This window comes from Pseudomonas sp. GW456-E7 (genome assembly GCF_059424105.1).
Window position 1 is genome coordinate 1 of record NZ_JBWKZB010000022.1, and the last position, 103,681, is coordinate 103,681.

Genomic DNA, 103,681 nt, shown 5'->3' on the forward strand with positions numbered 1-103,681 from the left:
CGCGAAGGCGGCGTGTCAGTCGACATCAATGTTGAATGACACGCCGCCTTCGCGAGCAAGCCCGCTCCCACATGGGGTCTGTGTTTGTCAGAAGAGTTTTAGTGGCTCTTCCTGGAGCGCCGCCAGTTGTTCGCGCAGAGCCAATACCTGATCACCCCAGTAACGCTCGGTGCCGAACCACGGAAAGCTGCGGGGGAACGCGGGATCGTCCCAGCGACGGGCGAGCCACGCGCTGTAGTGCAACAGGCGCAGGGCGCGCAAGGGCTCGATCAGCGCCAGTTCGCGCGGGTCGAAGTCGTGGAATTCGTTGTAGCCATCCATCAGTTCCGACAACTGGCTCAGGCAATCCTGGCGATCACCGGCGAGCATCATCCAGATGTCCTGTACCGCCGGGCCCATGCGGCAGTCGTCGAGGTCGACGATATGGAACATCTCGTCGCGGCACATCATGTTGCCGGGGTGGCAGTCACCGTGCATGCGGATGTTCTGGTGCGGCGTGTTGCTGTAGGCATCTTCCACACGCTTGAGCAGATCTCGGGCCACCGACTCGTAGGCCGGCAGCAGGCTGCGGGGGATGAAGTTGCCGTCGAGCAACGTGGCCAGCGAGTCATGGCCGAAGTTTTTTACCGCCAGCGCTTCACGGTGCTCGAACGGCCGGGTCGAGCCGACCGCGTGCAGGCGTCCGAGCAACTGGCCCAGGCGATACAGTTGATCGAGGTTGCCCGGCTCCGGTGCGCGGCCGCCGCGGCGGGGGAACAGGGTAAAACGGAAACCGCTGTGTTCGTGCAGGGTTTCACCGTTGTGAATCAACGGCGCCACGACCGGCACCTCGCAATCGGCGAGTTCGGCGGTGAACTGGTGTTCTTCCAGAATCGCTTCGTTGCTCCAGCGTTGCGGCCGGTAGAACTTGGCGATCAGTGGCTCGGCGTCTTCGATGCCGACCTGATAGACGCGGTTCTCGTAGCTGTTGAGCGCCAGGATGCGCGCGTCGCTGAGAAAGCCGATGCTTTCGACGGCATCGAGCACGAGGTCTGGCGTAAGGGTTTCAAACGGGTGGGCCATGCTGACTCCTGCGCGCAGCAGGCTGCTGCGTCCGGCCAGGCATGGTAGCGCAGACGGGGCTTCTATAGTGTTTGGGCTTGATATGAGTGTTGTCCGGGATGACGTCTTCGCGAGCAAGCCCGCTCCCACATTCGACCGCAGTCTCCTGAATTAACTCGGTCAAATGTGGGAGCGGGCTTGCTCGCGAAGAGGCGGGATCAGGCGCCGACGATCCCACCATCTTCCCGCGAAATCGCCATCACCGAAGACCGCGGCTTGCCATTGGGCAGATGCTCGGGGAAGGTCGAGCCACCGTTTTCACCCGGGTGCTGGATTCCGACGAACAGGGTTTTCTGGTCCGGCGAGAAGCTGATCCCGGTCACCTCGCAGCCCACCGGCCCGACCATGAAGCGGCGAATCTCGCCGGTCGCCGGATCAGCGCAGAGCATCTGGTTATTGCCCATGCCGGCAAAGTCACCGGCGTTGCTCACATCACCGTCGGTCAGGATCCACAAGCGTCCGGCCTTGTCGAAGCCCAAGCCGTCCGGGCTGTTGAACATGTTCTGCGGCGTAATGTTCGACGAGCCGGCCTTTGGCGTCCCGGCATGTGCGGCCGGGTTGCCGGCCACCACAAACAGGTCCCAGGCAAAGGTGTGTGAGGCGTGATCGTCGCGTTCGGTGCGCCAGCGCAGGATCTGGCCGTAGACGTTCTTCTCCCGCGGGTTCGGTCCGCCCACCGGTTGCCCGTCTTCGCCGCGCTTGGCGTTGTTGGTCAAGGTGCAGTAGACCTGGCCGTCCTTGGGGCTGACCACGATCCATTCCGGGCGGTCCATGCGCGTGGCTTTCACCACACTGGCGGCGAGACGGGCGTGGATCAGCACTTCGGCCTGATCGGCAAAACCGCTGCTGGCGTCGATACCGTTTTTGCCGTGGGTCAGTTCGATCCATTCACCCTGGCCTTTCGGGTGATCGGCGTTGCCGTCTCCGGCATCGAAACGCGCCACATAGAGGGTGCCGTGATCGAGAATGTCGCGGTTGGCCTTGGGGTTCTTGTGGTCGATCTTGTCGCGGCTGACGAATTTGTAGATGAACTCGCCGCGCTCATCGTCGCCCATGTACACCACGGCATGGCCATCGCCGGTTTCGGCCAGGGCGGCGTTTTCGTGTTTGAAGCGGCCGAGGGCGGTGCGTTTGACCGGCGTCGACTGCGGATCGAACGGATCGATCTCCACCACCCAGCCATGACGGTTGAGTTCGTTGGGGTTCTTGGCCAGGTCGAAACGCTCGTCGTGTTGGTGCCAGTTGATTTCTTTGCTGGTCACCACCGCGCCGTAGCGTTTTTGCGCCGGGTCGAATTTCTGCTCGGCGTTGCTGCTGCCGAAGCAGTCGGTGAAGTTTTCTTCACAGGTCAGATAGGTGCCCCACGGCGTCTTGCCGTTGGCACAGTTCTGGAACGTGCCGAGAACGTTCTTGCCGTGGGGGTCGGCGCTGGTCTTCAGCAGTGCGTGACCGGCGGCTGGGCCGCTCAGGGTGATCGGCGCATTACCGTGAATGCGGCGGTTGTAGCGCGAGCCCTGGACGAATTGCCATTGGCCGTTCTTGCGCTGCACTTCAATCACCGACACACCTTCGCAGGCCAGCGCCTTGCGCACGTCTTCCGCCGATTGCGGCATGCCGCCGTGGGCGTAGAGGTAGCGGTAGTTGGTGTATTCGTTGTTGATCGCCATCAGCGCGCGGTCTTTTTCGCCCGGAAATTCGAACAGGCTCATGCCATCGTTGTTGTCGCCGAACTGGGCTTCCTGATGCACGGCGCTGCCGTTGCCGCTCGGGTCGAACGCCGGGCCGTCCTTGTGCAGGGGCTGGCCCCAGCTGATCAGCACCGAGGACTTGTAGCCCGGTGGCAGGGTGATGGCGTCGCTGGTGGCGGCGGCAATGCTGTCAAAGCCCAGCAATTGGCTGTTACCGGCGCTGACGCTGGCGGCCATCACACTGCGGCTCAGCAGGTTGCCGCCGAGGAACATCGCCGCGCCGCACAGGGCACCTGCGCTGATGAAGCTGCGACGACTGAGGCCGACCATGGTTTCGAGGTCGGTGGACTGGTTTTCTTCTAATAGGCTCACTTCAGGCTCCCTGCGGTTTTGCAGACACCTTAATGGTGAGTAATGAACCTTTTGTTGCAGTTTGCTTAAAGCGGCGTACCCAGCAGAACCCTGGAGGGCGAAAACTCCACGCGCACCGGTTTGCCGCAGGTCAACCCCAATGCCCGCAGGTGCGTTGGTTCGTCCAGCGCGCACAGGGTCAGGCCGTTAGGCAGGGTGATGCGCACTTCGCTGGGGCCATCGTCGGCGTCGAGAATCTTCTCGATGGTGCCTTTCAGGCAATTGTTTCCCGGCGTTTCGGCTGAATCGATCTCCAGCAAATCGAGCCAGCCGGCCTTGATCAAGGCCACGACTTCGGTACCGATTTGCAGTTCCAGGCGCTCGGTGCTGTCGTGGGTGATTTGCGCATCGACGATCAAGCCTTCGGCGACTTCGAGGCGAATCAGGTCGTTGCGTCCCTGGGGCTCAATCGCCATTACCTTGCCGTGTAACTGATTGCGCGCGCTGGTGCGCAGCATCAAGCGCCCGAGCAGGTCGAGGTCGCTGGCATCTTCAGCGGCTTCCAGCACCTGGGCCTGCAAGGCTTGCAGCTTCTGGTACAGCCGCAGCACCCGCTCGCCTTCCATGGAGAGACGGGCACCGCCCCCACCCTTGCCGCCGACAATCCGCTCCACCAACGGCTTCTGCGCCAGGTTGTTCAGCTCATCGATGGCATCCCAGGCAGCCTTGTAGCTCAGGCCCGCGCTTTTTGCCGCACGGGTGATCGAGCCTTGCTCGGCGATGTGCTGCAGCAGGGCGATGCGCTGCGGACGGCGGACAATGTGCTGGGACAACAAGGTGGGCAAAGACATGGCAAGTCGCTTTGGGTGGTGGCGATGGGGAGGACGTTGGCGGCTTGGGACGCGCGAGTCAAGTCAGGTTGTCTCGCCGGGTTTGGGCGTGCGGGTCAGGCAATAGACGTCGACCCGCGCTGCACCGGCGTCGATCAACAGCCAGGCCAGGGCCTGGGCCGTGGCACCGGTGGTGAGAACGTCGTCGATCAGGGCCAGGTGCCGGCCCTTGACGGCGGCACCGGGTATCAGGCTGAAAGCGTTGCGCAAATTCCTGCGCCGCGCTTGGGCATTCAAGGCCTGTTGGGCACCGGTGTCCTGGGTTCGAAGCAGCAACCGTTCGTCGCATGGAATGTCCAGGGCGTCACTCAACCAGTGGGCCAGCATGGCTGCCTGGTTGAACCCGCGCTGGCGCAGGCGCCGGTTGGCCAGCGGTACCGGAATCAGCGCATGGGGCCGCTGCAGATCATCTTCGAAGCGATGTTGCAGGTATTGAGCGAGAAGTTCGGCGAGCAAGCGGCCAAACGGCCACTTTGCATTGTGTTTGAAGCGGGTGATCAGGCTGTCAACCGGAAAGCTGTAGGTCCAGGGGGGCAATCACCTGTTCGAAGGCCGGTGGCTGCTTCAGGCAATGGCCGCAGGTCAGGCCCGCGGCCGGAAGCGGCAGGGCGCAGGTACGGCAGTGATCGCCCAGCCAGGGCAACTCGGTTTCGCAGGCCGTGCAGACAGGGACGATGCCGTCGGCGAGCTCATCGCACAAAAGACACGACTGTTTGTTTTTTGACCAGATGTAAACCAGTCCTTTGTTATGTGGTTGACAGCGCATCGCTCTTCCTTAAATATGCCGAAACATCTGTGAGGCGGCTGTGACATTCCATGACCCTGCCGCATGCCAAAGCATAATTCAAAGGAAACACCCATGAGCGCCAGCACCACTGCAACCCTGCGTCATGACTGGTCTTTGGCCGAAGTCAAAGCACTCTTCGTTCAGCCATTCAATGACCTGTTGTTCCAGGCGCAGACGGTGCACCGCGCACATTTCGACGCCAACCGCGTTCAGGTCTCGACCCTGTTGTCGATCAAAACCGGCGCCTGCCCGGAAGATTGCAAATATTGTCCGCAGTCCGGTCACTACAACACTGGCCTGGAAAAAGAAAAACTGATGGAGGTGCAGAAGGTCCTCGAAGAGGCCGCTCGCGCCAAGGCCATCGGTTCGACCCGCTTCTGCATGGGCGCGGCGTGGAAGCACCCGTCGGCCAAGGACATGCCGTACGTACTGAAGATGGTTGAAGGCGTGAAAGCCCTGGGCCTGGAAACCTGCATGACCCTCGGTCGCCTGGATCAGGACCAGACCGAGGCGCTGGCCAAGGCCGGCCTCGACTACTACAACCACAACCTCGATACATCGCCGGAGTTCTACGGCAGCATCATCACCACCCGCACCTACAGCGAGCGCCTGCAAACCCTGGCCTACGTGCGTGAGTCGGGGATGAAGATCTGTTCCGGCGGCATCCTCGGCATGGGCGAGTCGCTGGACGACCGCGCCAACCTGCTGATCCAGTTGGCCAACCTGCCGGAGCATCCGGAGTCGGTGCCGATCAACATGCTGGTGAAAGTCGCCGGTACGCCGCTGGAAAATGCCGACGACGTCGACCCGTTCGATTTCATCCGCATGCTCGCGGTCGCGCGCATCCTGATGCCGCAATCCCACGTGCGCCTGTCCGCCGGCCGCGAAGCCATGAACGAGCAGATGCAGGCTCTGGCGTTCTTCGCCGGTGCCAACTCGATTTTCTACGGCGAGAAACTGCTGACCACCGCCAACCCGCAGGCCGACAAGGACATGCAATTGTTCGGGCGCCTGGGCATCCTGCCGGAAGCCCGCGAAGAGCACGCCGATGAAGTGCATCAGGCGGCTATCGAGCAGGCGCTGGTGGAGCAGAAGAGCAGCGAGCAGTTCTATAACGCGGCGGTTTGAGCAACCACTGCGTCCACTGAATGAATGCAAAACCCCTGTGGGAGCGAGCTTGCTCGCGATAGCGTCAGGTCCGTCGACATCAATGTTGAATGTGACGCCGCCATCGCGAGCAAGCTCGCTCCCACAGGGATCGCATTCATTTTGATTTCTGTGATCTGAACTTCGAGGCCTGCATGTCTTTCGATCTCGCCGCACGCCTTGCTGCCCGTCGTGCCGAAAATCTCTACCGCCAGCGTCCGCTGCTCGAAAGCCCGCAGGGGCCGCAAGTGGTGGTTGATGGCCGGCCGTTGCTGGCGTTCTGTAACAACGACTACCTGGGGCTGGCCAATCATCCACAAGTGATCGAAGCCTGGCGTGCCGGCGCTTTGAAGTGGGGGGTGGGCGGCGGCGCCTCACATCTGGTCATCGGCCATAGCGCCCCGCACCATGCCCTGGAAGAAGCCTTGGCCGACCTGACCGGTCGCCCACGCGCGTTGCTGTTCACCACCGGTTACATGGCTAACCTCGGTGCGGTCACGGCGCTGGTGGGGCAGGGTGATACGGTGCTCGAAGACCGGCTCAATCATGCGTCGCTGCTCGACGCGGGGCTGCTGTCCGGCGCGCGGTTCAATCGCTACTTGCACAACGACCCGGTGAGCCTGGCCAAACGCCTGGAAAAAGCCACCGGCAATACACTGGTGGTCACCGACGGCGTGTTCAGCATGGACGGCGATATCGCCGACTTGCCGGCACTGGCCCGAGAGGCCAAGGCCAAGGGCGCCTGGTTGATGGTCGACGATGCCCATGGTTTCGGACCGCTGGGCGCCAATGGTGGCGGCATCGTCGAGCATTTCGGTTTGAGCCAGGAAGACGTTCCGGTGCTGGTCGGCACCCTCGGCAAAGCCTTCGGTACGGCGGGCGCTTTTGTGGCCGGCAGCGAAGAGCTGATCGAAAGTCTGATCCAGTTCGCCCGGCCTTACATCTACACCACCAGCCAGCCTCCGGCGCTGGCCTGCGCCACGTTGAAAAGCCTGGAACTGCTGCGCAGCGAACACTGGCGCCGCGAGCATTTGCAGACGCTGATCCGCCAGTTCCGCCAGGGTGCCGAGCAGATCGGCCTGGAACTCATGGACAGCTTCACACCGATTCAACCGATCATGGTCGGCGATGCCGGGCGCGCGGTGCGTCTTTCGCAAATGTTGCGCGAGCGCGGGTTGATGGTGACGGCGATTCGCCCGCCGACCGTGCCTGCTGGCAGCGCCCGACTGCGGGTCACGCTGACGGCAGCCCACAGCGAGGCCCAGGTGCAGCTATTGTTAAACGGACTGGCCGATTGTTTTCAACAACTGCAGCCGGAGCCAAGCCATGCGTGATCGTTTGATTCTGCTGCCCGGCTGGGGCCTCGGCGTTTCACCGCTGGAGCCTTTGGCTGCGGCTTTGCGCGGCCTGGACGAGCACTTGCGCGTCGAAATCGAGCCGTTGCCTGACCTGGAGTCGAGCGATCTTCAAGAGTGGCTCGATGAGCTTGATGCGACGTTGCCGCAAGACGCCTGGCTGGGCGGCTGGTCATTGGGTGGCATGCTCGCCTGCGAACTGGCGGCCCGGCGTGGCGATCGCTGCTGCGGCGTGTTCACACTGGCCAGCAACGCCTCTTTTGTCGCGCATGAACACTGGTCGGCCGCCATGCCTGGGGAAACCTTCGATGCGTTTCTGGCGGGATGTGCAGCCGATCCGCGCGCGACCTTGAAACGCTTTTCACTGCTCTGCGCCCAGGGCGCCGAAGACCCGCGCGGATTGTCGCGGCTGTTGCTCGCTGGCGCACCGAACACGGCCGCGCCAGTGCTGCTGAGCGGTCTGCAAGTGCTTGCGCAACTGGATACACGGCAGGCAATGCAATCGTTCCGCGGTCTGCAACTGCATCTATTCGCCGGTCTCGACGGGTTGGTGCCGGCGGAGGCGGCGGGCGATTTGCTGGCGTTGCTGCCGGATATAGAAATCGGTCTGATTGAGCAGGCCGGTCACGCGTTTCTTCTGGAAGATCCCCACGGTGTGGCGGGGGCGATCCAGGCCTTTTTGCATGAGTCCGGCGATGACTGATTTATCTCTTCCCAACCTGCCCGGCGGCTTGCCCGACAAACGCCAGGTCGCTGCATCTTTCTCCCGCGCGGCGCAAAGCTACGACAGCGTGGCCGAGTTGCAGCGTGATGTGGGCAGCCAATTGCTCGGACGCTTGGCGCAGGACTTCGTACCGCAGCGCTGGCTGGACCTGGGCTGCGGAACCGGGCATTTCAGTCGTGCCTTGGGTGAGCGGTTTGCGGGCAGTCACGGTGTGGCGCTGGACATCGCCGAAGGCATGCTCAACCACGCCCGGCCGTTGGGCGGTGCCACGCATTTCGTGGCCGGCGATGCCGAGCGTTTGCCACTGCAGGACTCGACCTGCGACCTGATCTTCTCCAGCCTGGCGGTGCAATGGTGTGCGGACTTCGACTCGGTGCTCAGTGAAGCTTATCGAGTGCTGAAACCGGGTGGCATTTTTGCGTTTGCTAGTCTTTGTACAGGGACGTTGTTTGAATTGCGCGACAGCTGGCGACAGGTCGATGGCATGGTGCACGTCAATCGCTTCCGGGAGTTTGGTGTTTATCAGCAGTTGTGTGCGGCCAGCGGCTTGAGGATGGTCAGTCTGCAAAACCTGCCGCATGTGCTGCATTACCCGGATGTGCGCAGCCTGACCCATGAGCTCAAGGCACTGGGTGCGCACAATCTCAATCCCGGTCGACCGGGTGGCTTGACCGGCCGGGCGCGGATTTTGGGCTTGATTGAGGCTTATGAGCAGTTTCGTCAGGCCCGAGGCCTGCCGGCGACTTATCAAGTGGTGTACGCCATTTTGGAGAAACCCTTATGAGCGCAGCCTATTTCATCACCGGCACGGATACGGATGTCGGTAAAACCACGGTCGCTGCAGGGCTACTGCATGCGGCGCGTTCGGCGGGTTTGAGCACGGCGGCGGGCAAGCCGGTAGCGTCCGGATGCGATGTGACGCCCAAAGGCTTGCGCAACGCCGATGCACTGGCTTTGATGGCGGAGTGTTCGCTGCCGCTGACGTACGCACAGGTCAATCCGGTGGCCTTCGAACCGGCCATTGCTCCCCATCTGGCGGCACGGGAGGCGGGCGTGGCGTTGACGGTGCAGTCGTTGCTGGCGCCGATGCGGCAGATTTTGGGCCTGCAGGCGGACTTCACCCTGATCGAAGGCGCTGGCGGCTGGCGCGTACCCTTGGCGGATCAGGACAATCTGTCGGACCTCGCCATCGCGTTGCAGCTGCCGGTGATCCTGGTGGTCGGCGTGCGCCTGGGGTGTATCAGCCATGCCTTGTTGACCGCCGAAGCGATCGCCCGGGACGGTTTGCAACTGGCGGGATGGGTGGCCAACATCATCGACCCGAAGACCTCGCGGCTGGAAGAAAACCTCGCCACCCTGGCCGAACGCCTCCCGGCGCCGTGCCTGGGGCGTGTGCCCAAACTCAAGGCCGTGACGGCAGAAGCCGTGGCCGAGCACTTGCAACTGGATCTGTTGGACTGACGTCTGGCAATGCGGGCTTTGCCTATGACAAGGCACTGTGCCATTAGTGTTTTTGACGGGTGTTTTGCCAGCCACTCTGCTTCAATGGCTGTCGTTGATCCTTTGCAAGGACGAGTTCTCCCATGGAAATCTCAGGTAATACCGCTTTTTATGCCGGTCTGAGCACCCTTCAGGCAGGGCAGAACCGTGTCGATCAAGCCGCTGGGCAGATCGCCAACACCACCATTGAGCGTTCGGTCACCAGCCAATCCTCCGAGGCGCAGGTCGATCGGCTGAGATCGGTTGATCGCAGCCAGCAATCGGACCTGGCCAGCAACGTGGTCGAAATGGCCCAAGGCAAGATTCAGGCGGAGCTGGGCGTGAAAGTCGCCAAGGCCGCCGATGAAGTGCTCGGAACATTGATCGATACCTACGCCTGATTCCTTGCCCAATCCGCACCTTCCAGCGCCGCGCCTGTTCGCGGCGTTTTTGTGCGTAAGTCTTTCTTGCTCAACTAATCTTTTCAGGATGGCGGGCTGCTTCGGCAGCGCGGCGGCGGTGTCGTGTGCCTGAATGTCCGATCCTGCGATGACGAACGGCAAAAGATCGACGCTTGACAAGATTTGGGCGTAAACGTATGTTTCAAACAACTGTTTGATCGCAACAACAAATCAATGCGGTCGTTCATTCCCGGTTACATCAGCAGAGGTTTATCGCTATGCCTGACTACAAGGCCCCCTTGCGTGATATTCGCTTCGTTCGTGACGAACTGCTCGGCTACGAAGCGCACTATCAGAGCCTTCCGGCTTGTGCCGACGCAACTCCGGACATGGTTGACGCCATTCTCGAGGAAGGCGCCAAGTTTTGTGAGCAGGTACTGGCTCCGCTGAACCGTGTGGGCGACCTCGAAGGTTGCACCTGGAGCGAGTCCGGCGTTAAGACGCCGACTGGCTTCAAGGAAGCCTACAAGCAATTCGTTGAAGGCGGCTGGCCGAGCCTGGCTCACGACGTCGAGCACGGCGGCCAAGGCCTGCCGGAATCCCTGGGCCTGGCCATCAGTGAAATGGTCGGCGAGTCCAACTGGTCGTGGGGCATGTACCCGGGCCTGTCGCACGGTGCGATGAACACCATCTCCGAGCACGGCACCCCTGAGCAGCAAGAGGCTTACCTGACCAAGCTGGTTTCCGGCGAATGGACCGGCACCATGTGCCTGACCGAACCGCACTGCGGCACCGACCTGGGCATGCTGCGCACCAAGGCCGAGCCTCAGGCCGACGGTTCCTACAAAGTCTCCGGCACCAAGATCTTCATCTCGGCCGGTGAACACGACATGGCCGACAACATCGTCCACATCGTACTGGCCCGCCTGCCGGATGCTCCGGCTGGCACCAAAGGCATCTCCCTGTTCATCGTGCCGAAGTTCCTGCCGAACGCCGATGGCTCGGTTGGCACGCGTAACGCCGTGTCTTGCGGTTCCCTGGAACACAAGATGGGCATCCACGGCAACGCCACCTGCGTGATGAACTTCGACGGCGCCACCGGTTTCCTGATCGGCCCGGCGAACAAAGGCCTGAACTGCATGTTCACCTTCATGAACACCGCTCGCCTGGGTACCGCGCTGCAAGGCCTGGCCCACGCTGAAGTCGGTTTCCAGGGCGGCCTGAAATACGCTCGCGACCGTCTGCAAATGCGCTCGCTGACTGGCCCGAAAGCGCCGGACAAAGCCGCTGACCCGATCATCGTACACCCTGACGTACGCCGCATGCTGTTGACCATGAAGGCTTTCGCCGAAGGCAACCGTGCGATGGTTTACTTCACCGCCAAGCAGGTCGACATCGTCAAGTACGGCGTGGACGAAGAAGAGAAGAAGAAAGCCGACGCATTGCTGGCGTTCATGACGCCAATCGCCAAGGCCTTCATGACCGAAGTCGGTTTCGAATCGGCCAACCACGGCGTGCAGATCTATGGCGGCCACGGCTTCATCGCCGAGTGGGGCATGGAGCAGAACGTTCGCGACAGCCGCATCTCGATGCTGTACGAAGGCACCACCGGTATCCAGGCACTCGACCTGCTGGGCCGTAAAGTGCTGATGACCCAGGGCGAGGCTCTGAAAGGCTTCACCAAGATCGTCCACAAGTTCTGCCAGACCAACGAAGGCAACGAAGCGGTTCAAGAGTTCGTCGCGCCGCTGGCTGCACTGAACAAGGAATGGGGCGAGCTGACCATGAAGGTCGGTATGGCCGCCATGAAAGATCGCGAAGAAGTAGGCGCGGCCTCCGTGGACTACCTGATGTACTCCGGTTACGCCTGCCTGGCCTACTTCTGGGCTGACATGGCGCGCCTGGCTGCCGAGAAACTGGCGGCCGGCACTTCCGAAGAGGCGTTCTACACCGCCAAGCTGCAGACTGCGCGCTTCTACTTCCAGCGCATCCTGCCGCGTACCCGCACTCACGTCGCAACCATGCTGTCGGGCGCCAACAACCTGATGGACATGAAAGAAGAGAACTTCGACCTGGGCTACTAAGCCTTAACGAAGTACTTGAAAAAGCCGCTGCTCCTTCGGGACCAGCGGCTTTTTTTTGGGGCTTCCACTGGTTTGAGCGCGGGCACGACCCCTTGTAGGAGCCAGCTTGCTGGTGATGGTCGTTAACGATCACGCGTATAAACTGGATTAACGCGGCGCACTTGAGTCCATCGCCAGCAATCGAGCGTCGACCGGCTGCTCCTACAGTTTCCCGGGAATGCGTGAAGAGCCTTTTTTGCTTTAAGGGTTGCCCGTGGAATGAATGTTTGTAACGCCCTTTGAAAAATACCTCAGTAATTCACTCAGCAACTCGGGCTTTCTGCCGTTACAGTAGTTGGCACATTGCCATCTATTGATCTGACGGGTCGGAGCTTTACCCTTGCCGCGCTCATCTGCTGTACGTTTCAGTCATTTCCTGCCGTCATTACTGCTGTTGCTGGCGGGGCTTGCGGCTGCATACATCAAGGATCTGAACGTCTTTTTCACCTCGCTCTTCAACGTGCTGCCCACCCTGGTGTTGTTGCTCGGTGGCGCCTATTGCGCGGTGTACCGACGCCAGCGTGAACTGTTTCTGATGGTCACGGTGTACATCGCCTACTTCCTGCTCGACACCCAGACCGACTTTTACCGCGACAACGGCAAGGTGCGTGACGATGCCGCCGTGGTCTTTCACCTGTGTTGCTTGCTGCTGCCATTGTTGTTTGGCGTATTCGCGGCGTGGCAGGAACGCACCCATCTGTTCCAGGACATGGTGGCGCGTTTCGCCGTATTGCTGGCGGTCGGCAGCGTGGCGCTGGGGCTTGAGCAAAGTTATCCACATGCGCTGCTGATCTGGTTGTCGGAGATTCGCTGGCCCGCCTTGCATGGCGCCTGGATGAGCCTGATCCAGTTGTCCTATCCGGTGTTCATTGCCGCGTTTGTGCTGCTGGCCTGGCAATACTGGCGCAACCCGCGACCACTGCATGCCGCGCAACTGGTGGGGTTGCTCGGGTTGTTCTGGATGCTGCCGAAAACCTTCATCCTGCCGTTCACGCTGAACATCATGTGCAGCCAGGTGATGCTGATGATCGCCGCCGCCGTTGCCCACGAAGCCTATCAAATGGCCTTCCGTGACGAACTGACCGGACTGCCGGGCCGCCGTGCGTTGAATGAACGCATGCAACGGCTGGGACGCAACTACGTGTTGGCGATGAGCGACGTCGACCATTTCAAGAAATTCAACGACACCCACGGCCACGATGTCGGCGACCAGGTGCTGCGGCTGGTGGCCAGCAAACTGTCGAAAATCGGCGGTGGCGGTAAGGCGTATCGTTATGGCGGCGAGGAATTTGCCCTGGTGTTTGCAGGCAAGACGCTCGAAGAATGCATGCCGCACCTGGAAGTCATCCGCGAGTCCATCGCCACTTACAACATTCAGCTGCGTAATCAGGAAAACCGCCCGCAGGACGACAATCAGGGGCGCCAGCGGCGTGCCGGCTCCGGCGCATCGAGTGTGTCGGTGACGGTCAGTATCGGCGTTGCCGAACGGATCGATCAGCGCACCCCGGAAGAGGTGCTCAAATCCGCTGACCAGGCGCTCTACAGCGCCAAGGGCGCCGGGCGCAACTGCGTGATGGCGTTCGGGCAGAACCGCCGTGGCGCCGTGCGCATGGATGCCGCTACGGTTGAGTGATGATCGCGCATTCAGCGACTGGACATTGATTGTGGCGTAGTGTCAGCGGCAGTAGGTTGGAAAAAACTGCCGACGGAGAATGACCATGCCCGAGTACAAAGCTCCCTTGCGCGACATGCGCTTTCTGATCGACCACGTCTTCGACTTTCACAGTAGCTACGCCGCGCTGGGGGCCAGCGATGCCAGCCCGGACATGGTCAATGCGATCCTCGAAGAAGGCGCGAAGTTCTGCGAAAACGTGCTGTCGCCGCTCAACCGCAGCGGCGATGAAGAAGGCTGCCATTTCGACAACGGCGTGGTCACCACACCCGCGGGCTTCAAGCAGGCCTTCGCCCAATATGTCGAGGGCGGCTGGCATGGCCTGGCGGCGGACCCGGTCTACGGCGGCCAAGGGTTGCCGATCTCTCTGGGCCTGGTCATCAGCGAGATGGTGGGTTCCAGCAACACCTCATGGGGCATGTACCCCGGCCTGACCCACGGAGCGATGTCGGCGATCCACGCCCATGGCACCGAGGCGCAAAAGCAGACCTATTTGAAGAAGCTCACCGCTGGCCAATGGACCGGTACCATGTGCCTGACGGAAGCCCATTGCGGCACCGACCTGGGCATCATCAAGACCCGTGCCGTGCCAGCGGCCGATGGCAGCTATGCGATCTCCGGCAGCAAGATCTTTATCTCTGCGGGCGAGCACGACATGAGCGCCAACATCATTCACCTGGTGCTCGCCAAATTGCCGGACGCACCGGCCGGGACCAAGGGCATTTCGCTGTTTATCGTGCCCAAGTTCCTGCCCGACGCGATGGGCGAAGCGGGTGAGCGCAATGGCGTGTCCTGCGGCTCGATCGAACACAAGATGGGCATCAAGGCCTCCGCCACCTGCGTGCTGAACTTCGACGAGGCCAAGGGCTTTTTGATCGGCGAGCCGAACAAGGGCCTCAACTGCATGTTCACTATGATGAACCACGCGCGGTTGGGCACGGGCATGCAAGGTCTGTGTCTGGGCGAGGCGAGCTTCCAGGGCGCGATCAAATACGCCAACGACCGTTTGCAGATGCGCTCGTTGACCGGCCCGAAAGCGCCGGAAAAAGCCGCCGACCCCATCATCGTGCACCCTGATGTGCGGCGGATGTTACTGACGATGAAAGCCTTCAACGAAGGCAACCGCGCGCTGACCTACTTCACCGCGCAGTTACTCGACGTTGCACACCTGAGCCCGGACGAAACGGCGCGCCAGGAAGCCGAAGACCTGCTGGCCTTCCTCACGCCGATCTGCAAAGCCTTCATGACCGACACCGGCCTGGAAGTGACCAACCATGGCATGCAGGTGTTTGGCGGCCACGGGTTCATTCGTGAGTGGGGTATGGAGCAACTGGTACGCGACTGCCGGATCGCACCGATCTATGAGGGCACCAACGGCATTCAGGCGCTGGACTTGCTCGGGCGCAAGGTACTCGGCAGCCAGGGCAAGCTGCTGCGCGGGTTCACCAGGATCGTCCATAAGTTCTGCGCGGCGAACGCCGAACATCCACAACTGGCCGGGTATGTGGCGCAGCTTGATCAACTGAACCAGCAGTGGGGCGAGTTGACCACCAGGGTCGGCATGGCGGCGATGAAAAACCCGGACGAAGTCGGTGCCGCGTCGGTGGACTACCTGATGTACAGCGGTTACATCATCCTCGGCTACCTGTGGTTGCGCATGGCGCTGGTGGCTCAGGCGCAGCTCGATGCTGGCAGCGGTGATGCCGGCTTCTGCCGGGGCAAACTGGCGACCAGCGAGTTTTACTTCAAGCGTCTGTTGCCACGCACTACCGCTCATCGGGCGGCCATCGAAGCGGGGAGCGATTGCCTGATGCAGTTGCCAGCGGAGATGTTTGCGCTTTAGACATGTAAATCCGCTACAAAGAAGCTCGCCTTGTGCGGGCTTTTTTGTTGATGACCAAAAATAACAAAATAGTCATGAGCTGACCCTATGTGTCTTAAAAGTTGTTGGGGTACACTCCGACCCAACGAAAACACTCTTCCTGTGAATCACCTGTATAGATCTTGCGAGGTTTGCCATGGCTGACTACAAAGCGCCCCTGCGCGATATGCGCTTCGTCCTCAATGAAGTTTTCGAGGTCGCCAAACTCTGGGCCGAACTGCCTGCGCTGGCCGAGACCGTCGATGCGGAAACGGTCGAAGCCATCCTGGAAGAAGCCGGCAAAGTCACCAGCAAAAGCATTGCACCGCTGAGCCGTGCCGCGGACGAGGAAGGATGCCATTGGGCCGACGGTGCCGTCACCACGCCGGCGGGTTTCCCGCAGGCCTATCAGACCTACGCGGAAGGCGGCTGGGTCGGTGTCGGTGGCGATCCGACCTACGGCGGCATGGGCATGCCCAAAGCCGTTTCGGCCCAGGTCGAAGAAATGGTCAACTCCGCCAGCCTGTCGTTCGGTCTGTACCCGATGCTGACCGCCGGTGCCTGCCTGTCGATCAACGCCCACGCCAGCGAAGAGCTGAAAGCCGCGTACCTGCCGAACATGTACGCCGGCATCTGGGCCGGTTCCATGTGCCTGACCGAGCCACACGCCGGTACTGACCTGGGGATCATTCGCACCAAGGCCGAGCCTCAGGCCGACGGTTCCTACAAGGTCAGCGGCACCAAGATCTTCATCACCGGTGGCGAACACGACCTCACCGAAAACATCATTCACCTGGTGCTGGCCAAGTTGCCGGATGCACCGGCGGGGCCGAAAGGCATTTCGCTGTTCCTGGTGCCGAAGTTCATGGTCAATGCCGACGGCAGCCTTGGCGCGCGCAACCCGGCGAACTGCGGGTCGATCGAACACAAGATGGGCATCCAGGCGTCCGCGACCTGCGTGATGAACTTCGATGAGGCCGTGGGTTACCTGGTTGGCGAGCCGAACAAAGGCCTGGCGGCGATGTTCACCATGATGAACTACGAGCGCCTGGGTGTCGGTATCCAGGGCCTGGCCACAGGCGAGCGCTCGTACCAGAACGCCGTGGAATACGCCCGTGACCGTCTGCAAAGCCGTTCGCCGACTGGCGCGCAGAACAAGGACAAAGTGGCTGACCCGATCATTGTTCACCCGGACGTGCGTCGCATGCTGCTGACCATGAAAGCCTCGAACGAGGGTGGCCGTGCATTCTCCACCTACGTGGCGATGCAACTGGACACCGCCAAGTTCAGCGAAGATGCCGCCACCCGCAAGCGTGCGGAAGACCTGGTGGCCTTGCTGACCCCGGTGGCGAAGGCGTTCCTGACTGATCTCGGTCTGGAAACCACCGTTCACGGCCAGCAGGTGTTCGGCGGCCACGGTTACATCCGCGAGTGGGGCCAGGAGCAACTGGTGCGTGACGTGCGCATCACCCAGATCTACGAAGGCACCAACGGCATTCAGGCGCTGGACCTGGTCGGGCGCAAGATCGTCGGCACCGGCGGGGCGTTCTACAACCTGTTCGCCGATGAGATTCGTCACTTCACCGCAACGGCCAGCACTGACCTGGTGGAGTTCACCAAGCCGCTCAACGACGCCGTGACCACCCTCGACGAACTGACCGCGTGGCTGCTGGACCGGGCGAAGAGCAATCCGAACGAAATCGGCGCGGCATCGGTCGAGTATCTGCAGGTCTTCGGTTACGTGGCGTACGCCTACATGTGGGCCCTGATGGCCAAGGCCGCTTTGGGCAAGGAAGCGCAAGACGATTTCTACGCCAGCAAACTAGGCACCGCACGGTTCTATTTCGCCCGTCTGTTGCCGCGGATTCACTCGTTGAGCGCGTCGGTCAAAGCCGGTAGCGAATCGTTGTTCCTGCTGGATGCCGGACAATTCTGATGACGTAATGGTGTGTAAGCATTCTCTTACATAACGTGCTGCTGTTCTCCCATAGATGCAAATTGGATCCACGGCTAATCTACTTCTCATGGACGTAGCGCAGGAAGCGCAAAGCAACAACAGGGACACGTAGGATTCTGCCAGGACGGCGGAGTGAAATGGATGTCAGGGAAACAGTCTGCAAAGCCCCGCTTCGGCGGGGTTTTCTTTTGCCCGAAGAAAAGTTTCTAGCTCAGCCCGTCCAGGGCTTGCGCGCTGTTCAAACGTTCAGCCGGGCCATTGATTACTTCTTCCAGCAATGTCCGCAGCAAGGCCAGCGAGGCCTGCTGCCGTTGCACATCCCGACACACCAATCCGACTTTCAGGGGGACTCGTGGTTCGCTCAGGGGTTTCCACAGCAGTTCGTGGTTGCCATGGGTCTTTTGCGAGCGTCCGGGCAGCACCGTCGCCAGGCGTGTGTGCGGCAGGCTGTCGAGGATGCCGGCCATGTTGTTCAGTTCGGCTTGCACCTGTGGTCGACGTCCGAGGTTCGCCAATTGGGTTTGCCAGATCTGCCGGATCTGAAATTCCTCGCCCAGCAGCAACATCGGTAGCTCGGCGGCCTGGCTCATGGACACTTTCTTGAATTCACGCAGCGGGTGCTCTGCCGGGATGACCAGGGTCAGTTCATCTTCGTACAGCATCACGCCATGCAGGCCAGGTTGGCGGGGCGGCAGGTAGCTGATGCCGATATCCAGAGAACCGTTGAGCAGTCTCCGCTCGATTTCCAGTCCAGTCAGTTCGTAGATCTGCACGACAAGATGCGGCTGCGCCTTGCGCACGCGTTCGAGCATCTGTGGAACGAGGCTGGTATGCACGGTCTGCAATACACCGATGGCCAGGGTGCGCAGCGCCTGACCCTTGAAGTTGCCCAGCGCCTCCCGTGCCCGTTGCAGGCCATCGAGCAAAGGCACGGCGTGGTTGTACAGCGTGTGGGCCGCGAGGGTCGGCAACAGGCGTTTGCTGTTGCGTTCGAACAGGCTCACATCGAGGTTTTGCTCGAGGTGGCGGATTTGCTGGGACAGTGCCGGCTGGGAGATCGACAGACGCTCGGCGGCCCGGCCCACATGGCCTTCTTCATAGACCGCGACGAAATAACGCAGTTGCTTGAAATCCATAAGTATTACTTATCGAAAATGCTGGGAAATCGAAATGGCTGAATGCCTTGCGTGAGCCTAGTCTAACCGCATTCACAGGGCTTACAGGGCCACAGAGCGCGATGAATACCCTTTGCTTCGATGGTGTTTACATAGGTAAGGCAAAAAACCTCAAAAGAGGTTGTTTCAGATGAATCTGTTCAGTCTGCGCCGTAGTCCTCCCAGTCTTGATGATCTGGTCATGGACGCCTCCCTGCCTTCCAAAGACAACAGTCTTTCCAGCGAGTACTTGATGCCCGGTGTCGAGCGGCCGAAACAGGTGTTTGTGCGTGGCCAGGGTTCATGGTTGTGGGACAGCGATGACCGTGCGTACCTGGATTTTTCCCAGGGCGGCGGGGCCAACAGCCTTGGTCACAGCCCTTCGGTATTGGTCAACGCCATCACTGCCCAGGCTCAAGCGCTGATCAATCCGGGTTTCGGCCTGCATAACCGTGGCATGCTCAGACTTGCCGAGCATCTGTGTGCCAGCACCGGCAGTGATCAGGCCTACCTGCTCAATACCGGCAGCGAAGCCTGTGAGGCGGCGATAAAGCTGGCGCGCAAATGGGGTCAACAGCATCGCGGCGGTGCGTCGCGAATCATTGTGGCCAACAATGGTAACCATGGCCGTAGCCTGGCGACGATGTCGGCGTCGGACAGTTCGACATTAGCCAACCGATTCGAGCCGCAACTGCCGGGCTTCAGCCATGTCCCGTTCAATGACCTTCCGGCATTGCATGCGGCCGTGGATGAACGGACCGTCGCGATCATGCTCGAGCCGATCCAGAGCGAAGCCGGCGTGATCCCGGCTACCGCGCATTACCTCAAGGGCGTCGAACGCCTGTGCCGTGAACTCGGCATATTGCTGATCTTCGACGAAGTGCAAACCGGCATCGGTCGTTGTGGCACCTTGCTCGCGGAACAGTCCTGCGGGGTCACGGCGGATATCGTGGTGCTCGGCAAAGGTTTGGGCGGCGGCGTGCCATTGGCCGCGCTGCTGGCGCGGGGCAAGGCTTGCTGTTTCGAACCCGGCGAGATGACCGGTACCCATCATGGCAATGCACTGATGACCGCCGCGGGACTTTCGGTGCTCGATACGGTGCAGGACAAGGCTTTTCTCAAGCACGTCGCAGAAGCCGGTCAGCACCTGCGTGAAGGCTTGGGGCGTTTGGCCCATCGATATGATCACGGCGAGTTGCGCGGACAAGGGCTGCTGTGGGGGCTGACGCTGTCGGACGATTCCGCTGACGCAGTAGTCAAGGCCGCGCTCTACGAAGGCCTGTTGCTCAACGCCCCGCAACCCGACTGCCTGCGCTTTACCCCTGCGCTGAATGTCAGCAACGCCAACATCGATGAAATGCTCCTGCGCCTGGCGCGCGCCTTCTCCCGAGTGCGCACCGCGCAATTGCAGTGCCGCAAAGGGATTGCCGTCTGACTCGACGCGCCCTGCACACATTCCTGAACCGTCTCGCGGTAATACGCACGCCTCACGCCCGGCATTTTTGGTGTGGGGCGTTTTTTTTGTTTGCGAAATTCAACGAAGGGGCGGAGCTTGGGAATAGAGGGACTGAACCCTGACAAATGGCACAGGTCGATTAGCTGTAGGGCTCGAACGAGTCCACCCCCAATCAGGAGCTGCCCCATGGACTTTATTCGCATCATCATCGCCATCCTGTTGCCGCCGCTGGGTGTGTTTTTGCAAGTAGGATTCGGCGGGGCGTTCTGGCTGAATATTCTGCTGACGTTGTGCGGTTACATTCCGGGGATCGTGCATGCGGTGTACATCATCGCCAAGCGCTGAGTTTCGCGGCGGCAGGTCGGCCGCCTTCGCGAGCAGGCTCGCTCCCACAGGATTTCGCGTAAACCGTAGACTCTGTGGGAGCGAGCCTGCTCGCGAAGGGCGCGCCCCAATTCATGTATGTGGCGCCAAATTCAGTTCGCCAATTCCATCACCCTTCGATAAAACAACCACTCCTGCTCCAGCGCATGGGCTTGATTGCCGGCCTTGCGAAAGCCATGGCGTTCTTCTGCGTAGTAATGCGCTTCGACCAGGATGCCGTTGTCCTGCAGCGCCGCGACCATGTCGCGGGTCTGTTGCGGGACGACCACGGCATCCAGTTCTCCTTGAAAGAAGATCATCGGCACGCGGATGTTGCTGGCATGCAGCAGCGGAGTGCGGGCGGCGTAGCGTTCGGCGTCCAGCAGAGGATCGCCGATCAACCAGTCCAGATAGTCGCTTTCGAATTTGTGGGTCGCGCGCCCAAGTGCTACCGGGTCACTGACGCCATACAGACTGGCACCGGCACAGAACACGTTGTGAAACGCCAAGGCGCAAAGCGTTGTGTAGCCGCCGGCGCTGCCGCCGCGAATGAAGGCCTTGTTGCCGTCGATCAGGCCCCGTTCGTTGAGGTAACTGACCACGGCGCAAGCGTCTTCGACATCCACATCACCCCAACTCAAATGAAGTGCCTGACGATAGGCCCGGCCATAACCGCTGCTGCCGCGATAGTTGAGGTCGGCCACGGCGAAGCCCCGCTGTGTCCAGAACTGGATGCGCGGATCGAGCATCGGGTAGCACGCCGACGTCGGGCCGCCATGGATGAACACCACCAGTGGCGGTTTCGCCTCGCCGGTCATTGCCGGGTAGAAGAAGCCGTGTGCTTCGCCTGAGCCACTGGGGTAGCGCAAGGTCTGCGGGCGGCTGATCCGTTCGGGAGGAAGCGGTGCGATGCCGCCGGCCAGGACCTTCACTTGCCGGTTTTGACGGTCGATGGCAATGACGGCGCTTGAACTGGCGGGCGACGCTGCAATGCAATAAATGAATTGCCCATCCACCGCGAGATGGCGGAAGCGGCTGTAGTCGCCGGTGAAGTCGGCGCAGGAGTCGCCGCCTATGCCCAAACGGCCAAACCCGCCTTCGGTCCAACTGGCCAGATATCTGTCGTCGCCCAGCGGCAACCAGGTGCTACCGCCGAGTTGCCAGGGTGCCGGGCCATGGTCGGCGTTGGCACTTGGCAATGGGCTCAGGCCTTTCCCGGATTCCACCCATGGCTGCCAGTAACCGCCGCGATCCGTCAGGCAGTACAAGCGACCGTCGGCATCAAATCGTGGTTGTTGCACCGACTCTTGAGCACCGTCGCCCGCCACACAACGCGCCTCGGCAAAGCCGCCATGGGCGAGGCGTTCGGCAACCATCAAGCGGGTTGCTGTCCATGGCTGATCCGGGCGACTCCATTCGATCCAGGCCAGGCGCCGGGCATCAGGGCTCAGCGTCGGTGCCGCGTAGAAATCAGCACCTTCGGCCAGCAGGTGGCGTGCGCCATCCAGCAGATCGATCGCCACCAGTCGGTGTTGGTCTCGATGCTCCTCGACCGCCAGCACCTGCCCGTTGGCGAACTGCAGATCGCCAAAACGGCACGCACCGGACGTCAGCCTTTCGGGTACTTCGTCTTGCAGTGTTTGCCGATACAACTGCTGGTCGGCTTCGTTGACGAAAACGATGCCGTCGTCCGTCAGACAAAAGGCTCCACCGCCATATTCGTACACCCGACTGCGAACGCTGAACCCCGGCGGCGTCAGGCATTTCGCTGTGCCTTCACGCCAATGCCAGATCCGGCACGCCGCGTCTTCGGGGCGGTACTCGTTCCAGAACAGGCCGTTTGGACCGACCTGTAGTTCGGCAAAGTCGATACCGGCAGCCACGGCTTTGGCAGCGCTGAAAGGTTCAGCTTTTGGCGATGAGGCGTGAGTTTCGTTCATTGCGAAAGGCCAGTTGGTCGATGGTCTGGGTCGCGTGTTCGGCTTCTTCGCGAGCCTTGAGGATCACGCCGTGTTGTGGCGACTTGCTGCACACCGGGTCGGCGTTGCTGGCATCACCGGTGAGCATGAACGCCTGGCAGCGGCAGCCGCCGAAGTCTTTTTCTTTCTCGTCACAGGAGCGGCAGGGCTCGGGCATCCAGTCGTAACCGCGAAAGCGATTGAAGCCGAACGAGTCGTACCAGATGTGCTGCATGCTGTGATCACGCACGTTGGGAAACTGCACCGGCAGCTGTCGGGCACCGTGACAGGGCAGGGCGGTTCCGTCCGGTGTGACCGTCAGAAAAATACTGCCCCAGCCGTTCATGCAGGCTTTCGGGCGTTCTTCGTAATAGTCCGGGGTGACGAAAATCAGCTTGCACGGATGCCCTTGGGCTTCCAGTTTGGCGCGGTATTCATTGGTGATGCGTTCGGCGCGCACCAGTTGCTCCCGGGTCGGCAATAGCCCGACGCGATTGAGTTGTGCCCAACCGTAGAACTGGCACGTGGCGAGCTCGACGAAGTCCGCTTCCAGTGCAATGCACAGCTCGATGATGCGGTCGATCTGGTCGATGTTGTGCCGATGGGTGACGAAGTTCAGCACCATCGGATAACCATGGGCCTTCACCGCCCGGGCCATTTCCAGTTTCTGCGCAAAGGCCTTTTTCGAGCCGGCCAGCAAGTTGTTCACTTGTTCGTCGCTGGCCTGGAAACTGATCTGGATGTGATCGAGGCCGGCCTTCTTGAAGTCGCTGATTTTCTGCTCAGTGAGGCCGATGCCGGAGGTGATCAGGTTGGTGTAGAAACCCAGTTGGCGGGCTTCGGTAATCAGCTCGGCGAGGTCCTGGCGCACCAGCGGTTCACCGCCGGAAAAGCCCAGTTGCGCGGCGCCCATTTCCCGCGCTTCACGGAATACCTTGATCCACTGTTCGGTGCTCAGCTCTTTGCCTTGCTCGGCGAAATCCAGCGGATTGGAGCAGTACGGGCATTGCAGCGGGCAGCGATAGGTCAGTTCGGCGAGCAGCCACAGCGGCAGGCCGACTTCCGGTTTGGGCGGCACTTGCACTGATGAATCAGGCAAGTTCGATCCAGTGCTGCGCACGGGCCACCTCCATGAATTGTTCGATGTCGTCACCGAGTTCGGGCACGCCGGGGAACTGTTGCTCGAGTTCGGTAATGATCGCCGCGACATCCCGTTCACCGTCAATCAAGCCACCGATCAGTGCGGCGCTTTCATTGAGCTTGATCATGCCTTCCGGGTACAGCAGCACGTGGCCTTTCTGCGCCGGTTCGTACTGGAAGCGGTAGCCGGGACGCCAGGTCGGGGTCTTGCTGCGATCGAAACTCATAAGGTGATTCCTTTGTGCCAGACCCGTTCCCCGGTCACGCTGTGATACGGCGGGCGTTTCAGTTCGTAGGCCATGCTCATGGCATCGAGCATGCTCCAAAGAATGTCCAGTTTGAACTGGAGAATTTCCAGCATGCGCTCCTGGCCTTCTCGGGTGGTGTAGTGCTGCAACGTGATCGCCAGGCCGTGCTCGACATCACGCCGTGCCTGGCCCAGGCGCGTGCGGAAATACTCGTAGCCGGCCGGGTCGATCCAGGGGTAATGCTGCGGCCAACTGTCCAGGCGCGATTGGTGGATCTGCGGGGCGAACAGTTCGGTCAGCGAGCTGCTGGCGGCCTCCTGCCAGCTGGCGCGGCGGGCGAAGTTGACGTAGGCGTCCACGGCGAAGCGCACGCCGGGCAGTACCAGCTCCTGGGAACGCAACTGGTCCGGGTCGAGGCCGACGGCCTGGCCCAAACGCAGCCAGGCTTCGATGCCGCCGTCTTCACCGGGCGCGCCGTCGTGGTCGAGCAGGCGCTGAATCCACTCGCGGCGGATCTCGCGGTCAGGGCAATTCGCCAGAATGGCCGCGTCTTTCAGGGGGATGTTCACCTGATAGTAGAAACGGTTGGCGACCCAGCCCTGGATCTGCTCGCGGGTCGCCCGGCCTTCGTACATCGCCACGTGGTAGGGGTGATGGATGTGGTAGTAGGCGCCCTTGGCGCGCAGGGCCGCTTCGAATTCGGCGGGGGACATCGGGGTGTCAGTCATTGCGGTTCTCCGGTGCACAACCGTTGAAATCTTTGGTGTCTGGTCGGACGCCTTCGCGGGCAAGCCCGCTCCCACAATGGAATGCATTTCAAATGTGGGAGCGGGCTTGCTCGCGAAGGGGCCCTCCGCTACAGCACGATACTCATGCCGTCATACGCCACTTCAACCTGGCGCCGATCCAGCTCCGTGCGCTCGGGCGAGTCTTCATCGAGAATCGGGTTGGTGTTGTTGATGTGGATAAGCACCTTGCGCTGCGTGGGCAGTTGCTCCAGCACTTCGAGCATGCCGCCGGGGCCGTTTTGCGCCAGGTGGCCCATCTCCCGACCGGTGCGGGTGCCTACGCCACGACGCTGCATTTCATCGTCATCCCACAGCGTGCCGTCGACCAGCAGGCAATCGCTGCCGGCCATGATCTCCAGCAGCGCTGCATCCACCTTGCCCAGACCCGGTGCGTAGAACAGTTTGCCGCCAGTGTTGAGGTCCTCGACGATCAGGCCGATGTTGTCGCCCGGATGCGGGTCGAAGCGGTGCGGCGAGTAGGGCGGCGCGGCACTGCGCAAAGGCAGCGGGGTGAAGCGCAGGTTCGGGCAGGCCGGTACGCTGAAGCTCTGGTCGAGTTCGATGCGATTCCAGGTCAGCCCGCCATTCCAGTGGTTGAGCATGGTGAACAGCGGAAAGCCGCTGCTCAGGTCTTCGTGGACCATGTCGGTGCACCAGACCTGATGCGGGCAACCCTCGCGCAGCATGAGCAGGCCGGTGGTGTGGTCGATCTGGCTGTCCATCAGGATGATCGCGCCGATCCCGGTATCGCGCAGGGCGCGGCCCGGCTGCATCGGGGCGAAACCCTGGAGTTGGGCGCGGATGTCCGGGGAGGTGTTGCACAGCACCCAGTTCACGCCGTCATCGGAAATTGCCATGGACGACTGCGTCCGCGCCTTGGCCCGCAGGCTGCCGTCGCGAAAGCCTGCGCAGTTCACGCAGTTGCAGTTCCACTGGGGGAAGCCGCCGCCGGCGGCGGAACCTAGAATCTGGACAAACATGGACGCTCCATCATTTCAACGCTGAAAATAAAACGCCTCGGATAACCGAGGCGTTGTGCTGCACATCTGCCAAAGCAGAGATTAGCGGCTTGCGAAGTACATGGTGACTTCAAAGCCGATACGCAGGTCGGTGTAGGCAGGTTTGGTCCAGGCCATCAATTGAACTCCTTCAGGTAGGTGGGACAGCGCTATCTATAGGTTTAGTCCACCTCAGGTCAGAGATGTTCCAAATAGTTAGGTTGCTATGTTACTCAAAATTTCAAAGAGATTGCCCGTGAAACTTTGAGAAAGCTCCTTACCGCCCCGGTAATGATCATTTTGCCGCTTGCCATGGCGTGCCTGGGCTGGTGGAACTGGCCAGGCAGCGCCAGCCGCCATCGGCCTGATTCAGGCGTCGGGCCGCCGCCAGTAGAGCGACCCGGTCAATTTGCAAAATGGCCTCGGGCAATTGCGTCAGATAATCCGACGAGCGGCCGCCCAGCTTGCCCTGCCAAAGCAATTCCGCAGCCTGGGCAGTGGGCAAGGCAGCCTGGGAAAATTGCTCGGCCAGGGTCTGGCGCCCGGCGATGAACGCGTTGTCATCGAGGGCATTGATCAGCATTGGCAGATCGCTGAGGAACTGCTCGATGTGTTGCAGCAGTTCTGCCGGCGCTACGTTCGGTGATTGCACACCGAACAGTAATCCGGCTGTCCCGTGAATCTGGCGCAGGGCGCTGAACACCGCATAGCCCAGTTGCAACTCCACTCGCAGGCGCTGGTAGAACGGCGTCTGACAGAAGTGCGCAAGCAGACGCCACGCGGCTTCGTCGGCCAATTCCCCGGTCGCGGCAGGGCAAAACAGCAGCAGTGCGTGCTCGCTGGAATCGCTGTCGACGGCGCTCCACAGACGTTGTGACGGGAGGGTCGGCGGCGGGGTCAATTGATTGTCCGGCGTGCCGGGTACACGGCTCAAGGCCAGGCCCATGGCCGCTTGAGTCTGGGCGGACAGGCCAATCGCCAGGCCATCCCAGCGTGCACTCGACCAGAGTTGCTGCGTATCGTCCGTGTTCGCGGTGTGCGCAAGGCAGTGATCGGGCAATGCCTTGAGCAGCTGTCGAATGGGCATCAGCGCGACGCTTGCCGGCGTGGCTTGTGAGACTGCAGCGTCAGGTTGTGTCAGTTCTTTCAGCGCATGCTCCAGGACGGTGGGCATCGGCTCCTGCAGTCCGGTCATTTTCAGCAGCCATTCGTTGCCCGAGGCACTGAAGGAAACATCCACACCGGCCTGACGCGCGTCTTCGCGCAGCGCATGCAGGTTGTTTTCCAGGTGTGATTGAAGGGCGCTGGCGGGACTCGAGTCCAGACGCCAGCGCAGATAAATCGCACCTTCCGCGCTGTTGTCCGGCAAGGCCTGGCTGAATTGCATCGGCGAACGTTCACGACGGCTGCGCGAGCGATCCTGGGCAAAGGTGCGCAGGCCGCGGTGGGCGCTGGTCTGGCCACGAATCAGTCCGGCGTTGGGCGCTGGTGTTTCGGTGCGCAGGAACGGGTTGGGGGCGGGCAACTGCCATGGGCCGCTGAAGTTATCCACAGCGCCGATTTGAGTGAGGATTTGCTTGAGCGCTGTAACGCCTTGGCCAGATAACCCGACTTCGTGTTGTTCGCTGTCCAGCCGGGCCAATTGCAAGGCACTGCTGACCTGTTGCTGGCGCTGGTGCAGGGTGGCGTATTCTTCGCGCAACGGGGTCCAGTCCTGCTGGGCAAAAAAGCTCAGCCAGTCCATAAGGCGTTCGTGAATCCCTGTCGGCAACCCATTGGCCGGCAACGTGAACTCGATATGCAGCAAGGCTTGTCCTGCGAACTGGTACAGCGGCTGGGCTTTCAGGTGATCGGCCAGCCCGCGCTCGCGCAGGTCCACCGACAAGCCACCGGGTTTTGCCGAATTCAGCCAGTGGCACAAGAATGCCAGCGCCTCGGCGCAAGTCTCGGGCAGCGATTCGAGGGCGAACAGCCAATCCAGTCGCCGTGCTTCAGCCTGTTGATAACTGCTTTCTGAGGCCGACATCAGTGGCACAGGAGCCTGTTGCTCAATGCTTTCTCCCTGGGCGATGACGTTACCAAAGGCTTCAGCCAGGGTCCTTAGCTCTTCGAGGCTTTGCGGCCCGGCCAGGCTCAACGTCATCTGCCCGGTCTGGTAAAACCGCTGATAGAAATCCTGCAACGCCTGCTGAAACTCGGGCTGCTCTACAGGCAGGGTGGCGCGATTACCGGCATGAAAACCGCGAAGCGGATGTGCTTCTGACAGTCCGTCGAACAGCGCAAATTGCTGCTGCGCTGCCGCATCCTGTGACCAGGCGACAAACTCCGCCTGCAGCACTTCCCGTTCCCGCTGCTGATCGTCCGGATTCATACGCGGATGGGCGAGCATGTCTGACAGACGCTCCAGCCCACCGGCAAATGCCTGGGGTGGCAGTTCGAAAAAGTAGTCCGTGGTGCGCTCGCTGGTGCGCGCGTTCATCTGGCCGCCATGACTCTGGACGTAGGCCATCAACCCTTGCCCGGCAGGAAAACGCTCGGTCCCCAGAAACAGCAGATGCTCAAGAAAGTGCGCCAGTCCCGGCCACGCCAGCGGCACATCATGGCTGCCCGCGGCGACCCGCAACGCTGCTGCGCAACGCTTCAGATTCGGGGCATGACGCAGCGTCACCCGCAAGCCGTTGGCCAGGGTTTCAGTGTGGGGGCGAGGGTGATTCAGCGCGGGCATGGGCACTTCCAGAACAGTGAAGTGCCAATGCTAGCGGATTAGGACTTGTTCAGCTCGCCGTAAAGCTCGGGACGACGATCGATCAGGTAGCGATTGGCGGCACGGGAATCGACCATCAACTGTCGATCCAGCTCACCGACAATCAGCGATTCATCCAGTCCCGCCTGAGCGATACGGCTGCCATCCGGCGCAGCAATGCTGCTCTGGCCGCAATAGTGGATGTCGCCTTCATGGCCACAGTAGTTGGCGTAAGCCACATAGCATTGGTTTTCGAAGGCGCGGGAACGCACGGTGACATCGGCGACGAAATCGAACGGAATCATGTTTGCGGTCGGCACCAGAATCAGCTCGGCGCCGCCCAGGGCCAGGCGTCGGGCATTTTCCGGAAACTCCAGGTCGTAGCAGATCAGGAAACCGAGCTTCCAGCCGTTGAGCTCAACGATGGGAAACTCATCGGAACCTGCACTGAACATCGAGTGATCGAGGTCGCCGAACAAGTGCGTCTTGCGGTAGTTGCACACGCGCTCGCCATGGGCGTCGATCAACTGCACGGCGTTGTAGATCTGCCCGTCCTCGGTGCGCTCGGGATAGCCATACAAGATGGCAATCCCGGTTGCCTTGGCAATGCGCGCGATCTGCTGCGCCGACTCACCGTTGTACACCTCCGCCAACACGCTGACGGCATCGACGCCGATGTTGTAGCCGGTCAGGAACATCTCCGGCAGCACCAGCAGGTCCGCGCCTTTTGCCTCCAGCGCCAGTTGTTGCAGGCGTTGCAGGTTGCCGGCGACATCCAGCGGCAACGGTGGACATTGGTAAAGGGCTACGCGCATTTCGGATTCCTCTTACTCAGGCAGGGCGATCGGTCCGATCTCGTTGAATACATCTCCTGGACCCGGATTCTCGGCGTGAGTTGCACCGCCGAAGTGTTTCATGATGCCCCACACCGCGTTGAGCGAGGTCTGAACCGCGCCTTCAACCCAGGCTGGCGTCCACGAAACGTCGTCGCCAGCGATGAAGATCCCGCGCTGTTCTGCCGGCATGTCGTCCTGCATGAAGTGCGCGTACATGCGCTGGTTGTAGCGGTAGTGACCGGGCAGTGCGCCTTTGAACGCGCCGAGGAAATGCGGGTCGGCTTCCCAGGACACTGTGATCGGATCGCCGATGATCCGCGCGGCGATGTCGACTTTCGGGTAGATCTTCTTCAGTGCATCCAGCGCCAGTTTCACGCGTTTTTCCACCGGGTGCGGGAGCATTTTCAGCGCGTCGCTCATCCACGAGTACGACAGGCAAATCACCCCTGGCTTGTCGTCACCGTTGTCGAACAGGTAGGTGCCACGGGTCAGGCGATCGGTGAGGGTCATGCTCATCAGATCGCGACCGGTTTCCGGATCCTTGTCCTTCCAGAACGGGCGGTCGACCATCACGAAGGTTTTCGACGATTGCATGTAGCGGGTGCGGTCCAGGGCCATCCACATCTTTTGTGAGAACAGGGTTTCGTCGCATTCGATCTGGGTGGTCAGCAGCCAGCTCTGGCAGGTGGTCAATACGGCGGCGTATTCGCGGGTGTCGCCCCAGTTGTCGGTGACGGCGAAACGGCCGCCCGGTGCGTGGGCAATCTTCTTCACGCCGGTGCGCGGCGCGCCGCTGTGCAGGGAGCTGAGGCTGGTGCCGGCCGGCCAGTGCGCGCAACGCTCCGGCACATGGCGCCAGATGCCTTGTGGCACCTGTTCCACGCCGCCGACCACCAGATGCTGGTGATCGTCGCAGTTGGTCATCACCACGCGGAAGATTTCCAGCATCGAGTTGGGGAAGTCCGAATCCCAGCCGCCGGTGCCGAAACCGACCTGGCCAAACACTTCGCGGTGATGGAACGACAGCTTGGCAAAGGCTTTGGACGTGGCGACAAAATCATAGAAGGTGCGGTCGTCCCACAGTGGCACCAGGGTGTTCCACAGTTCCTTGAGGCGCGGCACGTCGCGGTCGCGAATGGCTTGCTGGATATCCGAGAACTGCGAACCGGCTTCCAGGGCGTCGGCCCAGGCGTCAGCCACTTCCTGGAACAGCGCAGGAAGGTCCGACAGCTTCTGTGCGTAATGGGTCTGGCCTTCGAGGTCGATGACCGTGCTGCCCGATGCAGGCGTCAGCGGGTTGGGGAACGGTTTGGTTTCCAGGCCGAGCTTGTCGACGTAGTGATAGAACGCGGTGGACGACACCGGGAAGCGCATGCCACCCAGTTCGGCCACGATGCCTTCGGCGCCGTTGAAGGCCTGGGAACGCAGACGGCCACCCATTTTCGAGGCTTCGTAGACGACCGGTTTCAGCCCCAGTTTCATCAACTCATACGCGGCCACCAGACCGGCAATCCCGCCGCCGACAATCGCCACTTCGGCACCGTGATTGTGCTCGGGAATACTGCCCAGCCCGGCCGGGTGTTCGATCCAGTCGTCGAAGGCGAAGGGAAAGTCCGGGCCGAAAATGGTGATTGGTTTTTTACCGTCTGCAGGATGGCGATTGTTCTTGTTCATGGCTGACCTTGCTGGCGACCCGACGCGGAATGCGCATCTGAGTATAGGAAAAGATGCCAGCCATTCTAGAGAGCACAGAACACGTTAATAAGACGCAAAGTGTCGTCGTTTTGCCATTTTATTTGTCAATATGACGATATCGATGTACACACTGTCCACTGTGGGAGCGAGCTTGCTCGCGATAGCGCCAGTTCAGTCACCGATGAACCCAGGCCTGAAAAGTCAAACCGGCTGCCCCCGATCAATCTTGCTGCTCAAGATGATCGACGTCGTGGTCTTCTCCACCCCATCCACACTGCCAATCTGATCCAGCAACTGATCCAGCTGCTCCGGCGAATCGGTGCGCAACCACGCCACATAATCAAATTCGCCACTCACCGCGCACAACTGCTGTACCTGCGCCATCGCGCTCAGGCGGCGCAACACCTCCTTGCCGGAACGCGGTTGCACCGTGATCCCGACATACGCCTGCAACCCGCCGTCCACCACCCGCTGCCCGAGGCGCACGCCGTAGCCGGTGATCACTTTGGCCTTTTCCAGCCGCGCCAGGCGCGAGGTGACGGTGGTGCGGGCGATGCCCAGTTGCCGGGCGAGCATGGCCACGCTCTCACGGGCGTTGATCTGCAGGGCTGCAATCAGCTGGCGGTCGATTTCGTCGAGAACGGGTGGGCGAGTGTCAGGCAAAGGCTTATCTCCAGCGGCATGGATCAGTGCGCAAGCATGTTACAGGCAGATTCTGTACGACGCTCGCGACGGATCCCTGATCTGGCCTCAGTACCGTTCATGACATTTCTGCCTGCGACAAATTGCCATAAGTAACCAGTTAGTACATTATTCCGCCCTTGTCACAAATGGGGAAAATGTCCGACATGAACAATTCTGGGGCTGCCGCCGGCAGCAAATGGTTGCTGGCGGGGCTGGGTGTGCTGATTGCACTGATCGGGCTCGGCCTGGCGGGTGGCGGTGGCTATCTGATTGCGCTGGGTGGTAGTGGCTATTTCCTGCTGATGGGCCTGGCGATGCTGGTGTCCGGCCTGTTGATTGCCCGTCGCAAGCCGCTGGGCGCCTGGCTGTATGGTGTGGCGCTGGTCCTCACCGCGGTCTGGGCGGTATGGGATGCGGGTCTTGAATACTGGCCGCTGGTCTCGCGGGTGCTGACCTTCGCCGTGATCGGTCTGGTGGTGGCGCTGATCTATCCGACCCTGGTCCGCGCTTCGGGCGCGACCGGTGGGCGTGGCGCCTACGGCCTGGCCAGCATTCTGGGTGTGGGCGTTGTGGCGACGATGGCCTACATGTTCGTGCCGACCCACGTGGTCAAGGCCTCCGTTGAACCTGCGGTCACGCCGGTCCTGCCGGGCACCGAGCAGAAAGACTGGGCGCACTGGGGCAACACCACCGCCGGCAACCGCTTTGCCGCGCTGGACCAGATCAACAAGGGCAATATCGACAAGTTGCAGGTCGCCTGGACCTTCCGCACCGGCGATATCCCGCAAAGCACCGGTGCCGGCGCCGAAGACCAGAACACCCCGCTGCAAATCGGTGACACGGTCTACACCTGCACCGCCTACGGCAAAGTCTTCGCCCTGGATGCCGACACCGGCACCCAGCGCTGGAAGTTCGACCCGCAAGGCACCGCGCCCAACTGGCAGCGCTGCCGTGGCCTGGGCTACTCCGAAACCCCGGCGTCTTCGGACAATCAGCCAACCGCCTGTACGAAACGTCTGTTTCTGCCGACCGGCGATGCCCGTCTGATCGCCATCAACGCCGACACCGGCAAGCCCTGCGAAGAGTTCGGCAACAAAGGCACCGTCGACCTGACCACCGACATGGGCGAAGTGAAGCCCGGTTACTACCAGCAAACCTCGACCCCGCTGGTCGCAGGGGACGTGGTGATCGTCGGTGGCCGCGTGGCCGACAACTACTCCACCGGCGAACCGCCGGGCGTGGTGCGTGCCTACGACGTGCGCAGCGGTGAACTGGTGTGGGCGTGGGATCCGGGCAATCCGAACACCACCAAACGTCCGCCGGCCGGTGAGACTTACACCCGTGGCACGCCGAACGTGTGGTCGGCCATGTCCTACGACGCCAAGCTCGGTCTGGTCTACCTGCCGACCGGCAACGCAACGCCAGACTTCTTCGGCGGTCAACGCACCGAGTTCGACGACAAGTGGAGCTCGTCCATCGTCGCCATCGACGTGAAAACCGGTCAGGTGCGCTGGCACTTCCAGACCACTCACCACGACCTGTGGGACTTCGACCTGCCGGCGCAACCGCTGCTGTACGACGTGCCGGACGACAAGGGCGGCACCCAGCCAGCCCTGGCGCAAGTCACCAAGCAGGGCGAGATCTTCCTGCTCAACCGCGAAACCGGCGTGCCGATAGCCCGCGTCGAAGAGCGCCCGGTGCCACAAGGCAAGGTTCCCGGCGAACGCTATTCGCCAACCCAACCGTTCTCGGTCGACATGCCGTCAATCGGCAACAAGACCCTGACCGAGTCCGATATGTGGGGCGCCACGCCGTTTGACCAGTTGATGTGCCGCATCCAGTTCAAAGGCATGCGTCACGAAGGCGTCTACACCCCGCCGGGCATGGACCGCGCCCTGCAATTCCCGGGCTCGCTGGGCGGCATGAACTGGGGCAGTGTCTCGGTTGATCCGAACACCAATTACATGTTCGTCAACGACATGCGCCTGGGCCTAGCCAACTACATGATCCCGCGCGACAAGATCAAAGCCGGAGCCAGCGGCATTGAAATGGGCGTGGTGCCGCAGGAAGGCACACCGTTCGGTGCCATGCGCGAGCGCTTCCTCTCGGCGGTCGGCATTCCGTGCCAGAAACCACCGTTCGGCACCATGTCTGCCATCGACCTCAAGACCCACAAACTGATGTGGCAAGTCCCGGTCGGCACCGTACAGGACACCGGCCCGCTGGGCATCCGCATGCACCTGCCGATCCCGATCGGCATGCCGACCCTCGGCGCATCGCTCGCCACCCAGTCGGGCCTGCTGTTCTTCGCCGGCACCCAGGACTTCTACCTGCGCGCCTTCGACACCGGCAACGGCAACGAAATCTGGAAGTCGCGTTTGCCGGTGGGCAGCCAGTCCGGGCCGATGACCTACGTTTCACCGAAAACCGGCAGGCAGTACATCCTGCTGACGGTCGGCGGTGCGCGTCAGTCAACGGATCGTGGGGATTATGTGATTGCCTACGCTTTGCCCAAATAAGGTGGTGTAGGAGCGAGCTTGCTCGCGATGGGCGTGAACGATAACGCGTGCTGTCTGAATGGCCGCGGCGCGATCAAGTCCATCGCGAGCAAGCTCGCTCCTGCATTATTGATTGTGCGGGGCGACAGGATGGACAGCGACCGTCACTCGTAGTCGAATGCGAGTACGAAGGATCCGAGGCAATGGACATGACGACGAACCTGCCTGCCGCTGTACGCGACCGCGCATTGCAGATCGCCCATCACGAAATGGGGCACTACGTGGTGGCCCGCGCCCTGGGCTTTGAAACGGGCGGCGTGACCCTGACCGTGACCAGGGATTTGCGACACCAGGGCGGGGCTTCCATTACCCTGGTGCGCCCCATTTCGTCGATAGATGCCATGAAGGAACATCTGGAAGCCCGGATGATGGTGCTCCTGGCGGGCGCTATGGCGCAGACACTCGCTTCAAAATCTTCAACCGCAAAACACGTCGACAAGCTCAAAGCCACCGCCATCCTCAAAGGCGAGCAGGGGGCGGAACAGGACTACGCAAAAATCAGGGAGCTTCAGCATCTGCTGCGCAACATCGTCTACCCCGATACCGATCCAGCGTCGAACGAGCGCATAACGGCGGAGCTTAAAGCGATGACTGATCGGGTGTGGGGTCGGACGCAAAAAATCATCGAGGATCAGGCCGAGACGATTGCCGAATTGGCAGGGGCGCTGGTGGACGGTATGGCTCTTGTGGAGCAATGGGGGCGGGCGGCGGATACGTATGAGGTGGTGTTCACCGGGCCGATGCTGGAACGGCTGCGGGCCGTGCAGCCCATACCATCGTGATGTGCTTGGACTGAAGAGCCTGGCCCTATCAGTCCCAAAAAGGGAACGCTCGGTCCCTTTTTGGGAATTTTCAGGCTCTGTTTATTCTATTGATCTGCTTGTGCTCTCGTTTGAGCAGGTCTGCGCATCAACACCTTCACTACATCATCAATCACCGCTTTGCTCATCGTCGTCAGGTAGTGCGCGGCCCAGGCGTGACGGTCGGAGTCTTGAGCGTAGGCGGCGTCCACGGTGAGAGACTTGGCGAGGTATAGCAGGTCGGAGGCTTGGGCCAGGGCGTCGGTGATGGGGACATCGCGGCAGACGTGGAACAAGGGTTGATCCGAGAGATACAGGAAGGGGGTGAAGCCGACGGTTTTTAGTTCTGAAATTGCAGATGCATCTGTTTTAGTCATGGTGTCACTCCAAGGTTCGAGGAGCTGTCACGTTCGTTTCCAAGCGAATGGGTGGCAGCTGTACGCAGGTTGGAAAACCGGGAACCAAGGAACCGGCACGCCCGAAGGCGTCCCACGCACAGCTGCCATGACACACGATTGCAGGCGTAAAAACGCCTGTTGTCATGATTGCGCGCTGTTGCGTTAAGGTTCGACGGGTTTCCAAGCCCGATCGCTGAATGCTCAGCGACGTCCGGAGACTATCCCGTCAAAGAAAAGCGCAACAAGGCGGCAAAGTGCCCAACAGCAAGATTCGGAGTTTGCCTACAAGGTCCTAAGGCGTCATCCGATATTTCGACACCCTCAGTAAACGAAGGCTGGCGCGACGAGCGATTTTCCAGGTCAGTGCATCCTTTGAGTCGTTGCGCCAAACGCCTGGTTCCTGCGTTGTCATGAGGCCGCCCCGCCAGTAACCATCGCTAACAATTGACAGGGGATTCAGGGTGGTTGGGCACCGCTGAAGCTCATACATTTATTCCCTTTAAAGTTATGGCGCAGCGCGATTCTGCTGATTGGCGGTGATGAAACCGGCCAGGAGCGTTGGTATGCGGAACACGTGCCACTGGCCGAGCGTCTCTACGACGAGCACTTGGAAACATTGATGAAAGAGGGCTATGACAATGGCTAAAAAATTTGCTGATTTGGTGGCACGTCGCTCTCCAGAGTCTCAAGCGCGTGTCGAGGCTTTGCATCAGAAGCTACGAGCTCAAATGCCGTTGCACGAGTTGCGCCAGGCGCAAGCGTTGAGTCAGGACACACTGGCCAGGACACTGCATGTCAACCAGGCGGCGATCTCCAAGATGGAGCGGCGAACGGACATGTACATCAGTACTTTGCGCAACTACATCCGCGCCATGGCTGGCGAGCTGGAAATCATCGCCACTTTCCCCGAGGGCCAGGTGAAGATCGAGAACTTTGCCAATTGAGACGATAAAAACGTCTCTATAAAAACCGATCAGCCAGACACGCAAAAGCCGCGCAATGCGCGGCTTTTTTGTTTGGTGGGCCCACACGGACTTGAACCGTGGACCAAAGGATTATGAGTTGCTGGGAGTAATGATATGCCTAAAGAAACCGTTCGTAACTGAACGAAGTTTGGCATAGCTGGAACCCCCATAATTACAGGCCTCACGCGTATTCTAACGAAGCTTGCAGAAGCTGAGCACTGTACCTCAGTCGTACCTCTTTGGCACCAATCAACGCAGCAGCATCATTTGACGATCAAATAAGTCGAAGCGAACCAGATAGAATCCTTTCCATTGATTTTCTTGTCTTTTGGGATGCCTTCTCCGGTGTCGAAACTACACGCGACCTCGGATTTATCTCCGTTGGCATTCTTCGGTTCAGTACCATTTGAATCTTTAGATTGAGCGCCGTTTGCATCATTAGAAGATAGTGCTGAGAAGGTTATGTAGTAAACTCCAGCTTCTTGAACAGGTAAGAAAAAGTTCAAGTTGCGCTCGGAAGAAACCGGAACTCGGATGTCATGAAAAGTGGTGTTGGGGATTTTTGAGTCGTCGGATATTTTTTCATATAACGCAGGAGTGAATCGTTTTACAGACTTTGCTCTACCCTCTGGGCTGAACGCTAACTGACTAACCGAAAGTGAGTCTTTGCATAATTTAAAGTAAATGGCCTCGCTGCTGCTATTTTTTATTGAGACTGTGGGGTTTAGATAAAATCCTTTAGATGCTTTTGTTTGAGTTACCTTGATGTCTAGAAAGGTAGCCTCAGTATCTTTGATTCGCTTCTGAATTTCCGCTAGCTCTGCAACAGCTCTACTTCTCTGTTGAAGCGCGTCAAAGGTATAACATCCCCAAAGGAGTGTGACTAATGCACATGTGGCGATGACTACATTATTATAAGCCTGATGGCCATTCATCAGGCGTGTTAATAAAGTAGATACTTTCGCCCAAAAATACCAGAGAATTATGGCGAGCAGAAAGAATCCTACGATATACCAAATCAGTGAGCTGATAGATTGGTACATATTTTTCACCTAGTAGAATAGCGAGGGTCGCCATCTAACGGGAAATCGTCAGACTTAGGTCTTTCTTTTTCGACAAAGCTTTTATTCTGTTTAGATACGCCCACCCACAATTTCTTTTTTACATCAGTTAAATCTACATTTTGCTTTACAGCTGGGAGGTTTTTTTCTACAAGCGGCTTTACTTCTTCGCAGATTTTGCTTAGCGCAGGGTCTGCAAAGGCAATGCTTTGATCAAACAAAAGAGCAACTCCCATTAAGAAAGCAACCCCTGCCCGAGCAGATTGGGTTTTTAGCCCATACCAAAGATCGCCAGGAGAAGTAATAACTTGTTGAGAAGTTAGTAGGAGGAGCCCTTGCTTATCAAATTCAGACATAAAAGAAAGAATTTGATCTAGAGTAAGGCCGTCGGCAATATCTTCTTTAATCTGGCCTGCATCGGACTGTCCAATCGCAACAGACAGCACCTGCAATCTGTCCATCAACTCAGAAAGATTTTTTAGGGAGTGATGGCTTAGAGAGCCTTCCTGATTGACCCGAAGACTACTAAAGTAAGTCTTGTCACTGATGAAAAATGAGCTAAGCCAGTGGTGGATTTCTTTTGAGTTTTCCCCAAGTGAGAAAACAGCTTGGTAAGCATTGAAGCTTTTGGCTAGGGTGACGGGGATTTTGTCGCGCTCAATCCTATCTCCCCAAGTCACTTCGCGTCTGACTTGGAAGCTCTCGTCGGGAGATAATGCTAACAAACTTGTGAATGCGTCAGAGCTGATGACTCCAGGGTAGATGTAGTCCCTAGATAGAGTGAACACTACATCGCCAACTTTCATGTCATTAACAAATGCAATGACTTGAGCGCGTGCGTTAATCGTTAGTGGTGTATTGAATTTATCACATGCGGAATAAATTTTCTCCCCGCTTGCTTCTTTCAATTCGTCTAACGCTTCTTGTTCAAGAAGGCTGCCGTCAAGATGCGCCATGGCAATAAAACCGTCATCAAGGAACGGTTCAATGAAGCGATACCTAGCTCCCGGACGCACCACCCAGCATTTTGATTTTAAATTAGTATGTTTTACAACTATGTCGTTAAGGTAAGCGTCGTCCATGCTGCTGTCTCGGTATCTTAAATTTTAAAAAAATGCAATGGTGGCAAATTTACATCGCGGGGCTGGTTTTGTCAATTTAATCCGGTTTTGGATTTTTTATCTGTTTTGTGTGCTCAATTGCGATTGCTCTAAATTTTATACCTAGGTTATTATAAAATTGTGCGTGTATTTGGTTTTATAATTAAAGCGGATTGCTTGCTATGGATTTCGTGTTGAATTCTGCGTTTTTAGTGATTTCGAAACAGCCTGCCTAGTGATGCTCAACTGTCTCGATATTTCGGACTGCTTAAGGCCCTTCTCGTGAAGTTGTATGATTTCATTATGTAGTGATGCAACTCTTCTGTGCGCATTTTTGTAGGCCTGTAAGCGTAACGCGGCCTCATCAATAAATTTTTGGTGCCGATCTGATTTTACTCTTCTAAGTTCTTCGTGAAATCGGTCTCGGAAACGATGGTCATTCCTATACTTTGAACTTTGCACGCTGGGGTTATGGTCATTGCAAAATCTCTGAGTCGCAGAACTTTTCTCTGGGTTATCGACGTTTCGTTCTGCGGCCTGCGATAGCTGCCAGCATAGTTCGCAGTATGGATAATGGCGATGATCAACTTGTTTTCTATGATTAAGTTGAGGTGAGCCTTTCTCTCCTGCTACTGCTATCTTTTTTGAGGGTCTTTTTGCTAGTGTGTGATATGAAACTTCTATAAGTGATTCGATATTCGCTATTAGCTCAGGGCATTTTTGATTTGAGCGTAATATGGTTTTAAAAAATCTACTCATTTCCGCCATTCTTCTGTTGTGCAGCCACTTAGAGAATGGGCCGTCGAACAGATGAGGTATGCCTAATTTATTCAATGATTCGGCTAGAGGTACGTCGACGTGCTTACTAAGTAAGCTCCAAATAGAATATTTCCTAGAGGCCACATTATATGAGCTGGTGCATTCCAGCACGAAGCCTCTGACGCCAGCCTCCAACTGTGGTGTCATTCCTTCTCGAACCATCATGTCGAGCAAAGCAGCATTGGAGTGGCATTTTTTTTTGTCAACCATGGTGACATATTTTAGTTCTTTCATGAAGAATCTCAAGGGTTACATTTCGGTTCAATTCGTTAACAACCGAAGGTGGAACAGATGCAGCTTCATGAAAAAGCAATTGAAGAGTCATTGGTCAGTCTATATGGGCCACTTCTGAGCCTGGCTCAACTGGCTGACCTTCTCCATCGAAGCCCTGATGGCCTTAGGATTGCTTTGCGTGGCCCACAGCCGTATGCAGAGCGAATTAATGAGGCTCGGGTTAAAATTGGGCGCCGGGTGTATTTCCGAACGGGCGGTATTGCGGCGTATTTGGCCAGCGCTGGCGCATGAGTATCAGGGCGATGAACTGGGCTTGGGGGCAACCGCTATCGCCCACGTCCAAACTGATTTTGATGGCTCTAGCTGATGCGGCTGACGATGAGGGCCTTTGCTGGCCGGGTATCAAAACCTTGGCCGCGAAATGCAGTGTTTCTGGAAGAACAGTGCAACGGACTGTCAAAACCTTTGTGGCTCAGGGGCTTTTACTCGTAGAGGAGCGCCGGAGACCAGATGGCAGGCAGACGTCAAACAGTTATCTACTCGCTTTGCAGCGGTACCCTGACAATATGTCACCCTCAACCTTAAGAACTCTAGGTAGCGGTGACACCGGTGACACCGGGGGGGTGACAAAGCTCCGTCAGGGCGGGTGTGACTCGGCTGTGTCACCCCAAGAACCACCACGTGAACACCTAAAGAAACCACTACAACCACGGGAGCTTTGCAACCAGAGTGCAGCAATAATTTTTCCACGAAAGTTATCTGCCATGGAACGGGAGTCGATTGTCAGTATGGCTCGTGCGATTCCTGTCGAAGATTTACAGCAGTTAGTGGATGAATTGGCAAGCGCGTTGGCATCGGAAAGTACAATCCGGACGACGCCTCTTCGCTGGTTTCAAGGGGTTTTGAGACGTTATGAACGCGGTGAGTTTGTGGCTGCTGGTGCAATTGAAACTGCTAAGCGACGTTTGCAAAAGGAAAAATTAAAAGAGTCAGAAGTTATTTCGTCAGCACAAATAATTACGGCGGGTGCGGAACCTAAACATCGACGTCTGCGGCAGGTACTATCTACAAAGAAGTGACGTCAATAAATATAGTTCTGTCACATCTAATGCTGAGAGCGGGTTTTTTCGATGTCGGCTGAGCGAGGCAATAAATAGGATTATGCACCAAAAAATTGGTTGAATGTTTTTTGTTGTATCAAGAAATACTCTTCCAGAACCTTGAAAGGTTTAGTGTCCATTAATTTTCCGGCTGTGAGTTTTTTTGTCGTAAAAAAGCTAATCATTTGCTATGGCGGTACAGATTTCTCACGCATAAGAGGCTTAAGAAGTGCGTAACAAGAAAGTCAGTGAGAATCAGCGTTGTGCAATGCGATTTAGTGTGATTCAAAGCGATTTAATGCGATTTAATGCGATTTAATGCGATTTAATGCGACTCAGTGCTTTGTGTTTAAAATTGTCTTCTAGTCGCACTCAATCGCGCGAAACTAGACGGCAAGATGTGTGTTGTACGGGTGCGGACTTCGCTCTCTCCCTTCCAACACCTTGCCTTATTCGCCTTCGGCTCGACGGAATTTTGCTTCACAAAGCTAACTGAAAGAATCCACATCCAGGAGCAAAGGAGGCCCACATGGCCGGCACTGAGGCACCGAAAGGGAATGCTCGACGTCGCGGTAAGCCTATTGAGGTTTGGGTGACAGATGCGGAAAAAGCAGGGATTTCCAAACTTGCTGTACAGACAGGCTTGTCAAGGTCAGCCTACCTAAGGAATGTTGGGTTGAACTGTCCAGTCCGGTCAGTTGTGGACTTGGGTGCGGTTTCTGACCTTGCGAAAGTAAATGGTGATCTTGGTCGCGTAGCCGGGCTTCTGAAACTATGGCTAGCGGATATGCGCGATGTCGGGGTAAGTTCACACGATGTTGCTGCGATGATGAGGGATTTTCGAACTCTTCAATCACAAATTACTGCCATCATGTCGATGATCGTTTATCAAAAAACTAGTGTTTAGGAATTTCCTTGCTGATTGGCATTAAAGTAATTGCGTTTGCAATCGCGGATAATGATTTTTGCAGCTCTGCCTTTGTTTTTTTTGAACGAGCCTTCTCAAAGGCAAGAGTGATTTGTCGGCGTATTATAGGAAGTTCCTCGTAACTCATCTCGCGCAAAATTTCTCTAAGAGTTTTGTACGCGAATTCTGGATATTTTGCGTATGTTGCCACCATAAAATTCTCATGGCTCCAGTCTCTCATTTGTTGGTCCCTTGCTTGGGTGTTGTGAGTTCTGCCGTTCGAGTTACTTTGGCTGACCATCATCAGGTCAGCCCGAAACAACAAAATCTGTACTAACGAAAATATCACCTCACGATTTTATCAAGTCGTTGTACTAAATCTTCTGCGCGCAGATGAGTGTAGCGCTTGAGCATCTGCATGGATTTGTGTCCGCTAATGGCGGATACCTCCTGATCCGAAAGGCCGCCCTCGACAAGGCGGCTTACAGCTTCATGGCGCAGGTCGTGAAATCTAAAGTCCGGTAGTTTCAGTTTTTTCTTTAGCTGCCCCCAAATTTTGGTGAAGGAGTACGGCCTGCGTTTTCCGTCCTTTCCCGGTTCACCAAAAAACACAAGATTGCAGTCGATCGGACGCACCGGGTTATTCATCGCAGCGTGGAATACCTCTGTGGCTTTCTTGCTCAGTGGAACGGTTCGGGATGCGTCGTTCTTGGTGTCTGAGAGCCGTACTATGCGCTTAGCCAGATCCACCTGAGGCCGTTGCAAGGAAGAGATCTCAGACGAGCGCATACCCGTTTCCAAGGCGATGCGCACAATCCATCCCAGCATTGGGTTGCTATGCGCGTTCACCGCCGCCAGTAAACGCCTTTCTTCGTCTGGCGAAAGGCGGCGGTCTCTTCCGTCACCGGGACTTGGCTTACGTATGTTCAGTACAGGGTTGAACGTAAGTCCTAACCCCCACTCCTGAATCGCCACGGTGTACAGGTGGCTCAACAGCGCCAATTCGAGGCGAACGGTATTGTTACTGATGTTTCCACCGCGTCCCGGTTCGCTGAGGCGCTTGTCGCGGTATCCAGCGATGATTTCAGCGGAGAGGGCGGCAAGGGAGTATTTGCCGAGGTGCTCGATCAGTTTCTTGGCTTTGTTGATCTCGCCACGCTGGGTTGTGGGCTTTTTGGTAGGAGTGATGTCGCTGAGATAGCGTTTTAAGGCGGACTCCAGCGTCATGCGCTCGGAGCCGCTGCGCTGGATGTACACACCTCGTACCATTTCGTCTTCGGTTCGCCTAGACCAGTCCTCCGCATCACGTTTGGTGCGGAAGGTTTTGGCGACGGTGGGCCAGCCAGTTTTACGAATTAGTGCCTTCCAGGTGCCGGAAGAAGTTTTGACGAGAGTAGCCATGAGAGGGTGCTCCTAGGCGGCTGGCGAACCAGCACTGTACCTAATTTGTACCCATGGACCATAGGACTGTATCTGCGGTGGTCCATCCAGAAACACGAAAGCCGCGCAATGCGCGGCTTTGAGTATGGTGGGCCCACACGGACTTGAACCGTGGACCAAAGGATTATGAGTCCTCTGCTCTAACCAACTGAGCTATAGGCCCTCAGTAGGTCGCGGATTATAGCGACGGTTTCGCGGCTGTGCTATCCGAAAAAGCCATTACGGTTGTACGAAGAAACGTCGCGGCGAATTCGTCGGGGGGCAAGGGCAGGCTGACAATGTAGCCCTGGATCTGTTCGCAGCCCTCGGCGGCGAGGAATTGCTGTTGCGCCTGGGTCTCGACGCCTTCGGCAATCACGGTGAATTGCATGCTGCGCCCGAGGGCGATGATGGCGCGTACGATTGCCGCATCGTGGGGATCGTCCGGCAGGCCGCGGACGAAGGACTGGTCGATCTTGAGGATGTCCAGCGGCAGGCGCTTGAGGTAACTCAGGGACGAGTAGCCGGTGCCGAAGTCATCGATGGCCAGTTGCACGCCCAGATGTTTGAGTTGATGCAGCACCGCCAGCGCTTCTTCGGCCTGGCTCATGATGAAGTTTTCGGTGATTTCCAGTTGCAGGAATCCGGGGTTGAGGCCGTTGTCCTTGAGCAACTGTTCGATGCGGCCCAGCAGGTTGGGCTGGCGCAATTGGGCGCCGGCAAGGTTGACCGACAGCGGGCCGGGGCTTTCGTACAGCCGGTGCCACTCGGCCATCTGCCGGCAGGCGGTTTCCAGGACCCAGTCGCCGATTTGCAGGATCATGCCGTTTTCTTCAGCCAGCGGGATGAAGTGTTCCCGCGGCACGTCGCCAAAGGTCGGGTGGCGCCAGCGGATCAGGGCTTCGGCGCCGACCAGGCTGTAGTCGACGAGGCTGATTTTCGGTTGGTAGCACAGGTGCAACTCGTTGCGTTCGATGGCGCGGCGCAGTTCGTGTTCCAGCGCCACGCGTTCGCTGGCCTGGGCGGTGAGGTCGCGGGTGTAGCTTTCGACGCGGTTGCGGCCCTTGGCTTTGGAGCGGTACATCGCTGCGTCGGCGTTCTTGATCAGCGTGGCAACATCGCAGCCATCCTTGGGATAGAGGCTGGTACCGATGCTGGAGCTGATGAAAAACTCGTGTTCGCCGGCCTGGAACGGCGCGGCGAAACAATTGAGCAATTTGGTGGCGATGTTGTCGGCATCACTGGGTTGTTGCAGGCCCGGCAGCAGGATAATGAACTCGTCACCGCCCAGGCGTGCCACGGTGTCGATGTCCCGCAACTGCTCCTTGAGACGTACGGCAATGCCCTTGAGCAGCAGGTCGCCCACCGGGTGGCCGAGGCTGTCGTTGATGTGCTTGAAGCGGTCAAGGTCAAGGAACAGCACGGCGCCCTGGCCGCCGTTCTCCTGCTGGTTGTTGAGTGCCATCAGCAAGCGGTTTTCGAACAGCGTGCGGTTCGGCAGGCCGGTCAGCGGGTCGTGGTGCGCCTGGTAGTCGAGCTTGGCCTGGGCATGCTTGAGGCTGGAGATGTCGGCGAATACCGCGACAAAGTGGGTGATGAATTTGTCGCGGTTGCGCACGGCACTGATGGTCAGCCAGCTCGGGTACAGCTCGCCATTTTTGCGCCGATTGGAAATCTCGCCCTGCCAGTGACCTTCGGCAGTCAATTGATGCCACATGGCCGCGTAGAACGCGCTGTCATGCAAGCCCGAAGCGAGCAGCCGTGGCGTGTGGCCCAGCGCTTCGCTTTCGCTGTAACCGGTGATTTCGGTGAAGGCACGGTTGACCGCGCTGATGTGCTGTTGGGTGTCGGTGATCAACACGCCTTCGGCGGTGCTTTCGAACACGGTCGCGGCTTGTTGCAGTTTTTCCTGCATCAGGTGCCGCTCGGTGATGTCCCGGGCGATGGTCAGCATGCAGTCGTCATCGCCGATCGGCAGCGGACGGCTGGACACCTCACAGAGACGGATCTGCCCGTCGCTGCGGCGGATATGGCAACTGAAGTCGCGGACAAAACCGTCCCGATGCAGCAGGTCGAGCATTTGTTTACGTTCATTGAGATTGACCCAGATCCCCAGGTCCAGCACCGAGCGATCCACCGACATGGCGCTGTTGAATCCGGTGATGCGACTGAAACCCTCGTTGACCTCCAACAGCAAGCCGTCACTTTGCCGCGACAGCAACAGGCCGTCGGGGGACGCATGGAAAGCCTTGGCGAACTTTTCTTCGGACGTTTGCAGTTGTTGCTGGGTTTCCTTGAGCTGTGTGATGTCTCGCACCACGACCACCAGTGCCGGTGTCATGTCGAGGTCGAACGGTTCAGCGGAGATCAGCCCGGTGAACACCTGGCCGTTGCTGCGACGAAAGGGCATTTCCAGGTTGCGGATGCTGCCGGCCTGCAAGCGTTGCAACAGACCCGGCCCAACGCCGGGAATCCCCCAGATGTTCAGGTCGGTGGCGGTCAGTCCAATGACGTCCTCGGCCTTGAGGCCGATCTGTTCTTCGAACGCTTCGTTGACCTCCAGCAGGCAACCGTCGCTCAGGCGGGCGATCACCAGAATGTCAGGGCATTGCTGGAACACGGAAGCGAATTTCTGTTCCGACAGGCGCAGCGCTTCTTCGGTGCGCTTGGCGTCGGTGATGTCGATCATCAGCCCGCGCATCACCGGCTCATGTCCGTGTTCGATCAGGCTGACGATGTCGCGCACCCACAGGCAGCGCCCGTCGGCGGTGATCACCCGGTAATCGAGGCTGTGATCGCGCCCGGCCAGCACTTCGTGATCGCAGAAAGTCTGGGCACGAATCAGGTCGGCGGGGTGAATGATGTTGCGCCAGAAGCCCGGAATCAGCCAATGGGAGAGGGGATAGCCCAGGAGATCTTCGGCGTGGGGCGATACATAACTGTAGGTGTAGTCGGTGACCCTTGCCTCCCAGGCGATGGCCGACAGGCTCTCTACCAGGCCACGGTAGTGGTACTCGCTGCTGCGCAGTTCCTGTTCGAGATCGACCCGGCGGGCGATTTCCGAACTCAAGCGGCGGTTGATGCGGATAACCGTCGCCAGCACCAGGGTCAGCAACAGCAATCCGGGCAGGCCATACATCAGCAGGTCATTCCAGAATGTCCGATGATCGATGACGTTACCGACCCAATGCTCCTGAATGGCGCTGATTTCGGCGGGGCTCATGTCCGCCAGGACTTTGTCGAGAATGCCGACGAGGATTGCGTTGTCGCGGGGTACTGCCATGGCCAGTTGATAGCGATAGGGGGTTTCACCGCTGACATACAAGCCGTCGAGCTTGAGCTGACGCAGGCTCCAGACGCTGGACGCCAGATCGCCCACCACCGCATCCACTGCACCGGTGGCCAGCGCCTGTAACGCCGAGCTGACGTTGGGCATCGCCACCAGGTTCAGGTCGGGATTGTGGGTTCGCAGCAGTTCGTGGGGGGCGTAGTTTTCCACCACGGCGATTTTCAGGCCATACAGGTCTTGCAATTTGTGTGGCTGGGCGCCCCTGACATGGGCCAGGATGACGATCGGAAAATCCAGATAGGGGCGGGTGAACGACAGGTATTTCTGGCGTTCCGGGGTCGACATGATGCCCGGCAGCAGGTCGATTTTGCCCTTTTTGGCTTGTTCCAGGACGGCGGTCCAGCTCACCGGCTCGATGGGCGTGAGCCGGGTTTTCAGCCTTTGGCGAATGACCTCGATGTAATCCGCGGCAAGGCCCTGGTAGCGGCCCTCATCGTCGCGAAATTCGAAGGGCGGCCACGATGCATCGACACCCAGGCGCAAGTCCGGGTGAGCCGCCAGCCAGCTACGTTCATCCTCAGTTAGAGTCAGCGCGCCAGCCGTTGCGGTCCAGGTCATCAGCGACAGCAAAAAAAGCACGGTCGGCAGTCTGGGCATAACGGTCTCGTTATGGCTCTTGGGAATGTTTCGAGTGTAGACGGGCTATAGGGCGGAGGGGGAGGTGTGGAGATATTAATCTGCCATAAAACAAAACCCCCGGCCTGGGCCGGGGGTTTTGTGATCACTCGTCGAGGAAGGAGCGCAGATGCTCGCTTCTCGTCGGGTGGCGCAGCTTGCGCAGCGCCTTGGCTTCGATCTGACGAATCCGCTCACGGGTCACGTCAAACTGTTTACCAACCTCTTCGAGGGTGTGGTCGGTATTCATGTCGATACCGAAACGCATGCGCAGTACCTTGGCTTCACGGGCAGTGAGGCCGGACAGCACTTCGCGAGTCGCTTCTTTAAGGCTCTCAACGGTTGCAACATCGATTGGCGACTGCATGGTCGAGTCTTCGATGAAGTCACCCAGATGGGAGTCTTCGTCATCACCGATCGGGGTTTCCATGGAGATCGGCTCTTTAGCGATCTTCAATACCTTGCGGATCTTGTCCTCAGGCATTTCCATGCGTTCGCCCAGCTCTTCCGGGGTCGGTTCGCGACCCATTTCCTGCAGCATCTGCCGGGAAATGCGGTTGAGCTTGTTGATCGTCTCGATCATGTGCACCGGAATACGGATGGTGCGGGCCTGGTCGGCGATCGAGCGAGTGATCGCCTGACGGATCCACCAGGTGGCATAAGTCGAGAACTTGTAGCCGCGACGGTATTCGAACTTGTCTACCGCTTTCATCAAGCCGATGTTGCCTTCCTGGATCAGATCGAGGAATTGCAGGCCACGGTTGGTGTACTTCTTGGCGATCGAGATCACCAGACGCAAGTTGGCTTCAACCATCTCTTTCTTCGCGCGGCGGGCCTTGGCCTCACCGATCGACATGCGACGGTTGATGTCCTTGATCTCGGCGATGGTCAAACCTGTTTCGGTTTCCAGCGCAGTCAGCTTCTGCTGGCAACGGACGATGTCCGGCTGCAGGCGGCCAATGGCTTCAGCGTATTTGCTTTTGCCTTTGGCCAGGGCGTCACTCCAGCTTTCGTCGACTTCGTTGCCCGGGAACTGGCGCAGGAAGTCTGCACGCGGCATGCGCGCATCACGAACGCAGAGCTGCATGATTGCACGCTCTTGCTGACGCAGGCGATCCAGGGCGCTGCGAACACGCTCGACCAGGGCTTCGAATTGCTTCGGCACCAGTTTGATCGGCATGAACAGGTCGGCCAGGGCCAGCAACTCGGCAATCGCTGCCTTGTTGTGACGACCGTGCTTTTTCAGCGCCTTGCGGGTGATTTCCATCTGATCGGCCACGGCGCCAAAACGCTGGGCGGCGATGATCGGATCCGGACCGCTTTCGGCTTCTTCCTCGTCATCCGAGGCTTCACCGTCTTCGTCGTCGGTGTCGTCATCCGCCTTGACGGCTTTCGCGTCAATCGGTGGCGGCACTTCTGCCGCAGGCGGCGCGATGCCGTCATCCGGGTCGATATAACCGCTCAGGACGTCGGACAGGCGGCCACCTTCGGTGGTGACGCGGGTGTACTCGGAGAGAATATGATCAACCGTGCCAGGGAAGTGCGCGATGGCGCTCATCACCTCACGGATGCCCTCTTCAATACGCTTGGCGATTTCAATTTCGCCTTCACGCGTGAGGAGCTCCACCGTACCCATTTCGCGCATGTACATGCGCACCGGGTCGGTAGTGCGACCAATGTCGGTCTCGACCGCAGCCAACGCTGCAGCGGCCTCTTCGGCTGCGGCTTCGTCGGTATCGGCGTCGGCCAGCATAAGGGAATCCTTATCTGGCGCAACCTCGAATACGTTGATCCCCATGTCATTGATCATGCGGATGATGTCTTCCACCTGTTCCGGATCTGAAATATCCTCCGGCAGGTGGTCGTTGACCTCCGCGTAAGTCAGGTAGCCCTGCTCACGACCAAGTGTGATCAACTCTTTGATACGAGACTGCTGTTGCGCTTTTCCGGACATAACACCCTATCCACTGAAGGTCTTGGCGGGCAAAAAACAAGCCGAGGATTATACCTGAGCTATGACCTCACGCGCCAGTTGAGGTCGGGTTTGATGCGGAAACATTGCGACTTAAAAGGTCGCGCAGTTGGTTTTTCTCTTCGGTGCTCAATTCACTTTGACGTGCTTTTCGAAGAAGTTGTTCCAGGTTTCGCTCGCGTTGGCGGGCTGACAAGCTAGTAATGGTGTCGAAAAACTGTTGTTCAAGGTTGTCTCCATCAATCAGCCATTCCTTTTCCGCCAGGGCCTTGAGCAAGCGGCCCTGCTCTGTGCCGTGCCAGCGGGCAATCAGCTGAATTGAGTTTAGCTTGGGATTCTTCTGCACGGCTTCGAGCAGCGCCACCAGCAATTGTGTGTTGGTGTGATCCTCGGCGGCGAAGTGCCCGGCATCCTCGACTTTTTCGGCCAGTTGCGGGTGATGCAGCAGCGTGCGCAAGGCGGCGAGGGTCGGCGGTTCTACGGCGGCGGGCACCCGTGGCGCGCGGGGTTGATCGCGATCACCGCCCCGTTTGCCATTCTTGTCCCACGGTTTCTTGTCCCATTTCTTGCCTCCTGCACCGGGTTTCTTTGGCGTCCATTCCTGCTGCGGCACATACATGTCCTGTGCCTGCGGCTGATGATAGTCGCTGTAGTCGGGCATCGCGTCGTAATCGATGCCCGGATCGTAGGCCGGCGGTGCTTCCTGCGGGGCGCTTTGTGCCAGCTGGCTCACCGCTTCGCCGCTCAGGCCGGTGATTTCGCTCAGGCGCTGACGCATCAGGGTGCGCAGGTTGGCGCCAGGGACTTTGTCGATCAGCGGTGCGGCGAGGGTGGCCATGTGGGCCTTGCCCTCGAGCGAGCGCGGGTCGGCTTCTTCCGTTAATTGCTGGAAGAAGTAATCGGCCAGCGGTTGTGCATGCTGGTTGATCCGTGCGCGGAAGGCGTCGGTGCCTTCGGAGCGGACCAGGGTGTCCGGATCCTCGCCCTCGGGCAGGAACAGAAAACGTGCACGGCGACCGTCCTGCAAGCTCGAAAGTGTTGCCTCCAGTGCTCGCCATGCCGCATTGCGACCAGCCTGATCGCCGTCGAAGCAGAACAGCACGCTGGGCACGACGCGAAACAGCCGCTTGAGGTGCTCTTCGCTGGTGGCGGTACCCAAGGTCGCGACGGCATTGCGCAGGCCTTGTTGGGCCAGGGCAATGACGTCCATGTAGCCCTCGACGACGATGATCTCGTCGAGGTTGCGGTTGGTCTTGCGCGCTTCGTACAGGCCGTAGAGTTCCTGGCCCTTATGGAATACCGGGGTTTCCGGGGAGTTGAGGTACTTCGGCTTGTCGTCGCCCAATACCCGGCCGCCAAAGGCGATGACGCGCCCGCGGCTGTCGCGGATCGGGAACATCACCCGGTCGCGGAAACGGTCGTAACGTTTGCCGCTTTCGGCGTTTTCGATCAGCAGGCCGGCATCGATCATGGCTTTTTGTTGCAGGGTATCGCTGCTCAAGTGCTTGAACAGGTTGTCCCAGCCGGGCGGTGCAAAGCCCAGGCCGAAGTCCCGGGCGATTTCGCCGGTCAGCCCGCGACCTTTCAGGTAGTCCACGGCGGCCTTGCGCGATGGATGGCTTTTCAAGGCCTGGCGATAAAAGTCGGCGGCGGCGCTGAGCAGCGGATACAGCGGCGAATCGGTCGGCTGCCGCGGCTTGTGCGGGCGGCCGCTTTCTTCGCGGGGGATTTCCATGCCGGCGGCTTTGGCCAGTTCTTCGACCGCCTGGACGAAATCCAGGTTGTCGTGGTCCATGATGAAGCCGAGGGCGTTGCCGCCAGCGCCGCAGCCGAAGCAGTAATAGAACTGCTTGTCGGGGCTGACGCTGAACGAGGGTGTCTTTTCCTTGTGGAACGGGCAGCAGGCGGTGTGGTTCTTGCCGGCTTTTTTCAATTGCAGGCGCGAGCTGACCACATCGACGATGTCGGTGCGGTTCAGAAGGTCGTCAATGAAGCTCTGGGGAATTAGCCCGGCCATGGCGTTCTCGTCATCTGCGCTGAAAGGAGCCCGAAACGTACGGCGACCGAACGCGGGCATTGATTGAGGCGCGCAAAGTATGCGGCTCGACCAGTGTCGTCTGCGAAATCGCTGTCGGGAAGTGTATCTGCCGAAAATCCACTGACGTTAATGCCATTCAGTATTCGACTGTTTGAATGTGTTGCGCTGAATCCGCTGCGGCCAATCACAGGCCTCGGATAGCTCATCATTCGGCACGCAAGCAGGTGCCTTGGGCTGATCGTCGTGAGAGGAATCAGTGGGTGTGCTCGTCAGTAGCCTTGAAAGGCTCGTCAGAAAAGACGTGCACCGCTGGCAAAAGAGCCAGGTCTGACGCGGTGAAGCAGATTTGTCTCGGTCGCGTCTGCGGCTTCGACAGTGAAGCATCAAGCGTTTTACGCAAATGCCATAAGCCCGGCTGAGGGCCGGGCTTGGCAGAAGCTTGCTACGGTCGTCTGTGTATTAGTACAGACGAACGGCGCGGCGCTGTTCGCGCTGAACTTTCTTGGCGTGACGCTTAACAGCAGCAGCTGCTTTGCGCTTACGCTCAGAAGTTGGCTTCTCGTAAAATTCGCGGCTACGAACTTCAGCCAGTACACCGGCTTTTTCGCAGGAGCGCTTGAAACGACGCAGAGCTACGTCGAAGGGTTCGTTCTCTTTTACTTTGACGGCTGGCATCCAGAGCTACCTTCATTCATTACCGGGGTCAACATCCTCGCGGCAAAAGAGCACTTGAAGACGTCGGTTTTTAAGGGTTGCGGATGTTAACCCCTCATCGCTCGGAATGCAAAGCCTCTGATCGAAAACCGCTGGTCGGGGCATCCCGCGACGACTATTATGCGCGCCTTCGAATTCAGCCTAAACAAGGCGCAAACCCATGCTAGTACTGGGATTAGAAACCTCCTGCGACGAAACCGGCGTCGCATTATATGACAGTGAACGCGGGCTGTTGGCCGATGCGCTTTTCAGTCAGATCGACCTGCACCGCGCCTATGGTGGCGTGGTGCCAGAGCTGGCTTCGCGCGATCACGTCAAACGCATGCTGCCCTTGATTCGTCAGGTGTTGGCCGAGGCCGACTGCGTGCCGACCGAGATCGACGCCATCGCCTATACCGCGGGTCCTGGCCTGGTCGGTGCCTTGCTGGTGGGGGCTTCCTGCGCCCAGGCGCTGGCCTTTGCCTGGGGCATTCCGGCCCTCGGCGTACACCACATGGAAGGCCACTTGCTGGCACCGATGCTGGAGTCGCAACCGCCGGAATTCCCGTTCGTCGCTTTGTTGGTCTCCGGTGGTCATACGCAGCTGGTTCAGGTCGACGGAATTGGTCAGTACACGCTCTTGGGCGAGACCCTGGATGATGCGGCCGGCGAAGCTTTCGACAAGACGGCCAAGATGATGGGGCTCAATTATCCGGGGGGACCTGAGATCGCTCGCCTTGCAGAGCAGGGTGTTGCAGGGCGTTTCGTCTTCCCGCGTCCGATGTGCGACCGCCCGGGCCTGGATTTCAGCTTCAGTGGCCTGAAAACCTTTGCGTTGAATACCTGGCAACAATGCGTCAGTGCCGGGGACGACGGCGAGCAAGCCCAATGCGACATCGCACTGGCGTTCCAGCAGGCCGTGGTGGAGACTTTGACCATCAAGTGCAAGCGTGCCCTTAAAGCCGCCGGCATGAAGCGCCTGGTGATCGCCGGGGGCGTCAGTGCCAACAAGGCGTTGCGCACTTCTCTGGAGAAAATGCTCGGCGATATGAAGGGCGATGTGTTTTATGCCCGTCCGCAGTTCTGTACCGATAACGGCGCGATGATCGCCTTTGCCGGCTGCCAGCGCTTGCAGGCTGGTCAGCAGGAAAGCCTGGCGATCAGTGTGCAGGCACGCTGGCCGATGGAGCAGTTGTCGGCGTTGTGATGAGCGGTGCTCATGTCCGGCCGCTAGAAATGCCGTTCGCGCCCGGCAAACAGGTCGCGTAGATTGCCGCGATGGCGCCAGACGATCAGCCCGGTGAGCGTGCTCATGGGTAGCAGGGCCGCTGGTTCTTGCCAGGCCAGCAACGGCAGGGTCAGCGGCGTGGCGATCAGGGCGGCCAGGGAGCTGGTGCGGGTCAGGTAGAACGTCAAGAGCCAGGCGCAGACCGCCAGAAGGGCGGCGGGCGGATACAGCCCCAGCAACATGCCGGCAGCGGTGGCGACACCCTTGCCGCCGCGAAAGCGGAAGTACAGCGGAAACAGGTGGCCGATGACGGCATAGACGCCGATCCAGGCTTGCTCCTGCTGCGAAAGGCCCGCAAGGCGCGCTATCAGTACCGGCAGCAGGCCTTTGCAAAGGTCGCCGAGCAGGGTCAGGATGGCGAGTTTCTTGCCGGCCAGGCGCAACATGTTGGTGGCGCCGGCATTGCCCGAGCCACTCATTCGCGGATCGGGGTTACCGGTCAGGCGGCTGAGCAAAATGGCAAAGGACAGAGAGCCGAGCAGGTAGGCGAGGATCGCCAATAACCAAAACATGCTAACTATTCCGGGCGAGGAAGCCCTGATTCTAACGGCGCATTGCGCCCTTGTCGTGTAGCGGAGAGAAGTGCTTGGACAGAGTGTTTATCGAGGGCCTGGAAGTCGACACGGTGATTGGTGCCTACGACTGGGAGCGAGGCATCCGACAGTGCTTGCGTCTTGACCTGAGCTTCGCCTGGGATAATCGCCCGGCCGCGGCCGGTGATGACCTGACCCTGGCGCTCGACTACGCCAGTGTTTCCTCGCGCATCCAGGCGTTTGCCGAGCAGGCGCAATATCAGCTGGTCGAGACTTTTGCCGAGCGTCTGGTTGAAGTACTGATGAGCGAATTCAAGATCACCTGGGTGCGTCTGAAGCTGACCAAACCAGGCGCGGTCCCGGCTGCCACCGGTGGTGTGGGCGTGGAGATCGAGCGCGGATGTCGCTGACTCAGGTGTACCTCGGGCTCGGTAGCAATATCGAGCGTGAAACCCATTTGCGGGCGGGGCTCGATGCATTGGCGGCGTTCCTTGTCGATATCCGCTGTTCGGCGGTGTTCGAAAGCCAGCCGGTGGGCATCAAGAGCGGGCCGTTCTTCAATTTCGTGGTGTCGGCGTATACCGATCTGCCGCTGATGGAGCTTGATCGTCGCCTGAAGTTCATTGAGGCGGATAACGGTCGTTACGCACCGGATCGCCGAGGTTTGCCGCTGGATATCGACGTGTTGTTGTTCGGGGAACTGGTGGGCAACTTCGATGGCTTGATTCTGCCGCGGGCCGAAATTCTGAAAAATGCCTTTGTGTTGTGGCCGTTGTCGCTGATCGCGCCAGACAGAGTGCATCCAGGTGTAGGCAAAAGTTTTGCTACTTTGTGGGGTGAAGCTCAGATCGATCAGGTCTTGGCGCCGGTGGCATTCGAGTGGCGCGGCGAACAGTTGACCCCTTCGAATTTGTTGTAAGGCAAAAGATCGCAGCCTTCGGCAGCTCCTACAGAGGATTGATGTGCACCCTGTAGGAGCTGCCGAAGGCTGCGATCTTTTGCTCTTCAGGCATTGTCTTTGTAGGCCTTCAACGCCTTGAGCCGCTCACGCTTGATCGCCTCGCCCAACTCTGGTCCCTTGAAACCCTTCTCCAGCAGCGGCTGCACCGCAATACTGCGCGCCGCAGTCGCCGCCCCACGCAGATAATCCGCCTGTGGATAACTTCTCTGCTCCAGCCCTTCGCGTCCGCGCGCATCCATTTCGCATGCCGCGATGAACTCCTCGAACCGCTGTGGCCGACGGTAAACGTCGAAACTTTGCAACAATTCCAGCAATGTCGATGGTTTCAGCTCCAGGGCGCGATGCCCGTGGGTGTGGTACTCGCCCACCAGCATTGCCAGTTCCTGGCAGTCTCTCGGCGCCTTGAAGCGTTCGTTGACCGCTTTGATCAGCTTCAGGCCCTTGAACTCGTGGGCAATGTGCCGCGGCCATTCCTCCTCTGGCGTCAGGCCCTTGCCCAGATCGTGCAGCAGGCAGGCCCAGCGCACGGTCAGCGGCTGTTTGTGCAGTGCTGCTTGCTGCAACACGCTCAGGGTGTGCGCGCCAGTATCGATTTCCGGGTGATGGGCCGGGGGCTGCGGGACGCCGAACAGTGCGTCGACCTCCGGCATCAGCACCTTGAGTGCGCCACATGCGCGCAACACCTCGATAAACACCTGCGGCTGATCTTCCATCAGGGCGCGGGAGATTTCCTTCCAGCTGCGCTCGGGAGTCAACGCCTCAAGCTCGCCTGACTCGCTGAGTTGACGCATCAGTTCAAGGGTCTCCGGGGCGACGGTAAAACCCAGCGCGGCATATCGCGCGGCAAAGCGGGCTACACGCAGGACTCTGAGTGGATCCTCGGCAAACGCCGGGGAAACATGGCGCAGCAGGCGCGCTTCGAGATCGCGCTGGCCGTGGTAGGGGTCGGTCAGGTTCTGCTGATCGTCTTCGGCCATGGCGTTGATGGTCAGGTCGCGACGGATCAGGTCTTCTTCAAGGGTGACTTCAGGGCTGGCGTGAAAAGTGAACCCGCCGTAACCGCGCCCGCTTTTGCGCTCGGTGCGGGCGAGGGCGTATTCCTCACCGCTTTTTGGATGAAGGAACACCGGGAAATCCGCGCCCACCGGACGAAAGCCCTTGGCAAGCATTTCTTCGGTGGTGGCACCGACCACGACCCAGTCGATATCGGTGACCGGTATACCCAGCAGGCGATCACGTACCGCACCGCCGACTTTATAAATACGCATAAAAAACCTCCGTTAGCTCGACAGGATAACCCTTGCATCGAGCTTTCGGAGGCGCAAAGCGGATCAAAGATGGATGACAGCCAGGTCCAGTCGACCGTAATCACCTTCGCCGTGCTCGTTTCGGGGCGGCACATGGTGGGTTTTCATCACGGTGTCCCCTTGCAGGGTTTCCAGGTGAATGTCGAAACCCCAAAGGCGGTGCAGGTGTTTGAGCACTTCTTCGGTCGAGTCGCCCAGCGGTTTGCGGTCGTGTTGCTGGTGACGCAGGGTCAGGGAGCGGTCGCCACGCCGGTCGATGCTATAGATCTGCACGTTAGGTTCGCGATTGCCCAGGTTGTACTGCGCGGCCAGGGTTTCCCGGATGATGCGGTAGCCACCTTCGTCGTGAATGGCGGGCACCAGCAGGTCGTCCTTCTGATCGTCATCGAGAATGCTGAACAGCTTGAGGTCGCGGATCACCTTGGGTGAGAGGTACTGCAGGATGAAGCTCTCATCCTTGAAGCTGCTCATGGCGAACTTGATGGCTGCCAGCCAGTCGGTACCGGCAATGTCGGGGAACCAGCGGCGATCTTCTTCCGTGGGCTCTTCGCACATGCGACGGATGTCACGGTACATGGCAAACCCCAGGGCGTAAGGGTTGATGCCGCTGTAGTAGGGGCTGTCGAAGCCAGGCTGGAACACCACGCTGGTGTGGGACGTCAGGAACTCCATCATGAAGCCGTCGGTGACCAGGCCCTCGTCGTACAGATCGTTCATCAGGGTGTAGTGCCAGAAGGTGGCCCAACCTTCGTTCATCACCTGGGTCTGGCGCTGTGGATAAAAATACTGGGCGATCTTGCGCACGATGCGCACGATTTCCCGCTGCCATGGTTCCAGCAGCGGCGCATGTTTTTCGATGAAATACAGGATGTTTTCCTGAGGTTCGGCGGGGAAGCGCGCGTTGTCCTTGTCGCTGTACTTGTCCGCGCCCTTGGGAATGGTGCGCCACAGATCGTTGATCTGTTTCTGCAAATGTTCCTCCCGGTCCTTTTGCCGGCGGCGCTCTTCTTCCGCGGAAATCGGATAGGGGCGTTTGTAGCGGTCGACGCCATAGTTCATCAGCGCATGGCAGGAGTCGAGCAGGTCCTCGACCGCGTCGATGCCGTGGCGCTCCTCGCATTGCATGATGTACTGCTTGGCAAACACCAGGTAATCGATGATCGAGCTAGCGTCGGTCCAGGTGCGGAACAGGTAATTGCCTTTGAAAAAGCTGTTGTGCCCGTAGCAGGCATGGGCCACCACCAACGCCTGCATGCAGATGGTGTTTTCTTCCATCAGGTAGGCGATGCACGGGTCGGAGTTGATCACGATCTCGTACGCCAGACCCATCTGGCCGCGGGTGTAGGATTTTTCAGTGCTGAGGAAGTGCTTGCCGTAGGACCAGTGGTGATAACCCAGAGGCATGCCGACGGAGGCGTAGGCATCCATCATCTGCTCGGCGGTGATCACTTCGATCTGGTTCGGGTACGTATCGAGGGCGTAACCCGCCGCAATGCGACTGATTTCGCGGTCGTACGCCTGGATCAGCTCGAACGTCCATTCGGAGCCGGTGGAAATGGGTTGGCGCTTCTGCTCTTTGGCGGTCATGTCACTAACCTGCGCTGGAAGAGTTCACGGAAGACCGGATAGATATCCCCGGCCGAGACCAGTTGTTGCTGGGCAAACGTGTCGGAAAAGGCTTCGGCGATGCGCTCGTATTCGAACCAAAGGGCCTGGTGTTCGCGCGGGGTGATCTCAACGTAAGTGTAGTACTGCACGAATGGCATGATCTGGTTGATCAGGATGTCGCGGCAGATCGGAGAGTCGTCGTTCCAGTTGTCGCCATCGGAGGCCTGGGCGGCGTAGATGTTCCACTCGTTGCTCGGATAGCGTTCGGCCATGATCTCCTGCATCAGTTTCAGGGCGCTGGAGACGATGGTGCCGCCGGTTTCCCGGGAGTAGAAAAACTCTTCTTCGTCCACTTCGCGGGCACTGGTGTGATGGCGGATGAACACAACGTCGATCTTGTCGTAGTTCCGCTTGAGAAACAGGTACAGCAGGATAAAGAAGCGCTTGGCGATGTCCTTGGTCGCCTGGGTCATCGAGCCGGACACGTCCATCAGGCAAAACATTACGGCCTTGGAACTGGGGTTGGGCTGCTTGATGAGCAAGTTGTACTTGAGGTCGAACGTGTCGAGAAACGGCACCCGGTGAATGCGCGCGCTGAGTTTTTCGATTTCAGCTTCGATTTCCTGAATATCGCCGAAGTTGTCTGGTTCTTCCTGCTTGAGTCGCAGAAGTTCTTCCTTCGCTTCACGCAGTTTTGCCCGGCTGCTGCCGGACAGGGCGATGCGCCGGGCGTGGGCTGAACGCAGGGTGCGGATGATGTTGATCCGCGACGGGTTGCCCTCGTTGCTGATCCCGGCCCGCACGGTCTTGAAGGTGTCGGTGCCGGTCAGGTTGCGCTTGACCAGGTTGGGCAGTTCGAGATCCTCGAACATGAACTCGAGGAACTCTTCCTGGGTGATCTGGAAGACGAATTCGTCCATCCCTTCACCGGAATTGCCAGCCTTGCCGGGGCCTCGACCGCCACCGCCTCCTGGTGGGCGGGCGATGTGTTCGCCACTGGTGAACTCCTTGTTGCCCGGGTGCACGACCGTCTGCTTGCCACCACGACCGTGGTGAAGCACCGGCTCGTCGATGTCGCGGCCGGGAATGCTGATTTGTTCGCCGTGTTCCATATCGGTAATGGAGCGCCGGCTGACCGCCTCTTCGACAGCCTTTTTAATGTGATCACGGTAGCGCCGCAGAAACCGCTGGCGGTTCACCGTGCTCTTGTTCTTGCCATTGAGACGTCGGTCGATCACATAGCTCATGACTGCTCCTTAGAAGCTGTCCTGAAAGGGGCGAGCGGTGATACAGCATCGAACCGAGAGCCGAGGGACATTGCACGCTCCCCCAAGCGCCTTGGATGCTGCCTGAACTCGCTACCGACTTTCGAACACCTTCCAGAGGCCTGTGTAACAGAAAAAGCGCACACAGGTCTCTGGCTGACGACAACCGGTCTGACCGGCAGCGGGTTATTGTGATTTTCTGACCCGCAGGTACCACTCGGACAGCAGTCGTACCTGTTTGTCGGTGTAGCCCCGCTCGACCATCCGTGTGACGAAGTCGTTGTGTTTTTGCTGGTCCTCCTTGCTGGCCTTGGCGTTGAAGCTGATGACCGGTAGCAGGTCCTCGGTGTTGGAGAACATTTTCTTCTCGATGACCACCCGCAGTTTTTCGTAGCTGAGCCAGGTCGGGTTCTTGCCGTTGTTGTTGGCCCGGGCGCGCAGGACGAAGTTGACGATTTCGTTGCGGAAATCCTTCGGATTGCTGATGCCGGCCGGTTTTTCGATTTTCTCCAGTTCTTCGTTCAGGGCTACGCGGTTGAGGATTTCGCCGGTTTCCGGGTCGCGGTATTCCTGGTCCTGGATCCAGAAGTCGGCGTACAACACGTAGCGATCGAAGATGTTCTGGCCGTACTCGCTGTAGGATTCGAGGTAGGCAGTCTGGATCTCCTTGCCGATGAATTCGATGTAGCGCGGTGCCAGGTACTCCTTGAGGAAGCGCAGATAGCGTTCGCGGGTCTCGGCCTGGAACTGTTCCTGTTCGATCTGTTGTTCCAGCACATAGAGCAGATGTACCGGGTTGGCGGCAATTTCGTGCGGATCGAAGTTGAACACCTTCGACAGGATCTTGAACGCGAAGCGGGTCGACAGACCGTTCATGCCTTCGTCGACACCGGCGTTGTCGCGGTATTCCTGGATCGACTTGGCTTTCGGATCGGTGTCCTTGAGGTTCTCGCCGTCGTACACGCGCATCTTCGAATAGATGTTGGAGTTTTCCGGTTCTTTGAGACGCGAGAGCACGGTGAACTGGGCCAGCATCTTCAGGGTGTCCGGCGCGCAATGCGCCTTGGCCAGCGAACTGTTGAACAGCAGCTTGTCGTAGATCTTCACTTCGTCGCTGACCCGCAGGCAGTACGGCACTTTGACGATGTAGATCCGGTCGATGAAGGCTTCGTTGTTCTTGTTGTTGCGGAAGGTGTGCCACTCCGATTCGTTGGAGTGCGCCAGCAGGATCCCGGTGAATGGAATCGCGCCAAGGCCTTCGGTACTGTTGTAGTTGCCTTCCTGGGTGGCAGTCAGCAACGGGTGCAGCACCTTGATCGGTGCCTTGAACATTTCGACGAATTCCATCAGACCCTGGTTGGCCCGGCACAGGGCGCCCGAGTAGCTGTAGGCGTCGGCGTCGTTCTGCGGGAACTCCTCCAGTTTGCGGATATCGACCTTGCCCACCAGTGCCGAAATGTCCTGGTTGTTTTCATCACCAGGCTCGGTCTTGGCCACGGCAATCTGGTTGAGGATCGACGGGTAGAGTTTCACCACGCGGAACTGACTGATGTCGCCACCGAATTCGGCCAGGCGCTTGGTCGCCCATGGCGACATGATGGTGTTGAGGTAGCGCCGTGGAATGCCAAAGTCTTCCTCGAGGATCGCTCCATCTTCAGTGGAGTTGAACAGACCCAGGGGCGACTCGAATACCGGCGAGCCCTTGATCGCGTAGAAGGGCACTTTTTCCATCAGCTGCTTGAGCTTCTCGGCCAGGGATGATTTACCGCCACCGACAGGGCCGAGCAGGTACAGGATCTGTTTCTTCTCTTCCAGGCCCTGAGCGGCGTGGCGGAAATACGACACGATCTGGTCGATGCATTCTTCCATCCCGTGGAAGTCTTCAAAGGCCGGATAGCGGCGGATGACCTTGTTGGAGAAGATGCGCGAAAGCCTCGAGTTGGTCGAGGTGTCGAGCAGTTCCGGTTCACCGATGGCCAGCAGTAGACGCTCGGCGGCGGAAACGTAGGCGCTGCGGTCTTTTTTGCACAGCTCAAGATACTCTTGCAGTGAGAGTTCTTCCTGGCGTGTGGACTCGAAGCGTTGTTGGAAGTGGCTAAAGATACTCATGACGTCACCTCGCTCGATACGTGGAGCCGACGCCGGATCACTCAGTCGATGCTGGCAGCAACCGAACAGGCGATTGCTGTTTACCCCCCAGAACTCTCCCGGAGCTGACGACTCCGAAAGCTACTCCCGATGACCCGTGCGCCGGTGTACCGGCTCTCCCCTGTTTTGGATGGCCTGGGCTTAAGGATAGTTGGGAATTCGGGAGGTAAAGGCGAGATACGTAATTAGTTGTGGCAGACCGTTCGTCTGCCACCGCGCTAGCCCGCGGGAGCCGGGGCCTGCAACGTTACAAAAAAATTATTCGGCAGTGCCTTGCGCCGTTTCTGCAGGATAGGTCGTACGCCACAACTCGAATCCGCCATCCATGCTGTAGACGTCGGAGAAGCCCTGGCTGATCAGGTAGGCGGCCGCACCCTGGCTGGAATTGCCGTGATAGCAGACCACCACGGTCGGCGCGTCGAGGTCGGCACCCTGGATGAAAGCGTGCAAGGAATGATTGTCCAGATGCTTCGAGCCTGCGATATGCAGGGCGGCAAAAGTGGCCGGGTCGCGGACGTCGACCACCACTGCGCCTCGTTCGCGCAGGGCCTGGGCCTGTTCCGGGGGGATACGTTTGAATTCGCTCATGGCGGGCTCCTGTGGCTCGGCTGAATGGGCAGTCTAGCGCGGTGCGCTGGCTGGCGATGTTTGGGGAATGGATGAGGCGACTGGCGGCACGGCATGGCCGTGTTCGTCGCATTTGCAGGACAGGCGCTCAAAGCTGTCGACGTTCATCAGGGTCAGGGCACCGCCCCAGACGCAGCCCGTGTCGAGGGCCGAGATGCCAGGCTCATTGATATTGCCTTCCAGTGCTGCCCAGTGGCCGAAGATGATCTTCAGGCCCTTGGTCTTGCGTTCCTTGTGCTGGAACCAGGGTTTGTAGCCGGGTGGTGCGGTACCGAGGCCTTCCTTGCTCTTGAGGTCGAGTTTGCCTTCAGCGGTGCAAAAACGCATGCGGGTGAAATAGTTGGTGATCACCCGCAGGCGCGTCACGCCTTTGAGGTCATTGTCCCATTTCGCCGGATCGTTGCCGTACATGCCATCGAGGTAGGGCGGCAGCAGGTTGTCGTCACGCAAGGCGGTCTCGACTTCGGCAGCACACTTCAAGGCTTTGCGCAGCGACCACTGGGGTGGAATGCCGGCATGGACCAGTGCCACGTTGCGCTGTTCGTCGTAGTGCATGAGCTTTTGCTGGCGCAGCCATTCGAGCAGTTCGGCGCTATCCGGCGCTTCGATGATCTCGTGCAGGGTGTCGGCCTTCTTCAGGCGTTCGATGTTGCGTCCGGCCGCCAGCAGGTGCAGGTCGTGGTTGCCGAGCACGCACACCAGCGATTCGCGGATGCTATAGAGGAAGCGCAGGGTTTCCAGCGACTGCGGGCCGCGGTTGACCAGGTCGCCCACCAGCCACAGGCGATCCCGTTGAGGGTCGAACGCCACTTGTTTGAGCAGGCATTGCAGGGCCTGAAGGCAGCCTTGCAGGTCGCCGACAGCGTAGGTTGCCATCAGTGCAGGGCTCCGGGCACCGCCAGGCGGAAGGGCGCGATGATGGCATCGAAATGTTTGCCGTCGTCGGAAAGCATCTGATAGGTGCCTTGCATGGTGCCGACCTTGGTGGTCATGACCGTGCCGCTGCTGTAGGTGTGGCTCTTGCCCGGTTCGATCAGTGGTTGCTGGCCGACCACGCCTGCGCCGCGGACTTCTTCGACATGTCCGTCACCATCGGTGATGACCCAGTGCCGTGAAAGCAGTTTGGCGGGCATTTCGCCATTGTTTTGCACGGTAATGGTGTAGGCGAAGGCAAAGCGGTCGTGCTCGGGTTGCGATTGTTCTGCCAGATAGCGGGTGACGACGCTGACGTCGACCTGATAACGAGGATCGGACATGCAAGGGGCCTTAAAAACGAAGCGGGACGCGGGGCGTAGCTGATGGAGTTCAGTCTAGGCCAAGTATCGGGTAGTAGACCAGAGTGGCGTCCTACCCGATAGCGCTCATCGCCTGTCAGTTCGCGGCAGGCTTTTGTGGCGCTTGCTCGCTGAGCTTGTCAGCCAGGCGCACGAAGGCGGCCAGGTCGAGCTGCTCGGGACGCAGGCTGCCATCGACGCCGGCGGCTTCGATCTCGGCATTGCTCAGCAGCAGCTTGAGGGTGTTGCGCAGGGTCTTGCGGCGCTGGTTGAACGCTTCGCGCACGACGCGCTCGAGCAGACGGTGATCCTTGGCCGGGTGCGGCAGTACCGCGTGGGGCACCAGGCGCACGATGGCCGAATCGACTTTCGGTGGCGGGTTGAACGCGCCCGGGCCGACGTTGAACAGGTGCTCGACCCGGCAATGGTACTGAACCATGATCGACAGGCGGCCCCAGTCACCACCGCCCGGGCCGGCAGCCAGACGCTCGACCACTTCCTTTTGCAGCATGAAGTGCATGTCGCGGATCAGGTGCGAGTTGTGCAGCAGGTGAAAAATCAGCGGCGTGGAGATGTTGTACGGCAGGTTGCCGACCACTCGCAGGCTGCCTGGCGCGGCATTCAGGCTGTTGAAGTCGAACTTCAGCGCATCGCCCTGATGCAGGTTGAAGTTGCTCTTGCCGGCAAACTGCTGGTTGAGGATCGGGATCAGGTCCTTGTCCAGTTCCACCACGTCGAGTTGCGCGCCGCTGCTGAGCAGGCCTTGGGTCAGTGCGCCCTGTCCCGGGCCGATTTCCAGCAGGCGGTCTTCTGCCTTGGCATGAATGGAGCGCAGGATGCGGTCGATAACGCCGGCATCGTGCAGGAAGTTCTGGCCAAAGCGTTTGCGCGCCTTGTGTTGGTAGTGCTCGGTCATAAACGGGTCTCGGCCATCTGGTAGGCGGTTTCCAGGGCGACTTGCAGGCTGCCGGTGTCGATCTTGCCGCTGCCGGCCAGATCCAGGGCGGTGCCGTGGTCGACCGACGTACGGATGATCGGCAAGCCGAGGGTCACGTTGACTGCCGCGCCGAAGCCTTTGTACTTCAGCACCGGCAGGCCCTGGTCGTGGTACATCGCCAGCACCGCATCGCAGTGCTCCAGATATTTGGGGGTAAACAGAGTGTCGGCGGGCAGGGGACCGCGAAGGTCCATGCCCTCGCCGCGCAGGCGCTCTAATGTGGGTTCGATGATATCGATTTCTTCATGGCCCAGGTGTCCGCCTTCACCGGCATGCGGGTTGAGCCCGCAGACCAGGATGCGTGGCCGGGCGATGCCGAACTTGTTTTGCAGGTCGGCGTGCAGGATTCGCGTGACGCGTTCCAGGCGCTCCGACGTGATGGCATCGGCAATCTCGCGAAGGGGCAGGTGAGTGGTCACCAGGGCCACGCGCAAGCCACGAGTGGCCAGCATCATCACCACTTGCGCGGTGTGGGTCAGGTCGGCAAGGAATTCCGTGTGCCCGGAAAAGGCGATGCCGGATTCGTTGATGACGCCTTTGTGCACAGGCGCGGTAATCATGCCGGCAAAATCCCCGCTGAGGCAGCCTTGGCCGGCGCGGGTCAGGGTTTCCAGGACGAACGCAGCGTTGGCCTTGTCCAGCTGTCCAGCGATGACCTTGGCGTTGAGCGGTGTGTCCCAGACATACAGGCTGTTGGCTGGCGCGGGTGCATCCGGCCAGTTGTCCGGGGTGACCGGCAGCAAGTCGACCGCCACGCCCAGTTGCGCGGCCCGCTCGATGAGCAGGTCGCGGCTGGTAATGGCAATCAGGGGATGGGGCTGGGCTTGCGAGGCGAGCAGCAGGCACAGGTCGGGACCTATGCCGGCTGGTTCACCGGGTGTCAGCGCGAAACGTTGGGGTTTCACTGCGCTGCCTGGTCGGCGCCAGGGAGTTTGATTTCCACGTACGCTTCGTCACGGATCTGACGCAGCCAGGTTTGCAGCTCTTCGTCGTATTTGCGGTTACGCAAAACGGTCATGGCTTGCTGCTCGCGAGCCTGGCTGGTGCTGTCGGTGGCGCGACGGCCAAGGACTTCCAGGACATGCCAGCCGTATTGAGTCTGGAACGGCTTGGACAGCTGACCTTGCGGGGTCTTGGCCATCACTTCGCGGAACTCGGGCACCAGCGCGTTCGGGTCGATCCAGTTCAGGTCGCCGCCGTTGAGGGCGGAACCCGGGTCTTCCGAGTAGTTTTTCGCCAGCTCACCGAAGTCTTCGCCAGCCTCGATACGGCTGTAGAGCGACTCGGCCAGGGCCTTGGTTTTCGCTTCGTCGCGGATCGGGCTCGGCTTGACCAGGATGTGACGCACATGCACTTCGTCGCGCATCTGGGTCTCGCCGCCACGCTTGTCGAGGATCTTCAGGATGATGAAGCCGCCGGGCGTGCGCATTGGCTGGGTGACATCACCCACGGGCATGGTGCTCAGCAGGCGATCGAACGGCGGAGGCAATTGAGCGGCTTTACGCCAGCCCATGTCACCACCTTCCAGAGCGGTTTCGCTGGCGGATTTGGCGATTGCCAACTGACTGAAGTCAGCGCCTTGCTTGAGTTGCTGGTAAATCGCATCGGCCTGTTTGGCGGCACTCTGAATCGCTTCGGAGTTGGCGCTTTCCGGCGTAGGAATCAGGATATTGGCCAGATGGAACTCTTCGGACAGCTGCATTTTGCCCAGGTCAGACGCCAGGAAGTTCTTCACTTCCTGCTCGGAGACCTGAATGCGTTCGGCGACCCGACGCTGGCGCACGCGGCTGATGACCATTTCGCGGCGAATCTGCTCACGTGCGTCTTCATAGGACAGACCGTCGCGAGTCAGGGCAGCGCGGAACTGCTCGATCGACATGTTGTTGCGCTGGGCAATGGTGCCGACGGCCTGGTTCAACTCTTCATCGGTAATGCGGATGCCGGAACGCTCGCCGATCTGCAATTGCAGGTTTTCGACGATCAGGCGTTCAAGTACCTGCTGCTCCAGCACGCTGGCCGGCGGTACGGCAGAACCACGCTTGGCAATGGTTTGCTGAACTTCATGGACGCGTCGGTCCAGTTGGCTCTGCATGACCACGTCGTTGTCGACGATGGCCACCACTTTATCGATGGACTGCACGGCGGCACTGGCCGCCGTACTCAGGAACAGCGCGCCCAGCATCAGCGGGCGCAGACAATCAGAAAGCTTGGTCTTCACGTTCACGATAACCTTGAATGCCTTTGTCGAGGAAGCTCTCTGCCTTGGCGCCGGTGAGGCCGCCGAGTCCCTTCAGAACAATTTGGAGGAAGACGCCATGGTCGCCTTTTTCGTTTTCCGGTGCCTGCTGGCTGAACTCGTCGTAATCAACGAAGTAACGGTTGATCAGGCGCAGTTTCCAGCAGCAGCTGTCGTACTCGAAACCACCGAAGGCTTCCAGGGTACGGTTGCGGTTGTAGTCATACTGCCAGCGGCTGATAGCGCTCCATTGCGGCACGATCGGCCAGATCACCGAGAAGTCGTGCTGTTCGATCTTGTAGTAATCCTTCACGTAGCCAGGCTGCCCAGGGGTGCCGTAGTCGCCGCCGAACTGCCATTGACCGGTGTTCTGGTTGTAGATCACCTGGTCGTTACGATAGCGATAGCCGAGGTTGACGATCTTGTTCGGGTTGTCTTCAGGCTGGTAGTGGAACATCGCGCTGCCCGAGCGAGGGCTGTGGCTGTCCGGGTCCCAGTTGTAGTCGGCCGTGGTACGCCAGTCGCGGTTCCAGCGATATTCGTATTCCAGTGCGTACGGCGAAACGCTGGCTTGGGCATCGGCGCGGAGTTTTGGATCGACCCCCGGCAACTGGACTTCGCGGTCCTTGAAGTACAGGGCCTGGCCGACACTGATCCGTTGACGTTCGAAGCCGTTGTCTTCGATCCAGCGGCTGGTCACGCCCAGGGACAGTTTGTTCTCGTCGCCGACACGGTCGGAGCCGGAGAAGCGGTTGTCACGGAACAGCGACGCAAAGTTGAAGGTGTATTCGCTGGTGTCGAATACCGGAATGTCTTCCTGGTCGACCTCAGGTACGTACAGGTAGAACAGGCGTGGCTCCAGGGTCTGGCGGTAGTTCTTGCCGAAATACTGGGTATTGCGATCGAAGTACAGGCCACTGTCGATGCTGGCAATCGGAACGCCGCGGTTCTGGTTGCTGTCGAAATTGCCGTTGAAATTTTTAGTCCCAGCGGCAGCTGCGGCCTGATTTTGCTGCGCGATCTGACTCTTGCCGGTACCGTCCAGATCCAGTTGGTACTGGGTGTACTGGTACTTGAGCTTCGGTGTCAGGAAGCCGTACGTCGTGTTCATCGGCAGGCTCATGGCGGGCGCAAGATTCAGGCGGTCGCCATTGGCGCGAGCCAGACCTTGAATGTTGTTATCCAGACGGGGAGAGCCGACGCCATCTTCGTCAAAGTAGGTCCCGCTCTGCAGATCCCGGTCAAACCGCACGAGTTCGGTGTTGTACGTGAAATCCAGGCCTTCCGGATGGTAAGGCAGCATACCGTCGAGGGTGAGCTGCGGCAGGCGGTCGTACGGGGTAATGTTCGCTACGCTCGCCAGTTCGTATGCCTGGGCGTTCGCGCGAGCGGTATAGCCCTCGCCGCGATAGGTCACGGAACCCTGCTGGTTCACGAAGTCGTTGCTTTTCACGCCAATCTGGTCGGTCTGCAGATCCTGGAAGTAATACGGATCGCTGATCTTGGTGTAGTCGACTTGCGTAAACACTCGCGAGTCGAGGCCACCCTTGTGCTGCCAATTGTACATGTAGCGGGTTTTTTCGGCGTCTGACTGCTTGTCGCGCTCGTTGCTTTCGTCGTTGAGGTACGCCGCACCGAACTGGCCTTCGCTGGACTTGGTCAGGTAGCGGAACTCGCCTTCCATCAACAAGCCGTGCTTTTCCATGTAGCGCGGGTACAACGTGGCATCGTAGTTCGGCGCCAGGTTGAAGTAGTACGGGGTGACCAGCATGAAGCCGGTATCGCTGCCGGTGCCGATGGTCGGCGGCAGGAAGCCGGACTGGCGGCGGTCGTCGATCGGGAAATAGATGTACGGCGTGTACAGGACCGGAATGTCCTTGACCCGCAGCGTCACGTTGGTCGCCGTACCGAAACCGGTGGCCGGGTTCAGGGTGATGTTGTTGCCCTTGAGTTGCCAGGCGTTGCTGTTCGGTTCGCACGTGGTGTACGTACCGTCCTTGAGGCGGATGATCGCGTTCTCGGCACGTTTGGCGTACAGCGCATTACCGCGGATGCGTGATTTGTGCATCACGTATTCGGCGTTGTCGACCTTGGCTTCACCGGTGTCGAGCTGCACGTCGGCATGGTCGCCGACGATCAGGGCGCCGTTGTCGCGAATGCGCACGTTGCCATTCAGTTCGCCACGGCTCTCGGCCTGGTACAGGTTGGCTTCGTCGGCTTCGACCTGCATGCTGCCCTGGCGCATGACGACGTCGCCGGCCAGGGTCGCGACCTGCTCATCCTGCTTATAGCGGGAGGCTTTTGCGCCGATAAAGGTAGGCGCGTCACTTTTATCCGTCTTGTCATTCATGCCAGGACGAATCGGTTCGATATAGGAACCAGAGCAATAAGGACCGGTTTCGGCCAATTGTGCGGCGGTGAGCTGCTCGCGGGGAACCCAGTCGAGGTGACTGTAGTCTTCGCTACGCGACTTCAGGCCACGGCCTTTGGATTCGGTGACCAGCACCGGCGTGGCGCCAGTGTCTTCACTGGAACCGTTCTCGGCCGGGGCTTCGCCGGTGGCGGAAACTGCGCTGCCGTCATGGACGGGACGCGGTGGCAATGCAGCCGCCGGCGTCTTTGGTGCGCAGTCCCAGGAACCCGAAGCAGAGACTGTGCAGTCAAACTGTTCCGCGGCGACCACGTAGGAAGTGGCAAGGGGTTGCAGCGCCAGCAAACTGCCGGTAACCAACAACGGAAATTTTTTACGAAACGCGGGGGATTTCAATGCCATCTTATTAGTCCGGGCTTCCTGCGTGCCATCTGCCCGCGGTGTGGGCCGCACGCCTCTCGATGGTCTGAAAAAGATGCTGGATAATAAAGCATGACCCGCTTGACGGCTAGCGCCGTCGGAGACCCTTGCAATGCCTGATCAAGATGTACGCTTGCAACACCTGAAAGTTTGGCTCGATGAACAATTGGCGACCCTGTTTGCCGAGCAGGGCTGGGGCGTCGTACCCCCGGCCACGTTGACCGCGGCCAGCAGCGACGCGAGTTTCCGGCGGTATTTCCGCTGGGAAGGCGATGGCAGAAGTTTCATCGTGATGGACGCGCCACCGCCCCAGGAGAACTGCAAACCCTTCGTGGATATCGCCTTTTTGCTGGCGAAATCCGGAATAAATGTGCCGAAAATTTATGCCGAAGACCTCGAGCGCGGGTTTCTTTTGCTCAACGACCTGGGCAACAAGACCTATCTGGACGTCATCGACAGCGAAAACGCCGACGGTTTGTTCAACGATGCCCTGCAGGCGTTGCTGGCTTTCCAGCAGTTGCCGATGGTTGCGCCGCTGCCGAGCTATGACGTGGCATTACTGCGTCGCGAACTGGAACTGTTCCCCGAGTGGTACGTGAAGCGCGAATTGGGCATCGAATTCGACGCGGCGCAGCAAGTGCTCTGGCAGCAGGTCAGCGATCTGTTGATCGACAGCGCCCTGGCACAGCCAAAAGTCCTGGTGCATCGCGACTACATGCCGCGCAACCTGATGCTCAGCGAGCCCAACCCCGGCGTGCTGGATTTCCAGGATGCGGTATATGGCCCGGTGACCTACGACGTGACCTGCCTGTTCAAGGACGCCTTCCTCAGTTGGCCCGAAGAGCGCGTACACGGCTGGCTGGAAAGCTACTGGCAGCAGGCGGGGGCCCTCGGAATTCCGGTTCAGCCCGAGTTCGAGGACTTTCTGCGTGCCAGCGACTTGATGGGCGTGCAACGTCACCTGAAAGTCATCGGTATTTTCGCGCGCATCTGCCATCGCGACGGCAAACCGCGTTATCTGGGCGATGTTCCGCGCTTCTTTGCCTATATAGATGCCGTGATCGCTCGCCGCCCCGAACTGGCCGAGCTGGATGTGCTGCTGGCCAGTCTGCGTGCCGGAGTGAAAGCATGAAGGCAATGATTCTGGCCGCGGGCAAAGGCGAGCGCATGCGTCCGCTGACCCTGACCACGCCAAAACCGCTGGTGCGTGCCGGCGGCGTGCCGCTGATCGAGTATCACCTGCGGGCGCTGGCTGCCGCCGGGTTCACCGACATCGTGATCAATCACGCCTGGCTCGGTCAGCAGATCGAAGACTATCTGGGCGATGGTTCGCGTTATGGCGTGAGCATCCAGTACTCGGCGGAGGGTGAACCCCTGGAAACCGGCGGCGGGATTTTCCGCGCCTTGCCGTTGTTGGGGGATGAAGCCTTTGTGGTGGTCAACGGCGACATCTGGACCGATTACGACTTCAGTGTGCTGCACCAACCCATCAACGGTCTGGCGCATCTGGTGCTGGCCAGCAACCCGCCGCATCATCCGGCCGGGGACTTCAGCCTGGTCGGAAACCAGGTGCACGACGGTCAACCGCAGGCTACCACCCTGACGTACAGCGGCATCGCCGTGTTGCATCCGCAGTTGTTCGACGGTTGCACCGCCGGGGCCTTCAAGCTCGCGCCGCTGTTGCGCAAAGCCATGGCTGACGGGCTGGTGACCGGCGAGCAGTTGAGGGGACACTGGGTCGATGTCGGCACTCACGAACGTCTGGCCGAAGTTGAAACATTAATAGAAGCGAGCCGCTGACATGCTGTGGCCAGGGACTCTGATCGGAGCCGGAGCAGGCTTTGCCATAGCCAGTATTCCGGGGGCCATGCTCGGCGCGTTGTTGGGGCAGGCGCTGGATCGGCGCTTGCACCTGCAGAGCTGGGGGCATTTGCGGGAAAAACTGGGCGGCCGCCCGGTGCTGCGCAACGATGAATTGCTGTTTGTCCTGCTGGGACGCCTGGCCAAGTGCGACGGCCAAGTGATGGCCGGGCACATCGAACAGGCCCGGGCGGAAATGCGTTCGCTGGACATGTCCGAGCCGGCTCAGCGCCGTGCAATTGCCGCGTTCAACCGTGGCAAGTCGGGCCGCGACCGGCTACGCGGTTATCTGCGTCGCCTGAGTGCCCAGCCCCACGCGGCGGAAGGCGTGTTACGCGCCTGCTGGCGAATGGTCTGGGCCGATGGTCGTGCCGGCAGCGGTGAGCGTGAGTTGATCCGCCAGTGGGGGCAGTGGCTGGGCTGGACGCCGCACCAGGTGCAGGCGTTGGCCCACGATTATGAGCCGCAGAAACGGCCATTGGGCAACAGCGTGCCAAGCTATCAGGACGCCTTGAAGCTGTTGGGAGTGACGGCCACCACTGAACCGGCGCAGATCAAGCGTGCCTACCGGCGCCTGCTCAGTCGCCATCATCCGGACAAGATCGCCGGCAGTGGCGCAACGGCGACGCAGGTGCGTGAGGCCACCGAGCGAACGCGTGAACTGCATAGTGCCTATACGCTGATTCGGGAGCGGCGGGACTTTCGCTAGGCCGGAAAACTTGCGTCGCCAGTGATACCGCTATCGCGAGCAAGCTAGCTCCCACAGGTTTGATGTCGTCCGCCATTTCGTGATCGACATAAAACCTGTGGGAGCGGGCTTGCTCGCGAATGAAGCGCCTCGGTCTGTCAGTCCGCCGGGTTCTGTGGATTCAACCAACCCCGCACCCGCCGGAACAATTGCTCCTGTTCGGCCTTGCTATCGGGCAGGGCCTTGAGCGCGACCTGACTGAACGTCGAGGACTTCAAGCGTTTGCTGGCCTGCAGGCGTTCCAGCGCGGCGTTGCGGTCCAGCGCTTTGTCCTTGTAGTAAATATCGGCGGTCGGCAGCTTCAGGGACGGGGTCAGTTCCGCCAACTCGGGCTTCTCTGCCACTGGTGTGCGAGTGGCGACCATGACCAGTTTCTCGACTTGCGATGGTTGCTTCTCGCTCAGGTAGCGCGCCGCCCAATAGGCACCCGTGCCATGCCCCAGCACCACGATGCTGCGGGCGCTTTGTTGTTCGGCAAACGCGATCGCGGCGTCGATCCGGGCGAAGATGCGCTCGGCATCTGCTTTGGATTGTTCTTCGGTGGTTTCGGCGATGGCCTTGTCGGCCACATCGGCCTCGCCACCGGCCACCTGTTCGATCGGGGCTGCGGTGGTCGAGTCCTTGCTGCCGGCTTCGGGGGCTTTGGGAGCCGGCGTTGCCTCCACGATTCGTGGCGCAATGGCATCGCTTTGCAGGTCCGGCAAGGTGATACTCAGGCTGCTCCACTCGGCGTCCGGCAATTTGCGCCGCAACGGACCGACCGCTTGCGGCCAGTCAACGGTTTCGCCGGCGCCCGGGATGATAATCACCGCGCCTTTGGGTTCGGCGGTATTGGCCGGTTTCCACAATGCCAGAAAAGTCTCGGTGCCCGCTTGCAGTTGTTGCTGTTCCTGAGCCGGGATTTTTCGCTCGAGTGCAGTCGCTTCTTCCTGACTACGCTCAGGCAGCGGCTGACGTTCGAGTGGTTTTTCTTCGGCGGCCTTTTCTGCTGCGACAGGCGCCGGTTCGGCCGCCTCGACGGAAAAAACGCAAGGCAGGATCAGCGACAGGCACAATGCTGGCAGTGCCAGGCGGTAGACAGGGGGCATCGGATATTCCAGGCCAGAAGTTGTTCCGGCAGCCTAATGGGTTGGTCAGTATTTGTCAGTGTGTGAGAGTTCAATGATGCGTTTTCGCTGCCTGTGGGTTATCGGCTGTTTGTGGTTTCCCTTGATGGGTTGGGCGGCAGTCGTGCCCCCGGCGCACGTTGCCCAACTGACCCCGAAGCAACAGCATTGGCTGACGCAGCAGGGCGAGTTACGGGTCGGACTGGTGTTGCAGGCACCCTATGCGCAATACGATCGCCGCTTGCAGCGCCTGTCCGGGGTGAATGTCGACTTGATGAAGCGGCTGGCAAAGACCCTCGACGTCGAGCTGAGCTGGCGCAACTTTTCCGACCTTGAACAACTGGAAGCTGCCGCACGCGAAGGCGAAATCGACATCGCCCCGGGACTGACCCAGACACCTGGCGGGCTGCGCCTCTGGCAATTCTCCGACCCCTACATGCGGGTGCCGCAACTGGTGGTCAGCGACCAGAAAAGCGCCGGGGCAATCGAACTGGAAAAGCTCGACAGCCAGACCCGCGTCGCCGTGCGCATGCCCAGCGCCATCGCCGATTACCTGCACAGCAACTATCCGCACCTGAATCTGCAGGGCGTGCCGATGGAGCGCCAGGCATTGCAGTTACTGACGGGCCAGCAGGCGGCTTATGCGGTGATCGATGAAGCGCAATTGGGGCGCCTGTCCGTCGAACCGGAGTTTGCCGGGTTGGTGGTGGTCGGGGATGTCGGCCTGCCGCAGCTGTTGCGGGTAGCCACGCGTCGCGACAAACCGGAACTGGCAGGTATCGTCGAAAGCGCATTGCGGGCGATTCCGGCCAAGGACCTGGAGCAACTGCACAATCAATGGCTGCAACCCAAATATCCACGTCTCACCGAGTCGCGGGGGTTCTGGCAAAACCTCTGCCTGTTGCTGGCCGTGCTGGCGTTGAGTTGCGTGGCCATCGTGTTCTGGCAGCGTCGCCAGCAGCACAGCCTGGAACAACGCCTGATGGCTGCGCAGGAGGATATTGCCTTGCGTGCCGCCAGCGAAGAGGCGCTGCGGCTGACCCAGTTCTCCATCGATCAAAGCACCGTCGGCATCCTCTGGGTCAACTGGGACAGCCACGTGCGCTACGCCAATCGTGCGGCGGAAAGCATGCTCGGTTATCCACCCGGCGCGCTCATCGATCGGCCCTTGATCGATTTCGAACCCGGCCTGCACATGGATCGTTGGCTCAATCTGTGGAAGCGCGCCCGGGCCAGTGAAGAGGGCCCGCAAAGCTTCGAAACCAACTGCGTGCGCGCCGACGGCAGCATCCTGCCGGCCGATGTTTCGTTGAGCTTTCTACGTTTTCGCGATGGCGAATACCTGGTGGTTTACCTCAACGACGTCACCGAGCGGCGCCGCGCCCTGGCCGCCTTGCAGGAAAGCGAGGCGCGGCTGCAAGGCATCGCCGCCAACGTTCCGGGGCTGGTTTTCCGCCTGGAGCGGGCACCGGTGACTGGCCAGATCGACTTTGCCTACATCAGCGAAGGCAGCGAAAGCCTGGTGGGTTATTCACCGGCCACGCTGGCGCATCGCGATAAAGGCCTGCGTAGCCTGGTGCACCCGGATGACAAGGCGAGTTATCACCAGACCCAGGACCATGCGCTGGATACCGACAGCGACTGGTCGTGGCAAGGGCGAATCCTCACGCGTCAGGGCGAGCAGCGCTGGGCGGAAATCAAGGCCATCACCCGCCGGCTGGAGGACGGTGCCTATGTCTGGGACGGCATCGTCTGGGACATCAGCGAGAGCAAGCGCATCGAGCTTGAGCTGGCCAGCTCCCGGGAACAACTGCGTGAGTTGTCCGCGCACCTGGAGAGCGTGCGCGAAGAAGAAAAAGCGCGCATCGCCCGGGAAGTTCACGATGAACTGGGGCAGATGCTGACCGTGCTCAAGCTGGAAACCTCCATGTGCGAACTGGCTTACGCGCAACTTGATCCGGGCCTCAACGAGCGCCTGGGCAGCATGAAGCGCCTGATCGCCCAGCTCTTCCAGTTGGTTCGCGACGTGGCGACTGCCTTGCGCCCGCCGATTCTCGATGCCGGCATTGCCTCGGCCATCGAATGGCAGGCCCGGCGATTCGAGGCGCGTACGCAGATTCCGTGTCTGGTGCAGGTGCCGGACAATCTGCCGGTGCTCAGCGATGCCAAGGCCATCGGCCTGTTCCGGATCCTTCAGGAAGCACTGACCAATGTCATGCGCCATGCCCAGGCGCATACTGTTGAACTGACACTGGCGCTGGAAGGCGACGAGTTGTGCCTGACGGTCGCCGATGATGGCGTAGGATTTGTTGCTGCGCCTGGCAGGCCAACGTCCTTCGGGATCGTCGGAATGCGTGAGCGGGTGTTGATCATGGGGGGGGAGTTATTCCTTGAGAGTGAACCGGGTGAGGGTACGACGCTGAGTGTGCGCGTTCCACTGGACGAAGCCTGAAGAATTTTTGGTATCTGTGCTGACGCTTTCGCGAGCAGGCTCGCTCCCACAGGGGAAACGCATTCCAAATGTGGGAGCGGGCTTGCTCGCGAATGATCTTGAATCTGGAGAAGAACGTGATCCGTGTACTGGTAGCCGAAGACCACACCATTGTCCGCGAAGGCATCAAGCAGCTGATTGGCCTGGCCAAGGACTTGCTGGTGGTGGGGGAGGCGAGCAATGGCGAGCAGTTGCTCGACACCTTGCGTCATGTGCCCTGCGAAGTGGTGTTGCTGGACATTTCCATGCCGGGCGTCAATGGCCTGGAGGCCATTCCGCGGATTCGTGCCCTGAACAATCCGCCGGCGATCCTGGTGTTGTCGATGCACGATGAGGCACAAATGGCCGCCCGGGCGCTGAAGGTCGGGGCCGCCGGTTATGCAACCAAGGACAGCGATCCGGCACTGTTGCTGACCGCCATTCGCAAAGTGGCGTCAGGCGGGCGTTATATCGACCCGGAACTGGCTGATCGCATGGTCTTCGAAGTCGGCCTGACCGACTCGAGGCCATTGCATTCGTTGCTCTCCGAGCGCGAATTTTCCGTGTTCGAACGCCTGGCCCAGGGCGCCAACGTCAACGACATTGCCCAGCAACTGGCACTGAGCAGCAAGACCATCAGCACCCACAAGGCGCGGTTGATGCAGAAGCTCAACATCACCTCGCTGGCGGAGCTGGTGAAGTACGCGATGGAGCACAAGCTGCTCTGACTCCGCACGCGATCTCCCGTAGGAGCTGCCGCAGGCTGCGATCTTTTAGCGGCCTCAAGGTCGCTGAAGATCAAGATCAAGAGATCGCAGCCTGCGGCAGCTCCTACAGGGGACGAGGGGGCGTATCCATTTGCGACATTGCCCAATACCGCTTTTGCCTTTGCTGGCGGCCTGCAGCTGACCGCCGGTCACGGCGTTTGCCAAAACGCGCCATCCTTGTAGGGCAATCCCTACCCCCAACCTTCCATCCGGCTGAGGCGAATCTCTCTTGCCCCCCGATTTGCGTGGTCCCCAGCGTCCACTAGGCTTAACCCCACAGCAGTCATCAATAACAAAGGTGTGGGTATGAGCCAGGTCGATTCAAGCGCAGGGGCCAATGATGTTCTGGTCAGCTTTCGTGGAGTGCAGAAGAGCTACGACGGCGAGAACCTGATCGTCAAAGACCTCAACCTGGACATTCGCAAAGGCGAATTCCTCACGTTGCTCGGGCCGTCCGGCTCCGGCAAGACCACCAGCCTGATGATGCTCGCCGGCTTCGAAACGCCGACCGCGGGCGAAATCCTGTTGGCCGGGCGCGCCATCAACAACGTGCCGCCGCACAAGCGTGACATCGGCATGGTGTTTCAGAACTACGCGTTGTTCCCGCACATGACGGTGGCCGAGAACCTGGCGTTCCCGCTGACCGTGCGCGGCATGAACAAGAGCGACGTCAGTGCCCGGGTCAAGCGCGTGCTGAGCATGGTCCAGCTCGACAGCTTCGCCCAACGCTACCCGGCGCAGCTCTCCGGTGGTCAGCAACAGCGTGTGGCCTTGGCCCGGGCGCTGGTGTTCGAGCCGCAACTGGTGCTGATGGACGAACCCCTCGGTGCACTCGACAAACAACTGCGTGAACACATGCAGATGGAAATCAAGCACCTGCACCAGCGCCTGGGCGTCACCGTGGTCTACGTGACCCACGATCAGGGCGAAGCCCTGACCATGTCCGACCGTGTGGCGGTGTTCCATCAGGGCGAAATCCAGCAGATCGCACCGCCGCGCACCCTCTACGAAGAGCCGAAAAACACCTTCGTCGCCAACTTCATCGGCGAGAACAACCGTCTCAATGGTCGCCTGCACAGCCAGACCGGCGACCGTTGCATTGTGGAGCTCGGGCGCGGTGAGAAGGTGGAAGCCCTGGCGGTCAACGTTGGCCAGACCGGCGAGCCGGTGACCCTGTCCATTCGTCCGGAGCGAGTGAGCCTCAACGGCTCCAGCGACCAATGCGTCAACCGCTTCTCCGGGCGGGTCGAGGAATTCATCTATCTGGGCGACCACGTCCGGGTGCGCATGGAAGTCTGCGGCAAGACCGACTTCTTCGTGAAACAACCGATTGCCGAGCTTGATCCCTCGCTCGCCGTCGGCGACGTGGTACCGCTTGGCTGGCAGGTCGAGCACGTTCGTGCACTCGATCCCCTTCTAGAGGCGAACTGATCGCCCCGGCAATACCAACACCAACCCTGCACGTGGAGAGAACAATAAATGTTGAGATCCCTGAAATTCACCGCTTTGGCACTGGGCATGATGGGCGCGGCACACGCAATGGCGGCCGGCCCTGACCTGACCGTGGTGTCCTTTGGCGGGGCGAACAAGGCGGCTCAGGTCAAAGCCTTCTACGCACCGTGGGAAGCGGCAGGCAACGGCAAGATCGTGGCCGGCGAGTACAACGGCGAAATGGCCAAGGTCAAGGCCATGGTCGACACCAAGAGCGTGTCCTGGGATCTGGTAGAGGTTGAGTCGCCGGAACTGTCCCGTGGTTGCGACGAAGACATGTTCGAACAGCTTGATCCGAAGTTGTTCGGCAAGACCGAAGACTACGTCAAGGGCGCCATCCAGCCGTGCGGCGTGGGTTTCTTCGTGTGGTCGACCGTGCTGGCCTACAACGCCGACAAGCTGAAAACCGCACCGACCAGCTGGGTGGACTTCTGGGACACCAAGCAGTTCCCGGGCAAGCGTGGCCTGCGTAAAGGCGCCAAGTACACCCTGGAATTCGCACTGATGGCCGACGGCGTTGCGCCGAAGGACGTCTACAAAGTGCTGGCCGGCAAAGACGGTCAGGACCGCGCGTTCAAGAAGCTCGATGAACTCAAGCCGAACATCCAGTGGTGGGAAGCCGGTGCACAACCGCCGCAATACCTTGCTTCCGGTGACGTGGTCATGAGTTCGGCCTACAACGGCCGGATCGCTGCCGTGCAGAAAGAAAGCAACCTGAAAGTCGTGTGGAACGGTGGCATCTACGACTTCGACGCATGGGCCATTCCAAAAGGTCTCGATGCCAAGCGCGCTGAAGCGGCGAAGAAGTTCATCGCCTTCTCGGTAATGCCACAGCAGCAGAAGACTTACTCGGAAAACATCGCCTACGGCCCGGCCAACACCCAAGCCGTACCCTTGCTGGCCAAGGATGTCCTGAAAGACATGCCGACCACCCCGGAAAACATCGCCAACCAGGTGCAGATCGACGTCAGCTTCTGGGCTGACAACGGCGAGCAACTGGAACAGCGCTTCAATTCCTGGGCGGCCAAGTAAGACCGCACCGCGGGCTTACGCTGTAGGAGCGAGCTTGCTCGCGAAAGCGGTGGGTCAATCAACATAGATGTTGAATGTGATGGCCTCATCGCGAGCAAGCTCGCTCCCACAGGTTGCGGTGTTTCAACACAACAGAGGTGGTTCTCCGCCTCTGTACGATCAAAGATTTTCGGAGTACGTCATGGCTATCGCCGTTCCCCTGAACGAGGGCACCAGCCCCACCTTGAAGCAGCGGCTCAAGCACGCCGAGCGGGTCAACCGCTGGAAGGCCCAGGCGTTGATCGCGCCGCTGGTGCTGTTTCTGTTGCTGGTGTTCCTGGTGCCAATCGTGGCGCTGCTCTACAAAAGCGTTGGCAACCCGGAAGTGGTCGGCGGCATGCCGCGCACCGTGACCGCCATCGCCAGCTGGGACGGCCGCGGCCTGCCCGCTGAACCGGTTTACAAAGCGGCGGCCGAAGACCTCGCCGAAGCCCGCAAGAATCAGACACTGGGCGATCTGTCCAAGCGCCTGAACATGGAACTGGCCGGCTACCGCAGCCTGCTGACCAAAACTGCCCGCGCCTTGCCGCTCGCCACCGAGCCGGCCTCTTATAAAGAAGCGCTGGAAGGTCTCGATGAGCGCTGGGGCGACCCGGCCTACTGGCAAGCGGTGCGCCGCAACACCAGCAGCATCACCCCGTATTACCTGCTGGCAGCTGTCGATCATCGCATCGACGACCTCGGCGAAATCGCCCCGGCCACCCCGGACCAGGCGATCTACCTCGACATCTTCGCCCGCACCTTCTGGATGGGCCTGATCATCACCGTGATCTGCCTGGTGCTGGCGTATCCACTGGCTTACCTGCTGGCCAATCTGCCGTCGCGCCAGAGCAACCTGCTGATGATCCTGGTGCTGCTGCCGTTCTGGACCTCGATCCTGGTGCGGGTCGCGGCGTGGATCGTGTTGCTGCAGTCGGGCGGCCTGATCAACAGCGGCCTGATGGCCATGGGCATCATCGACAAGCCGATCGAACTGGTGTTCAACCGCGTCGGTGTCTACATCTCCATGGTGCACATCCTGCTGCCGTTCATGATCCTGCCGATCTACAGCGTGATGAAAGGCATCTCGCCGACTTACATGCGCGCCGCGATTTCCCTCGGCTGCCATCCGTTCGCCAGTTTCTGGCGGGTGTACTTCCCGCAGACCTATGCCGGCGTCGGTGCCGGTTGCCTGTTGGTGTTCATCCTCGCCATCGGCTACTACATCACCCCGGCATTGCTGGGCAGCCCGAACGATCAGATGGTCAGCTACTTCGTCGCCTTCTACACCAACACCAGCATCAACTGGGGCATGGCGACCGCACTCGGTGGGCTGCTGTTGCTCGCAACGGTCGTGCTTTATCTGATTTACAGCTGGCTGGTGGGCGCGAGCCGCCTGCGCCTGAGCTAAGGGGAGAACGAAATGCTGAGTCCTTACATGTCGCCCATCGAACGGGTGTGGTTCTACAGCTTGCGGATTCTCTGCGGCTTGATTCTGTTGTTCCTGATCCTACCGGTGCTGGTGATCATTCCGCTGTCGTTCAACTCCGGCAGTTTCCTGGTGTACCCGCTGCAAGGTTTCTCGCTGCAGTGGTACCACGATTTCTTCGCCTCGGCGGAGTGGATGCGCGCCCTGAAGAACAGCATCATCGTCGCCCCGGCGGCCACGGTGCTGGCCATGGTCTTCGGTACATTGGCGGCCATCGGCCTGACCCGCGGCGACTTCCCCGGCAAGGCGCTGGTGATGGCGCTGGTGATTTCGCCGATGGTGGTGCCAGTGGTGATCATCGGTGTGGCCAGTTACCTGTTCTTCGCTCCGCTGGGGCTGGGTAACAGCTTCTTCTCGCTGATCGTGGTGCATGCGGTGTTGGGTGTGCCGTTTGTGATCATTACCGTCTCGGCGACCTTGCAAGGGTTCAACCACAATCTGGTGCGGGCTGCAGCGAGCCTGGGCGCTTCGCCGCTGACCACGTTCCGCCGGGTGACCTTGCCGCTGATCGCGCCGGGCGTGATCTCGGGGGCGCTGTTCGCCTTCGCGACGTCGTTCGATGAGGTGGTGGTGACGCTGTTCCTCGCCGGCCCTGAACAAGCGACCCTGCCACGGCAGATGTTCAGCGGTATCCGCGAAAACCTCAGCCCGACCATCGCCGCCGCCGCGACGCTGCTGATTGCCTTCTCGGTGATCCTGTTGCTGACCCTGGAATGGCTGCGTGGGCGTAGCGAGAAACTGCGTACTGCGCAGGTCTGAAGCCACGCCCCGATCACCTGTAGGAGCGAGCCTGCTCGCGATGGTCGTCAACGATAACGCTGGAAGCCTGACACCCAGCGGCGTTTTCAAGTCCATCGCGAGCAAGCTCGCTCCTACATGGGTTCTCCAGTGTCTGTTCGGTCATTCACGACCCGAATGGCAGACAAACCCCAATCCCCAGCTACTATTGTGCCCAGCTCCCCTACCTATAAGAGGCTGCGCACATGAGTCTTTCCTCTTTCAAGATCGCTCACAAACTGATCACCGGCGCAGGTGCCATCGAGCAGCTGTCCGCCGAGCTGGCGCGTCTGGACATTGATAATCCGCTGATCGTCACCGATGCCGCCCTGGTTAAGTCCGGTACGGTAGAACTGGCGCTGGCGCAGTTGGGCGAACGCAGCTACGAGATTTTCGACCGGGTACTGCCGGACCCGGAAATTGCCATCGTCGAAGATTGCATGCAGGTGTATCGCGAGGGCGGGCATGACGGCCTGATCGGCCTGGGCGGCGGCAGTGCCATCGACATTGCCAAGAGCGTGGCGGCCTATGCCGGATACCACGGTGCGCTGGAGGATCTGTTCGGTATCGATCAGGTCCCGCGCAAAGGCCCGCCGCTGATCGCCATCCCGACCACGGCCGGCACTGGTTCGGAAGTGACCAACGTCGCGATCCTTTCCGACAAGGTCGCGCAACTGAAAAAGGGCATCGTCAGCGACTATTTGTTGCCGGATGTGGCGCTGGTCAGTCCGCAAATGACCCTGACCTGTCCGCGCAGCGTCACGGCGGCCAGCGGCGTCGATGCGCTGGTGCATGCCATCGAGTCCTATCTGTCGGTCAATGCCTCGCCGATTACCGATGCCCTGGCCATCGGCGCCATCAAGTTGATCGCCAAGGCCTTGCCCAAGGCCTACGCCAACCCGTCGAACCTGCAAGCCCGGGAAGACATGGCCACCGCCAGCCTGATGGCCGGCATGGCGTTCGGCAATGCCGGGGTCGGCGCGGTGCATGCGCTGGCGTATCCGTTGGGCGGACGCTTCAACATTGCCCATGGCGTGAGTAATGCCTTGCTACTGCCCTATGTCATGACCTGGAACAAGATGGCCTGCATCGAACGGATGCAGGATATCGCCGAGGCCATGGGCGTGAAGACCGCTCATCTGAGTGTCAACGAAGCGGCTGACAAAGCCGTGCAAGCCATGACCGAGTTGTGTGCCGCCGTGGAAATTCCCCAGGGCCTGCGCAGTTTCGGTGTACCCGAGGACGCCATCGCGTCCATGGCCGTGGAAGCGGCGGGGGTCGAGCGCCTGATGCGCAATAACCCGCGCAAGTTGAGTGCCGTCGATATCGAGAAGATCTATCGCGCGGCGTACTAGAGACTCTGCCGTTGATGGATGATGGCAAGGTCCAATCATCGCGCTCACGGTGCGCGCGTCAAAGCATGAGGTATACAATGCGCGCCATCGTGATTCTGCTCAGAAAAGGTGCGTCATGCAGCCCTTCGTAATTGCTCCGTCGATTCTCTCCGCCGACTTCGCCCGCCTGGGTGAAGAAGTGGACAACGTCCTGGCCGCCGGCGCCGACTTCGTGCACTTCGATGTCATGGATAATCACTACGTACCGAACCTGACCATCGGCCCGATGGTCTGCTCGGCACTGCGCAAGTACGGCGTGACCGCGCCGATCGACGCGCACCTGATGGTCAGCCCGGTGGACCGCATCGTCGGCGACTTCATCGAAGCCGGTGCGACCTACATCACCTTCCACCCGGAAGCCACCCAGCACGTCGACCGCTCCCTGCAACTGATCCGCGAAGGCGGCTGCAAGTCGGGCCTGGTGTTCAACCCGGCGACTCCGCTGGACGTGCTCAAATACGTGATGGACAAGGTCGACATGATCCTGCTGATGAGCGTCAACCCGGGCTTCGGCGGGCAGAAGTTCATCCCCGGCACCCTCGACAAACTGCGTGAAGCGCGGGCCTTGATCGATGCTTCGGGCCGTGACATTCGCCTGGAAATCGACGGCGGCGTGAACGTCAACAACATTCGCGAAATCGCTGCGGCCGGTGCTGACACCTTCGTCGCCGGCTCGGCCATCTTCAATGCGCCGAACTATCAGGAAGTCATCGACAAGATGCGCTCCGAACTGGCGCTGGCTCGCCCATGAGTGGCTTTGAGCAGCTGTTCCCGGGGCAATTGCCACGGCTGGTGATGTTCGATCTGGACGGCACGTTGATCGATTCGGTCCCGGACCTGGCAGTGTCTGTGGACAAGATGCTGCTCAATCTCGGTCGCCAACCCGCCGGCCTGGATGCAGTGCGCGAATGGGTCGGCAATGGCGCGCCGGTACTGGTGCGTCGTGCACTGGCCGGCGGCATCGATCATTCGGCGGTCGATAACGCCGAGGCCGAACGGGCGCTGGAGTATTTCATGCAGGCCTATAGCGAGAGCCATGAGCTGACGGTGGTTTACCCCGGCGTGCGCGATACCCTCAAATGGTTGCAAAAGCAGGGTGTCGAGATGGCGCTGATCACCAACAAGCCGGAGCGTTTCGTCGCGCCGCTGCTGGACCAGATGAAGATCGGCCGTTATTTCCGCTGGATCATCGGCGGCGACACTCTGCCACAGAAAAAACCCGATCCGGCCGCGCTGTTTTTCGTGATGAAAATGGCCAACATTCCGGCTTCGCAGTCGTTGTTCGTCGGCGATTCACGCAGCGATGTGCTGGCGGCGAAAGCGGCGGGGGTCAAGTGTGTGGCCCTGAGCTACGGCTATAACCACGGTCGGCCAATCGAGGAAGAATCGCCGGCGCTGGTGATCGATGACCTGCGCAAACTAATTCCCGGTTGCCTGGATCCGGCCGCTGAGATAACGTTGGCCGACGCTGTCAAACCCCCTTCTGGAAACGCCATCGTGGTGGTCACTCGCAAACTCTGGATGAAAGTCATCAAGGCCCTGGCCCGCTGGCGTTGGCGCGCCTGACTTGATCCTGGCCGGTTGCCGGCGCGTTTGCATACCTGACTGTTCGACCCTCAAGCCACGAGGCACCTCATGATCCGCGAAGAATTCCTGCGTTTGGCCGCTGCCGGCTACAACCGCATTCCGCTTGCCTGCGAAACCCTGGCCGACTTCGACACGCCGCTGTCGATCTACCTGAAGCTGGCCGACGAGCCCAATTCCTACTTGCTGGAGTCCGTACAGGGCGGCGAGAAGTGGGGCCGTTACTCGATCATCGGCCTGCCGTGCCGCACTGTGCTGCGGGTTCACGACCATCACGTCAGCGTGACCGTCGACGGCGTCGAGACCGAAAGCCACGACGTGGAAGACCCGCTGGCCTTCGTCGAAACCTTCAAGGCCCGCTACAACGTGCCGACCATCGCCGGCCTGCCGCGTTTCAACGGCGGCCTGGTGGGCTACTTCGGTTATGACTGCGTGCGTTACGTGGAGAAGCGTCTGGGCAAATGCCCGAACCCGGATCCGCTGGGCGTGCCGGACATTCTGCTGATGGTCTCCGACGCCGTTGTGGTGTTCGACAACCTCGCCGGCAAGATGCACGCCATCGTGCTGGCCGACCCGGCGCAGGAAGACGCCTTCGAGCAAGGCCGAGCGCGCCTGGAAGAGCTGCTGGAAAAACTGCGCCAGCCGATCACCCCGCGCCGCGGCCTGGACTTCAGCCAGCAACAATCGGCTGACCCGGTGTTCCGCTCCAGCTTCACCCAGGACGATTACGAAAAAGCCGTCGATACCATCAAGGAATACATCCTGGCCGGCGACTGCATGCAGGTCGTGCCGTCCCAGCGCATGTCGATCGACTTCAAGGCCGCGCCGATCGATCTGTACCGCGCGCTGCGCTGCTTCAACCCGACGCCTTACATGTACTTCTTCAACTTTGGCGACTTCCACGTCGTCGGCAGTTCGCCGGAAGTGCTGGTGCGGGTCGAAGACAACCTGATTACCGTGCGCCCGATTGCCGGCACCCGCCCACGCGGGGCCAATGAAGAAGCTGACCTGGCACTGGAAAAAGACCTGCTGTCGGACGACAAGGAAATCGCCGAACACTTGATGCTGATCGACCTCGGTCGCAACGACACCGGTCGTGTCTCGGAAATCGGCTCGGTGAAGCTCACCGAGAAAATGGTCATCGAGCGTTATTCCAACGTGATGCACATCGTGTCCAACGTTACCGGGCAACTAAAGGCCGGGCTGACGGCAATGGATGCGCTGCGGGCAATTCTGCCGGCGGGCACCTTGTCTGGCGCGCCGAAGATTCGCGCGATGGAAATCATCGACGAACTGGAGCCGGTCAAGCGTGGCGTCTACGGCGGTGCGGTCGGTTACTTCGCCTGGAACGGCAACATGGACACCGCGATTGCGATCCGCACGGCGGTGATCAAGAGCGGTGAGCTGCATGTGCAGGCCGGTGGCGGCATCGTCGCCGACTCGGTGCCGGCATTGGAATGGGAAGAAACCCTGAACAAGCGCCGCGCAATGTTCCGCGCCGTGGCGCTGGCCGAACAAACCCCGAGCACCTGAGTTCAATACAGTGGCAAAGGGGCTTTTTGTGGCGAGGGAGCTTGCTCCCGCTGGCCTGCGAAGCAGGCCCCATCGACGACTGCTTCGCAGCCGAACGCGAGCAAGCTCGCTCGCCACAATAAGTGTTCAGCATAAAAAAACGCGGCGCCTGTGAGGGCGCCGCGTTTTTTATTGCCTGACCATCAGAAGTCCAGCGCAACACCTACGTTGATGCCTTGTTGGGTGAAGTCGTCGTCCCTGCGAATGTTGTAGCTGGCGCGCAATGCCAGGTCGCGGGTGAGGTTGTGGCTCACCCCCAGGTTCACGCGCTGCAAGTGGCTTTGTGGGGTGTAGCCTTCCAGCGTGAACTGGTTGTTCGGCAGGCTGTTGAGGTTGATGCCCACGTCCTGGGTATCGTCGTTGTACTCACGCTCGATTGCCGCTTCGCCGAACACCTGGGTTTGCGGGGTGATCTGGTATTTACCCTGCAGGCCAGCACCCAGGCGCCGGGAAATCACTTCCTGATCGGCAAAGGTCAGTGCCGTGGAATCGTTGCCGTCCTCCGAGTAGCCGTCGACTTTCGCCTTGGAGAAATCAGCGCTGATAAACGGCGACACGTGCCAGGGGCTGCTGGCATGTTGTGCAATGTCGTAACCCAGGCGAGCGCTGAAGGCTTCGATGTAGCCGCTGGTATCGCCTTTTTCACTGCGTTCGTTGGCGCCCAACTGGAACTTGCGCTTGAGGCTGTCGTAATCCAGATGGCCGGCCGTCAACGCCACGTCCGCCCAGACACGGTTTTGCTGGTATTGGGCGAATGCCGTGCCCAGGTAAGCGTTGAGCTTGTAGTCGGAGTCGTTGCTGCCGGCTTCGAGTTTCTGGTTATAGAAACCCGCCGCCAGGCCGACGCGCCAGGCATCATCGATGCGGTAGCTGCCACCGATGTTCAGGTTGGCTCCGTTGCCGTCGGCACTGACCGCGCTGTCCTGGCTGTCAAAGTCCTGATGCTGTCCGCCGCCAGAAACAATGGCTCGCCATTGGCCGACGCCCTGCCAGTTTTGCCAATCGGCCAGCCACTGGTTGCGCAATTCATCCTGATGCGCGCGCACGGTGCCCTGGGCCATTTCCGGCAGTAATGTCAGCTCCCACGGTGCTGCCAGCAGGGAATACGCGTAGTCGGCAATCAGGCGCTGCCCGGTTTCTGTGGGGTGCACGGAGTCGTTGTAGATCAGCTTGGTCGGGTCCGGCGTGGCGCTGTTGATGCCGTAACGGGCATTCTCGGTACAACCGTTGCCGCTGAAACAGGTGGTGATGAGGTTCTGGTCGGTGGCCAGGCCAAACTGCGCCGGGTTGGCGAACGTCTCTTTGAGCAGTACCGGAATGTTGAGCGGGATGACTTCGGCATTGATGTTCTGCAGTCGGCTTACCAGTTCACTGTTGAACTGGGCGCTGAGTTGGGACGTGAACGCTTGCAGCGGGGTGCCGTTGAACGCCGGGGTAAAGCCGATATCGGGCAGCAACCAGACCATGACGTATTTGGCGCCGGCGGTTTGCAGCGTCTGCACGCTGTCGGCCAGTCGGTCGGCGGCGGCACTGGCCTGGGGCAGGCTGGTGACGCGACCTTGCAGGAAGTCGTTACCACCACCCGACAGGTAATACAGTGCGTTCGGGTCGGCACGGAAGTTGTTCGACGGCAGGTATCCGGCGCGGGTGCGTTCGCCGGTGGCGGAAACGCTGGTGATCGAATCCAGGATCTGATCCGTACGGTATCCGCCGACGGCCCAGTTGTTGCCATCGGGCTGGCCATTGCTGGCGCGCACGGCCGAATTGGATGATGCGGTCTGGTCCGCCGAGAACCCGAGTTTTCCACCCAGTATCTGCGTGGAGTTGAGCGAGCGGACTTCGCCGCTGCCATCCAGATAGACCGGTCCTGTCCGGTTGGTAAAGCGCTGCGTCGCCCCGGCAGGCCCGCCGGTGTCGGCAAAGGTCCCGGCGTCGTTGAGGCTGTCCCCGAAGACCACGAAATTTGTATAAGGATTGGGTGCGGCGTTCGCCTGGGCGCATGCCATCGCGAGCAAGCATCCTGCGAGCGGTACAAACAACGACTGTTTGATCATGAGCAAGTCCGTTTATTTATTGTTGTAGTGAACGAAACGACAGTACCAAAAACTTTCGGCCTTTTGCCATCTGTCGCGAAGCCTTTGATAGTTTCGCGGGCAGTAGCCCCGGCGATATTGCACGCTCTGCCCAGCTAAGTTACTGTGCCGGGACGTACGAACGAGACCTTCCCCGTGTTGATCATCAGCAAACTCCTGGATCAAGTCATCAAGGCACACGCCCGCTGGCGTTGGCGCGCCTGAATTCTTTTGCCGGCCTCGCCGGACCTGTACCGCTTCGCCTTCTTTACCTGTTTGAAATGCCGCTTTGCTGGCGCTACTCCAGCACCTGACAAAGCGCAGCGCTCTGCGGGTCAATCATTCGAAGGCCATCTTTAAAGTCAGTGAATTCAAGAGGTTCTTAACGCCATGTTGCTGATGATCGATAACTACGACTCCTTTACCTACAACGTTGTGCAGTACCTGGGCGAGCTCGGCTCCCAGGTCAAAGTCGTGCGCAACGATGAACTGACCATCGCTGAAATCGAAGCCCTCAATCCTGAGCGCATCGTGGTGTCCCCCGGTCCTTGCACCCCGACCGAAGCCGGCATCTCGATTGAAGCGATCAAGCATTTCGCCGGCAAACTGCCGATTCTTGGCGTCTGCCTGGGTCACCAATCCATCGGCCAGGCCTTTGGCGGCGATGTGGTGCGCGCCCGTCAAGTGATGCACGGTAAGACTAGTCCGGTATTTCACGAGGACAAGGGTGTATTCGCAGGCCTGAATCGTCCGCTGACGGTGACCCGCTATCATTCATTGATCGTCAAGCGCGAAACCCTGCCCGATTGCCTGGAGCTGACGGCCTGGACCCAGCTTGAAGACGGCTCGATCGACGAGATCATGGGCCTGCGTCACAAGACCCTGAACATCGAAGGCGTGCAGTTTCACCCGGAATCGATCCTCACCGAGCAGGGCCACGAACTGTTCGCCAACTTCCTCAAACAAACCGGCGGCACGCGCTAAGGACTTATCATGAACATCAAGACAGCCCTGGGCCGTATCGTCGATCACCTCGACCTCAGCACCGATGAAATGCGCGACGTGATGCGCGAAATCATGACCGGGCAATGCACGGACGCACAGATCGGCGCGTTCATGATGGCCATGCGCATGAAGAGCGAAAGCATCGATGAAATCGTCGGCGCGGTGTCGGTGATGCGCGAACTGGCGGACAAGGTCGAACTCAAGACCCTCGACGGTGTGGTCGATGTGGTGGGCACCGGCGGCGACGGCGCCAATATCTTCAACGTGTCGACCGCCTCCGCTTTCGTGGTTGCCGCTGCTGGCTGCACCGTGGCCAAGCATGGCAACCGTGCAGTCTCGGGCAAAAGCGGCAGCGCCGATCTGCTGGAGGCGGCCGGCATCTACCTGAACCTGACGCCGGTGCAAGTGGCGCGCTGCATTGACAACGTCGGTATTGGTTTCATGTTTGCCCAGACTCACCACAGCGCCATGAAGCACGCCGCAGGTCCGCGCAAGGATCTGGGGCTGCGAACGCTGTTCAACATGCTCGGCCCGCTTACGAATCCGGCCGGTGTGAAGCATCAGGTGGTAGGCGTATTCACCCAGGCCTTGTGCCGGCCGCTGGCGGAAGTGTTGCAGCGTCTGGGCAGCAAGCATGTGCTGGTGGTGCATTCGAAGGATGGCCTGGACGAATTCAGCCTGGCTGCACCGACTTTTGTCGCTGAGCTGAAGGATGGCCAGATCACCGAGTATTGGGTCGAGCCCGAAGACCTGGGCATGAAGAGCCAGAGCCTGCATGGCCTGGCCGTGGAAAGCCCGGCGGCGTCCCTGGAGCTGATTCGCGATGCCCTGGGCAAGCGCAAGACCGAGAACGGTCAGAAAGCGGCCGAAATGATCATGCTCAATGCCGGTGCCGCACTGTATGCGGCCGACCATGCCAGCAGTTTGAAAGAGGGAGTTGCACTTGCGCACGATGCGCTGCACACCGGTCTTGCTCGAGAAAAGCTAGAGGAATTGGGTGCATTTACCGCGGTATTCAAAGTGGAGAATGAAGGATGAGTGTACCGACGGTTCTGGAAAAGATTCTGGCACGCAAAGTTGAGGAAGTGGCCGAGCGCAGCGCTCGCGTCAGCCTCGCCGAGCTGGAAAACCTGGCCAAGACGGCCGATGCACCTCGTGGTTTTGCCAAGGCATTGCTGGCTCAGGCCAAGCTGAAGCAACCGGCAGTCATTGCTGAAATCAAGAAAGCTTCCCCGAGCAAAGGTGTGATCCGCGAGAATTTCGTTCCCGCCGATATCGCCAGAAGCTACGAGAAGGGCGGTGCGACCTGCCTGTCGGTACTCACCGACATCGACTACTTCCAGGGCGCCGATGCGTACCTGCAGCAGGCCCGCGCAGCGTGCCAACTGCCGGTGATCCGCAAGGACTTCATGATCGATCCTTACCAGATCGTCGAAGCCAGGGCCCTGGGTGCCGATTGCGTGCTGTTGATCGTGTCCGCGCTGGATGACGTGAAAATGGCCGAGCTGGCGGCCGTGGCCAAAAGCGTCAACCTTGATGTGCTGGTGGAAGTCCACGACGGCGATGAGCTGGAGCGGGCTTTGAAAACCCTCGATACTCCGCTGGTCGGCGTGAACAACCGCAACCTGCACACCTTCGACGTCAGCCTGGAAACCACCCTCGACCTGTTGCCGCGGATTCCGCGCGATCGTCTGGTCATCACCGAGAGCGGCATTCTCAACCGCGCCGATGTCGAACTGATGGAAATCAGCGACGTCTACGCGTTCCTGGTCGGCGAAGCATTCATGCGCGCCGAAAGCCCGGGTACCGAATTGCAGCGACTGTTCTTCCCCGAGCGTGGCGTTCCAGTCAGCGGCTCGACCCTCGACTAAACACATCTTCACAGGCAAACCGCTTCCACTGTGGGGGCGGGCTTGCCCGCGAAGAGGCCCGCAAATCCCCTAGAGACCTCAGGTCTGTCGGAGCCTTCCATGTCGCTGCCAACCTCCCTGACCATCGAAGCCGGCCTGCAGGCCGAACAAGATCTGCTGGCCTCGGTTTGCGCCGGCGACGCGGAGTTCGGCCTGCTGTTCTGGCAACCGAGCGATCAGGCATTGGTCATGCCGCGCCGCTTGAATCGCTTGCCGGGTTTCGAGGCGGCCTGTGAAGTGTCGGCGGCAGCAGGTTGGCCGGTGCTGCTGCGCGATACCGGCGGCGAACCGGTTCCACAATCCGCCACAACGATCAATATCGCCCTGGTTTACGCGCCTCCACGCAGCGAAGGTGATTTGAACCGCATCGAAACCGGTTACCGGCGCCTCTGCGACCCTATCTGCCAGTTGCTGGATGAATTGGGTGGCACGTCGTCCCTTGGCGAAATCGACGGTGCGTTCTGCGATGGTCGCTTCAACGTCAACCTCGACGGGCGCAAAATGGTTGGCACCGCCCAGCGCTGGCGCCAGAGCCAGGGTGGCCAGCGTCCGGTAGGCCTGGTGCACGGTGCGATGCTGATGGATAACGACCGGGCGTCAATGGTCGCCGCGGTCAATCGCTTCAACGAGGCCTGTGGTCTGGAGCAACGAGTACGCGCCGAAAGCCACATCGCATTGCATGAGAAGTTCACGGCACCCGATGCACTGGCGCGCCTCGACGAACTCTATCGGTTGATGCTGGCACAGATGTTCAGCGGCTAGGTTTTCGAGCCTAACGCGTACCGAAGACCACCATGGTCTTGCCTTTGACGTCCACCAGGTTGCGTTCTTCCAGATCCTTGAGCACGCGACCGACCATCTCCCGGGAACAACCGACAATCCGCCCGATTTCCTGACGGGTTACCTTGATTTGCATGCCATCGGGGTGGGTCATGGCGTCTGGCTGTTTACACAGCTCCAGCAGGCAGCGGGCAACGCGGCCGGTCACGTCAAAGAATGCCAGGTCACCGACCTTGCGTGTGGTGTTGCGCAGGCGCTGTGCGATTTGTCCGCTGAGGACGTAAAGAATGTCCGGATCCTGCTGGGACAGCTCGCGGAATTTTGCGTAGCTGATTTCCGCAACTTCGCATTCGACCTTGGCCCGCACCCAGGCACTGCGCTCCTGCTCAAGGCCGGCTTGCTCAAACAGGCCCAACTCACCGAAAAAGTCCCCGGCGTTCAGGTAGGAAATAATCATTTCCCGCCCATCGTCATCCTCGATCAGGATGGTGACTGAGCCTTTGATGATGAAGAACAGCGTTTCCGAGCGGTCACCAGCACAAATGATGTTGCTCTTGGCCTGATAGCGGCGGCGCTGGCAATGCATCAACAGCTTGTCGAGGTTCTTGATCTTGGGGTTGGGGGCAATAGCAACCATGGTTGTATCCCGAAAAGACTGCACGGTGTGGTTTTTATAAATAGCGAACGCTGGAGTGAGGCTGGCCATGCGCCATTGAATTGGCGCCAGCTTACCAGACACTTCCTGAAATATTCGAGCATTTACCTACAAGGCAGTGGGATATGTCCTAGGACGCCGGGCGCTGTCAATCTCGGGGGCTGTGCTAAGCTGGCGACCCTTTTTTATACAGTGGAGTCTTGGCGATGAAGGCACGCATCCAATGGGCTGGCGAAGCCATGTTCCTCGGCGAATCCGGTAGCGGTCATGTCGTGGTCATGGACGGTCCGCCCGAGGCCGGCGGACGTAACCTGGGTGTCCGGCCGATGGAAATGCTGCTGCTGGGTGTCGGCGGTTGCAGCAATTTCGACGTGGTCAGCATCCTCAAGAAGTCCCGCCAGGCCGTCGAGAGCTGCGAAGCCTTCCTCGAAGCCGAGCGCGCGACCGAAGATCCAAAGGTTTTCACCAAGATCCACATGCACTTCGTGGTCAAGGGCCGCGGGCTGAAAGAGGCCCAGGTCAAACGCGCCATCGAATTGTCTGCCGAGAAGTATTGCTCGGCCTCGATCATGCTCGGCGCGGCTGGCGTGGCAATTACCCACGACTACGAGATCATCGAACTCGGTTGAATCGACATTCAACTATCATAAATGCAGTGCAGACTCTGGCGAACACAAGCTGACGTCTGCATAATGCGCCACTTTTTTCAGGGTAGTGGCCCGTCAGCCGACAGGCCTCGCACCCGAACAGACAACCAAAATCGCCATCGCGAAGAGGTGTTAACCGTCCTACGCAGGTGCGTTGTTCGCATCTGACGGGCATGCTTGATCACGCGGCCGGGCCGCAAACACATAGAGAGTTTTTAACGGTGAAAAGCAAACTCAAGCTCCACGGGTTCAATAACCTGACAAAGACCTTGAGCTTCAACATCTATGACATCTGCTACGCGGAAACCCCGCAAGACCAGCAGGCATACGTCGAGTACATCAATAAAGAGTACAACGCGAAACGCCTGACGCAGATCCTCACGGAAGTTGTCGATATCATTGGTGCCAACATCCTGAACATTGCCAGTCAGGACTATGAGCCGCAGGGCGCCAGCGTCACGATCCTGATCTCCGAAGAGCCGGTAACCCCGACCGACAGTCAGATCGAAGAGTCTCCGGGCCCGCTGCCCGAAATCATTCTGGCCCACCTCGACAAGAGCCACATCACGGTGCACACCTACCCGGAAATCCATCCGGTCAGCGGTATTGCAACCTTCCGTGTGGACATCGACGTGTCGACTTGCGGGGTCATTTCACCGCTTAAAGCGCTCAACTTCCTGATTCACCAGTTCGATTCGGACATCGTGACCGTGGACTACCGTGTGCGCGGCTTCACCCGTGACGTTGAAGGCAAAAAGCACTTCATCGACCACGAGATCAACTCGATCCAGAACTACCTCTCCGATGACACTCGCGACGCGTACCAGATGACCGACGTGAACGTGTACCAGGAAAACCTGTTCCACACCAAAATGCTGCTGAAGAACTTCGAACTGGATAACTACCTGTTCGGTGACGCCACCAGCAACCTGTCCTCTGAGCAACGCGCCCAGGTGACCGAGCGGGTGAAACACGAAATGCTCGAAATCTTCTACGCGCGCAACATGGCGTAAGATTCTCGAACACAAAAAAGGCGACTACCTCACGGCAGTCGCCTTTTTTATTGCCCAAGTGCAGCCCCTATGGGAGCGGGCTTGCCCGCGAAGAGGCCCTCACAGGCGACCGGGAAATCAGATCCGGTAAGTACTCTTGGTCATCACCTTGGCCATCAGACTCATCCCGAACTTCACCGGCGCCGGAAAGCGGAACCCGCCAGCCTCCAGCGCGCTTTCGGCATGCTGTTCTTCATCGATACGCATCTGCTCAAGAATCGCCCGGGATTTTTCATCCTCGGCCGGCAATTGCTCCAGGTGTTCGTTCAGGTGTTTGCACACCTGGTCTTCCGTTGCCGCCACGAAGCCCAGGCTGACTTTGTCGCTGATCAGGCCGGCCACAGCGCCAATTCCGAACGACATGCCATAAAACAGCGGATTGAGGATGCTGGTGTGGCTACCCAGTTGATGGATGCGTTGTTCGCACCAGACCAGATGATCGATTTCTTCTTCGGCGGCATGTTCCATGGCGGCACGCACCTGCGGCAGTCTGGCGGTCAGCGCCTGCCCCTGATACAGCGCCTGGGCGCAGACTTCGCCGGTATGGTTGATGCGCATCAGGCCGGCAACGTGGCGCGTGTCTTCGTCGCTCATTTTTGCATCGGGCTGCACGATGGCCGGCGACGGACGGTACGGCTGGCCGCTGAAGGGCAGCAGGGTGCGCATCGCGGCATCGGCTTGCAGCAGAAGGCGGTCAATGGGCGAGTAGTGACGTTGGGTAGTCATGCTGACCTCCGGGGGAATTTCGGCGGCCAGTTTAACCCAATCGGCCGGGGAAGGTTTGCGCTGGGTCAAAAGCGAAAAAAGATCGCAGCCTTCGGCAGCTCCTGCAGAGATCGGTGTAGGAGCTGCCGAAGGCTGCGATCTTTGAGGGCTTGGCGAATCAGCCCGGCGGCCAGTGCATCTGGCGCTGGCCAAGCACGTGCATATGAATGTGGTAGACGGTTTGCCCGCCTTCTTCATTGCAGTTCATGACGACGCGGAAGCCTTTTTCGCAGCCCAGTTCCAGGGCCAGGCGCTGGGCGGTGAACAGAATGTGTCCGGCCAGTGCCTTGTCGTCCTCTGTCAGATCGTTCAGGGTGCGAACCGGCTTCTTCGGGATCACCAGGAAATGTACCGGTGCCTGTGGGGAAATGTCGTGGAAGGCCAGAACCTGGTCGTCCTCGTAAATGATCTTCGCCGGGATTTCCCGGTTGATGATCTTGGTGAACAGAGTATCCACAGCTGTTTTCTCCGTTGTTTGGGCTGGCCTGAGTGTACTCATGGCGTATGCCGGCGCCCAGCCTTTTACCTTGAGTTGAATCAGCGCGGGCAGTAGGCCTTGTTGACCATGCCGGCGATTGTGCGAGTCAGCCAGCGTGAGCCGAGCCTTGGCAGGAAGGCGAACCAGCGGTTGCGCCGCCCCGGAATAATGATCGCTTGATTCTTTTCCAGTGCGCGCACGGTGTAGAGCGCCACTTCCTCGGGACTCATCAACAGTTTGCTGTTGGTCAGTTTGTCGCCGTCGAGTTGCGCGGTACGGAAGAACGCTGTGCGGGTCGGCCCGGGGCAGAGCACCGAAACCTTGATCGCGCACTTTTTCAGCTCGACGCGCAATCCCTCGGAAAAGTGCAGCACATACGCCTTGCTGGCGTAATAGGTGCTCATCCACGGTCCCGGTTGAAACGCTGCCACCGAGGCCACATTCAGAATCTGCCCACCACCTTGCAGGGCCATGCTGTTGCCGATGGCATGGCACAGGCGGGTGAGGGCGAGGATGTTCACTTCGATCAGGTCTTGCTCGGTCATCCAGTCCTGGGCCAGAAACGGGCCGCATGTACCGATACCGGCGCAATTGACCAACAGATCGATTTGCCGGTCGCCTTCTTCCAGCTCCAGCAGGAATCCGGACAGGCGCAACGGTTCGCCCAGGTCACAGGCACGGAACAGCACTTCCACACCGAACCTTTGGGTCAATTCAATCGCAATGCTTTCCAGCTGATCACGTTGTCGGGCCACCAGAATCAGGCTGCGGCCGCGCCGGGCCAGCGCTTCGGCCATTGCCAGGCCGATGCCGCTGGAGGCGCCAGTGATCAGAGCGTAACGGGTCATGCAGTTCTCCATCGCAACAGCTCCGCGCCGCGACGCAGGTGTCACGGGCCAGGAGCGCTGTTCATTCTTTCGCAGAGTCTACAGGGGGCTGGGCCTCTTCGGCTGCATCGTCGGCGGAATTTGGCACTGGTTCGACCTCGACGTCGATTTCATCGGTGGTGATCGGACTGCTGTCGTAACTGCTCTGGGCGGCGTTTTCGTATTCTTCCTGTATCGCCGAGAGACCACCGGCCAGGGAGCCGACCAGGATCAGTGCGATGACGACCAGCCACAGCGAAGACAATACTTTGACCGCAGTACTGTTTGGCGGAGGCGGTGGACCGTAGCGGTTGGCCAGTTCGTTGCCCGGTACGACCATGGTCACGAACGGAAAGAAAGTACCCACAAACGGCACCAGGTTCAGCAGCCACAGCCAGCCGGACCAGCCGACATCGTGCAATCGTTGAACGGTGATCTGGATGCTGACGAAGGCAAATCCGACAAACAGGATCAGGGCCAGCAAGCCGCCCAGGATCAGGCCGGCGGTTGAATCCGCACCGATGAGGACCAGGGCGACCAATGCAAACACCCCGCAAACAGCCGAGAGCACCAGTGTCAGCACCAGCGTCCAGGCGAGGTAACGCAAGCGACCGATACGGCCATCGAAACTGAATGGCTTGAGCGTGGCGAATTCCGCCACGGCTTCGCCGACGGGCGCGCGAGGCGGAGCGTATGGAGACTGCGGTTCTGCCAATGCCGCCTGGCTGCTGGCCGGAGTATGGTCATGCACGTCGGCGAGGTTCAACTCGATCGGTGTTTCGGCTTCGATGCGCGCGTCGATACCGGTCTTGCTCAGCGCCTGGAGATAGGTCTGGGCATCGGCCTGCGACAGGTTGCGTTTGAGCGCTACCGGGCGCCCGGTGAACAAGCGCTCGATGGCTGTGACATCGCTTTTGAATAAATCGGCGAGATTGAGCTTTGCCGTGGTGATGTCGACACCGGGCAGCAAGGCACCTTCGAAGATGATCTTGAAACGATTTTCGCCCATGTGCGAGGCATCCTTGTCGCGAGAGGTTGAAAGAAGAAGATTGTGCCCAGGTAAGTGTAGGGCCAGCCGGGAGGGGCTGGCCAAGATTTACTGTCAGCGCGGCCAGCGTTTTGGCAGCTGGGCGGCATGCTCCAGGGCCTGGCGGTACTCGGCGTCGAGACGTGCAATCAACTGCTCGACACTCGGCAAGTCCTCGATTTCTCCCACGCCCTGGCCTGCAGACCAAACGGTTTTCCAGGCTTTGGCCTCATCGCTTACGGGTTTGAGCTTGGCACCGAAGTTGATCTCGCCCTTGCCCTGTAACGCGGCCATGTCGAAACCGGCGGCTTCCAGGCTCTGGCGCATGAAACTCGCGGGGACACCTGACACGGCTGGCGTATGGATGATGTCTGCGGCTTTGGATGTCAGCAGCATTTCTTTGTAGGCCTCGGGTGCGTGACTTTCGCTCGTGCCGATAAACCGAGTGCCAAAGTAGGCCAGGTCCGCGCCGAGCAATTGCGCGGCAAGAATTTCATGCCCGTGATTCAGGCAGCCGGCCAGCAACAGGGTCTTGTCGAAGAACTGGCGGATTTCGGCAATCAATGAGAACGGGCTCCATGTCCCGGCGTGTCCGCCGGCCCCGGCAGCCACGGCGATCAATCCATCCACGCCGGCTTCGGCCGCTTTCTCGGCATGACGACGTGTCGTCACATCATGGAACACCAGGCCGCCGTAGCTGTGCACCGCATCGACCAGTTCTTTCACGGCGCCGAGGCTGGTGATCACGATCGGCACTTTGTGCTCTACACAGATCTCCAGGTCCGCCTGTAAACGTGGATTGCTGTTATGCACGATCAGGTTCACGGCATAAGGCGCGGGGTTTTCCATGGTTGCCAGCCCGGCTTCGATCTCTTCCAGCCAGGCCTTGAAGCCGCTGCTTTCGCGCTGGTTCAGCGCCGGGAAGCTGCCGACCACGCCCTGACGACAACAGGCGAGTACCAATTGCGGATTGGAAATCAGGAACATCGGCGCAGCCACCACAGGCAGACGCAAACGTTGTTCGAGCAGAGCGGGCAGCGACATTGGAAGTACCCCGGTGAGTTGTGTCTATTGGGTTTAGAACGGCCGAACGACGACCAGAATTACGATTGCCAGCAATATCAGAACCGGAACCTCATTGAACCAGCGATAAAAGACATGGCTGCGGGTGTTTTCGCCACGGGCAAAACGTTTTACCTGGGCGCCGCACATGTGGTGATAGCCGATCAGCAACACGACCAGGGTCAGTTTGGCGTGTATCCAGCCACCCTGGCTGAAGATGCCTGGGTTGAGGTAGATGAGCCAGCCGCCGAAGATCAGCGTGGCGATCATCGCCGGGCCCATTATGCCCCGGTACAGCTTGCGCTCCATGACACTGAAGCGTTCCTTGCTGATCGTGTCTTCGCTTTGAGCGTGGTAAACGAACAGGCGCGGCAGGTAGAACAGGCCGGCAAACCAGCAGACGACGCTGACGATATGAAGCGCTTTGAGCCACAGATAAAGCATTTTTGGTTATTCCCCAATTCACGGTAGTGGGAATAGTAGAGGCTTGAGCGTCCGCACGTCACCTTGACGGTTGTCGCAGGGGCGCGCGGCCCCTATTATCGACGGCTTTCCAGTGGGTTCGTTGAGGGCAGGTTTATGGTCAAGGTCGGTATCGTCGGCGGCACGGGTTACACCGGTGTCGAACTGCTGCGTCTGTTGGCGCAACATCCGCAAGCTGAGGTGGTTGTCATCACTTCCCGATCCGAGGCTGGCCTGGCCGTAGCCGACATGTACCCGAACCTGCGAGGCCATTACGACGGCCTGGCGTTCAGCGTTCCGGACATCAAGACCCTGGGCGCCTGCGATGTGGTGTTCTTCGCCACGCCGCACGGTGTTGCCCATGCCCTGGCGGGCGAATTGCTGGCGGCCGGGACCAAGGTCATCGACCTGTCGGCCGACTTCCGTCTGCAAGACGCCGATGAATGGGCCAAGTGGTACGGGCAGCCGCACGGTGCACCGGAGTTGTTGGACGAAGCGGTCTACGGCTTGCCGGAAGTCAATCGCGAGCAGATCAAGAAAGCGCGCCTGATTGCCGTGCCGGGCTGCTACCCAACTGCCACGCAGTTGGGTTTCCTGCCATTGCTCGAAGCCGGCCTGGCCGATGCTGCGCATCTGATTGCCGACTGCAAATCCGGTGTCAGCGGTGCCGGTCGTGGTGCTTCCGTAGGTTCGCTGTACTCCGAGACGTCGGAAAGCATGAAGGCCTATGCGGTCAAAGGCCATCGTCATCTGCCGGAAATCCGCCAGGGGTTGCGTCGTGCAGCAGGCAAGGACGTCGGGCTGACCTTCGTTCCGCACCTGACACCGATGATTCGCGGCATTCACTCGACGCTCTACGCCACTGTTGTTGATCGCTCGGTGGACCTGCAGGCGCTGTTTGAAAAACGTTATGCCAACGAGCCGTTCGTCGATGTCATGCCGGCCGGCAGCCATCCGGAGACGCGTAGCGTGCGGGGGGCCAACGTCTGCCGTATTGCCGTGCATCGCCCTCAGGACGGTGACCTGGTGGTGGTGCTGTCGGTGATCGACAACCTGGTCAAAGGGGCGTCGGGTCAGGCCGTGCAGAACATGAACATTCTGTTCGGGCTGGATGAGCGTCTGGGGCTCTCGCACGCAGGCATGCTGCCGTAAGGTTTATCGCGTACAGCAAAAGGCCCGTCTGACGGGCCTTTTTGCATTCCGGGCCGGCGATCGGATTGGTTGATATACCATAACAATAGTTGACCGCTTTTCTAGGAGAAGCGGATAATGCGCGTCATCACGCAATATGACGGCGTAACGCCGGGAGATAGTCAGCATGAGCGTTGAATCCTTCACCCCCACGGCTTTGCAATTCACCCACGGTGCCGCGCACAAGGTGAAGAGCCTGGTCGATGAAGAGGGGAATGATCGCTTGAAGCTGCGCGTATTCGTTACGGGCGGCGGTTGTTCAGGTTTTCAGTACGGTTTCACTTTCGATGAGGAAGTGGCCGATGACGACACCATCGTCGAACGCGAAGGCGTGAGCCTGGTGGTCGATCCGATGAGCTTCCAGTACCTGGCCGGTGCCGAGGTGGACTACCAGGAAGGTCTGGAAGGTTCGCGCTTCGTCATCAAGAACCCGAATGCGACCACCACCTGTGGCTGCGGGTCTTCGTTCTCGATCTGATCAGCGCACCTGTTTCACAGAACGCCGCACGGCCTCAGGGTCTTGCGGCGTTTTGCTGTGTGGAGGATTTATGCGGGGTAGATGGCGCCGAGTACGCGTAATCCACGGGCACCGGTAACGCTCGGACGGTTGGCCGCGATGCCTTCGAGGCAGCAATAAGCCAGCCATGCGAAGGCCATGGCTTCGACCCAGTCGGGGTCTACGCCGTAAGTCGCGGTGCTGCTGACACTGGCGTTTGGCAGCAGGCCGGCCAGGCGATTCATCAAGGCCGTGTTGTGGGCGCCGCCGCCGCAGACCAGCAGTTCCTGCGTGTCTGCCTGGGCGCTTTGCAGTGATTCGATGATGGTCAGTGCGGTCAGTTCAAGCAGGGTCGCCTGAACATCTTCGGCGCAGAAGGCTGGCAGCTGCGCCAGATGCTGCGTCAACCATGGCAGGTTGAACACTTCCCGCCCGGTACTCTTCGGGCCTTTGGTCACGAAGAACGGGTCACTCAGTAGCGCATTCAACAGCACCGGTTGAATGTTGCCGCTGGCAGCCCATTGGCCGTCACGGTCAAAGTGGTCGCCGCGTTGCTGGTGAATCCAGGCGTCCAGCAGCACATTGCCCGGGCCGCAGTCGAAACCGGCGACCGGCTTGCCGGGCTCGATCAGGCTGAGATTGCTGAAACCGCCTACGTTCAGTACTGCACGATTCCCGATCCGTTCTTCAAACAGGGCTTCGTGAAAGGCGGGAACCAGCGGTGCACCTTGTCCTCCGGCAGCGACATCGCGGCTGCGGAAGTCGCTGACCACGGTGATGCCGGTCAGCTCCGTCAGCAGGGCCGGGTTGCCGATCTGCACGGTGAAACCGCGTGCCGGTTCATGGCGGATGGTCTGGCCATGGCTGCCAATGGCACGAATGTCGTCAGGCTTCAGTTGCTGTTGAGCGAGAAGGGTGTGAATCCCTTGCGCTGCCAGTTTCACCCAGTTCTGCTGGGCGATGGCGGAGCGGGCGATTTCGTCCGGGCCGCTGGCGCACAAGCCGAGCAGCTCGGCGCGCAGGGAGTCGGGCATCGGGATGTAGTGGGAGGCGATCAGCCTGATCGCCGGGGCTTGCTCGATCAGCGCGATATCCAGGCCGTCAAGGCTGGTCCCGGACATCACACCTATATAGAGCGCCATGACTTAACGCTTGCTCGAAGCCAGCATCGTGGCTTTTTCCTGATCCATGCGCGCCATCAGGGGCTGGCTTTGGGCGAGGAAGCGTGCGCGTTCGCCCTTGGCAATCGGATCGGCCATTGGCAGTTTCTGGCCCAACGGGTCGACGTGCACACCATTGACCTGGAACTCGTAGTGCAGGTGCGGGCCGGTGGAGAGGCCTGTGGTGCCGATATAGCCAATCACCTGGCCCTGCTTCACCGTGCCGCCAGTCTTCACGCCTTTGGCGAAGCCTTGCATGTGGCCGTAGAGCGTGGTGTAGGTATTGCCGTGTTGGAGAACGACGGTATTGCCGTAGCCACCCCGGCGACCGGCCAGCAAGACCTTGCCGTCACCGGCTGCCTTGATCGGCGTGCCGCGCGGTGCTGCGTAGTCGACGCCTTTGTGGGCGCGGATCTTGTTCAGGATCGGGTGTTTGCGGCCCATGGAAAATTTCGAGCTGATGCGGGCGAAGTCCACCGGTGTGCGGATGAATGCCTTGCGCATGCTGTTGCCGTCAGCGGTGTAGTAGCTGCTGTTACCTTGTTTGTTGGTGTAGCGAACGGCGGTGTAGGTCTTGCCGCGGTTGGTAAAGCGCGCCGACAGGATCGGGCCGTTACCGACGGCCTTGCCGTTGACCACTTTCTGCTCGTAGATCACGTCGAATTCGTCGCCCTGGCGAATGTCCTGGGCGAAGTCCACGTCGTAGCCAAACACACTGGCCATGTCCATGGTCAGGCTGTGGGACAGGCCCGCTCGGGCCGCAGACTGCGACAGCGAGCTGTTGATCACGCCATGAACATAAGCGGAGCGCACGGTCGGTTTCGCTGTGATGCGATTGAACGTGTAGCCCTTGTCGTTCCTGGTCAGGCTGATGCTTTCGACGTCGTTGAGCTTGCTGTGCAAGTTGGTCAACTGGCCGTCAGGGCTCAGTTCGAATTCAAGTTTTTGGCCACGCTTGAGCTGGCTGAACTGCTTGGCCTGCTTGTCGCTGGCCAGTATTTCATGCACTGCAGTGGCTGGAAGCCCGACTTTCTCGAACAGCGTGGAGAGGGTATCGCCCTTGGCGACGATCACTTCCCTGTGGCTTGCTGGCTTCTTTTCTTCAACTTCAACTTCAACTTCAACGACCGGCGCCGGTTCGGCTTGAGCGGCTTCCTGAGTGTCCTCGGCGCTGTTGTCGATCTGCGCGAAGGGGGATGTTGCAGGCTCATTTGTGGCTTGAGCGACGTCAGCAGCGTCTTGATCTTGTGTCAGTTGTTCAGCAGGACTTTCCAGTTCAAGACTCAGGGTCGTTTTTTTGGCTTCAACATCGCTGGAAGGGAATACCAGGAGCGCCAGGCTGAGAAGGGCGGCGATTCCACTTGCGGCGAGCAGGTGGGTCTTCGGGTAAAGCGGCGGCGCTTTAGACGATTCTTTGGTCATAAGTGGTTTTGACTTTGAAAAAGATGAATTGGAAAAGATGAATGACATGATGAAGATGAAATAACTGTATAAAATATAACCAAATCATCTCTGAAGCAAGTCCGTAGGTGCCCTACCTGCGGATTGGCGTCCGTGCGCCGGGCAAACCTTGTATTTGACGCGCGATCTTGTATGGTTGGTTCCCTTTGAATCTGAGCCTTGCGGGTCTGTTATGAAGTCGGTTGAAGAGCAGCTAGCGCTGATCAAACGTGGTGCGGAAGAACTGTTGGTCGAGTCCGAGCTGATTGAAAAGCTCAAGCGTGGCCAGCCCCTACGTATTAAGGCAGGCTTCGATCCAACGGCTCCGGACCTGCACCTGGGCCACACCGTGCTTATTAACAAGCTGCGTCAGTTCCAGGAGCTGGGGCACCAGGTGATATTCCTGATTGGTGACTTCACCGGGATGATCGGCGATCCGAGCGGCAAGAGTGCTACGCGTCCGCCGCTCACTCGCGAGCAGGTCCTCGAGAATGCCGAGACCTACAAGACTCAGGTCTTCAAGATTCTGGATCCGGCAAAAACCGAAGTGGCCTTCAACTCCACCTGGATGGATCAGATGGGGCCGGCCGACTTCATTCGCCTGACTTCGCAGTACACCGTGGCTCGCATGCTCGAGCGCGATGATTTCGACAAGCGCTACACGACCAATCAGCCAATCGCCATTCACGAGTTCCTCTATCCGCTGGTTCAGGGTTACGACTCGGTAGCTCTGCGCGCAGACGTCGAGCTCGGCGGTACCGATCAGAAGTTCAACCTGCTGATGGGGCGTGAGCTTCAGCGTGGTTATGGCCAGGAAGCTCAGTGCATCTTGACCATGCCGCTGCTTGAAGGCCTGGATGGCGTGAAGAAGATGTCCAAGTCCTTGGGCAACTACGTCGGCATCCAGGAAGCGCCAGGTGTGATGTACAGCAAGCTGGTTTCCATTCCGGATGCGCTGATGTGGCGCTACTTCGAATTGCTCAGCTTCCGCTCCATGGATGAGATCAATGCGTTCCGCGCTGATGTGGAGGCGGGTGCCAATCCGCGCGACATCAAGATCAAGCTGGCTGAAGAGATCGTTGCGCGCTTCCATGGTGAGGAGGCTGCGGCCAATGCCCATCGCGCCGCCGGTAACCGTATGAAGGATGGCGAGCTGCCGGATGATCTGCCGGAAATCGAATTGACTGCTGCCGAGGATATGCCGATCGCTGCCGTCCTTAATAAAGCAGGGCTGGTCAAGAATTCGGCGGTGGCTCGAGATCTCCTGGGTTCCGGTGGTGTGCGTATAGATGGTGAGGTTGTCGATCGCACCTTTATATATGCGCTGGGCGCGACCCATGTTTGCCAGGCCGGGAAGAAGGCATTTGCGCGTATTACGCTCAAGGCTGAATAAAGTTGGAATTAAGTGTTGACGGCGAATTTTAGAAGCCTATAATTCGCCCCACTTCCGGCGCAGTCGAAACGGAAAACTCCTTGATAAACAAAGAGTTGCGCAGTTTTCGACAGCGGGTTGCTTCAGGTCATCGAAGCCGAAAGGAAGTTGAAAAAGAGGTGTTGACAGCAGCGGGTAACGCTGTAGAATTCGCCTCCCGCTGACGAGAGATCGAAAGCGCAAGTGGTTGAAGTTGTTAAGGATTCCTTGAA

89 protein-coding genes, 1 tRNA gene and 3 pseudogenes are annotated in these 103,681 nt (G+C 59.5%); 44 read left to right on the plus strand and 49 right to left on the minus strand.

The genetic code is table 11. From position 1 onward, the window contains the following. Positions 1-87 precede the first annotated feature (87 nt). The 4 genes and pseudogenes from AC07YV_RS15610 to AC07YV_RS15625 form a co-directional block, all read right to left on the minus strand. Entirely contained in the window at positions 88-1,062 is a 975-nt protein-coding gene (locus AC07YV_RS15610; protein ID WP_007980356.1) for a serine/threonine protein kinase, read from the minus strand. Between the two features lie 197 nt (positions 1,063-1,259). Then, positions 1,260-3,161, minus strand: a complete 1,902-nt coding sequence (locus AC07YV_RS15615; RefSeq protein ID WP_102700148.1) for a PhoX family protein — start codon at positions 3,159-3,161, stop codon at positions 1,260-1,262. Between the two features lie 65 nt (positions 3,162-3,226). Continuing rightward, the gene (locus tag AC07YV_RS15620; protein ID WP_102700149.1) at positions 3,227-3,991 is read right to left on the minus strand and encodes a TOBE domain-containing protein; all 765 of its coding nucleotides are present in this window, start codon (positions 3,989-3,991) and stop codon (positions 3,227-3,229) included. A 63-nt stretch (positions 3,992-4,054) separates the two neighbouring features. Beyond that, a pseudogene (locus AC07YV_RS15625) lies at positions 4,055-4,796 on the minus strand (ComFC family protein). Between the two features lie 93 nt (positions 4,797-4,889). Here AC07YV_RS15625 and bioB point away from each other — a divergent pair. The 10 genes from bioB (at position 4,890) to AC07YV_RS15675 (ending at position 17,514) form a co-directional block, all read left to right on the plus strand. Continuing rightward, positions 4,890-5,945 (plus strand): biotin synthase BioB, encoded by a 1,056-nt coding sequence (gene bioB / locus AC07YV_RS15630; RefSeq protein ID WP_102700150.1) that lies wholly within the window; start codon positions 4,890-4,892, stop codon positions 5,943-5,945. A 173-nt stretch (positions 5,946-6,118) separates the two neighbouring features. Next, positions 6,119-7,297, plus strand: a complete 1,179-nt coding sequence (gene bioF / locus AC07YV_RS15635; RefSeq protein ID WP_102700152.1) for an 8-amino-7-oxononanoate synthase — start codon at positions 6,119-6,121, stop codon at positions 7,295-7,297. Further along, complete coding sequence (locus AC07YV_RS15640; protein WP_102700153.1) at positions 7,290-8,021, plus strand: alpha/beta fold hydrolase; 732 nt, start codon at positions 7,290-7,292, stop codon at positions 8,019-8,021. Before bioF ends, AC07YV_RS15640 begins: the two co-directional genes overlap by 8 nt. Continuing rightward, positions 8,014-8,826, plus strand: coding sequence for a malonyl-ACP O-methyltransferase BioC (gene bioC, locus AC07YV_RS15645; protein ID WP_102700154.1), 813 nt, complete (start codon positions 8,014-8,016; stop codon positions 8,824-8,826). The genes AC07YV_RS15640 and bioC overlap by 8 nt, the downstream gene beginning before the upstream one ends. After that, on the plus strand, positions 8,823-9,503 hold the full coding sequence (bioD, locus tag AC07YV_RS15650) for a dethiobiotin synthase (RefSeq protein ID WP_102700155.1): 681 nt from the start codon (positions 8,823-8,825) through the stop codon (positions 9,501-9,503). Before bioC ends, bioD begins: the two co-directional genes overlap by 4 nt. Before the next feature lie 122 nt (positions 9,504-9,625). After that, positions 9,626-9,922 (plus strand): pyrroloquinoline quinone biosynthesis protein PqqE, encoded by a 297-nt coding sequence (locus tag AC07YV_RS15655; RefSeq protein WP_102700156.1) that lies wholly within the window; start codon positions 9,626-9,628, stop codon positions 9,920-9,922. A 278-nt stretch (positions 9,923-10,200) separates the two neighbouring features. Continuing rightward, the gene (locus AC07YV_RS15660; RefSeq protein WP_015097094.1) at positions 10,201-12,006 is read left to right on the plus strand and encodes a phenylacyl-CoA dehydrogenase; all 1,806 of its coding nucleotides are present in this window, start codon (positions 10,201-10,203) and stop codon (positions 12,004-12,006) included. Between the two features lie 379 nt (positions 12,007-12,385). After that, positions 12,386-13,678: a GGDEF domain-containing protein gene (locus tag AC07YV_RS15665; protein WP_102700157.1), complete on the plus strand. Its 1,293-nt coding sequence runs from the start codon at positions 12,386-12,388 to the stop codon at positions 13,676-13,678. Positions 13,679-13,763: 85 nt separating this feature from the next. Beyond that, a complete protein-coding gene (locus AC07YV_RS15670; protein WP_102700158.1) occupies positions 13,764-15,560 on the plus strand; it encodes an acyl-CoA dehydrogenase C-terminal domain-containing protein in 1,797 nt (598 codons plus the stop codon). 175 nt (positions 15,561-15,735) lie between these two features. Further along, the gene (locus tag AC07YV_RS15675; protein ID WP_102700159.1) at positions 15,736-17,514 is read left to right on the plus strand and encodes an acyl-CoA dehydrogenase C-terminal domain-containing protein; all 1,779 of its coding nucleotides are present in this window, start codon (positions 15,736-15,738) and stop codon (positions 17,512-17,514) included. Between the two features lie 227 nt (positions 17,515-17,741). Here the strand turns inward: AC07YV_RS15675 and AC07YV_RS15680 are convergent, their stop codons facing one another. Next, positions 17,742-18,671, minus strand: coding sequence for a LysR family transcriptional regulator (locus AC07YV_RS15680; protein WP_102700160.1), 930 nt, complete (start codon positions 18,669-18,671; stop codon positions 17,742-17,744). Between the two features lie 169 nt (positions 18,672-18,840). Here AC07YV_RS15680 and AC07YV_RS15685 point away from each other — a divergent pair, with 169 nt between their 5' ends. Both AC07YV_RS15685 and AC07YV_RS15690 read left to right on the plus strand, forming a co-directional pair. Further along, the gene (locus tag AC07YV_RS15685; RefSeq protein ID WP_102700161.1) at positions 18,841-20,124 is read left to right on the plus strand and encodes an aspartate aminotransferase family protein; all 1,284 of its coding nucleotides are present in this window, start codon (positions 18,841-18,843) and stop codon (positions 20,122-20,124) included. 207 nt (positions 20,125-20,331) lie between these two features. Beyond that, positions 20,332-20,490, plus strand: a complete 159-nt coding sequence (locus AC07YV_RS15690; RefSeq protein ID WP_003228885.1) for a YqaE/Pmp3 family membrane protein — start codon at positions 20,332-20,334, stop codon at positions 20,488-20,490. A 131-nt stretch (positions 20,491-20,621) separates the two neighbouring features. Here the strand turns inward: AC07YV_RS15690 and AC07YV_RS15695 are convergent, their stop codons facing one another. The 10 genes from AC07YV_RS15695 to AC07YV_RS15740 all read right to left on the minus strand — a co-directional run bounded on the left by AC07YV_RS15695 (position 20,622) and on the right by AC07YV_RS15740 (position 31,577). Further along, on the minus strand, positions 20,622-22,448 hold the full coding sequence (locus AC07YV_RS15695) for a S9 family peptidase (RefSeq protein WP_102700162.1): 1,827 nt from the start codon (positions 22,446-22,448) through the stop codon (positions 20,622-20,624). Further along, a complete protein-coding gene (pqqE, locus tag AC07YV_RS15700; RefSeq protein ID WP_102700163.1) occupies positions 22,414-23,586 on the minus strand; it encodes a pyrroloquinoline quinone biosynthesis protein PqqE in 1,173 nt (390 codons plus the stop codon). Before pqqE ends, AC07YV_RS15695 begins: the two co-directional genes overlap by 35 nt. Further along, positions 23,558-23,833, minus strand: a complete 276-nt coding sequence (pqqD, locus tag AC07YV_RS15705) for a pyrroloquinoline quinone biosynthesis peptide chaperone PqqD (protein ID WP_102700164.1) — start codon at positions 23,831-23,833, stop codon at positions 23,558-23,560. Before pqqD ends, pqqE begins: the two co-directional genes overlap by 29 nt. Then, the gene (pqqC, locus tag AC07YV_RS15710) at positions 23,830-24,582 is read right to left on the minus strand and encodes a pyrroloquinoline-quinone synthase PqqC (protein ID WP_007993179.1); all 753 of its coding nucleotides are present in this window, start codon (positions 24,580-24,582) and stop codon (positions 23,830-23,832) included. Before pqqC ends, pqqD begins: the two co-directional genes overlap by 4 nt. 128 nt (positions 24,583-24,710) lie before the next feature. Then, positions 24,711-25,622: a pyrroloquinoline quinone biosynthesis protein PqqB gene (gene pqqB, locus AC07YV_RS15715; RefSeq protein ID WP_102700166.1), complete on the minus strand. Its 912-nt coding sequence runs from the start codon at positions 25,620-25,622 to the stop codon at positions 24,711-24,713. An 81-nt stretch (positions 25,623-25,703) separates the two neighbouring features. Then, complete coding sequence (gene pqqA / locus AC07YV_RS15720; protein ID WP_003444522.1) at positions 25,704-25,778, minus strand: pyrroloquinoline quinone precursor peptide PqqA; 75 nt, start codon at positions 25,776-25,778, stop codon at positions 25,704-25,706. Positions 25,779-25,935: 157 nt separating this feature from the next. Then, entirely contained in the window at positions 25,936-28,365 is a 2,430-nt protein-coding gene (gene pqqF, locus AC07YV_RS15725; RefSeq protein ID WP_102700167.1) for a pyrroloquinoline quinone biosynthesis protein PqqF, read from the minus strand. 38 nt (positions 28,366-28,403) lie between these two features. Continuing rightward, positions 28,404-29,198, minus strand: coding sequence for a carbon-nitrogen hydrolase family protein (locus tag AC07YV_RS15730; protein ID WP_102700168.1), 795 nt, complete (start codon positions 29,196-29,198; stop codon positions 28,404-28,406). Positions 29,199-29,210: 12 nt separating this feature from the next. After that, the gene (locus AC07YV_RS15735; RefSeq protein ID WP_007980300.1) at positions 29,211-30,893 is read right to left on the minus strand and encodes a flavin monoamine oxidase family protein; all 1,683 of its coding nucleotides are present in this window, start codon (positions 30,891-30,893) and stop codon (positions 29,211-29,213) included. A gap of 222 nt (positions 30,894-31,115) precedes the next feature. Then, positions 31,116-31,577 (minus strand): Lrp/AsnC family transcriptional regulator, encoded by a 462-nt coding sequence (locus tag AC07YV_RS15740; protein WP_007980298.1) that lies wholly within the window; start codon positions 31,575-31,577, stop codon positions 31,116-31,118. A gap of 185 nt (positions 31,578-31,762) precedes the next feature. Here AC07YV_RS15740 and AC07YV_RS15745 point away from each other — a divergent pair, with 185 nt between their 5' ends. Together AC07YV_RS15745 and AC07YV_RS15750 are read left to right on the plus strand one after the other, a co-directional pair. Then, the gene (locus AC07YV_RS15745) at positions 31,763-34,117 is read left to right on the plus strand and encodes a glucose/quinate/shikimate family membrane-bound PQQ-dependent dehydrogenase (RefSeq protein ID WP_102700169.1); all 2,355 of its coding nucleotides are present in this window, start codon (positions 31,763-31,765) and stop codon (positions 34,115-34,117) included. Between the two features lie 188 nt (positions 34,118-34,305). Continuing rightward, positions 34,306-34,938, plus strand: coding sequence for a zinc metalloprotease (locus tag AC07YV_RS15750; RefSeq protein WP_102700210.1), 633 nt, complete (start codon positions 34,306-34,308; stop codon positions 34,936-34,938). Positions 34,939-35,024: 86 nt separating this feature from the next. Here the strand turns inward: AC07YV_RS15750 and AC07YV_RS15755 are convergent, their stop codons facing one another. Next, positions 35,025-35,333: a DUF3077 domain-containing protein gene (locus AC07YV_RS15755; protein ID WP_102700170.1), complete on the minus strand. Its 309-nt coding sequence runs from the start codon at positions 35,331-35,333 to the stop codon at positions 35,025-35,027. A gap of 532 nt (positions 35,334-35,865) precedes the next feature. Between AC07YV_RS15755 and AC07YV_RS15760 the strand changes: the two are divergent. Both AC07YV_RS15760 and AC07YV_RS15765 read left to right on the plus strand, forming a co-directional pair. Continuing rightward, positions 35,866-36,000, plus strand: a pseudogene (locus tag AC07YV_RS15760) (type II toxin-antitoxin system RelE/ParE family toxin); the annotation flags it as partial. Continuing rightward, positions 35,993-36,298 carry an XRE family transcriptional regulator gene (locus AC07YV_RS15765; protein WP_102700211.1) on the plus strand — a complete coding sequence of 102 codons (306 nt, stop codon included), beginning with the start codon at positions 35,993-35,995 and terminating at the stop codon, positions 36,296-36,298. The pseudogene AC07YV_RS15760 and the gene AC07YV_RS15765, both read left to right, overlap by 8 nt. A gap of 284 nt (positions 36,299-36,582) precedes the next feature. Here the strand turns inward: AC07YV_RS15765 and AC07YV_RS15770 are convergent, their stop codons facing one another. The 3 genes from AC07YV_RS15770 to AC07YV_RS15780 all read right to left on the minus strand — a co-directional run bounded on the left by AC07YV_RS15770 (position 36,583) and on the right by AC07YV_RS15780 (position 39,533). Further along, positions 36,583-37,362, minus strand: coding sequence for a hypothetical protein (locus AC07YV_RS15770; protein WP_146025366.1), 780 nt, complete (start codon positions 37,360-37,362; stop codon positions 36,583-36,585). 5 nt (positions 37,363-37,367) lie between these two features. Next, positions 37,368-38,462, minus strand: coding sequence for a hypothetical protein (locus tag AC07YV_RS15775; protein ID WP_102700171.1), 1,095 nt, complete (start codon positions 38,460-38,462; stop codon positions 37,368-37,370). A 198-nt stretch (positions 38,463-38,660) separates the two neighbouring features. Next, positions 38,661-39,533, minus strand: a complete 873-nt coding sequence (locus AC07YV_RS15780; RefSeq protein WP_146025367.1) for a helix-turn-helix domain-containing protein — start codon at positions 39,531-39,533, stop codon at positions 38,661-38,663. A 302-nt stretch (positions 39,534-39,835) separates the two neighbouring features. Here AC07YV_RS15780 and AC07YV_RS15785 point away from each other — a divergent pair. The 3 genes and pseudogenes from AC07YV_RS15785 to AC07YV_RS15795 form a co-directional block, all read left to right on the plus strand. Then, a pseudogene (locus AC07YV_RS15785) lies at positions 39,836-40,006 on the plus strand (helix-turn-helix domain-containing protein); the annotation flags it as partial. Between the two features lie 291 nt (positions 40,007-40,297). Continuing rightward, positions 40,298-40,612 (plus strand): hypothetical protein, encoded by a 315-nt coding sequence (locus tag AC07YV_RS15790; RefSeq protein ID WP_494990323.1) that lies wholly within the window; start codon positions 40,298-40,300, stop codon positions 40,610-40,612. Positions 40,613-41,162: 550 nt separating this feature from the next. Next, positions 41,163-41,540, plus strand: coding sequence for a plasmid mobilization protein (locus AC07YV_RS15795; protein WP_102700175.1), 378 nt, complete (start codon positions 41,163-41,165; stop codon positions 41,538-41,540). On the opposite strand, the gene AC07YV_RS15800 is transcribed toward AC07YV_RS15795, so the two are convergent. The 7 genes from AC07YV_RS15800 to rpsU form a co-directional block, all read right to left on the minus strand. Beyond that, a complete protein-coding gene (locus tag AC07YV_RS15800; RefSeq protein ID WP_146025368.1) occupies positions 41,530-41,844 on the minus strand; it encodes a hypothetical protein in 315 nt (104 codons plus the stop codon). The two genes, AC07YV_RS15795 and AC07YV_RS15800, sit on opposite strands and share 11 nt — an antisense overlap. Positions 41,845-41,885: 41 nt before the next feature. Next, positions 41,886-42,941, minus strand: coding sequence for a site-specific integrase (locus AC07YV_RS15805; RefSeq protein WP_102700177.1), 1,056 nt, complete (start codon positions 42,939-42,941; stop codon positions 41,886-41,888). Between the two features lie 125 nt (positions 42,942-43,066). After that, positions 43,067-43,143: transfer RNA gene (locus tag AC07YV_RS15810), tRNA-Ile, on the minus strand. Between the two features lie 15 nt (positions 43,144-43,158). After that, the gene (locus tag AC07YV_RS15815; protein ID WP_102700178.1) at positions 43,159-46,905 is read right to left on the minus strand and encodes a bifunctional diguanylate cyclase/phosphodiesterase; all 3,747 of its coding nucleotides are present in this window, start codon (positions 46,903-46,905) and stop codon (positions 43,159-43,161) included. A 124-nt stretch (positions 46,906-47,029) separates the two neighbouring features. After that, entirely contained in the window at positions 47,030-48,877 is a 1,848-nt protein-coding gene (rpoD, locus tag AC07YV_RS15820; protein ID WP_007980239.1) for an RNA polymerase sigma factor RpoD, read from the minus strand. Positions 48,878-48,944: 67 nt separating this feature from the next. Next, the gene (gene dnaG, locus AC07YV_RS15825; RefSeq protein WP_007980233.1) at positions 48,945-50,912 is read right to left on the minus strand and encodes a DNA primase; all 1,968 of its coding nucleotides are present in this window, start codon (positions 50,910-50,912) and stop codon (positions 48,945-48,947) included. A 480-nt stretch (positions 50,913-51,392) separates the two neighbouring features. Beyond that, a complete protein-coding gene (rpsU, locus tag AC07YV_RS15830) occupies positions 51,393-51,608 on the minus strand; it encodes a 30S ribosomal protein S21 (protein ID WP_002551877.1) in 216 nt (71 codons plus the stop codon). A 199-nt stretch (positions 51,609-51,807) separates the two neighbouring features. Between rpsU and tsaD the strand changes: the two genes are divergently transcribed. Continuing rightward, a complete protein-coding gene (tsaD, locus tag AC07YV_RS15835; RefSeq protein ID WP_102700179.1) occupies positions 51,808-52,833 on the plus strand; it encodes a tRNA (adenosine(37)-N6)-threonylcarbamoyltransferase complex transferase subunit TsaD in 1,026 nt (341 codons plus the stop codon). 23 nt (positions 52,834-52,856) lie between these two features. Here the strand turns inward: tsaD and plsY are convergent, their stop codons facing one another. Then, a complete protein-coding gene (gene plsY, locus AC07YV_RS15840; RefSeq protein ID WP_007993197.1) occupies positions 52,857-53,426 on the minus strand; it encodes a glycerol-3-phosphate 1-O-acyltransferase PlsY in 570 nt (189 codons plus the stop codon). A 74-nt stretch (positions 53,427-53,500) separates the two neighbouring features. Here plsY and folB point away from each other — a divergent pair, with 74 nt between their 5' ends. Together folB and folK are read left to right on the plus strand one after the other, a co-directional pair. Then, positions 53,501-53,857, plus strand: coding sequence for a dihydroneopterin aldolase (gene folB / locus AC07YV_RS15845; protein WP_007980224.1), 357 nt, complete (start codon positions 53,501-53,503; stop codon positions 53,855-53,857). Next, the gene (gene folK, locus AC07YV_RS15850; RefSeq protein WP_102700180.1) at positions 53,848-54,366 is read left to right on the plus strand and encodes a 2-amino-4-hydroxy-6-hydroxymethyldihydropteridine diphosphokinase; all 519 of its coding nucleotides are present in this window, start codon (positions 53,848-53,850) and stop codon (positions 54,364-54,366) included. Before folB ends, folK begins: the two co-directional genes overlap by 10 nt. Before the next feature lie 86 nt (positions 54,367-54,452). On the opposite strand, the gene AC07YV_RS15855 is transcribed toward folK, so the two are convergent. The 11 genes from AC07YV_RS15855 to AC07YV_RS15905 form a co-directional block, all read right to left on the minus strand. Continuing rightward, entirely contained in the window at positions 54,453-55,676 is a 1,224-nt protein-coding gene (locus tag AC07YV_RS15855) for a multifunctional CCA addition/repair protein (protein ID WP_102700181.1), read from the minus strand. A gap of 63 nt (positions 55,677-55,739) precedes the next feature. Next, positions 55,740-57,302, minus strand: a complete 1,563-nt coding sequence (locus AC07YV_RS15860) for a SpoVR family protein (RefSeq protein WP_102700182.1) — start codon at positions 57,300-57,302, stop codon at positions 55,740-55,742. Further along, positions 57,299-58,570, minus strand: coding sequence for a YeaH/YhbH family protein (locus tag AC07YV_RS15865; RefSeq protein WP_007980218.1), 1,272 nt, complete (start codon positions 58,568-58,570; stop codon positions 57,299-57,301). Before AC07YV_RS15865 ends, AC07YV_RS15860 begins: the two co-directional genes overlap by 4 nt. Before the next feature lie 204 nt (positions 58,571-58,774). Then, on the minus strand, positions 58,775-60,697 hold the full coding sequence (locus AC07YV_RS15870; RefSeq protein ID WP_007980217.1) for a PrkA family serine protein kinase: 1,923 nt from the start codon (positions 60,695-60,697) through the stop codon (positions 58,775-58,777). A gap of 297 nt (positions 60,698-60,994) precedes the next feature. Continuing rightward, positions 60,995-61,324, minus strand: coding sequence for a thiosulfate sulfurtransferase GlpE (gene glpE / locus AC07YV_RS15875; RefSeq protein WP_102700183.1), 330 nt, complete (start codon positions 61,322-61,324; stop codon positions 60,995-60,997). Between the two features lie 33 nt (positions 61,325-61,357). After that, entirely contained in the window at positions 61,358-62,239 is an 882-nt protein-coding gene (locus AC07YV_RS15880) for a symmetrical bis(5'-nucleosyl)-tetraphosphatase (RefSeq protein ID WP_015097067.1), read from the minus strand. Further along, on the minus strand, positions 62,239-62,619 hold the full coding sequence (gene apaG, locus AC07YV_RS15885) for a Co2+/Mg2+ efflux facilitator ApaG/CorD (RefSeq protein ID WP_095944860.1): 381 nt from the start codon (positions 62,617-62,619) through the stop codon (positions 62,239-62,241). Before apaG ends, AC07YV_RS15880 begins: the two co-directional genes overlap by 1 nt. 115 nt (positions 62,620-62,734) lie before the next feature. Continuing rightward, positions 62,735-63,553, minus strand: coding sequence for a 16S rRNA (adenine(1518)-N(6)/adenine(1519)-N(6))-dimethyltransferase RsmA (gene rsmA / locus AC07YV_RS15890; protein WP_102700184.1), 819 nt, complete (start codon positions 63,551-63,553; stop codon positions 62,735-62,737). Further along, a complete protein-coding gene (pdxA, locus tag AC07YV_RS15895) occupies positions 63,550-64,539 on the minus strand; it encodes a 4-hydroxythreonine-4-phosphate dehydrogenase PdxA (RefSeq protein WP_102700185.1) in 990 nt (329 codons plus the stop codon). The genes rsmA and pdxA overlap by 4 nt, the downstream gene beginning before the upstream one ends. Then, positions 64,536-65,858 carry a peptidylprolyl isomerase SurA gene (gene surA, locus AC07YV_RS15900; RefSeq protein ID WP_173900815.1) on the minus strand — a complete coding sequence of 441 codons (1,323 nt, stop codon included), beginning with the start codon at positions 65,856-65,858 and terminating at the stop codon, positions 64,536-64,538. The genes pdxA and surA overlap by 4 nt, the downstream gene beginning before the upstream one ends. After that, entirely contained in the window at positions 65,833-68,643 is a 2,811-nt protein-coding gene (locus AC07YV_RS15905; protein ID WP_102700186.1) for an LPS-assembly protein LptD, read from the minus strand. Before AC07YV_RS15905 ends, surA begins: the two co-directional genes overlap by 26 nt. A 130-nt stretch (positions 68,644-68,773) precedes the next feature. On the opposite strand from AC07YV_RS15905, the gene AC07YV_RS15910 reads away from it, so the two are divergent. Genes AC07YV_RS15910 through AC07YV_RS15920 form a run of 3 tightly spaced genes read left to right on the plus strand, consistent with a single transcriptional unit; the run spans position 68,774 to position 71,230 of the window. Next, positions 68,774-69,793, plus strand: coding sequence for an aminoglycoside phosphotransferase family protein (locus AC07YV_RS15910; protein WP_102700187.1), 1,020 nt, complete (start codon positions 68,774-68,776; stop codon positions 69,791-69,793). Beyond that, on the plus strand, positions 69,790-70,461 hold the full coding sequence (murU, locus tag AC07YV_RS15915) for an N-acetylmuramate alpha-1-phosphate uridylyltransferase MurU (RefSeq protein WP_102700188.1): 672 nt from the start codon (positions 69,790-69,792) through the stop codon (positions 70,459-70,461). The genes AC07YV_RS15910 and murU overlap by 4 nt, the downstream gene beginning before the upstream one ends. A 1-nt stretch (position 70,462) precedes the next feature. Beyond that, positions 70,463-71,230, plus strand: a complete 768-nt coding sequence (locus tag AC07YV_RS15920; RefSeq protein ID WP_102700189.1) for a TerB family tellurite resistance protein — start codon at positions 70,463-70,465, stop codon at positions 71,228-71,230. A gap of 137 nt (positions 71,231-71,367) precedes the next feature. On the opposite strand, the gene AC07YV_RS15925 is transcribed toward AC07YV_RS15920, so the two are convergent. Continuing rightward, a complete protein-coding gene (locus tag AC07YV_RS15925; RefSeq protein WP_102700190.1) occupies positions 71,368-72,357 on the minus strand; it encodes an alpha/beta hydrolase family protein in 990 nt (329 codons plus the stop codon). A gap of 73 nt (positions 72,358-72,430) precedes the next feature. Here AC07YV_RS15925 and AC07YV_RS15930 point away from each other — a divergent pair, with 73 nt between their 5' ends. The 10 genes from AC07YV_RS15930 to trpE all read left to right on the plus strand — a co-directional run bounded on the left by AC07YV_RS15930 (position 72,431) and on the right by trpE (position 84,930). Further along, on the plus strand, positions 72,431-74,827 hold the full coding sequence (locus tag AC07YV_RS15930) for a PAS domain-containing sensor histidine kinase (RefSeq protein ID WP_102700191.1): 2,397 nt from the start codon (positions 72,431-72,433) through the stop codon (positions 74,825-74,827). 92 nt (positions 74,828-74,919) lie between these two features. Further along, entirely contained in the window at positions 74,920-75,573 is a 654-nt protein-coding gene (locus AC07YV_RS15935) for a response regulator (RefSeq protein WP_007993216.1), read from the plus strand. A 345-nt stretch (positions 75,574-75,918) separates the two neighbouring features. After that, a complete protein-coding gene (locus AC07YV_RS15940; RefSeq protein WP_095964077.1) occupies positions 75,919-77,043 on the plus strand; it encodes an ABC transporter ATP-binding protein in 1,125 nt (374 codons plus the stop codon). 48 nt (positions 77,044-77,091) lie between these two features. Continuing rightward, complete coding sequence (locus tag AC07YV_RS15945) at positions 77,092-78,135, plus strand: ABC transporter substrate-binding protein (RefSeq protein WP_102700192.1); 1,044 nt, start codon at positions 77,092-77,094, stop codon at positions 78,133-78,135. Positions 78,136-78,316: 181 nt separating this feature from the next. Continuing rightward, positions 78,317-79,564 (plus strand): ABC transporter permease, encoded by a 1,248-nt coding sequence (locus AC07YV_RS15950; protein ID WP_007980201.1) that lies wholly within the window; start codon positions 78,317-78,319, stop codon positions 79,562-79,564. A gap of 12 nt (positions 79,565-79,576) precedes the next feature. Further along, the gene (locus AC07YV_RS15955; RefSeq protein WP_007980200.1) at positions 79,577-80,401 is read left to right on the plus strand and encodes an ABC transporter permease; all 825 of its coding nucleotides are present in this window, start codon (positions 79,577-79,579) and stop codon (positions 80,399-80,401) included. Positions 80,402-80,625: 224 nt separating this feature from the next. Further along, entirely contained in the window at positions 80,626-81,774 is a 1,149-nt protein-coding gene (locus tag AC07YV_RS15960) for an iron-containing alcohol dehydrogenase (RefSeq protein ID WP_102700194.1), read from the plus strand. Positions 81,775-81,889: 115 nt separating this feature from the next. Further along, positions 81,890-82,564 (plus strand): ribulose-phosphate 3-epimerase, encoded by a 675-nt coding sequence (gene rpe / locus AC07YV_RS15965; protein WP_007980198.1) that lies wholly within the window; start codon positions 81,890-81,892, stop codon positions 82,562-82,564. Beyond that, entirely contained in the window at positions 82,561-83,379 is an 819-nt protein-coding gene (locus AC07YV_RS15970) for a phosphoglycolate phosphatase (RefSeq protein WP_102700195.1), read from the plus strand. The genes rpe and AC07YV_RS15970 overlap by 4 nt, the downstream gene beginning before the upstream one ends. A gap of 69 nt (positions 83,380-83,448) precedes the next feature. After that, positions 83,449-84,930, plus strand: coding sequence for an anthranilate synthase component I (gene trpE, locus AC07YV_RS15975; RefSeq protein ID WP_102700196.1), 1,482 nt, complete (start codon positions 83,449-83,451; stop codon positions 84,928-84,930). 182 nt (positions 84,931-85,112) lie between these two features. Here the strand turns inward: trpE and estP are convergent, their stop codons facing one another. Beyond that, positions 85,113-87,023, minus strand: coding sequence for an esterase EstP (gene estP / locus AC07YV_RS15980; protein ID WP_102700198.1), 1,911 nt, complete (start codon positions 87,021-87,023; stop codon positions 85,113-85,115). 408 nt (positions 87,024-87,431) lie between these two features. Here estP and AC07YV_RS15985 point away from each other — a divergent pair, with 408 nt between their 5' ends. The 4 genes from AC07YV_RS15985 to AC07YV_RS16000 all read left to right on the plus strand — a co-directional run bounded on the left by AC07YV_RS15985 (position 87,432) and on the right by AC07YV_RS16000 (position 90,718). Further along, a complete protein-coding gene (locus tag AC07YV_RS15985) occupies positions 87,432-88,025 on the plus strand; it encodes an aminodeoxychorismate/anthranilate synthase component II (protein WP_102700199.1) in 594 nt (197 codons plus the stop codon). Between the two features lie 9 nt (positions 88,026-88,034). Next, positions 88,035-89,084: an anthranilate phosphoribosyltransferase gene (gene trpD / locus AC07YV_RS15990; RefSeq protein WP_102700200.1), complete on the plus strand. Its 1,050-nt coding sequence runs from the start codon at positions 88,035-88,037 to the stop codon at positions 89,082-89,084. Next, a complete protein-coding gene (trpC, locus tag AC07YV_RS15995; RefSeq protein WP_102700201.1) occupies positions 89,081-89,917 on the plus strand; it encodes an indole-3-glycerol phosphate synthase TrpC in 837 nt (278 codons plus the stop codon). Before trpD ends, trpC begins: the two co-directional genes overlap by 4 nt. Before the next feature lie 99 nt (positions 89,918-90,016). After that, positions 90,017-90,718, plus strand: coding sequence for a lipoate--protein ligase family protein (locus AC07YV_RS16000; protein WP_102700202.1), 702 nt, complete (start codon positions 90,017-90,019; stop codon positions 90,716-90,718). 10 nt (positions 90,719-90,728) lie between these two features. Here the strand turns inward: AC07YV_RS16000 and crp are convergent, their stop codons facing one another. Next, a complete protein-coding gene (gene crp, locus AC07YV_RS16005) occupies positions 90,729-91,373 on the minus strand; it encodes a cAMP-activated global transcriptional regulator CRP (RefSeq protein WP_102700203.1) in 645 nt (214 codons plus the stop codon). 224 nt (positions 91,374-91,597) lie between these two features. Here crp and AC07YV_RS16010 point away from each other — a divergent pair, with 224 nt between their 5' ends. Both AC07YV_RS16010 and speD read left to right on the plus strand, forming a co-directional pair. Beyond that, positions 91,598-92,020 (plus strand): OsmC family protein, encoded by a 423-nt coding sequence (locus tag AC07YV_RS16010; RefSeq protein WP_003176451.1) that lies wholly within the window; start codon positions 91,598-91,600, stop codon positions 92,018-92,020. Between the two features lie 239 nt (positions 92,021-92,259). Beyond that, positions 92,260-93,051, plus strand: coding sequence for an adenosylmethionine decarboxylase (speD, locus tag AC07YV_RS16015; RefSeq protein WP_007980189.1), 792 nt, complete (start codon positions 92,260-92,262; stop codon positions 93,049-93,051). A 117-nt stretch (positions 93,052-93,168) separates the two neighbouring features. On the opposite strand, the gene coq7 is transcribed toward speD, so the two are convergent. The 6 genes from coq7 to hemJ all read right to left on the minus strand — a co-directional run bounded on the left by coq7 (position 93,169) and on the right by hemJ (position 97,732). Next, positions 93,169-93,816, minus strand: a complete 648-nt coding sequence (gene coq7 / locus AC07YV_RS16020) for a 2-polyprenyl-3-methyl-6-methoxy-1,4-benzoquinone monooxygenase (RefSeq protein ID WP_007980187.1) — start codon at positions 93,814-93,816, stop codon at positions 93,169-93,171. A 157-nt stretch (positions 93,817-93,973) separates the two neighbouring features. Further along, positions 93,974-94,312 (minus strand): histidine triad nucleotide-binding protein, encoded by a 339-nt coding sequence (locus AC07YV_RS16025; protein WP_007980184.1) that lies wholly within the window; start codon positions 94,310-94,312, stop codon positions 93,974-93,976. Positions 94,313-94,392: 80 nt separating this feature from the next. Continuing rightward, positions 94,393-95,181: an SDR family NAD(P)-dependent oxidoreductase gene (locus AC07YV_RS16030; protein ID WP_102700204.1), complete on the minus strand. Its 789-nt coding sequence runs from the start codon at positions 95,179-95,181 to the stop codon at positions 94,393-94,395. A gap of 61 nt (positions 95,182-95,242) precedes the next feature. Then, entirely contained in the window at positions 95,243-96,208 is a 966-nt protein-coding gene (locus AC07YV_RS16035; protein ID WP_102700205.1) for a DUF805 domain-containing protein, read from the minus strand. A 93-nt stretch (positions 96,209-96,301) separates the two neighbouring features. Further along, on the minus strand, positions 96,302-97,270 hold the full coding sequence (locus AC07YV_RS16040; RefSeq protein WP_102700206.1) for an NAD(P)H-dependent flavin oxidoreductase: 969 nt from the start codon (positions 97,268-97,270) through the stop codon (positions 96,302-96,304). Between the two features lie 33 nt (positions 97,271-97,303). Continuing rightward, entirely contained in the window at positions 97,304-97,732 is a 429-nt protein-coding gene (gene hemJ, locus AC07YV_RS16045; protein WP_007980176.1) for a protoporphyrinogen oxidase HemJ, read from the minus strand. A gap of 135 nt (positions 97,733-97,867) precedes the next feature. Here hemJ and argC point away from each other — a divergent pair, with 135 nt between their 5' ends. Next, complete coding sequence (argC, locus tag AC07YV_RS16050) at positions 97,868-98,902, plus strand: N-acetyl-gamma-glutamyl-phosphate reductase (RefSeq protein WP_007980174.1); 1,035 nt, start codon at positions 97,868-97,870, stop codon at positions 98,900-98,902. 166 nt (positions 98,903-99,068) lie between these two features. Next, entirely contained in the window at positions 99,069-99,419 is a 351-nt protein-coding gene (gene erpA, locus AC07YV_RS16055) for an iron-sulfur cluster insertion protein ErpA (RefSeq protein ID WP_007906865.1), read from the plus strand. A 68-nt stretch (positions 99,420-99,487) separates the two neighbouring features. Here erpA and AC07YV_RS16060 read toward each other — a convergent pair whose 3' ends face one another. Together AC07YV_RS16060 and AC07YV_RS16065 are read right to left on the minus strand one after the other, a co-directional pair. Then, positions 99,488-100,579: an anhydro-N-acetylmuramic acid kinase gene (locus AC07YV_RS16060; protein ID WP_102700207.1), complete on the minus strand. Its 1,092-nt coding sequence runs from the start codon at positions 100,577-100,579 to the stop codon at positions 99,488-99,490. Between the two features lie 3 nt (positions 100,580-100,582). Beyond that, positions 100,583-102,019 carry a peptidoglycan DD-metalloendopeptidase family protein gene (locus AC07YV_RS16065; RefSeq protein ID WP_102700208.1) on the minus strand — a complete coding sequence of 479 codons (1,437 nt, stop codon included), beginning with the start codon at positions 102,017-102,019 and terminating at the stop codon, positions 100,583-100,585. Between the two features lie 211 nt (positions 102,020-102,230). Between AC07YV_RS16065 and tyrS the strand changes: the two genes are divergently transcribed. Then, on the plus strand, positions 102,231-103,430 hold the full coding sequence (gene tyrS / locus AC07YV_RS16070) for a tyrosine--tRNA ligase (RefSeq protein WP_102700209.1): 1,200 nt from the start codon (positions 102,231-102,233) through the stop codon (positions 103,428-103,430). Positions 103,431-103,681: the final 251 nt, after the last annotated feature.

What these genes read in the sequence shown, in the direction of transcription:
- AC07YV_RS15610 (WP_007980356.1), bottom strand. Translation starts at nt 1,062, where the DNA reads ATGGCCCACCCGTTTGAAACCCTTACGCCAGACCTCGTGCTCGATGCC.
- AC07YV_RS15620 (WP_102700149.1), bottom strand. Translation starts at nt 3,991, where the DNA reads ATGTCTTTGCCCACCTTGTTGTCCCAGCACATTGTCCGCCGTCCGCAG.
- bioB (WP_102700150.1), top strand. Translation starts at nt 4,890, where the DNA reads ATGAGCGCCAGCACCACTGCAACCCTGCGTCATGACTGGTCTTTGGCC.
- bioF (WP_102700152.1), top strand. Translation starts at nt 6,119, where the DNA reads ATGTCTTTCGATCTCGCCGCACGCCTTGCTGCCCGTCGTGCCGAAAAT.
- AC07YV_RS15640 (WP_102700153.1), top strand. Translation starts at nt 7,290, where the DNA reads ATGCGTGATCGTTTGATTCTGCTGCCCGGCTGGGGCCTCGGCGTTTCA.
- bioC (WP_102700154.1), top strand. Translation starts at nt 8,014, where the DNA reads ATGACTGATTTATCTCTTCCCAACCTGCCCGGCGGCTTGCCCGACAAA.
- bioD (WP_102700155.1), top strand. Translation starts at nt 8,823, where the DNA reads ATGAGCGCAGCCTATTTCATCACCGGCACGGATACGGATGTCGGTAAA.
- AC07YV_RS15655 (WP_102700156.1), top strand. Translation starts at nt 9,626, where the DNA reads ATGGAAATCTCAGGTAATACCGCTTTTTATGCCGGTCTGAGCACCCTT.
- AC07YV_RS15660 (WP_015097094.1), top strand. Translation starts at nt 10,201, where the DNA reads ATGCCTGACTACAAGGCCCCCTTGCGTGATATTCGCTTCGTTCGTGAC.
- AC07YV_RS15670 (WP_102700158.1), top strand. Translation starts at nt 13,764, where the DNA reads ATGCCCGAGTACAAAGCTCCCTTGCGCGACATGCGCTTTCTGATCGAC.
- AC07YV_RS15675 (WP_102700159.1), top strand. Translation starts at nt 15,736, where the DNA reads ATGGCTGACTACAAAGCGCCCCTGCGCGATATGCGCTTCGTCCTCAAT.
- AC07YV_RS15680 (WP_102700160.1), bottom strand. Translation starts at nt 18,671, where the DNA reads ATGGATTTCAAGCAACTGCGTTATTTCGTCGCGGTCTATGAAGAAGGC.
- AC07YV_RS15685 (WP_102700161.1), top strand. Translation starts at nt 18,841, where the DNA reads ATGAATCTGTTCAGTCTGCGCCGTAGTCCTCCCAGTCTTGATGATCTG.
- AC07YV_RS15690 (WP_003228885.1), top strand. Translation starts at nt 20,332, where the DNA reads ATGGACTTTATTCGCATCATCATCGCCATCCTGTTGCCGCCGCTGGGT.
- AC07YV_RS15695 (WP_102700162.1), bottom strand. Translation starts at nt 22,448, where the DNA reads ATGAACGAAACTCACGCCTCATCGCCAAAAGCTGAACCTTTCAGCGCT.
- pqqD (WP_102700164.1), bottom strand. Translation starts at nt 23,833, where the DNA reads ATGAGTTTCGATCGCAGCAAGACCCCGACCTGGCGTCCCGGCTACCGC.
- pqqC (WP_007993179.1), bottom strand. Translation starts at nt 24,582, where the DNA reads ATGACTGACACCCCGATGTCCCCCGCCGAATTCGAAGCGGCCCTGCGC.
- pqqB (WP_102700166.1), bottom strand. Translation starts at nt 25,622, where the DNA reads ATGTTTGTCCAGATTCTAGGTTCCGCCGCCGGCGGCGGCTTCCCCCAG.
- pqqF (WP_102700167.1), bottom strand. Translation starts at nt 28,365, where the DNA reads ATGCCCGCGCTGAATCACCCTCGCCCCCACACTGAAACCCTGGCCAAC.
- AC07YV_RS15730 (WP_102700168.1), bottom strand. Translation starts at nt 29,198, where the DNA reads ATGCGCGTAGCCCTTTACCAATGTCCACCGTTGCCGCTGGATGTCGCC.
- AC07YV_RS15735 (WP_007980300.1), bottom strand. Translation starts at nt 30,893, where the DNA reads ATGAACAAGAACAATCGCCATCCTGCAGACGGTAAAAAACCAATCACC.
- AC07YV_RS15745 (WP_102700169.1), top strand. Translation starts at nt 31,763, where the DNA reads ATGAACAATTCTGGGGCTGCCGCCGGCAGCAAATGGTTGCTGGCGGGG.
- AC07YV_RS15750 (WP_102700210.1), top strand. Translation starts at nt 34,306, where the DNA reads ATGACGACGAACCTGCCTGCCGCTGTACGCGACCGCGCATTGCAGATC.
- AC07YV_RS15755 (WP_102700170.1), bottom strand. Translation starts at nt 35,333, where the DNA reads ATGACTAAAACAGATGCATCTGCAATTTCAGAACTAAAAACCGTCGGC.
- AC07YV_RS15765 (WP_102700211.1), top strand. Translation starts at nt 35,993, where the DNA reads ATGGCTAAAAAATTTGCTGATTTGGTGGCACGTCGCTCTCCAGAGTCT.
- AC07YV_RS15770 (WP_146025366.1), bottom strand. Translation starts at nt 37,362, where the DNA reads ATGTACCAATCTATCAGCTCACTGATTTGGTATATCGTAGGATTCTTT.
- AC07YV_RS15775 (WP_102700171.1), bottom strand. Translation starts at nt 38,462, where the DNA reads ATGGACGACGCTTACCTTAACGACATAGTTGTAAAACATACTAATTTA.
- AC07YV_RS15780 (WP_146025367.1), bottom strand. Translation starts at nt 39,533, where the DNA reads ATGAAAGAACTAAAATATGTCACCATGGTTGACAAAAAAAAATGCCAC.
- AC07YV_RS15790 (WP_494990323.1), top strand. Translation starts at nt 40,298, where the DNA reads ATGGAACGGGAGTCGATTGTCAGTATGGCTCGTGCGATTCCTGTCGAA.
- AC07YV_RS15795 (WP_102700175.1), top strand. Translation starts at nt 41,163, where the DNA reads ATGGCCGGCACTGAGGCACCGAAAGGGAATGCTCGACGTCGCGGTAAG.
- AC07YV_RS15800 (WP_146025368.1), bottom strand. Translation starts at nt 41,844, where the DNA reads ATGATGGTCAGCCAAAGTAACTCGAACGGCAGAACTCACAACACCCAA.
- AC07YV_RS15805 (WP_102700177.1), bottom strand. Translation starts at nt 42,941, where the DNA reads ATGGCTACTCTCGTCAAAACTTCTTCCGGCACCTGGAAGGCACTAATT.
- AC07YV_RS15815 (WP_102700178.1), bottom strand. Translation starts at nt 46,905, where the DNA reads ATGCCCAGACTGCCGACCGTGCTTTTTTTGCTGTCGCTGATGACCTGG.
- rpoD (WP_007980239.1), bottom strand. Translation starts at nt 48,877, where the DNA reads ATGTCCGGAAAAGCGCAACAGCAGTCTCGTATCAAAGAGTTGATCACA.
- dnaG (WP_007980233.1), bottom strand. Translation starts at nt 50,912, where the DNA reads ATGGCCGGGCTAATTCCCCAGAGCTTCATTGACGACCTTCTGAACCGC.
- rpsU (WP_002551877.1), bottom strand. Translation starts at nt 51,608, where the DNA reads ATGCCAGCCGTCAAAGTAAAAGAGAACGAACCCTTCGACGTAGCTCTG.
- tsaD (WP_102700179.1), top strand. Translation starts at nt 51,808, where the DNA reads ATGCTAGTACTGGGATTAGAAACCTCCTGCGACGAAACCGGCGTCGCA.
- plsY (WP_007993197.1), bottom strand. Translation starts at nt 53,426, where the DNA reads ATGTTTTGGTTATTGGCGATCCTCGCCTACCTGCTCGGCTCTCTGTCC.
- folK (WP_102700180.1), top strand. Translation starts at nt 53,848, where the DNA reads ATGTCGCTGACTCAGGTGTACCTCGGGCTCGGTAGCAATATCGAGCGT.
- AC07YV_RS15855 (WP_102700181.1), bottom strand. Translation starts at nt 55,676, where the DNA reads ATGCGTATTTATAAAGTCGGCGGTGCGGTACGTGATCGCCTGCTGGGT.
- AC07YV_RS15860 (WP_102700182.1), bottom strand. Translation starts at nt 57,302, where the DNA reads ATGACCGCCAAAGAGCAGAAGCGCCAACCCATTTCCACCGGCTCCGAA.
- AC07YV_RS15865 (WP_007980218.1), bottom strand. Translation starts at nt 58,570, where the DNA reads ATGAGCTATGTGATCGACCGACGTCTCAATGGCAAGAACAAGAGCACG.
- AC07YV_RS15870 (WP_007980217.1), bottom strand. Translation starts at nt 60,697, where the DNA reads ATGAGTATCTTTAGCCACTTCCAACAACGCTTCGAGTCCACACGCCAG.
- glpE (WP_102700183.1), bottom strand. Translation starts at nt 61,324, where the DNA reads ATGAGCGAATTCAAACGTATCCCCCCGGAACAGGCCCAGGCCCTGCGC.
- AC07YV_RS15880 (WP_015097067.1), bottom strand. Translation starts at nt 62,239, where the DNA reads ATGGCAACCTACGCTGTCGGCGACCTGCAAGGCTGCCTTCAGGCCCTG.
- apaG (WP_095944860.1), bottom strand. Translation starts at nt 62,619, where the DNA reads ATGTCCGATCCTCGTTATCAGGTCGACGTCAGCGTCGTCACCCGCTAT.
- rsmA (WP_102700184.1), bottom strand. Translation starts at nt 63,553, where the DNA reads ATGACCGAGCACTACCAACACAAGGCGCGCAAACGCTTTGGCCAGAAC.
- AC07YV_RS15905 (WP_102700186.1), bottom strand. Translation starts at nt 68,643, where the DNA reads ATGGCATTGAAATCCCCCGCGTTTCGTAAAAAATTTCCGTTGTTGGTT.
- AC07YV_RS15910 (WP_102700187.1), top strand. Translation starts at nt 68,774, where the DNA reads ATGCCTGATCAAGATGTACGCTTGCAACACCTGAAAGTTTGGCTCGAT.
- murU (WP_102700188.1), top strand. Translation starts at nt 69,790, where the DNA reads ATGAAGGCAATGATTCTGGCCGCGGGCAAAGGCGAGCGCATGCGTCCG.
- AC07YV_RS15920 (WP_102700189.1), top strand. Translation starts at nt 70,463, where the DNA reads ATGCTGTGGCCAGGGACTCTGATCGGAGCCGGAGCAGGCTTTGCCATA.
- AC07YV_RS15925 (WP_102700190.1), bottom strand. Translation starts at nt 72,357, where the DNA reads ATGCCCCCTGTCTACCGCCTGGCACTGCCAGCATTGTGCCTGTCGCTG.
- AC07YV_RS15930 (WP_102700191.1), top strand. Translation starts at nt 72,431, where the DNA reads ATGATGCGTTTTCGCTGCCTGTGGGTTATCGGCTGTTTGTGGTTTCCC.
- AC07YV_RS15935 (WP_007993216.1), top strand. Translation starts at nt 74,920, where the DNA reads ATGATCTTGAATCTGGAGAAGAACGTGATCCGTGTACTGGTAGCCGAA.
- AC07YV_RS15940 (WP_095964077.1), top strand. Translation starts at nt 75,919, where the DNA reads ATGAGCCAGGTCGATTCAAGCGCAGGGGCCAATGATGTTCTGGTCAGC.
- AC07YV_RS15945 (WP_102700192.1), top strand. Translation starts at nt 77,092, where the DNA reads ATGTTGAGATCCCTGAAATTCACCGCTTTGGCACTGGGCATGATGGGC.
- AC07YV_RS15950 (WP_007980201.1), top strand. Translation starts at nt 78,317, where the DNA reads ATGGCTATCGCCGTTCCCCTGAACGAGGGCACCAGCCCCACCTTGAAG.
- AC07YV_RS15955 (WP_007980200.1), top strand. Translation starts at nt 79,577, where the DNA reads ATGCTGAGTCCTTACATGTCGCCCATCGAACGGGTGTGGTTCTACAGC.
- AC07YV_RS15960 (WP_102700194.1), top strand. Translation starts at nt 80,626, where the DNA reads ATGAGTCTTTCCTCTTTCAAGATCGCTCACAAACTGATCACCGGCGCA.
- rpe (WP_007980198.1), top strand. Translation starts at nt 81,890, where the DNA reads ATGCAGCCCTTCGTAATTGCTCCGTCGATTCTCTCCGCCGACTTCGCC.
- AC07YV_RS15970 (WP_102700195.1), top strand. Translation starts at nt 82,561, where the DNA reads ATGAGTGGCTTTGAGCAGCTGTTCCCGGGGCAATTGCCACGGCTGGTG.
- trpE (WP_102700196.1), top strand. Translation starts at nt 83,449, where the DNA reads ATGATCCGCGAAGAATTCCTGCGTTTGGCCGCTGCCGGCTACAACCGC.
- estP (WP_102700198.1), bottom strand. Translation starts at nt 87,023, where the DNA reads ATGATCAAACAGTCGTTGTTTGTACCGCTCGCAGGATGCTTGCTCGCG.
- AC07YV_RS15985 (WP_102700199.1), top strand. Translation starts at nt 87,432, where the DNA reads ATGTTGCTGATGATCGATAACTACGACTCCTTTACCTACAACGTTGTG.
- trpD (WP_102700200.1), top strand. Translation starts at nt 88,035, where the DNA reads ATGAACATCAAGACAGCCCTGGGCCGTATCGTCGATCACCTCGACCTC.
- trpC (WP_102700201.1), top strand. Translation starts at nt 89,081, where the DNA reads ATGAGTGTACCGACGGTTCTGGAAAAGATTCTGGCACGCAAAGTTGAG.
- AC07YV_RS16000 (WP_102700202.1), top strand. Translation starts at nt 90,017, where the DNA reads ATGTCGCTGCCAACCTCCCTGACCATCGAAGCCGGCCTGCAGGCCGAA.
- crp (WP_102700203.1), bottom strand. Translation starts at nt 91,373, where the DNA reads ATGGTTGCTATTGCCCCCAACCCCAAGATCAAGAACCTCGACAAGCTG.
- AC07YV_RS16010 (WP_003176451.1), top strand. Translation starts at nt 91,598, where the DNA reads ATGAAGGCACGCATCCAATGGGCTGGCGAAGCCATGTTCCTCGGCGAA.
- coq7 (WP_007980187.1), bottom strand. Translation starts at nt 93,816, where the DNA reads ATGACTACCCAACGTCACTACTCGCCCATTGACCGCCTTCTGCTGCAA.
- AC07YV_RS16030 (WP_102700204.1), bottom strand. Translation starts at nt 95,181, where the DNA reads ATGACCCGTTACGCTCTGATCACTGGCGCCTCCAGCGGCATCGGCCTG.
- AC07YV_RS16035 (WP_102700205.1), bottom strand. Translation starts at nt 96,208, where the DNA reads ATGGGCGAAAATCGTTTCAAGATCATCTTCGAAGGTGCCTTGCTGCCC.
- AC07YV_RS16040 (WP_102700206.1), bottom strand. Translation starts at nt 97,270, where the DNA reads ATGTCGCTGCCCGCTCTGCTCGAACAACGTTTGCGTCTGCCTGTGGTG.
- hemJ (WP_007980176.1), bottom strand. Translation starts at nt 97,732, where the DNA reads ATGCTTTATCTGTGGCTCAAAGCGCTTCATATCGTCAGCGTCGTCTGC.
- argC (WP_007980174.1), top strand. Translation starts at nt 97,868, where the DNA reads ATGGTCAAGGTCGGTATCGTCGGCGGCACGGGTTACACCGGTGTCGAA.
- erpA (WP_007906865.1), top strand. Translation starts at nt 99,069, where the DNA reads ATGAGCGTTGAATCCTTCACCCCCACGGCTTTGCAATTCACCCACGGT.
- AC07YV_RS16060 (WP_102700207.1), bottom strand. Translation starts at nt 100,579, where the DNA reads ATGGCGCTCTATATAGGTGTGATGTCCGGGACCAGCCTTGACGGCCTG.
- AC07YV_RS16065 (WP_102700208.1), bottom strand. Translation starts at nt 102,019, where the DNA reads ATGACCAAAGAATCGTCTAAAGCGCCGCCGCTTTACCCGAAGACCCAC.
- tyrS (WP_102700209.1), top strand. Translation starts at nt 102,231, where the DNA reads ATGAAGTCGGTTGAAGAGCAGCTAGCGCTGATCAAACGTGGTGCGGAA.